The sequence below is a fragment of the Actinomadura sp. NBRC 104425 genome, assembly GCF_030269545.1.
GTDB classification, from domain to species: Bacteria; Actinomycetota; Actinomycetes; order Streptosporangiales; family Streptosporangiaceae; genus Spirillospora; species Spirillospora keratinilytica.
Map to the genome: position 1 here is coordinate 598,598 of NZ_BSTN01000001.1, position 97,047 is coordinate 695,644.

The 97,047-nt window shown below is 72.5% G+C and carries 75 protein-coding genes and 2 pseudogenes (1 of these 77 running past the window's edge); 31 read left to right on the forward strand and 46 right to left on the reverse strand.

Features of this window, described 5'->3' with window-relative positions:
* Positions 1-198: the beginning of an MtrAB system response regulator MtrA gene (gene mtrA / locus QSK22_RS02735; protein WP_285492293.1), read on the reverse strand. The gene continues 480 nt to the left of window position 1, outside the view; only the first 198 of its 678 coding nucleotides appear in the window; the start codon lies at positions 196-198; the stop codon falls past the left edge of the window.
* A gap of 327 nt (positions 199-525) precedes the next feature.
* Between mtrA and QSK22_RS02740 the strand changes: the two genes are divergently transcribed.
* Genes QSK22_RS02740 through QSK22_RS02760 form a run of 5 tightly spaced genes read left to right on the forward strand, consistent with a single transcriptional unit; the run spans position 526 to position 6,364 of the window.
* Entirely contained in the window at positions 526-1,938 is a 1,413-nt protein-coding gene (locus QSK22_RS02740; protein WP_285492294.1) for a hypothetical protein, read from the forward strand.
* Positions 1,935-2,711 carry a DUF4129 domain-containing protein gene (locus tag QSK22_RS02745; protein ID WP_285492295.1) on the forward strand — a complete coding sequence of 259 codons (777 nt, stop codon included), beginning with the start codon at positions 1,935-1,937 and terminating at the stop codon, positions 2,709-2,711. The genes QSK22_RS02740 and QSK22_RS02745 overlap by 4 nt, the downstream gene beginning before the upstream one ends.
* On the forward strand, positions 2,708-4,024 hold the full coding sequence (locus QSK22_RS02750; RefSeq protein ID WP_285492296.1) for a DUF4350 domain-containing protein: 1,317 nt from the start codon (positions 2,708-2,710) through the stop codon (positions 4,022-4,024). Before QSK22_RS02745 ends, QSK22_RS02750 begins: the two co-directional genes overlap by 4 nt.
* The gene (locus tag QSK22_RS02755; protein WP_285492297.1) at positions 4,021-5,022 is read left to right on the forward strand and encodes an AAA family ATPase; all 1,002 of its coding nucleotides are present in this window, start codon (positions 4,021-4,023) and stop codon (positions 5,020-5,022) included. The genes QSK22_RS02750 and QSK22_RS02755 overlap by 4 nt, the downstream gene beginning before the upstream one ends.
* A 49-nt stretch (positions 5,023-5,071) precedes the next feature.
* Positions 5,072-6,364, forward strand: a complete 1,293-nt coding sequence (locus QSK22_RS02760) for a DUF58 domain-containing protein (RefSeq protein ID WP_285492298.1) — start codon at positions 5,072-5,074, stop codon at positions 6,362-6,364.
* Positions 6,365-6,404: 40 nt separating this feature from the next.
* Here the strand turns inward: QSK22_RS02760 and QSK22_RS02765 are convergent, their stop codons facing one another.
* Positions 6,405-7,400 carry a stage II sporulation protein M gene (locus QSK22_RS02765; RefSeq protein ID WP_285492299.1) on the reverse strand — a complete coding sequence of 332 codons (996 nt, stop codon included), beginning with the start codon at positions 7,398-7,400 and terminating at the stop codon, positions 6,405-6,407.
* An 82-nt stretch (positions 7,401-7,482) separates the two neighbouring features.
* Between QSK22_RS02765 and QSK22_RS02770 the strand changes: the two genes are divergently transcribed.
* Positions 7,483-8,718, forward strand: coding sequence for an RDD family protein (locus tag QSK22_RS02770; protein WP_285492300.1), 1,236 nt, complete (start codon positions 7,483-7,485; stop codon positions 8,716-8,718).
* 164 nt (positions 8,719-8,882) lie between these two features.
* On the opposite strand, the gene QSK22_RS02775 is transcribed toward QSK22_RS02770, so the two are convergent.
* The 4 genes from QSK22_RS02775 to ahcY (QSK22_RS02790) form a co-directional block, all read right to left on the reverse strand.
* A complete protein-coding gene (locus QSK22_RS02775; protein WP_285492301.1) occupies positions 8,883-10,163 on the reverse strand; it encodes a M14 family metallopeptidase in 1,281 nt (426 codons plus the stop codon).
* Between the two features lie 268 nt (positions 10,164-10,431).
* Positions 10,432-11,034, reverse strand: coding sequence for a hypothetical protein (locus QSK22_RS02780; RefSeq protein ID WP_285492302.1), 603 nt, complete (start codon positions 11,032-11,034; stop codon positions 10,432-10,434).
* 21 nt (positions 11,035-11,055) lie between these two features.
* Complete coding sequence (gene ahcY / locus QSK22_RS02785) at positions 11,056-12,309, reverse strand: adenosylhomocysteinase (RefSeq protein WP_285492303.1); 1,254 nt, start codon at positions 12,307-12,309, stop codon at positions 11,056-11,058.
* Between the two features lie 383 nt (positions 12,310-12,692).
* Entirely contained in the window at positions 12,693-14,123 is a 1,431-nt protein-coding gene (gene ahcY / locus QSK22_RS02790) for an adenosylhomocysteinase (protein ID WP_285492304.1), read from the reverse strand.
* A 212-nt stretch (positions 14,124-14,335) separates the two neighbouring features.
* On the opposite strand from ahcY (QSK22_RS02790), the gene QSK22_RS02795 reads away from it, so the two are divergent.
* Positions 14,336-14,701, forward strand: coding sequence for a MerR family transcriptional regulator (locus QSK22_RS02795; RefSeq protein ID WP_285492305.1), 366 nt, complete (start codon positions 14,336-14,338; stop codon positions 14,699-14,701).
* 205 nt (positions 14,702-14,906) lie between these two features.
* On the opposite strand, the gene QSK22_RS02800 is transcribed toward QSK22_RS02795, so the two are convergent.
* The 9 genes from QSK22_RS02800 to QSK22_RS02840 form a co-directional block, all read right to left on the reverse strand.
* Complete coding sequence (locus QSK22_RS02800) at positions 14,907-15,587, reverse strand: response regulator transcription factor (protein WP_285492306.1); 681 nt, start codon at positions 15,585-15,587, stop codon at positions 14,907-14,909.
* Between the two features lie 92 nt (positions 15,588-15,679).
* Positions 15,680-17,251, reverse strand: a complete 1,572-nt coding sequence (locus QSK22_RS02805) for a sensor histidine kinase (RefSeq protein WP_285492307.1) — start codon at positions 17,249-17,251, stop codon at positions 15,680-15,682.
* Between the two features lie 742 nt (positions 17,252-17,993).
* The gene (locus QSK22_RS02810; RefSeq protein WP_285492308.1) at positions 17,994-18,965 is read right to left on the reverse strand and encodes a cation diffusion facilitator family transporter; all 972 of its coding nucleotides are present in this window, start codon (positions 18,963-18,965) and stop codon (positions 17,994-17,996) included.
* Between the two features lie 43 nt (positions 18,966-19,008).
* The gene (locus QSK22_RS02815) at positions 19,009-20,145 is read right to left on the reverse strand and encodes a bifunctional phosphoglucose/phosphomannose isomerase (protein ID WP_285492309.1); all 1,137 of its coding nucleotides are present in this window, start codon (positions 20,143-20,145) and stop codon (positions 19,009-19,011) included.
* A 183-nt stretch (positions 20,146-20,328) separates the two neighbouring features.
* Positions 20,329-20,511, reverse strand: coding sequence for a Trm112 family protein (locus QSK22_RS02820; RefSeq protein ID WP_285492393.1), 183 nt, complete (start codon positions 20,509-20,511; stop codon positions 20,329-20,331).
* Positions 20,508-21,857, reverse strand: a complete 1,350-nt coding sequence (locus QSK22_RS02825; RefSeq protein WP_285492310.1) for a phosphomannomutase/phosphoglucomutase — start codon at positions 21,855-21,857, stop codon at positions 20,508-20,510. The genes QSK22_RS02820 and QSK22_RS02825 overlap by 4 nt, the downstream gene beginning before the upstream one ends.
* A gap of 206 nt (positions 21,858-22,063) precedes the next feature.
* Complete coding sequence (locus QSK22_RS02830; protein WP_285492311.1) at positions 22,064-22,450, reverse strand: DUF3499 domain-containing protein; 387 nt, start codon at positions 22,448-22,450, stop codon at positions 22,064-22,066.
* Positions 22,451-22,586: 136 nt separating this feature from the next.
* Entirely contained in the window at positions 22,587-23,273 is a 687-nt protein-coding gene (locus QSK22_RS02835; RefSeq protein ID WP_285492312.1) for a response regulator, read from the reverse strand.
* Positions 23,270-24,550 (reverse strand): sensor histidine kinase, encoded by a 1,281-nt coding sequence (locus QSK22_RS02840; protein WP_285492313.1) that lies wholly within the window; start codon positions 24,548-24,550, stop codon positions 23,270-23,272. The genes QSK22_RS02835 and QSK22_RS02840 overlap by 4 nt, the downstream gene beginning before the upstream one ends.
* 162 nt (positions 24,551-24,712) lie before the next feature.
* On the opposite strand from QSK22_RS02840, the gene QSK22_RS02845 reads away from it, so the two are divergent.
* Positions 24,713-25,141: a metallopeptidase family protein gene (locus tag QSK22_RS02845; protein WP_285492314.1), complete on the forward strand. Its 429-nt coding sequence runs from the start codon at positions 24,713-24,715 to the stop codon at positions 25,139-25,141.
* Between the two features lie 33 nt (positions 25,142-25,174).
* Here the strand turns inward: QSK22_RS02845 and QSK22_RS02850 are convergent, their stop codons facing one another.
* From QSK22_RS02850 to QSK22_RS02865, 4 genes are all read right to left on the reverse strand, one after another.
* Positions 25,175-26,617 carry a DUF5719 family protein gene (locus QSK22_RS02850; protein ID WP_285492394.1) on the reverse strand — a complete coding sequence of 481 codons (1,443 nt, stop codon included), beginning with the start codon at positions 26,615-26,617 and terminating at the stop codon, positions 25,175-25,177.
* Between the two features lie 181 nt (positions 26,618-26,798).
* Positions 26,799-30,374: a glycosyltransferase gene (locus QSK22_RS02855; RefSeq protein WP_285492315.1), complete on the reverse strand. Its 3,576-nt coding sequence runs from the start codon at positions 30,372-30,374 to the stop codon at positions 26,799-26,801.
* A gap of 181 nt (positions 30,375-30,555) precedes the next feature.
* Complete coding sequence (locus QSK22_RS02860) at positions 30,556-30,819, reverse strand: WhiB family transcriptional regulator (RefSeq protein WP_067907771.1); 264 nt, start codon at positions 30,817-30,819, stop codon at positions 30,556-30,558.
* 207 nt (positions 30,820-31,026) lie between these two features.
* Complete coding sequence (locus QSK22_RS02865) at positions 31,027-32,010, reverse strand: hypothetical protein (protein ID WP_285492316.1); 984 nt, start codon at positions 32,008-32,010, stop codon at positions 31,027-31,029.
* 126 nt (positions 32,011-32,136) lie between these two features.
* On the opposite strand from QSK22_RS02865, the gene cofD reads away from it, so the two are divergent.
* The 4 genes and pseudogenes from cofD (at position 32,137) to QSK22_RS02880 (ending at position 35,569) form a co-directional block, all read left to right on the forward strand.
* The gene (cofD, locus tag QSK22_RS02870; protein WP_285492317.1) at positions 32,137-33,084 is read left to right on the forward strand and encodes a 2-phospho-L-lactate transferase; all 948 of its coding nucleotides are present in this window, start codon (positions 32,137-32,139) and stop codon (positions 33,082-33,084) included.
* Positions 33,081-34,367, forward strand: coding sequence for a coenzyme F420-0:L-glutamate ligase (locus QSK22_RS02875; protein ID WP_285492318.1), 1,287 nt, complete (start codon positions 33,081-33,083; stop codon positions 34,365-34,367). Before cofD ends, QSK22_RS02875 begins: the two co-directional genes overlap by 4 nt.
* Positions 34,368-34,453: 86 nt before the next feature.
* A pseudogene (locus QSK22_RS33650) lies at positions 34,454-34,540 on the forward strand (DUF2510 domain-containing protein); the annotation flags it as partial.
* A gap of 210 nt (positions 34,541-34,750) precedes the next feature.
* A complete protein-coding gene (locus QSK22_RS02880; RefSeq protein WP_285492319.1) occupies positions 34,751-35,569 on the forward strand; it encodes a M48 family metalloprotease in 819 nt (272 codons plus the stop codon).
* Positions 35,570-36,517: 948 nt separating this feature from the next.
* Here QSK22_RS02880 and QSK22_RS02885 read toward each other — a convergent pair.
* The 8 genes and pseudogenes from QSK22_RS02885 to QSK22_RS02915 form a co-directional block, all read right to left on the reverse strand.
* Positions 36,518-36,928, reverse strand: a complete 411-nt coding sequence (locus QSK22_RS02885) for a hypothetical protein (protein ID WP_285492320.1) — start codon at positions 36,926-36,928, stop codon at positions 36,518-36,520.
* A gap of 807 nt (positions 36,929-37,735) precedes the next feature.
* Positions 37,736-37,917, reverse strand: a pseudogene (locus QSK22_RS33655) (DUF397 domain-containing protein).
* A gap of 118 nt (positions 37,918-38,035) precedes the next feature.
* Complete coding sequence (locus QSK22_RS02890) at positions 38,036-38,233, reverse strand: DUF397 domain-containing protein (protein ID WP_285492321.1); 198 nt, start codon at positions 38,231-38,233, stop codon at positions 38,036-38,038.
* A 79-nt stretch (positions 38,234-38,312) separates the two neighbouring features.
* A complete protein-coding gene (locus tag QSK22_RS02895) occupies positions 38,313-38,441 on the reverse strand; it encodes a DUF397 domain-containing protein (RefSeq protein WP_352231399.1) in 129 nt (42 codons plus the stop codon).
* 6 nt (positions 38,442-38,447) lie between these two features.
* The gene (locus QSK22_RS02900) at positions 38,448-38,666 is read right to left on the reverse strand and encodes a DUF397 domain-containing protein (protein ID WP_285492323.1); all 219 of its coding nucleotides are present in this window, start codon (positions 38,664-38,666) and stop codon (positions 38,448-38,450) included.
* A gap of 64 nt (positions 38,667-38,730) precedes the next feature.
* Positions 38,731-38,925, reverse strand: coding sequence for a DUF397 domain-containing protein (locus QSK22_RS02905; protein WP_285492324.1), 195 nt, complete (start codon positions 38,923-38,925; stop codon positions 38,731-38,733).
* A 6-nt stretch (positions 38,926-38,931) separates the two neighbouring features.
* The gene (locus tag QSK22_RS02910; protein ID WP_285492325.1) at positions 38,932-39,150 is read right to left on the reverse strand and encodes a DUF397 domain-containing protein; all 219 of its coding nucleotides are present in this window, start codon (positions 39,148-39,150) and stop codon (positions 38,932-38,934) included.
* A gap of 10 nt (positions 39,151-39,160) precedes the next feature.
* Positions 39,161-40,006, reverse strand: coding sequence for a helix-turn-helix domain-containing protein (locus QSK22_RS02915; RefSeq protein WP_285492326.1), 846 nt, complete (start codon positions 40,004-40,006; stop codon positions 39,161-39,163).
* Between the two features lie 279 nt (positions 40,007-40,285).
* Between QSK22_RS02915 and QSK22_RS02920 the strand changes: the two genes are divergently transcribed.
* Both QSK22_RS02920 and QSK22_RS02925 read left to right on the forward strand, forming a co-directional pair.
* Positions 40,286-41,056, forward strand: coding sequence for an ATP-binding protein (locus QSK22_RS02920; RefSeq protein WP_285492327.1), 771 nt, complete (start codon positions 40,286-40,288; stop codon positions 41,054-41,056).
* Positions 41,057-41,071: 15 nt separating this feature from the next.
* Positions 41,072-41,335, forward strand: coding sequence for a helix-turn-helix domain-containing protein (locus QSK22_RS02925; RefSeq protein ID WP_285492328.1), 264 nt, complete (start codon positions 41,072-41,074; stop codon positions 41,333-41,335).
* Positions 41,336-41,430: 95 nt separating this feature from the next.
* On the opposite strand, the gene QSK22_RS02930 is transcribed toward QSK22_RS02925, so the two are convergent.
* The 5 genes from QSK22_RS02930 to QSK22_RS02950 all read right to left on the reverse strand — a co-directional run bounded on the left by QSK22_RS02930 (position 41,431) and on the right by QSK22_RS02950 (position 47,409).
* Positions 41,431-42,108 carry a TIGR04222 domain-containing membrane protein gene (locus QSK22_RS02930; protein ID WP_285492329.1) on the reverse strand — a complete coding sequence of 226 codons (678 nt, stop codon included), beginning with the start codon at positions 42,106-42,108 and terminating at the stop codon, positions 41,431-41,433.
* Positions 42,109-42,294: 186 nt separating this feature from the next.
* Positions 42,295-42,699, reverse strand: a complete 405-nt coding sequence (locus QSK22_RS02935; protein WP_285492330.1) for a hypothetical protein — start codon at positions 42,697-42,699, stop codon at positions 42,295-42,297.
* Positions 42,700-42,761: 62 nt separating this feature from the next.
* Positions 42,762-43,211, reverse strand: coding sequence for a hypothetical protein (locus tag QSK22_RS02940; protein ID WP_285492331.1), 450 nt, complete (start codon positions 43,209-43,211; stop codon positions 42,762-42,764).
* On the reverse strand, positions 43,208-44,371 hold the full coding sequence (locus QSK22_RS02945) for a hypothetical protein (protein ID WP_285492332.1): 1,164 nt from the start codon (positions 44,369-44,371) through the stop codon (positions 43,208-43,210). The genes QSK22_RS02940 and QSK22_RS02945 overlap by 4 nt, the downstream gene beginning before the upstream one ends.
* Positions 44,372-45,276: 905 nt before the next feature.
* On the reverse strand, positions 45,277-47,409 hold the full coding sequence (locus QSK22_RS02950; protein WP_285492333.1) for a proline-rich domain-containing protein: 2,133 nt from the start codon (positions 47,407-47,409) through the stop codon (positions 45,277-45,279).
* Between the two features lie 185 nt (positions 47,410-47,594).
* On the opposite strand from QSK22_RS02950, the gene QSK22_RS02955 reads away from it, so the two are divergent.
* Complete coding sequence (locus tag QSK22_RS02955) at positions 47,595-50,459, forward strand: ATP-binding protein (protein WP_285492334.1); 2,865 nt, start codon at positions 47,595-47,597, stop codon at positions 50,457-50,459.
* Positions 50,460-50,502: 43 nt separating this feature from the next.
* Here QSK22_RS02955 and QSK22_RS02960 read toward each other — a convergent pair whose 3' ends face one another.
* The 5 genes from QSK22_RS02960 to QSK22_RS02980 all read right to left on the reverse strand — a co-directional run bounded on the left by QSK22_RS02960 (position 50,503) and on the right by QSK22_RS02980 (position 57,666).
* Positions 50,503-53,061 (reverse strand): bifunctional FO biosynthesis protein CofGH, encoded by a 2,559-nt coding sequence (locus tag QSK22_RS02960; RefSeq protein ID WP_285492335.1) that lies wholly within the window; start codon positions 53,059-53,061, stop codon positions 50,503-50,505.
* Positions 53,062-53,493: 432 nt separating this feature from the next.
* Positions 53,494-54,420, reverse strand: coding sequence for a DNA-3-methyladenine glycosylase family protein (locus tag QSK22_RS02965; protein WP_285492336.1), 927 nt, complete (start codon positions 54,418-54,420; stop codon positions 53,494-53,496).
* A 4-nt stretch (positions 54,421-54,424) separates the two neighbouring features.
* Positions 54,425-55,492, reverse strand: a complete 1,068-nt coding sequence (gene manB / locus QSK22_RS02970; RefSeq protein WP_285492337.1) for a mannose-1-phosphate guanylyltransferase — start codon at positions 55,490-55,492, stop codon at positions 54,425-54,427.
* 99 nt (positions 55,493-55,591) lie between these two features.
* Positions 55,592-56,749, reverse strand: a complete 1,158-nt coding sequence (locus tag QSK22_RS02975; protein ID WP_285492338.1) for a glycosyltransferase family 4 protein — start codon at positions 56,747-56,749, stop codon at positions 55,592-55,594.
* Positions 56,750-56,961: 212 nt separating this feature from the next.
* A complete protein-coding gene (locus QSK22_RS02980) occupies positions 56,962-57,666 on the reverse strand; it encodes a class I SAM-dependent methyltransferase (RefSeq protein WP_285492339.1) in 705 nt (234 codons plus the stop codon).
* A 129-nt stretch (positions 57,667-57,795) separates the two neighbouring features.
* Here QSK22_RS02980 and QSK22_RS02985 point away from each other — a divergent pair, with 129 nt between their 5' ends.
* Both QSK22_RS02985 and trxA read left to right on the forward strand, forming a co-directional pair.
* A complete protein-coding gene (locus tag QSK22_RS02985; RefSeq protein WP_285492340.1) occupies positions 57,796-58,824 on the forward strand; it encodes a lysylphosphatidylglycerol synthase transmembrane domain-containing protein in 1,029 nt (342 codons plus the stop codon).
* A gap of 2 nt (positions 58,825-58,826) precedes the next feature.
* Complete coding sequence (trxA, locus tag QSK22_RS02990; RefSeq protein ID WP_285492341.1) at positions 58,827-59,150, forward strand: thioredoxin; 324 nt, start codon at positions 58,827-58,829, stop codon at positions 59,148-59,150.
* Between the two features lie 7 nt (positions 59,151-59,157).
* Here trxA and QSK22_RS02995 read toward each other — a convergent pair whose 3' ends face one another.
* The 3 genes from QSK22_RS02995 to QSK22_RS03005 are packed head-to-tail and all read right to left on the reverse strand — an operon-like array spanning position 59,158 to position 63,315.
* The gene (locus tag QSK22_RS02995) at positions 59,158-60,237 is read right to left on the reverse strand and encodes a glycosyltransferase family 4 protein (RefSeq protein ID WP_285492342.1); all 1,080 of its coding nucleotides are present in this window, start codon (positions 60,235-60,237) and stop codon (positions 59,158-59,160) included.
* A gap of 60 nt (positions 60,238-60,297) precedes the next feature.
* A complete protein-coding gene (locus tag QSK22_RS03000; protein WP_502872256.1) occupies positions 60,298-61,242 on the reverse strand; it encodes a glycosyltransferase family 2 protein in 945 nt (314 codons plus the stop codon).
* Positions 61,243-61,284: 42 nt separating this feature from the next.
* Positions 61,285-63,315 carry a hypothetical protein gene (locus QSK22_RS03005; RefSeq protein WP_285492344.1) on the reverse strand — a complete coding sequence of 677 codons (2,031 nt, stop codon included), beginning with the start codon at positions 63,313-63,315 and terminating at the stop codon, positions 61,285-61,287.
* A 133-nt stretch (positions 63,316-63,448) separates the two neighbouring features.
* Here QSK22_RS03005 and QSK22_RS03010 point away from each other — a divergent pair, with 133 nt between their 5' ends.
* From QSK22_RS03010 to QSK22_RS03045, 8 genes are all read left to right on the forward strand, one after another.
* Positions 63,449-64,288 carry a TIGR03089 family protein gene (locus QSK22_RS03010; RefSeq protein WP_285492345.1) on the forward strand — a complete coding sequence of 280 codons (840 nt, stop codon included), beginning with the start codon at positions 63,449-63,451 and terminating at the stop codon, positions 64,286-64,288.
* A gap of 58 nt (positions 64,289-64,346) precedes the next feature.
* On the forward strand, positions 64,347-65,795 hold the full coding sequence (locus QSK22_RS03015; protein WP_285492346.1) for an LCP family protein: 1,449 nt from the start codon (positions 64,347-64,349) through the stop codon (positions 65,793-65,795).
* Positions 65,796-65,833: 38 nt separating this feature from the next.
* Complete coding sequence (locus QSK22_RS03020; protein WP_285492347.1) at positions 65,834-68,014, forward strand: acyltransferase family protein; 2,181 nt, start codon at positions 65,834-65,836, stop codon at positions 68,012-68,014.
* A 108-nt stretch (positions 68,015-68,122) separates the two neighbouring features.
* Positions 68,123-71,620, forward strand: coding sequence for a bifunctional glycosyltransferase/CDP-glycerol:glycerophosphate glycerophosphotransferase (locus QSK22_RS03025; RefSeq protein WP_285492348.1), 3,498 nt, complete (start codon positions 68,123-68,125; stop codon positions 71,618-71,620).
* A gap of 318 nt (positions 71,621-71,938) precedes the next feature.
* Entirely contained in the window at positions 71,939-72,952 is a 1,014-nt protein-coding gene (locus tag QSK22_RS03030; protein ID WP_285492349.1) for a CDP-alcohol phosphatidyltransferase family protein, read from the forward strand.
* A gap of 362 nt (positions 72,953-73,314) precedes the next feature.
* Positions 73,315-73,902 carry a hypothetical protein gene (locus QSK22_RS03035; protein WP_285492350.1) on the forward strand — a complete coding sequence of 196 codons (588 nt, stop codon included), beginning with the start codon at positions 73,315-73,317 and terminating at the stop codon, positions 73,900-73,902.
* A 333-nt stretch (positions 73,903-74,235) separates the two neighbouring features.
* Positions 74,236-75,642: a protein kinase domain-containing protein gene (locus QSK22_RS03040; protein ID WP_285492351.1), complete on the forward strand. Its 1,407-nt coding sequence runs from the start codon at positions 74,236-74,238 to the stop codon at positions 75,640-75,642.
* Entirely contained in the window at positions 75,632-76,297 is a 666-nt protein-coding gene (locus tag QSK22_RS03045; protein ID WP_285492352.1) for a hypothetical protein, read from the forward strand. Before QSK22_RS03040 ends, QSK22_RS03045 begins: the two co-directional genes overlap by 11 nt.
* A gap of 284 nt (positions 76,298-76,581) precedes the next feature.
* Here the strand turns inward: QSK22_RS03045 and QSK22_RS03050 are convergent, their stop codons facing one another.
* Positions 76,582-77,040, reverse strand: a complete 459-nt coding sequence (locus tag QSK22_RS03050; RefSeq protein ID WP_285492353.1) for a hypothetical protein — start codon at positions 77,038-77,040, stop codon at positions 76,582-76,584.
* Between the two features lie 238 nt (positions 77,041-77,278).
* Positions 77,279-78,832 (reverse strand): hypothetical protein, encoded by a 1,554-nt coding sequence (locus QSK22_RS03055; RefSeq protein ID WP_285492354.1) that lies wholly within the window; start codon positions 78,830-78,832, stop codon positions 77,279-77,281.
* A gap of 234 nt (positions 78,833-79,066) precedes the next feature.
* On the opposite strand from QSK22_RS03055, the gene QSK22_RS03060 reads away from it, so the two are divergent.
* Positions 79,067-80,665 (forward strand): glycosyltransferase family 39 protein, encoded by a 1,599-nt coding sequence (locus QSK22_RS03060; protein ID WP_285492355.1) that lies wholly within the window; start codon positions 79,067-79,069, stop codon positions 80,663-80,665.
* Here the strand turns inward: QSK22_RS03060 and QSK22_RS03065 are convergent.
* Positions 80,607-82,535, reverse strand: a complete 1,929-nt coding sequence (locus tag QSK22_RS03065; RefSeq protein WP_285492356.1) for a glycosyltransferase family 2 protein — start codon at positions 82,533-82,535, stop codon at positions 80,607-80,609. The genes QSK22_RS03060 and QSK22_RS03065 overlap by 59 nt on opposite strands.
* A gap of 265 nt (positions 82,536-82,800) precedes the next feature.
* On the opposite strand from QSK22_RS03065, the gene QSK22_RS03070 reads away from it, so the two are divergent.
* The gene (locus QSK22_RS03070; protein ID WP_285492357.1) at positions 82,801-85,047 is read left to right on the forward strand and encodes a bifunctional glycosyltransferase/CDP-glycerol:glycerophosphate glycerophosphotransferase; all 2,247 of its coding nucleotides are present in this window, start codon (positions 82,801-82,803) and stop codon (positions 85,045-85,047) included.
* A gap of 54 nt (positions 85,048-85,101) precedes the next feature.
* Positions 85,102-88,524, forward strand: coding sequence for a bifunctional glycosyltransferase/CDP-glycerol:glycerophosphate glycerophosphotransferase (locus QSK22_RS03075; protein ID WP_285492358.1), 3,423 nt, complete (start codon positions 85,102-85,104; stop codon positions 88,522-88,524).
* A 43-nt stretch (positions 88,525-88,567) separates the two neighbouring features.
* Here the strand turns inward: QSK22_RS03075 and QSK22_RS03080 are convergent, their stop codons facing one another.
* Genes QSK22_RS03080 through wecB form a run of 3 tightly spaced genes read right to left on the reverse strand, consistent with a single transcriptional unit; the run spans position 88,568 to position 92,643 of the window.
* Positions 88,568-90,778 carry a glycosyltransferase gene (locus tag QSK22_RS03080; RefSeq protein ID WP_502872257.1) on the reverse strand — a complete coding sequence of 737 codons (2,211 nt, stop codon included), beginning with the start codon at positions 90,776-90,778 and terminating at the stop codon, positions 88,568-88,570.
* 31 nt (positions 90,779-90,809) lie between these two features.
* Positions 90,810-91,499 carry a hypothetical protein gene (locus QSK22_RS03085; protein ID WP_285492360.1) on the reverse strand — a complete coding sequence of 230 codons (690 nt, stop codon included), beginning with the start codon at positions 91,497-91,499 and terminating at the stop codon, positions 90,810-90,812.
* Between the two features lie 34 nt (positions 91,500-91,533).
* Positions 91,534-92,643: a non-hydrolyzing UDP-N-acetylglucosamine 2-epimerase gene (gene wecB, locus QSK22_RS03090; protein WP_285492361.1), complete on the reverse strand. Its 1,110-nt coding sequence runs from the start codon at positions 92,641-92,643 to the stop codon at positions 91,534-91,536.
* A gap of 24 nt (positions 92,644-92,667) precedes the next feature.
* Between wecB and QSK22_RS03095 the strand changes: the two genes are divergently transcribed.
* The 3 genes from QSK22_RS03095 (at position 92,668) to QSK22_RS03105 (ending at position 96,919) form a co-directional block, all read left to right on the forward strand.
* Positions 92,668-94,209: a glycosyltransferase family 4 protein gene (locus QSK22_RS03095; protein WP_285492362.1), complete on the forward strand. Its 1,542-nt coding sequence runs from the start codon at positions 92,668-92,670 to the stop codon at positions 94,207-94,209.
* Between the two features lie 112 nt (positions 94,210-94,321).
* Entirely contained in the window at positions 94,322-95,647 is a 1,326-nt protein-coding gene (locus QSK22_RS03100) for a nucleotide sugar dehydrogenase (RefSeq protein WP_285492363.1), read from the forward strand.
* Between the two features lie 138 nt (positions 95,648-95,785).
* Entirely contained in the window at positions 95,786-96,919 is a 1,134-nt protein-coding gene (locus QSK22_RS03105) for a glycosyltransferase family 4 protein (protein ID WP_285492364.1), read from the forward strand.
* Positions 96,920-97,047: the final 128 nt, after the last annotated feature.

The window sequence follows — 97,047 nt, forward strand, 5'->3', positions numbered from 1 at the left end:
GCGGCATACGTCGATGCCGTCGGCGCCGGGCAGCATCAGGTCGAGCAGCACGAGGTCGGGCCGGGTCTCCCGGAACGCCTCAAGCGCCTTGTCTCCGTCGTGGACGAAGGATGGCTCGAACCCCTCGCCCCTCAGCACGATGCCGAGCATCTCGGCGAGAGCAAGGTCGTCGTCGACGACCAGTACACGTCCTCTCATGGCCCTCATCGCTACACACTCGGGGTCTGGTGGGATCAGGCAAGCGCGTCGCGCACGTCTTGGACGCCCCGTCGTGCCCCGGACGATGGCCCGGCCCCACCTCGCCAGGGAGAGAAATGCTTTGGCAGGCAAGGTTACCTGCGTTTGCCTCCGCCATGACTCCTCCCGACCGGCGATGAGGTGGCGTGCACCGGGCCGTGTCCAAAGGAACGAATTCTAGACACGATTTCGCCTACCAACCCGCGGCCCGGCCTGAATCGGCCGAACGAATCAATCGTGCGGCGTACCGTCAAGAGGAGGCAATCGCAGGTCCTCGGCCGTGACAGGATGGCCAGACGGGCCGTCATGGGGGCGGGCCTCACCAAACGGGCACAGGACACCGGGTACGGGGAGCTGGAGATGCCGGGACCCAACGGCTGGGACGCTTCGGGCGACCGGGACGGCGCGCCCTCGTCCCCCGCTGCCCCCGCACCCCAGCCCCCGCCCTCGGCCGACGCCGCCTTCCCGCCTCCGGGCGCCCCCGCGCCCCCGGCCGACCCCGGGACGGGCGCCGCACGACCAGGGGCGGCTGCCTCCGAGCCCGTCCACGTGCGGGTTTCCCTGGCGGACGCGGACCTGCTCGGGGGCGACATTCCGTTCCGGCCGCTGTCGATTTCGGAAATGCTGGACGCGGCCATCGCCTGCATTCGGCGGCACCCAAGGGCGACTCTGGGCCTGTCCATAGGCGTCTCAACCGTCATCCAGGTGCTGGGTTCGCTGCTGGCGTACTACTTCATCGGCCCCGAGGCCCGCGAGGAGATCACGCCGGGCGTGCTGGTCCGCTCGATCGGCACCCAGTTCATCCTGGGCGCGATCGGGCTGGTGCTGTCGGCGTACGGCATCCTGCTGGTGGCCGGGCTGCTTTCACCGCTGATCGGACGGCAGTTGCTGGGGCTGCCGACCTCGCCGCGCCAGGCGTGGCGGGACGCGCGGCCCCGGATGGGGCGGCTCGCGGCCGTCGCCGCGCTGATCGTGACGGGTTCGCTGGCCGCGCTGGTGCTGCCGAACGCGCCGCTGCTCCTGCTGATCGCCGCCGAGGGGCCGGTCGAGGCGATCATCATCGCCGGCGTGTTCGGCGTCCCGGCCGGGCTGGCCGCGATGGTCTGGGTGTACGTGCTGCTCGTGCCGGCCGTGCCCGCGGTGGTGATGGAGCGCCAGAACGTCGCCGGCGCGCTGCGCCGGGCCCGCACGCTGTCGCGCGGCCGCTGGTGGCGCACCTGCGGGACGCTGCTGCTCGCCCTGATGATCACCGTGTTCATGGGCATGTTCGCGCTGCGCGCGCCGTTCCTGCTGGTTCAGCTGGCGGTCTTCGGCGACGCCGAGAGCACCGGGGCGTCGGTCGGCGCGCTGGCCGTCGACACGCTGGGACGCATCGTGAGCTGGTCGGTGGTGCTGCCGTTCGACGCCGGCGTCATCGCCCTGCTGTACGTTGACCGGCGGATGCGCCGGGAAGGCTTCGACCTGGAGCTGCGGACCCGCACGCGGCCCGCATCCGCCCCGGGCGGCGGCGCGCCGGCGGCGGACGCGCCCGACGGGCCGGAGGCGGCGGACGACGGCTTCTTCGAGCTGTGGCGGCCCGCCCCGCTCGCCGCCCGCCCCCAGCCGCAGCAGCCGCCGGTACCGCAGCAGCCCGCGCCGCAGCAGCCGCCGGTGCCGCAGCCGGTGCCGCAGCAGCCGCCGCAGACCTGGACATCGACATGATCACTGCCGTACTCACCGCCCTGACCGCCGATCCGATCGGCCGGGACCCGGCCCGCGACCTGGCCCGCCGCGAGCTGGACAAGCCGATCTACCACCGCGACCAGCCGTCCTGGCTGGAGCGGCTGCTGGACCGGATCGGCGACTGGCTGCGCGAGCTGACCGACCGGTCGGCGCACCCGAACGCGCCCGGCAGCGGCGGCTGGATCTCCTGGATCATCATCGCGGTCATCGTCGCGGTGGTGATCGGCCTGGTCGTGTGGCTGATGTGGGGCCGCCGCAACACCCGGGGCACCCGCCGGGCCCTGCTGGACGCCACGCCGTCCACGCCGCGCAGCCACCGCCAGAACGCCGAGGAGCACGCCGCCGCCGGACGCTGGGCCGAGGCGATCCGCGAGCGGCTGCGGGCCATCGCCCGCGACCTGGAGGAGCGGGCGGTGCTCGGGCCGCGCCCGGGCCGCACCGCCGACGAGCTGGCGGCCGAGGCGGGCCGGGCGCTGCCGGACGTGGCGGCGGATCTGCGGGCGGGCGTGCGGATCTTCGACGACGTCTGGTACGGCGGCCGTCCCGGGACCCCGGAGGGGTACGCCCGCCTGCGCGCCCTGGACGAACGGGTGCAGGCCACCAGGCCGCGCCCGCTGGACGGGGACGGCGCGGCCGCCGATCGGCCCGACGAGTCGGGGATCCCGGACCTGGCCGCGGTCGCCCCGGGCGGCGGCGGCGAAGGCGGCCCGGGCGGCACAAGCGGCGCGTCGCACGGTGGTGATGGCCGATGACCTCGACGCTCACCCCCGGCGCCCCGCAGACCGCCGGCGCCCCGCAGACCGCCGGCGCGCCCTCCGCCGGGGAAGGCGCGGAGCCGACCGCCGGGCAGGTCGCCAGGCGGCGCTGGCGGGCCTCGCGCGGCGTGGTCGCGGTCGTGCTGGCCCTCGTCGTGATCGCGGTGATCCTGGCGGCGCTGCGCCCCGAGTCCTCGTGGCAGAACCTCGACCCGCAGTCGGCGAGCCCCGGCGGCTCGCGCGCGCTCGCCGAGATCCTGCGGCAGCGGGGCACGCCCGTGGCGGTGTCGCGCAGCGCCGGTGACGCCGCAGAGCGGGCCACCGCGACGTCCGTCACCGTCATCACCCGTTCGGAACGGCTCACCGATTCCGACATCGACCGGCTGCGGCGCATCCCCGGCGACCTGGTGCTGGTGGCGCCGTCCCGCAGGGTCCTCACCGGGCTGGCCCCCGGGGTGCAGGTGGCCAGCAGCAGCTTCGAGGACACCGACGCCCCCGACTGCACCCTCCAGGCGGCCGTATTGGCCGGCAACGTGGACTTCGGCCAGTCCGACACCTACGAGGTGCCGCCCGGCGCCACGGCCTGCTACCGCGTCGAGGGCCTCCCCAGGCTCGTGCAGGTGCGGCTCGACGGCGCCCGTACGGTGACGGTGCTGGGGTCGTCCCGTCCGTTCACCAACGAGTACCTGGACGACGAGGGCAACGCGGCGCTGGCGATGAACCTGGCCGGGGCGCGTGCCTCGGTCGTGTGGCTCATCCCCGACCTTCCGGACCCGGGCAGCGCCAGCGGTGACCGGACCTTGGGCGACCTGGTGCCGTTCGGGGTGAAGCTGTTCTTCCTGCAACTGGTGCTGGCCGTGGTCGCCGTGGCCGTGTGGCGGGCGCGCAGGCTGGGGCCGGTGGTGGCCGAGGCGCTGCCGGTGGTGGTGCGTTCGGCCGAGACCGTCGAAGGCCGCGCCCGCCTCTACCGCGCGCACCACGCCCGCGACCGGGCCGCCGACGCCCTGCGCGCGGGGGCCCGCGACCGCCTCGTCCCCCTGCTGGGCCTGCCGCGCAGCGCCGCGCAGGACCCGAACGCCGCCCGGGAGATCGTCACCGCGGTCGCCCAGAGGGTGCGCGCGGCCGGGGCCGGGGCGCCCCCCGGCGCCGCCCAGACCGGAACGTTCAGCACCGGCCCGGACGGCCGCCTCCTCTACGACGAGGCGACGATCGGCGCGGCCCTGTACGGTCCTGAACCTGCGGACGACGCCGGACTGGTGTGGCTGTCCGACGTCCTCGACGACCTGGAAAGGCAGGTACGGCAATCGTGAACCACCCCGTCCCGCTCGCCAAGGACGGCGCCCCCGGCGTCGACGCCGAGCAGGCCCAGCAGGTCCGGCAGGCTCTGACCGCGCTGCGCGGCGAGGTGGCCAAGACGGTCGTCGGCCAGGACTCGGTGGTCACCGGCCTGGTCATCGCGCTGCTGTGCCGCGGCCACGTGCTGCTGGAGGGCGTGCCCGGCACCGCCAAGACGCTGCTGGTCAAGACCCTCGCGCACGCCCTGGACCTGGACTTCAAGCGCGTCCAGTTCACCCCGGACCTGATGCCCGGCGACGTGACCGGCTCGCTGATCTACGACAACCGGACCGCGGAGTTCGAGTTCCGCGAGGGCCCGGTGTTCACCAACCTGCTGCTCGCCGACGAGATCAACCGCACGCCGCCCAAGACGCAGGCGTCGCTGCTGGAGGCGATGGAGGAGCGGCAGGTGTCGGTGGAGGGCGCGGCGCGCGCGCTGCCCGACCCGTTCGTGGTGTGCGCCACCCAGAACCCGATCGAGTACGAGGGCACCTACCCGCTGCCGGAGGCCCAGCTCGACCGGTTCCTGCTGAAGCTGACCGTGCCGGTCCCGTCCCGCGACGAGGAGATCGCGATGCTGGAGCGGCACGCGGCCGGGTTCGACCCCCGGGACCTGTCGCGCGTGCAGGCCGTCGCGGGGGCGTCCGACCTGGCCGCGGGGCGCGCCGCCGTGGGCGCGGTGCGCCTGGACCCCAAGGTCGCCGCGTACGTCGTCGACCTGTGCCGCGCCACCCGCCAGTCGCCGTCCCTGCAGCTGGGCGTCTCCCCCCGGGGCGCGACCGCGCTGCTGGCCACCTCGCGCGCCTGGGCGTGGCTGTCGGGCCGCGACTACGTCACGCCCGACGACGTGAAGGCCCTGGCCCGCCCCACGCTGCGCCACCGCGTCCAGCTCCGTCCCGAGGCCGAGCTCGAGGGCGCCACGGCGGACGGCGTGCTGGACGGCATCCTCGCCCACGTCCCGGCCCCCCGCTGAGGAGGCATGCGTTGAAGGGCACGTCCCGCAGGTCGGCGGGGAGCATGGCATGGCACTGACCGGACGGCTCGGGCTGCTGGCGCTGCTCGGCGCGGTCGTGCCGATCGTCTGGCCGAGCTGGTGGACGCTGGCGGCCCTGTGGGGTGTGCTGCTGGCCGCGGTGGCGCTCGACCTGGCCCTCGCCGGCAACGTGCGGGCGCTGCGCCTGCACCGGGAGGGCGACACCAGCGTCCGCCTCGGCGGCACCGCGCGGGTGTCGCTGATCGTGGAGAACACCGGCCGCCGCCGGGTGCGGGGCGTGCTGCGCGACGTGTGGCCGCCGAGCGCCGCCGCCGGGCCCCGCACGGTGCGGCTGGACGTGCCCGCCGGCGAGCGCCGCCGCGTCGAGACCACGCTGGTGCCGACCCGGCGCGGCGACCGGCAGTCGGTGACGGTGACGATCCGCTCGCGCGGCCCGCTCGGGCTCGCCGCGCGGCAGCTGTCGCGGCGCGCCCCGTGGACGGTGCGGGTGCTGCCCGCCTTCCCGTCCCGCCGCCACCTGCCCGGCAAGCTGGCCAAGCTGCGCGAGCTGACCGGCCAGCAGGTGGCGCTGATCCGCGGGCAGGGCACCGAGTTCGACTCGCTGCGCGAGTACGTGGACGGCGACGACGTGCGCTCCATCGACTGGCGGGCCACCGCGCGCCGCCGCGACGTGGTCGTGCGCACCTGGCGGCCCGAACGCGACCGCCGCATCTACCTGGTGCTCGACACCGGCCGCACCTCCGCCGGACGCGTCGGCGACATCCCGCGCCTGGACTGCTCGATGGACGCCGCGCTGCTGCTGGGCGCGCTGGCCTCCCGCGCGGGCGACCGCGTCGACCTGCTCGCCTACGACCGGCGGGTGCGGGCCCGGGTGGAGGGCGCGTCCCGTACCGACCTGCTCCCGGCGATGGTGCGCGCGATGGCGCCGCTGGAGCCGGAGCTGATCGAATCCGACGCGGCCGGGATGGTGTCCACCCTGATGTCGCGGGTGCGGCAGCGCTGCCTGGTGGTGCTGCTCACCGAGCTGAACGCCGCGGCGATCGAGGAGGGCCTGCTGCCGCTGCTGCCCCGGCTCACCGCCCGCCACCTGGTCATGGTCGCCGCCGTCGCCGATCCGCGCGTCGAGGAGATGGCCGCCGCCCGCGGCGACCTGGCCGCCGTCTACGACGCCGCGGCGGCCGAACGCGCCCGCGCCGAACGCCGCCGCCTGACCGCCGAACTGCGCGGCTACGGCGTCGAGGTCGTCGACGCCCCGCCCGCCGAGATCGCCCCCGCCCTGGCCGACGCCTACCTCGCCCTCAAAGCCGCCGGCCGCCTCTGAACACCCCGGCCGCCTCCCCTCGCCGCCTGAGCCGCTGCGGTCAGCCGGAGACGGGGGCGGTGTCGGGGGTCAGGTCGGCGTCGCCGGTTGCGCCCTGGCGGGTGGCGCGGCGGCCCAGGACGACGACGTAGGCCAGGAAGGCGGCCTCCGCGACGACGCCGATGCCGACGCGCAGCCAGGTGATGTGCACCCAGCCCGTCACGAAGCCCTCGATGAGCCCGGACACCAGCAGCACCCCGACCAGGCCGATGGCGACCGCCACGCACGTCCGGCCCTCCTCGGCCAGGGCCTGGCCGCGCCGCCGCGGCCCCGGATCGATGACCGTCCAGCCGATCTTGAGGCCGGCGGCGCACGCCAGGTAGACGGCGGTCAGCTCCAGCAGGCCGTGCGGCAGGATCAGGCCGAAGAAGACGTCGCCCTTGCCGTGGGCGAACATCAGCCCGGCCGTGACGCCGAGATTCAGCTGGTTGAGCAGCAGCACGTACAGGGTGGGTATGCCCAGCAGGATCCCGAAGATCAGCGCGACCGCCGAGACCCAGGCGTTGTTCATCCACACCTGGAAGGCGAACGAGGCCGCCGAGTGCTCGACGTAGTAGTTGGCGAAGTCGTGCTCGACCAGCTCGCGGATCTCGTACGGGGTCGCGATCGCCGCCTGCACCTCCGGGTTGCGCGCCACCCACACGCCGAGGACCAGGGCCAGCAGGTTGCCCAGCAGGGCGTTGCCGAGCCACCACCATTTGAGCCGGTAGGCGATGGCGGGGAACGAGCGGGTGGCGAAGTTCCCCACGTCGCGCCACAGCGGCGCCTGTGCCCCGCCCACGGTCGCCCGGGCCCGCGCCACCAGCGACGACAACCGGCCGACCAGCATCGGATCGGGCGCGCTGGAGCGCACCACGGACAGGTGGGTGGCGGTGCGCTGGTACAGCTCGACCAGTTCGTCAACCTCCGCCCCGGTCAGTTTGCGGCTCTTGTTGATGAGCTGCTCCAGGCGGCGCCACTCGTCGTTATGGGCGGCCACGTAGGCATCGACGTCCACCCGGCGAGACTAACGCCTGCCCGGCCACCCGTGCGGAACGGGCAGAATGGGGGGTCCCAGCCCCCACCCTGGAGGACCGGACATGGCCGAACTCGTCACCGGTGAGGCCGTCGCGCTCGACATCCGGGTGGCGCGGCTGGCCAGCCGGGGCTGCGCCTTCCTGCTGGACCTGGCCCTCCAGACGACGCTGCTCAACCTCGGCCTGTCCCTGGTGAGCCTGACCTCGCTGGTCGCCGACGAGGCGTGGACCATCGGGCTGAGCATCGCGACGACGGTGACGGTGCTGGTGGGCTATCCGTGCGTGTGCGAGACGCTGTCCCGCGGCCGCACGCTCGGCAAGCTGGCGCTGGGCCTGCGCGTGGTGGCCGACGACGGCGGGCCGGTGCGGTTCCGCCAGACGCTGGTGCGGGGGCTGGCCGCAACGGTGGAGCTGTGGTCGCTGGCGGCGGCTCCCGCGCTGCTGACCTCGCTGGGCAACCGGCGCGGCAAGCGTCTGGGGGACCTGTTCGCCGGGACGATCGTCATCCAGGAGCGGGTGCCGCACGGGCCGGTGTTCGGACCGGTCGCGGTGATGCCGCCGCAGCTGGCCGGGTGGGCGCAGCGGCTGGAGCTGTCGCTGCTGCCGGACGGGCTGGCGCTGGCGGCGCGCCAGTACCTGGCCCGGTTCTGGGAGCTGCTGCCGGAGGTGCGGGACGCGCTCGGCGCGCGGATCACCGAGCAGGTGTTCGCCGTGGTGAGCCCGCCCCCTCCGGCTGGGGTGCGGCCCGAGATCGTCCTGTCGGCGGTGCTGGCCGAACGCCGCCGCCGCGACGAGTGGCGGCTCGCCCAGCGCCGCGCCCGCCGCATGCGCATGACCGTCCCCGCCGCGGCGTGGCCCGGGGAGCCGGCGATGGCGGTGGCCGGGCCGCCTCCTGCCGCGGCCGTCCCGCAGGGGCCGCCCCGGCCGCCCGCGTTCAGCGCGCCGAGGCCTGGGCAGCCTCAGTTCCTTCCTCCGCACGATTACGGCTCCGGGCCCTATCAGGACGTGCTGCACCGGCAGAACGCCGCGTACGGCCCCGCCTACGGCGCTCCGCAGGGCCCTGCGACGGCGGGCATCCCCCAGGCGGTTCCGACAGGCGCACCGCAGGCACCCGTAGGCGCACCGCCGGCCCCGTCGGCCGCTCCCTCGCAGACCCCTCCGATGGGCGCGCCTTCCGCTCCGTCAGGCGATCACCCGCAGGCGCCTCCAGCACAGGCGCCGCAGGCACCGTCGTGGGCCCCTGTGCCCGGAACCCCGCCGGCGGGCGGCCCACCCGCGACTCCCCCGAGGACGCCGTAAGCGTCCCCGCGACGGCCCGCAGATGCAGCCCCTGGCGGCGTTCCAGTGGTGCCCCGCAGGTCTGAAAGGGGCGGCTGATGACGCGGGTGCCCGTCGTTCGCGCTGTGGGTTGCCGCGGGGGACGGTGCGGGCCGGGCGGGGTGCCGCGGCCCGCACCGTGAGCGTCACGCGCCGCAGTACTGGGCCTGCTTGCCGATGGCGCGGTACGGGCAGTCGGCGTACTCGGCGAGCGTCAGCAGAGCTTCGCGGTTGCGTTGCGTCAGCGTCTCGATGTTGGCCGGGGACGGGTAGAAGCTGCCGCCCGCCAGCTCGAAGCTGAACGAGAAGATGCGCTGGTCGCCCCACGTCCAGTCGTCCGAGCTGCCGTCGGTGATGTACAGGTCGCTGGACTGCTGCGGGGTGTAGCCGTTGGAGGCGGCCAGTTGGCGGCCGATGGTGCGGTGGGTGGCCTCCTCGTCCGCCGACATGGCGCCCGCCACGGTGTCGGCGTAGGTGTAGCCGAACGGCCACAGCACCAGTCCGCCGTAGGAGTGGATGTCCAGGAAGATCTTGATCTGCTGGACGCCGCCCACCCGGCGGCTGCGGACGAAGTCGGCGATCGCCTTGGTCTCGGGGGCCGACTCGGCCGCGGTGCCGCGGTAGGTCTCGCTGGAGCCGGAGGAGGACGAGCCGCCGCAGCAGCCCCACCGGTAGGCGAAGTTGCGGTTCAGGTCGGTGCCGGTCGAGGTCGGGTTGGGCTGGCGGTTCTTGCGCCAGCCGCGCCCGGCGGAGGTGTCGCTGGTCATGTCGTAGACCTGGCCGTCCGGGTTGGTGATCGGGATGATCCAGATCTCCCGGGAGTCCACCAGGTCGGTGATCCGGCTGGTGGAGCCGTACTCGCCGGTCAGGATGCCGATGAAGTACAGCGCCTGCTCGTTGGTCAGCCGTTCGCGGGCGTGGATGTTGGCGATGTAGAGCACCTCGGGCTCGTTCTCGTCCGCCGCCACGTTGTCGCTGATCTTCACGCCGACGATGTCACGGCCCTGGTAGGAGCGTCCGGCCACGAACTTGCGCGCGATCTGCGGGTGGGCGGCCACCACCGCGTCGATCTCCGCCAGGGTCTCGGCGTAGGTGTGGTAGGAGGTGGCGGCGGCGGTCGGGCCCGGCTCGGGCGTCGTCAGCGCGGTGACCCGCAGGCCGAGCCGCCGGATGGCGGCGATCTCGGCCGGGAGGGCGCTGACCTCCAGCGTTCCGTCCGCCCGGACGGTGTCGATGGCCGCGCCGGTGCGGGCGACCCGGGTGCGCTGCTCGGCGGTGCGCGCCCCGGTGACCAGGTACCGGTCGGATTCGGGGCCGCCGGGGGCGGACGCGCCGGCGGCGGTCGGCAGGGCGACGAGGACGAGGGCCAGCGCGGCGAGCACCGCGCCGAGCACGCGCGGCCGCGGGGACCTTCGGGGGATGACCATGGGGGGCGACTCCTGACCGTTCGTCGACGGCACGCGCCGGGCCCCGGGCGGGGGCGGGGCGCCCGGCGCGGCAGGGGGTTCGGGTTGTCGGGAGGGTCACGAGCGCTCGCGATGCAGACACCATGACCGTCGGCACCGGACTTGGCAATGGCGGCGCCGACCTGCGGGGCCGCGGCCCCGTAAGGGCGTCCGCGCAGGTCGCGGGGCGGTTTTCAGTCGCGTTCGATACGGAGGCTGAAATTTCAAAAGGGCCGGTTGAAAGGCGCTCTCACGGGCCGAGGTCGCCCAGGTGGGGCGGGGAGTCCAGGTCGGTCAGCTCGATGCCGGGCGCCGCGACGACCACGTCCCCGGCGATGTGGATCTCGTCGGTCTCGCCCGTGGCCAGGTCGGCGATCTCGTACCGCGCGACGGGCAGCGGCTCGGTGTCGGTCTCGTAGGCGGTGACCTCGGCGAGCCGCCAGCGTTGCGCCACCGTCAGCGCCGACAGGGCGGGGCCGGCGAGCCGGACGAGAGCGACATCGGCCTGCTCTCCCTCGGCCAGGCGCAGCGACCGCGCGACCGCCACCAGGAACCCCGGCGACTCCCCCAGGAATCCGTAGGCGCGGGCGTCGTGCTCGGCCGCCTCGCCGCCGGTGTCCGCCTGCCGGGCACCGCGCACCCAGGCCAGCCGGTGGCCGGTGACGCCGCCGCGGACCCACCAGTCGCCGGCCAGCACCTCGACCCGGATCTGCCGCCACCGCGCGTCCACGACCACGTCGGTGCGGCGGCCGTCGGAGCGTTCGCCGACGTACCGCCAGCCGCCCGGCCCGGGGGCGCACTGGAAGCGCTCCTCGACCTCGTCCTCGACGTGCAGGTAGGTTCCGCGCGGCACGTCCGAAACGCTACCGGCCGCTCAGGAGCCCAGGCGCCAGGAGCGCAGGTACTCCTCCTGCTCGGCGGTCAGCGTGTCGATCTCGATCGCCATGGACGCCAGCTTCAGCCGCGCCACCTCGGTGTCGATCTCCTTGGGCACCTGGTGCACGGCCGGGTCCAGGGTGGCGTGCGCGGTGGCCAGCCATGCGCAGGTCAGCGCCTGGTCGGCGAACGACATGTCCATGACGGCGGCGGGATGCCCCTCCGCGGCCGCCAGGTTCACCAGCCGCCCCTCGGCCAGCAGGATCAGGCGGCGCCCGTCGGCCAGCACGTACTCGTCCGCCTGCGGGCGGACCCGGTGCACCTCGACCGCCAGGTCCTGCAGCGCCCGCACGTCGATCTCGACGTCGAAGTGGCCGGAGTTCGCCAGGATCGCGCCGTCCTTCATGACGGCCAGGTGCTCGGCGGCCACCACGTCCCGGTTGCCGGTCGCGGTGATGAACACGTCGCCGTGCTCGGCGGCCCGCGCCATCGGCTGCACCGTAAAGCCCTGCAACGCCGCGTCCAGCGCCTTGACCGGGTCGATCTCGGTGACCACCACGCGCGCGCCCAGCCCGCGGGCCCGCTCGGCCAGGCCGCGCCCGCAGTACCCGAACCCGGCGATCACCACGGTCTTGCCCGCCAGCAGCGTGTTCGTCGCCCGGACGATGCCGTCCAGCGTGGACTGCCCGGTTCCGTACCGGTTGTCGAACATGTGCTTGGTGTCGGTGTCGTTGACCGCCACCACCGGGAACCGCAGCGCGCCCTCCAGCGCCATCTGGTGCAGGCGGATCACGCCGGTCGTGGTCTGCTCGCATCCGGCGCGGACGGTGCCGATCAGGTCCGTCCGGTCGGTGTGCAGGGTGTTGACGAGGTCGCAGCCGTCGTCCAGCACCAGGTCGGGGCCGGTCTCCAGGGCCTGGTGGATGTGCCGGTAGTAGCCTTCGCGGTCCGTCCCGGCGCGGGCGAACACCTCGGCCCCGTACTCGTGCACCAGGGCGGCGGCGGTGTCGTCCTGGGTGGACAGCGGGTTGGACGCCGCCAGCGCCACGCTCGCGCCGCCCGCCTGCAGGGTGCGGATGAGCCCGGCCGTCTCGGTGGTGACGTGCATGCACGCGGCGATCCGCAGCCCCGCCAGCGGCCGTTCGGCGGCGAACCGCTCGCGGATCTGCCGCAGCACGGGCATCGCCCGGTCGGCCCACTCGATCCGTTTGACGCCCTCGTACGCCAGCGACCCGTCGGCGATGTCGCTCATCCGGCCACCTTCCGTCAGCCCACCCGCAGCCGCACAACAAGAACGATCTTCACATGCCTCGCGTCCCGCGCGCGCCGCACCGGGCCGCGGTCCGTTGACGGCGGCGCGTTACTCGACGCAGCCGCAAGCGCGGCCGCCGGGTGGTCGCGCTCGGACGCCGCGCAGCCGACGCCGTGTCCGGCGGGCCGCTGCCGATGCGCGCGACCCCCGCACGCCGTGCAGCGGGCGCGCCGCGATCATTCGGGGGCGTGCGCCGACCGAGTCCGCTTTCGGCTCGCGTCCGGCGCCGTCGCCTTCACGCGCACCGGCGCGCCATGACGGAGGCGACGGCGTGGCCGCGGGACGGGGCCGGGGGCGGAGGGTGTCCGCCCCCGGCCGGCCGCTCAGTACCGGTAGTGGTCGGCCTTGTAGGGGCCCTCGACGTCGACGCCGATGTACTCGGCCTGCTCCTTGGTCAGCTTGGTGAGCTTGACGCCGAGCGCGTCCAGGTGCAGGCGGGCGACCTTCTCGTCCAGGTGCTTGGGCAGCGTGTAGACGCCGACCGGGTAGTCGTCGGTCTTGGTGAACAGCTCGATCTGCGCGATGACCTGGTTGGTGAACGAGTTGGACATCACGAACGACGGGTGGCCGGTGGCGCAGCCCAGGTTCATCAGGCGGCCCTCGGCCAGCACGATGATCGAGTGGCCGTCCGGGAAGCGCCACTCGTGCACCTGCGGCTTGATTTCGATCTTCTCGATGCCGGGGATGCGGGCCAGCCCGGCCATGTCGATCTCGTTGTCGAAGTGCCCGATGTTGGACACGATCGCCTGGTGCTTCATCCGCTGCATGTGGTCGGCGCGGATGATGTCCCGGTTGCCGGTGGCGGTGACGAAGATGTCGGCGGTCTCGACCACGTCCTCCAGGACGGTGACCTGGTAGCCGTCCATGGCGGCCTGCAGCGCGCAGATCGGGTCGATCTCGGTGACGATCACGCGGGCGCCCTGGCCGCGCAGCGCCTCGGCGCAGCCCTTGCCCACGTCGCCGTAGCCGCACACGACCGCGACCTTGCCGCCGATGAGCACGTCGGTGGCGCGGTTGAGGCCGTCCACCACGCTGTGCCGGCAGCCGTACTTGTTGTCGAACTTGGACTTGGTGACCGAGTCGTTGACGTTGATGGCCGGGAACAGCAGGGTGCCGTTCTTGGCCATCTCGTACAGGCGGTGCACGCCCGTGGTGGTCTCCTCGGTGACGCCCTTGATGCCCTCGGCGGTGGCGGTCCAGCGGCCCGGCTTCTCGGCGATGGTGCGGCGCAGCGTGTCGAGGATGACGGCCCACTCCTCGGGGTCGTCCTCGGACGCGGTGGGCACGGCGCCCGCCTTCTCGTACTCGGCGCCCTTGTGCACCAGCAGGGTGGCGTCGCCGCCGTCGTCGAGGATCATGTTGGGGCCGGTGCCGTCGGGCCACTGCAGCGCCTGCTCGGTGCACCACCAGTACTCCTGCAGGGTCTCGCCCTTCCAGGCGAACACCGGCACGCCCTTGGGGTCGTCGGCGGTGCCGTTCGGGCCCACCACGACGGCGGCCGCGGCGTGGTCCTGGGTGGAGAAGATGTTGCAGCTCACCCAGCGGACGTCGGCCCCGAGCTCGACGAGGGTCTCGATGAGCACGGCGGTCTGGATCGTCATGTGCAGGGAGCCCATGATCTTGGCGCCGCGCAGCGGCTTGGCGGCGGCGTACTCCTTGCGCACCGCCATCAGGCCGGGCATCTCGTGCTCGGCGAGCCGGATCTCCTTGCGCCCGAACTCGGCCAGCGACAGATCGGCGACCTTGTAGTCCATGCTTTCGTAGCTCCTTCGGTGACTCGGGAACCCGGTCCGCGGCATCGGATGATCGGGCGCCGCCCGCGGGCCCGGCTCACCGCCGGCGGGAGCGGGCGCGAACGGTCGATCACGGGGCGTCGGTCCGGTCTGGTCGCGAGTCTAGGCGCGGCAGCGGGCTGCGGGCACGGCCGAAAGGGACTTTCTGCCATTGATTTGTCAGAATCGAGGCCATGCGTATCACGGAGGCCGCCCGACGGCTCGGCACGTCCCCCCGGATGCTGCGCTACCGGGAGAGCCTTGGCCTGCTGCCCGCCACCCGCGAGTCCGCGCCGGGACGAAACGGTCGGCGCGGCGGCGGCCACCGGCAGTTCGGCGAGACCGAGCTGCGGGCCGTGGCGCTCGCCCTCGAACTGGAGAAGCGCTACGACATCGGCCCGGCCGAGCTGGCCTTCGGGCTGCGCGTGCTGGCCGAGCCGGAGGTGCAGGCGCGCGTCCGCGAGCTGGGCGAGCGCATCGGCCGCCTGTCGGCGCCGCCGACCCGCGCCCTCGACTTCGAGAAGGAGAAGGCGCTGCGCCTCCTCCAGCGCCGCCGCTGACACCCCGCCGCCCGCTGCGCGCCGGCCGACGGCTGACGAGGGCGCCACGAGACGGTGGGCGACGAAGGGGCAGGCCGCACAGCGGGATGGGCAAGCAGAGCGACACCCTCGCCGGCGCATTCGACCGACCGCCTCGCGCAGCGGTGCGGCTCGGTGCGGCAGCAGCGCGCGGGCCGCACTGGAGGCGGCGCCGCCGGGCACGAAGTCAGGAGCGGCGCAGGTCGTTCTCGCCGGGGACGACGACGCCGGACTCGTAGGCGAGCATGACCGCCTGGGCGCGGTCGCGCACGCCCAGCTTGGTGAACACGCGGGCCACGTGCGTCTTGACGGTGTGCTCGCTGACGACCAGCCGTTCGGCGATCTCGCTGTTGGACAGGCCGCCCGCGATCAACGTCAGCACCTCGGTCTCGCGGGCGGTGAGCGTGGACAGCTCGGCCGGGGCCCGCGGGCGGCTGCGGCGCTGGCGGGTGAACTCGCGGATCAGTCGCCCGGTCACCTGCGGGGCCAGCAGCGAGTCGCCGCGCGCGACCACCCGCACGGCCGACACCAGCTCGTCGGCGGTGGCGTCCTTGAGCAGGAAGCCGCTCGCGCCCACCGCCAGCGCCTCGTAGACGTACTCGTCGACGTCGAAGGTGGTCAGCACCAGCACCCGCACGTTGTCGGCGCCGGGACGCTCCAGGATGCGGCGGGTGGCCTCGATGCCGTCCATGCCGGGCATCCGGATGTCCATGACCACCACGTCGGGGCGGTGCAGCTCGGCCAGCCGCACCGCCTCGCGGCCGTCGCCGGCCTCCCCGACCACCGAGATGTCGGGCTGGGCGGCCAGCAGCGCGGCGAACCCGGCGCGCACGATCGTCTGGTCGTCGACGATCAGCACTTTGATCAATGCGACCTCCCCGGGGTGCCGACGGCGATCACGGACGCGTCCCGCCCGGTCCGCCGCGCCTCCCGCCGTCCCGCATCAGCCGCCCCTCTCGCTCAACCCGAGCCGCGTCCCCCATCCGCCGAGGAGACCGGCAGTTCGGCCTCCACCACGAAGCCGCCGTCCTCGGCGGGCCCGGCGGAGAACCTCCCGCCCAGCATGGTCGCACGTTCCCGCATCCCGACGAGACCGTGTCCGCCGCCCGGTTCCGCCGCGGGCGCCCCCTCCAGGCGGGTGGCCCCGGACGGACCGGCCCCGGCGGCCGCGGGATCCAGCACCGCGGTACGGGCCGGCGACCCGTCCCGGTTCAGCACCATGGTGGGTGCCGAGCCGCCGTCGTCAACCACCCGGACGGAGAGCCTGTCGGGCAGATAGGTCAGTTCCACCTTGACCTCGGCGCCGGGCGCGTGGCGGCGCGCGTTGGTGAGGGCCTCCTGGACGATCCGGTACGCCGACAGCTCGACCGTCGTGGACAGCGTGCGCGGCTCCCCCCGGATGCTCAGATCGGCCTTGCCGCCGGCGCCGCGGTGCTGCTCGATCAGGCCGGGCAGCTCCTCCAGCCGCGGCTGCGGCGCCGACTCCGGTTCGGCGCCGGCGTCGGCGCGCAGCACGCTGAGCAGGCGGCGCATCTCCACCAGCGCCTCCCGGGCGGTGCGGGCGATCTCGGCGTAGCCTTCGCGGGCCTCGGGGGACAGGTCCCGCATCGTGTACGGCGCGGTCTCGGCCTGCACGGCGATCATGGAGACGGAGTGGGCGACCACGTCGTGCAGCTCGCGGGCGATGCGGGCCCGTTCGCGCATCACCGCCTGCTCGCGCTGCACGGCGGTGAGCCGGGTGAGGGTCTCGCTGGTGCGCTCGTCCGCCTCCGCCTGGGTGCGTCCGGCGGTCTCCAGGGTGCGGCGGGCGTCGCCGAGGCCGATGGCGGCCAGCACGACGAGCACGGCGGCGGGCCACGGGATGCGGTCCAGGGTGTCGGTGGCCAGGTACACGACGGCGACGGTGACCACGCTGCCGGCCGCCAGCACGCCGGTGGATTGCCGGGGCAGGCGGCGGCCCAGCGTGTACAGCGTGTAGAGCGCGGCGAACGCGGTGGTGACCAGCAGCGTCTGCCCGGTGAGCAGCCCGGCGGCGTACGCGCCGAGGACCATCGCCGCCACCGGCCGCAGGAACTCCTCCCGCCATCCCAGCGGCAGCGTCGCGGCGACCGCGAACCCGCCGGCCACGCTGATCGGCGAGTCGGTGCGCGGCGCCAGCTCGGCCAGCGCCGCGACGGTGAGGGCCAGGCCGGTGAGCGGGGCGAAGTACCACGCCTGGGTGAACTCGGTCCACGCGTTGATCCAGCGGGGCAGCGGGGCGGTGGCGTCGCCCGGCGCCATGACGCGGGTGCCGCCGTCGCGCACCCCCTGGGCCCCGGCCGGTGCGGGCGGGGTGCGGCGCGCGGTTCCGTACAGCTTGGCGCCGATGCGGGCGGCCAGCGGACGCAGCAAGCGGCCGATGCCGGTCAGGGCCCACAGCAGCAGCTGCCCCAGTCCCGCCACGACGCGTCCGGACAGCCGCCACGCGTGGTGGGCGAGCGTCGGGCCGATGCGGGTCGGCGGTGCGTTCGGTGGTCGCTGGTCACTGGTCACGTTCTCCATACTGGCCGTTGCCCGGCTCGGCGCACCTCACCGTGCGGTGTTATGCCGACCAGTCGGATCCCTCTGGAGGACGACCCCGGTTCCCTCCTCTGGGACGACGTGCGCGGGACGGGGCGGCCCGTACTGTCGTAACCGTGACCGCGGGCGGCGGACCGCCGGCGTAGGGGGTTCGGCGGGCTGCCGCAGGTCACACCAGACCGTCCGGTTCAGGGGTCCGGGCGGACGCATGGGAAGGCGCCCTTGCCGGTTCGGCCGCGGAGCGTCTCTGCGGAGGCGCGGCCGGTCATGCCTGGGCTGGGGTCGACCGGCACCGCCTCGGCCGGGCCGGCGAGGGAGGCCGCCCCGTCGCACGACGGCCGACGAGACCGCGCCGCACCGACCCGATCTCCTTCCGGCGCATCCCGCGTCCGATGCTCCACGACGCGGGCCCAAGGGGCCGAACAGACCCGCACACGACCCCCCACAGCAGCAGGACGGCACCACACAGCACCCCCGGCACCGACCCCTCCCCCGGCGGCACATCGCACCTCCGACCCTCCACAACGCACGCCCAAAGGACCGGACAGACACACACCCCCCACAGCAGCAGGACGGCACCACACAGCACCCCCGCATCCGAGCCCCCGGCGACACATCGCGCCTCCGATGCTCGGCGACGTCGACGCGGGCCGGGCGGACACGCGAACGGCCCGCTGCGTCCGCACGGACGCAGCGGGCCGTAACAGGACTCGGCTCAGGAGGAGGCGGCGCTCTCCGTCCCGGCCGTCTGCGCGGACGACCGGTCCTGCTCGCGCGGCGCCTCGTCCAGGGCGGGCTCCAGGTAGATCAGGCGGGCGTGCGGGAACTCCGCGCGGATCTTCGCCTCGGCCGCGTCGATGCCGCGGGCCACCTCGGCGGCCGTGTCGTCGTGGTGGACGGCGATCTTGGCGGCGATCAGCAGCTCCTCGGGGCCGACGTACTCCGTACGGATGTGCATGACGTGGTCGACCTCGTCCACCGACTCCATCGCGTCGATGATCCGCCGCTCGACCTCGGGGCCGGCGCCCTCGCCGATCAGCAGGCTCTTGGTCTCGATGGCCAGGATGACCGCGATGACGCCGAGCAGCAGGCCGATGCAGACCGTGCCGACGCCGTCCCACACGCCGTTGCCGGTCACGACGGCCATCGTCACGCCGAACAGCGCCAAAACCAGGCCGACCAGGGCGCCGAGGTCCTCCAGCAGAACCACCGGCAGTTCGGGGGCCTTGGCGTGCCGGACGAACTGCACCCACGACTTGTCGCCGCGCAGCTCGTTGGACTCCTTGATGGCGGTGCGGAAGGAGAAGCCCTCCATGGCGATCGCCACGAGCAGCACGCCGAACGCCCAGCCCGGCGACTCCACCTCGTGCGGGTCGCTGATCTTGTGGACGCCCTCGTACAGCGAGAACGCCGCGCCGACCGTGAACAGCACCACGGCCACCACGAACGCGTAGAAGAAGCGCTCGCGCCCGTATCCGAACGGGTGCTGGGGCGTACGGGCGCGCTGGGAGCGCTTGTTGCCCAGCAGCAGCAGGCCCTGGTTGCCCGAGTCGGCCACCGAGTGGATCGACTCGGCCAGCATCGACGACGAGCCGGTGAACACGAACGCCACGAACTTGGAGGCCGCGATGCCGAGGTTGGCGCCCAGCGCGGCGATGATCGCCTTGGTTCCGCCTTCCGCGCTCACCGGGCACCTCCCGCCTCAGCCTGGGTCGCGGACCGCACAGCTCTCATTCCACAATCCTCGCTTTGAGATCTTGGATGGCCGGCACGGGCGTGGGGTCGACGCCCAGCGCGATAGCCAAGTAAACCGTGACGTAGTCGGCGAGCGCGATGAGCGTCGCGATCCGCTCCAGCGGATGGACGCCCTCGGCGGCGAGCTCGGTGACCGGCACTCCCCGCGCCGCGGCCAGCTCGGCCGACACCTCGCGGCGCTTGCGCACCTGCGGATGCTCGTCCACGTCGCGCAGCAGCACCAGGTGGATGCCGTGCTCGGCCTCCTCGGCGCGGTCGCGGAAGAAGTCGCCGGGGTCGGCGGGGGGACGGGCGAAGTACCCGTCGAACACCATCACCTGGTTGTGGTCGGCCTCCGGCAGCTCCCCGTACACGCCCGGGTACTTGGCGTTCTCGTTGAGCTGGCAGCACAGCCGGTAGGCGGCGGTGCCCGCGAGGGGGGACGTGCCCCACACCAGCGGCACGTCGCCCATGAGGTCCAGCGCCGCCCGCTTGGCCGGGTTGACGAACGGCTCGCTGGCGGGACGGCACCGGTGCGCCACGTCCTCCAGGCGTCCGGCCGTCGCCTCCAGCAGCGCGTCCGGCACGTCCGCCAGGCCCAGCTCCCGCGCCGCCACCAGCAGCGGGACGGTCAGGCCCCACAGCGTCGCCCTGGGCTGCCCCACCGACCGCACCGGCACGAACAGTGCCCGCGTCCGCTCGGCCAGGTCGGCCAGCGGCGAGCCGGCGCCGCCCACGAACATCAGCCGGCAGCCGCGCCGCGCCGCCTCGGCCGCGACGGCGAGGGTCTCCTCCGTGCCGCCCGAGCACGACACCGCGATCACCAGGTCCGCGGCGCCCACCCAGCCGGGCAGCCGGTAGCCGCGCACCGTCACCACCGGGACCGGGCAGCCGGTGCCGCACACCGCGGCCAGCACGTCCCCGGAGATGCCCGAGCCGCCCATGCCGGCGACCACCACCGCGCGGGGGCGTCCCTCCTCGGCCAGCCGCGCCGCGCCCGCCTCGACGGCCAGCCGCCGCGCCTCCCGGATCTGCGCCGCCGACGAGGCGACCTGCCGCAGCATCCCGCCCGGGTCGGCGGCCTCGATCGCGGACGGATCCTCCAACCGGTCCGCCCCGTCCGGGTCGCTCATCTGGTCTCCGCTCTCCGCGGCGCCCCAGGGGCGCCGTCCCCACCGTGCATCGGCGTCCGGGCCTCGCCGCGGCCGCCACCATTCCGGACGCGCACGCCCGCCCTGGCGTTCCGGGCAAAATACCCCAGATTCGCGGACGCGGGCGCCGCCGCGGCCGGTGGCGTACGGCGGGGTCGCGCGCGGTCAGGACGCGGGGGCGCGGGCCTCGTCGACCAGCAGCACCGGGATGTCGTCGCGGACCGGGTAGGCATAGCCGCAGTCGCCGCCGCACACCAGCTCGGCGGCCTCGTCGTCGGGGCGCAGCGGGCCCTTGCAGTTGGGGCAGGCCAGGATTTCCAGCAGCCAGTCGTCGAGCTTCACGGTCAGTTCCCCCTCACGATCGCCAGCACCTCGTCGCGGATCTCGGCCATGGTCCGCTCGTCGGACGCCTCGGCGTTCAGGCGCAGCAGCGGCTCGGTGTTGGACGGCCGCAGGTTGAACCACCAGTCGCCGGTGCCGACGGTGAGGCCGTCCAGCTCGTCGATGGTGACGCCGGGCCGCCCCTCGAACGCTTTGCGGACCCGGGCGGTGGCCGCGGCCTGGTCGGCCACCTCGCTGTTGATCTCGCCGGACGACGGGTAGCGGCCGTACTCGGCCAGCAGCTGCGACAGCGGCCGGTCCGACTGGCCGAGGGCGGCCAGCACGTGCAGCGCGGCCAGCATCCCCGAGTCGGCGAACCAGAAGTCGCGGAAGTAGTAGTGCGCCGAGTGCTCCCCGCCGAACACCGCGCCGGTCTCGGCCATCGTCTGCTTGATGAACGAGTGGCCGACCCGGGTGCGCACCGGGGTGCCGCCGTGCTCGGTGACGATCTCCGGCACGGCCTTGGAGGTGATCAGGTTGTGCACGATGGACGCGCCGGGGTGCTTGGCCAGCTCCCGCACGGCCACCAGCGCGGTGATCGCCGACGGCGAGACGATCTCGCCGCGCTCGTCCACCGCGAAGCACCGGTCGGCGTCGCCGTCGAAGGCCAGCCCGATGTCGGCGCCGGTCTGGCGGACCTTGGCCTGCAGGTCGCGCAGGTTCTCCGGCTCGATGGGGTTGGCCTCGTGGTTGGGGAACGTGCCGTCCAGCTCGAAGTACAGCGGCACCAGCTCGAACGGCAGGCCGTCGAACACCACCGGGACGGTGTGCCCGCCCATGCCGTTGCCCGCGTCCACGACGACCTTGAGCGGCCGGACGCCCGACAGGTCCACCAGCGTCTTGAGGTGGTCGGCGTACCCCTTGAGCAGGTCGCGCGAGGAGACGGTGCCGCGCGGCCCGTCGTACGCGGGGACGCCCTTTTCGACCAGCTCGCGGATCTCGGTGAGCCCGGTGTCGCGGCCGACCGGCTTGGCGCCCGCCCGGCACAGCTTCAGCCCGTTGTACTTGGCGGGGTTGTGGCTGGCGGTGAACATCGCGCCGGGCAGGTCGAGGCTGCCGCTGGCGTAGTAGAGCATGTCGGTCGAGCCCAGCCCCGCCTCGATGACGTCGGCGCCCTGGGCGGTGGCGCCGCGCGCGAACGCCTCGGCGAGCGGCACCGAGGAGGCCCGCATGTCGTGCGCGGTGACCACGGCGTTCGCGCCCGTCACCCGGACGAAGGCGGCGCCCACCGCCTCGGCGGTCTCGGCGTCGAGCTCCTCCGGTACGACGCCCCGGATGTCGTACGCCTTGAAGATCTTGTCGAGATCGCCCACTCCTGCTCCCTGTCCGAATCGCTGTGCTCGCCCCTGCGGGGGACGATCCCTGGCTTCCGGCGCCAGGCCACGAGCCTACCGGGCGGAACCGGGCCGCCCCCCGGCACTCGCCCCGCCGCATACCCACAATGCGCCGATCAGCCCGCAGACCAGGGCGAATGACACATGCGAGCGCGGCGCGGCAGGGACCGGGGATCAGTCGAAGGTCAGTCCTGCCCCGTCTTCTGGCGGGTCTCGGAGGGTTCGGAGCGCAGGACCCGCAGATGCCCGCGGCGGCCGATCTCGGTACCCTGCCCGACAGGTTCGTGTCGCGTTCCCGGAACGGGCTTGGCGGCCTCGCGCACCGCGTCGGCCAGGGCCTCCAGGTCGTCGGCGCTGGGCTCGGTCTGCTCCTCCACCGGAAGCCGGACCAGTTCCCAGCCCATGGGGGCGGTGAGCCGCTCGGAGTGCTCGGCGCACAGGTCGTAGCAGTGCGGCTCCGCGTACGTTGCGAGCGGCCCCAAAACCGCGGTGGAGTCGCGGTAGACGTACGTGAGCGTGAAAACTGCGGGCTCCTTGCAGGCGGTGCGGGAGCAGATGCGGACGGGGCTCACGATGGCCGACCGTACCCCGCTCCCGCCGCATCCGCCACCACCCGAGGGTACGTGTCGCCGTTACCGGCCTAATTACGCGAGAACAACTACATTCCGTGCACCCTCCGGTGCGGCGAGCATCACCCCGCGGAGGCGGTCAGCGCGGCACGGACGGCGGGGAGCCTGCGGTGCCGAGCCAGCGCGCGATGGCCGCCCCCCGGGTCCGCACGCCCATTTTCGCGAAGATCCGGTTGACGTGGTTCTTGACGGTGTTCTCCGACACGACCAGCGCCAGGGCGATCTCCCGGTTGGCGTGGCCGCGCGCGATCAGCTCCATGACCTGGGCCTCGCGCGGCGACAGGCCCAGCGCGTGCCGGTCGGGGACCGGTTCGGCCGCCGCGCCGCCGGTCGCGCGGCGCAGCGCCTCCACCACGGCCTTGCTCGCCGCCGGGGACAGCGGGCTGGCCCGTCCCGCGACCGTGTCGTGGACGGCGGCCACCAGCTCCTCCGCGGCGAACGACCCGTGCACCAGGTAGCCGGACGCGCCGTCGCGGATCGCCGTGCCGATCACCTCCGCGTCGGTGTCGTAGGACAGCATGAGCACCTTGGCCAGGGCGCTGAGCGGGCCGACGGCGGCCAGCCCGTCGACGCCGGGCATGCGCACGTCCAGCAGCACGATGTCGGGGCGCAGCCGCTTTGCCTCCTCCAGCGCGTGGTCACCGTCCACGGCCTCGCCGACGACGTGCACGTCCCCCGCCTCCAGCAGGGCGACGAGCCCGGCCCGCACGACGGGGTTGTCGTCCACCACCAGTGCGCGTACGCGGCGGACGCCTGCGCCGCTCACCGCCGCTCCCGTACGGGCGAGGCCCCCGCGGCCAGGGCGAGGTCGTCCGCCGCCGTCCGGTACGTCCAGGTGTCGGGGTCGGCGGAGGCGTACGGCCAGGGAAGCGTCATCGTCACGGTGGTTCCCTCGCCGGGGGCGGAGTTCACGGTCAGCGCACCGCCGATCCAGCGGGCGCGTTCGCTCATGCCGACGAGCCCGTAGTGCCCCTCGCGCGCCAGCATGTGCACGGCGCCGCCGGGCGGGGGCGCGAAGCCCTGCCCGTCGTCGCGCACCGTCAGTTCCAGGCGTCCGGCGGCGCACCGCAGGCGCACCTCCACGCTGTCGGCGCGGGCGTGCCGCTCGACGTTGGTGAGGGCCTCCTTGAGCACCGAGACGACCTCGTAGCGCACCACCGCGGGCGCGTCCATCGCCCCGGCGGCCTTCGCCAGGTCGGTGCGCGCGGCGACCCGGCTGGAGCGGCTCCAGTCCACGACGACCCGCCGCACGGCCAGCGGAAGCGGCAGCCCGTACGCCTCCTCGCGCAGATCGGCGATCAGCCCGCGGGCCTCGCGGGTGGCGGTCTCCAGCGCGGACACCAAGTGGCGGGCGTCGCGTTCGGCGCGGTCGGGGGACTTGCGGATCCACACCGGCAGCGCCGCCGCAGACATGACCATGCCCTGCAGGGTCTTGGCGAGCGAGTCGTGCATCTCCCGGGCCAGCCGGCTGCGTTCGGCGGCCGCGGCCACCGCCGTCTCGATGCGGCGCCTCTCCTCCTCGGCCGCCGCGTACTGGGCGTACAGGCGGCGCAGCATGGCCCCGGCGCAGGCGGTCACCGGGTAGAAGACGGGCAGGCCGAGCAGCGCGCCCGTCCCGTGCGCGGGCTCGGACGCCGTGGCCAGCAGGCACAGCACGATCTGCACGGCGCACACCGGAAGCGCCCGCCGCCACGGATACAGCACACCCGCGATGCCCGACGTCATGACGGTCAGCGGGAAGAACGCCCCGTTGACACCGCCCTCGGCGAGCACCCAGTACGCCGGAAGGCCGTCCAGGCAGCACAGCACGGGCCGGCGCCGCAGCCAGGGCAGGACGATGCGCCAGGCGGCCGCCGCGATCGCGGTCTCGGCGGCCAGCGCGGCCACGGCGAGCGCGAGTCCAGGGTCCAGGCGGGAGGCGGGCATGAGGACCAGCGCCATCGCCAGCAACAGGCCCCGGAACAACATGAGCAGCTGGAAGGTCACCCCCAGCCGCGACCAGGCGGTTCCCCGCACCATCGGCCACGTGGGTCTGTGTGCCACGCTCAGCAACTCTAATCACTGCATTCGCAGCAGAGGTACATGAAGCGCCCGATACCCCGCGGTCGCGTCGGCGGCGGCCCCCGGGAGGCCGCCGCCGGGAGCGCGCGGGGTGGCGCGGCCGGGGCGGGAGGCCGCCGCAGGCGGAGGGGTAGTCTTGGTGACGTGCGATCCCGTGTGGCAGGCGTACGGCGCCGCGACCGGCACGGTCGCGGCCTCCGCGGCCCTCTGGCGCCGCCTCAGGCGCCCCTTTCCCGTACCCGTGCCGAACGCTTCGACGACCTCGTCGCCGACGAGGTGCGCCGTCTCGGGCAGCGCTGGGGGCGTGAACTGGCCCGGGTGGAGTTCGCCGTCGAAGAGGTTCCCGAGCTCGAACCGTGGTTCGACGGCCCGGTGCCGCTCGCCCAGACCCGCCCCGGCACGGCGGGACGCCCCGTGCGCATCGTGGTGTTCCGGCGCCCCGTGGAGGCCCGGGGCAGCGGCGAACGCGAGATGGCGCAGATCGTCCGGGACGCCCTCGTGGAGGAGGTGGCCGACCTCCTCGGGCTCTCCCCCGAATCGGTGGACCCCAGCTACGACTCCCCCGACGACTGACCGGCTTTCCCAGGGGCGGCCCGTTCGGCTGTTTCAGGGGATCAGGGCGCGCTGGGAGTCCGCGGCAGGGGGCATCCGCATGGTCGTCCAGGCCGGCTCGACCGGCAGGACGGTGATCAGGGCGTCGTCCCCCTTGCCCGTGGCGAGGACCCGGGCCGCGTAGACGGGGCCGGAACCCGAGCTCGGCGCGAGCAGCACCCCGAACCCGTCCTCGGCGCCCTTGGGCGCGGTGAGCTTCGCCTCGGCCGTCCCCCCGGCGGGAACCTTCACCTCCTGCGCGCCGCCCGGCCCCGACGGCCCGACGGGGGTGACGCGCACGGTGGCCGCGGCGCCGGGGGCGGTGAGGATCAGCGACGCGTCGAACCGGTTTTCGGCCACCACACCGCCGTCCGCTCCCAGGGGAGCCACCGCCGCCCCGTAGGCCACGTCGGCGCCGCGCTCGGCCGCGAACCCCGCGACGATGGGCTTGTCGGATTCCAGCCGCACGGCGGCGGCCTTCCCCGACAGGGCGCCGTCGAGATCCAGGGCCGTGACCGTCTCGGCGGGGGCGTCGAGCACGTCCTGCCCCTGCGGGGCGAACGACCCCTTGGAGGTGACCACCCGCACCCGAATGCGGGCGTCCTCCTCCCCGGGGACGGCCACCAGAAGCTGCCTACGCCCGCTCCCGCCGGGCACCCCCGGCACGACCAGGGACGTGGCGGGCTGCTGCGCCTGCGGCAGCCACTCGATGCCCTTGCCCTCGTCGATCCGCACCCGCACGGCCGCGGCGACCCGCCCGGTGGTGGCGTGCACCCGCAGGGAGAGGTCCCGGGCCGAGGCGACCACGTCCCCCAGCCCGTCCCCAGGGGCGCCTATGCGCACGACCTTGGTGGTGTAGGGCTCGACGGGGACTCCTCTGCCGTCGGTGGTGTCGAGCGGCCCTTCCCCGGACAGCGCGGTGACGTCCACGGAGGCGGGCTGGGCGTCCACGTTGGTGAGGTACAGCTCGATGCGTTCGGCGGCCACGGGCCCCGGCCCCACGAACCACAGGTCCGTGCCGGGCCGCCCGCATCGCGTGCCCGCCAGGCCGCGGTCGGCGCCCCGCGGCCAATGCGTGGTGCGCTCCGCCTCAAGCCCGGGCGCCAGCGCCCCCGAGGCCCGCACCGTGTACGACTTCTGGTCGCTCTTGAGGCCGTCCTTCATCCAGAACACGCCGGGCGACTGCGACGAGACGACCGCGGTGCCGTCCTGCGTCTCCACCACGTCGAGGCGTCCGGCCGACCGCGCACGGGATGCCGACAGGAGGCTCAACCGGCCGCTCTCCCCGGCCGGGCACACCGCCACGGTGGACGTGACGGGCGCGGAGACCGCCTTGGCCGCTCCGGCCGTCCCTCCGGGCCGCGACAGCGAGGCCAGCCCGTACAGGGCCACCAGCGCCAGCGCCACGAGCCCGGCCGTCGCGTACCGGAACCCGAGGAACCGCAGCACCTTGTCCATGTTCACCGCCGTTCCTCCACAACATCCACATCCCCCTCACCCGCACCCGCCTCCCCAGCCGAAGCACCCCCAACCCGCCGAGCAAAGCCCCTGCGAAGAGGAAAACGCTCCGCAAACGAAACGGCCCCGGCAGCACGAGCGAACACCCCGCCACGCCCCGCAGTCACCCAATCAGCCGCGCTCAACGCCGTTCCTCCGCAACATCCACATTCCGCTCACCCGCACCCGCCTCCCCAGCCGAGGCACCCCCAGCCCGCCGGGCAAAGCCCCTGCGGAGAGGGAAGCGCTCGGCGAACGAAGCGGCCCTGGCGGCGCGTGCGAAGACCCCGCCGCGCCCCGCGTTCACCTCGCCGCGCGGGCCTGTGACCTGCGGGGAGGCCGGGTCGGCTGGGGCGGTCGCGTGGTGTGGGGGGAGGGCCTGCGTGGCGGCCGTGTCCGTGCGGGGCTCATCGTCGCGTGCCGGGTGCTCGTCGGGTGCGGCCGTCTCAGCGCGGCTGGCGGGGTTGGGTGATGTGGTCTCAGCGTGGTGTCCGGGGGAGCTTGCGGGCGTGGGGAGCCCGTACGGGGGTGTCTGATGGGAGGCCGGTCCCTCGGGGGCGAGGGGGTTGGACTCGTTGGTGGTCTCGCCGTCCGCGGTGGCCGCGCGGCCGCCCTCTGCGCGGCCGTCCTCTGCGGGGACGGCGGCGGGATCCGTGGTGACGGGACGGCGGGGGCGGCGGCGGTACACGGGGGCGGGGGCCTCGGGGGTGCCGGGGAGGGCGAGGGCGGCCACCACCAGGACGGCCACGGCCTGGAGGGCGACCCAGGTGTGGCGCAGGGTCATGCTGCGGGAGAGGTCGAACGTACCGCCGGAGGCGGGGATGTCGTAGGCCTGCGCCCAGCCGTCCACGGTCTCGCCTTTGAGGTCGCGTCCGTCGAGGGTGGCGCACCAGCCGCCGTCGGCGGGTTCGGCCAAAAGCAGGATTCGGGGGCCGCTGCCCGGGGGGATGCGGACGTGGGCGTTGATGCGGCCGGAGGGCAGCGGGGTGATGTTCCGGCCGTCCAGGAGCATGAGGCGGCCTGCCGATGGCTGCAGACGCCAGACGCCGTAGGCGGCGGTGCGGTTGAGGCGGGTGAGCTCGGGGTTGGCGTCCAGGACGGGCGTGAGGGCGTCGCGGGCGGGCCGCGGCACCAAGACGTACTGGATGCCCATGCGGGTCAGCCTGGAGCCGTCCCCCACGCGGCCCGCGGCGAGCGCGGACACCACGTCCTTGACGTGGTCGGGGCCGGGCGTCTCGTTCTCGCCCAGGCTCGGCTCGGTGCCGCGCAGAACGGTGTAGGAGACGCGTCCGTCGCGTTCACGGTGCAGCACCAGAGTGCGCGGGCCCGTCGGGGCGTCGACGAACAGCGGAACCGTGCGGGGGACGCGGCCCACAGGCCCATCGGCGCCGCGCACAACCCAGTGCCCTGCGGCGAGAAGGGGTGTCGCCACGGCGGCGACCCCGATGAGGCCGCCGACGGCGGTGGCGACGAGGTGGCCGCCGAAAACCTCCGCGGCACGCCGCACGGCGACCGTCGCCGCGAGCAGGATTCCGGCGGCTGCGAAGGTCAGCGCCACCCCGGGCCAGGCGGGCGCCCGGTCGGCCCCTTTGGTGACGGTGACGGCGCTGACGAGGATCGCGGTGAGCAGCCCGAAGATGCCCACCGCCCAGCCCGCCGCGACCACGGTGCGGCGCCCCCGCAGCAGAAGGGCGCACAGCGCGACCGCCACGAGGCCGTACATGGTCCAACGGGCCGGGGCGCCCGGGCCGCCGGGGTTCAGCGTCAGCAGGTCGTGGGCGGTCGGCAGGGGCCGTGCCGCGCCGTGCAGGCCCGCCTCCAGCAGGAACCGCGACGGGTGCAGCAGGAGGCCGACCGTCCACGGCAGGAGCAGCAGCGGCGGCACGCCCAGGGCGATGGCCAGGCGGGTGCGTACGCGGGGGCCGCCGAGCAGCACCCAGGACAGCGCCCCGGCGGCCAAAGCCAGCAGCCACGTCAGCGGAACGAACGCCATCGCGACCGTCAGCAGGAACGCCACCGCCCAGGCGGCGCGGTCGGCGCGGCGCGCGTCGGTCCTTCCGCCCGGCAGGCCGTAGAGGCGCACGGCCTGGACGGCGATGAGGGGCAGCAGCACGATGACGACGGACGTGCCGAACCGTCCGCCGGACACCGCCCCGGTGGCCGACGGCAGCAGCGCGTAGGAGGCGGCGAACCACACGCGCACCGCGGCGCCGGGCACGCGCCGTCCGCGCGCCCTGCGGCCTATGCGCGGCAGCTGCGTCATCAGGGTGCGCGAGGCGTGGTAGGCCGTCAGCCCCGCCAGCGGCACGCTCGCCAGAAGGAGCAGGGCCATCGCCAGCCAGGGTTTGCCGAACAGCACCGTGGACAACGCCGCCAGCACCGCCACGTATGGGGGGCTGCCGGCGTCGGAGCCCAGCCCCACGGGATGCCAGCCGGAGACGTACTGCGCCCACAGGTCGCCGGCTCCCCCGGAGGCGGGCACAAGCGCGCCCCCGCCGAGACGTCCGCCCGCGGTGAGCAGGGACCGTTCCGCAGCCAGGGACACGGCGGTGAGGGCGAGCACGAGCATGACGCCGGGGCGGGTCAGCACGCGCCGCACGCGCCCAGGGCCCTCGGGGGCCGGTGCCTCATCCTCGTCGTCGCGCCCGGACAGGCGGTTGAGGACGTACTCGGAGAAGCGGCGGAGCGCGACACGGCGGGGCATGAGGCGTCGGACGCTGCGGTAGACGCGCCTGCGCCCCTTGGCCCGCACCTTGCGCGCCCTGCGGAGCCGCCGCGGCGCGCGCAGCACGTCAGCCAGCGCCGCCAATTCGTCGCGTGCGTCCTGCGGCCGTTTGAGGAGCGTCAAGTACAGCGCCCGCAGCAGGGCGAGGAGGAGGTTGCGCACGAGAAGGCGCGCCGCCGCCCCCAGGGGCACGTTCGCCAGCAGGGTGTAGAGGGCGTTGCGCCGGTCGCGGCGGCGCCGGGACTCGGCGAACATGCCGATCTCGCGCAACCCCCTGCGGGACGCCTGCGCGTGGTAGACGACGGCGTCGCTGACGACGAGGACGCGGTGCCCGGCGGCGTGCGCGCGCCAGCAGAAGTCGATGTCGTCGCGGAACAGCCCGAAGTCGGTGTCGAAGCCGCCGACCCGGTCCCACACGTCGCGGCGCACCAGCATCCCGGCGCTGCCGACGGCCAGCACGTCGCGGACGCCGTCGCGCTGCCCCTGGTCCAGTTCGCGGCGGTCCAGGCCGGTCTCCCGGCGGCCCGCGCCGTCCATGGACACGCCGAGCTCCAGCAGCATGCGGCGGTCGTACCAGTCGCGGGCCTTGACGCCGAGCACCGCGGCGCGGGGGTCGGTGTCGGCGACGCGCAGCAGCAGCGCGAGCGCGTCCGGCGCGGGGGCGGAGTCGTCGTGCAGCAGCCACACCCATTCGGTGCGGGGCTCGCCGGGCCGGTCGTCGGGGACGGGCAGGGACGCGGCGGGGTGCCGCAGGGCCTCGGCGACGGCCTGGCCGTAGCCGGTGTCGCGGGGCAGGGTCAGCACGTTGCCGGTGCCGGCGACCTCGGCCAGCACGGCCGGGCCGCGGTCGCGGCTCCCGGCGTCCACGGCGACGAGGCGTTGCACCGGCCGCGTCTGTGTCAGCAGCGCCTTCAGCGTCTCGGGGAGCCAGCGCGCGCCGTCGTGGGCGACGAGGACCGCCGTGACGATGTGGCGATCGACAGTGGGCGACAAGGGTCCGCTCGATCTGTGGGTCGACAGTCAGCAGCCGTGCCGGCCGGGGGCCGACACGGCTGACAACTGTACGCGCGCCGTAGCGGACGCGTCCCAGATCTCCCCGGATCGGGGGCGCCGCGAATTGCGCGGCGCCGCCTTCGGCCGTCCCCGGCTCCGGGGCTCCGGGGAGGGTCGTTCGTCAGACGGCCTGTCGCTTCAGCTTGCGACGCTCCCGTTCCGACAGTCCCCCCCAAATACCGAAACGTTCGTCATGCTGCAGCGCGTACTCCAGGCACTCGGCCCGGACCTCGCATGCGCGGCACACCTTCTTGGCTTCGCGAGTGGAGCCGCCCTTCTCCGGAAAAAATGCCTCCGGGTCCGTCTGCGCGCACAGTGCGCGCTCCTGCCAGCCCAACTCTTCGCCCTCTGTGCCGTGCGCCAGCGGGATGACCACCTCGCTCACAGCGCACCTCCTAGCCCGTGGAGCCCCCCTGGTCACTGCCTTCCCTCGAGCTCCATCCCCCGAGAAGGCATAGAACTACACCGACGAAATTACACGCGTGTAGTGCCCGGTCCGTCAAGCGGAACCAGTTTCCGAGGGGACAACAAGGGTTTTTTGGGTATCGCCGCGATCGGCTTTGGCACGGAGATCAGATAAACGCGCCGTAGGTCACTGTGAGGGGCGGTTGTCGCGGTACCAGTCGCCGCCCTCATCGGACCGTTGCTCGCCCGGCTGCGAACCCTGCTTGGCCCCCTGTTGCGAACCATAGCCGGGCTGAGCCGGCGACTGGCCCTCCTGGCCCGAACCGCCGCCGTACGCGCGCGTCCAGTCGCCGACTTCGTCGCTGTCGGACTCCTGCCGGGCGCCGCCGCCCTGGCCGTACTGCTGCTGCCCGGGCTGGCCCTGCCCGAACTGCCCCTGCCCGAACTGCCCCTGCCCGAATTGCGCCTGGCCGGGCTGGGCCTGGCCCGGCTGGGGCTGGCCGGGCGCACCGGGCTGCCCCGGCGCCTGCTGCTGGTAGCCCTGGGGCTGCCCGTACTGCTGCGGGTAGCCCGGCTGCGGCTGCTGGTAGGGCTGCTGCTGGTACGGCTGGGCGAACGGCTGCGGCTGACCGGGCTGCCCCGGCTGTCCGGGCGGGACCTGCTGCCCCTGCTGGTAGCCGAAGTCGGGGTACCCCGGGGGCACCTGCGCCACCCCACGGGGACGGACGGGCTGCATGCCCTGGAACACCGTCACGACGAACCAGCCGCCCGCGCCGACCACCGCGAGCTTGGCCGCGCAGTACAGGAAGACGGCCAGCTTGGAGCCCGCGCCCGCATAGTTGGAATCCACGAACAGCGAGCCCAGCAGGGCGATGACGCCGAAGAGGGCGACGCCGCCGAGCACGCCCAGCGCGCCCATGGTGATCGTGCGGGCCTGCGGGGAGGGCGCCGGGCCCCAGGTCGCCAGCGCCACCGCCAGGACGGCCAGCGCCACCACCGTCACGTGGGTGAAGAAGCCGTCGGCGGCCTCGGCGTACGCCCGGTACTTGAAGCCGTCACCCCCGCCGATGAACAACATGATGATGCCCGCGAGCAATTGCAGTCCGGCGGCGGCGACCAAAATCCAGGCGGCCGGTTCACGCAGACGTCGGACGGCTTCGGTGTTCACCACGACCTCTCCAGACGTACGCAATGGGTTGTTCCGCAAAGCTTTGCACATCGCGTGCCCCGCCGTCTCATCCCGAAACCGCCCCGCCCTGCGAGCCGGGCCGCCTCCGGAGCCGCCTAGGCTGGGCGCATGAAGATCGTGGCGCTGGCGGGCGGCATCGGCGGGGCCCGCTTCCTGCGCGGGCTGCGGCTGGCGGCCCCGGACGCGGAGATCACCGTCATCGGCAACACCGGTGACGACATATCGCTGTTCGGGCTACGGGTCTGTCCCGACCTGGACACGGTGATGTACACCCTCGGCGGCGGCATCAACGAGGAGCAGGGCTGGGGCCGCGCCGACGAGACCTTCACCGTCAAGGAGGAGCTGGCCGCCTACGGGGTGGGGCCGAGCTGGTTCGGCCTGGGCGACCGCGACTTCGCCACCCACATCGTGCGCACCCAGATGCTCGCCGCGGGCTACCCGCTGTCGGCGGTCACCGAGGCCCTGTGCGACCGGTGGAAGCCGGGCGTGCGGCTGATCCCGATGACCGACGACCAGGTCGAGACCCACGTCGTCATCGAGGACGACAAGGGGCGGCGCGCGATCCACTTCCAGGAGTGGTGGGTGCGGCTGCGGGCGTCCGTCCCGGCCCGGTCGATCGCGGCGGTGGGCGCGGACGACGCCAAGCCCGCCCCCGGCGTTCTGGACGCGATCCAAGAGGCCGACGTGGTGCTCTTCCCGCCGTCCAACCCGGTGGTGAGCATCGGGACGATCCTGTCGGTCCCCGGCATCCGCGACGCGGTGGCGGCCCGCACCGTCGTCGGCGTGTCGCCGATCATCGGCGGGGCGCCGGTGCGGGGCATGGCCGACGCCTGCCTGACCGCGATCGGCGTGCAGACCTCGGCGGCCGCCGTGGCCGCCCACTACGGCCCTGACCTGCTGAACGGCTGGCTGGTTGACGAAACCGACGCCGGCGTGCAGGTGCCCGGCATCGCCGTGCGGTCCCGGCCGCTGCTGATGACCGACGAAAGCGCCGCCGCCGACATCGCCGGCGCCGCCCTCGACCTGGCCCGCGAACTGACGAAGGACGCCGCATGAAGGTAGAGGTTTTCGGCATCCCGGGCCTGCCGGAGGTCACCGAGGGCACCGACATCGCGGCCCTGGTGCCTGCGGACGCCCTCGCCGACGGCGACGTCGTCGTGGTCACGTCCAAGATCGTCAGCAAGGCCGAGGGGCGGGTGCTGGTCGCCGCCGACCGGGAGAAGGCGATCGACGCCGAGACCGTCCGCGTGGTCGCCCGGCGCCGCCACGCGCGCGGCGAGACCCGCATCGTCGAGACCCGCCAGGGGCTGGTGCTCGCCGCCGCCGGGGTGGACGCGTCCAACACCGCCCCCGGCACGGTGCTGCTGCTCCCGGAGGACCCGGACGCCTCCGCCCGCCGCATCCGCGCCGGAATCCGGGAACGCACGGGGCTGAACGTGGCCGTCATCGTGTCCGACACGTTCGGGCGCCCGTGGCGCAACGGCCTGACCGACGTGGCGATCGGCGCGGCCGGCCTGGCGCCGCTGCACGACCTGCGCGGCCGCGACGACGCGTACGGCAACCGCCTGGACGCGACGATCACCGCCGTGGCCGACGAGCTGGCGTCCGCGGCCGAACTGGTCAAGGGCAAGCTCGACGGCGTGCCGATCGCGGTCGTCCGGGGCCTGGGCGGCCTGGTCACCGACGACGACGGCCCGGGCGCCCGCGCGCTGGTGCGTCCCGCCTCGGAGGACATGTTCCGGTACGGCTCCGCCGAGGTCCTCCACGCCCGGCGCACCGTCCGCGAGTTCACCTCCGACCCCGTGGACCCGGCCGCCGTGCGCCGCGCGGTCGCCGCGGCGATCACCGCGCCCGCGCCGCACCACACCACGCCGTGGCGGTTCGTCCTGCTGGAGTCGCCCGAGTCGCGGGTGCGCCTGCTGGACGCCATGCGCGACGCGTGGGAGGCGGACCTGCGCCGCGACGGCTTCTCCGACGAGTCGATCGCCAAGCGGCTGCGCCGGGGCGACGTGCTGCGCCGCGCCCCCTACCTGGTGGTGCCGTGCCTGGTGATGGACGGCTCGCACGACTACCCCGACGAGCGCCGCTCCCAGGCCGAACGCGAGATGTTCGTCGTCGCCACCGGCGCCGGGGTGCAGAACCTCCTCGTCGCCCTGGCCGTGGAGGGGCTGGGCTCCTGCTGGGTGTCCAGCACGATGTTCTGCCGCGACGTCGTCCGCAAGACCCTGGACCTGCCCGCCGACTGGGACCCGATGGGCGCCGTGGGCGTCGGCCACGCCGCCGCCCCGCCGCGCGAACGGCCGCCCCGCTCCCCCGATGCCTTCATCGAGGTCCGCTGAGTTCCACAAGGGCGTTGACGCTGCATCGGGCGGTGCGTCAGCCTACTGTCTGCTGATCAATCCCTGTTGTGGGGAGGCAGGGCTCGGTGAGCGCACCACCCGGCTGGTACCCGGATCCGCAATGGATGGGGCGCGAAAGGTTCTGGGACGGCCAGAGCTGGACGGACAAGTCACGCCCGTGGACCGGCAAGGCCGCCGTCATGACCGAGCACGTCGCGCCCCCGGCCACCCGCCGTCCCTCCCGTAAGGCGCTGACGCGGTCCCGGGGGCCCGGGAACGCCCCGGCGCGTGGGAACCTGCCGGCGAAGGGGCTCAGCGCGCGCCCCCGGCCGGCGGCGCCCGTCGCGGAGGGCGCACACCGTCCGGGTGTGTGGACGACCACGGTGAGTTTGGCCACCACCGTTGCGGTCCTCGCCGGGGAGGCCGCGATCGTGGGGCCGCTCGCCTATGCGGCGTACCTGGCCCGTCCGCCGTGGGGCGCGGTGGTGCCGTTCGCCGCCTGGTGCGGGCTCGTGCTGCTGACGTTCCTTCCGGCGGCCCGGTCATGGACCGCCCGGACGCACGGCTGTCGCGAACCTTCCGCGTCCGAGCGGTCGGGCCTCCGGCGGCCGTGGCGCAACCTGCTGCACCGCGCAGGACTCCCCGACGGGCAGTACCGGCTCATGGTCACCGATGCGGACGGCCTCAACGCCTGCACGCCGGTCCGGGGGATCGTGGCGGTCACCAGCCACGCCACGTCGCTGCCCGCCCCGCATCTGGAGGCGATCCTCGCTCACGAACTAGGCCACCAACGCGGCCTGCAGTCGCTGTCCGCGTTCGTCACCACCCACCTCACGGTGCCGAGCCGATTCCTGCGGTGGGTGCTGCGAACCCTGTGGTCGCCGGTCACGCCGATGTGGAAACGCGCCGTCGCCTGGCAGCGCCCGATCGGCTTTCTCATGGTCTTCCTGCTGGCCGCCGCCGCCACGGCCGTCACCCTGCTCGCGGCGCTCCCGGCCGCCATCGCCTACGCCGCAACGGCCCTCCCCCGGCTCTCGAAAACCGCCACGGACCACGACGCGGACGCCTACGCCGTCCACCTGGGTTTGGGCCCCGACCTGCTGACCGCAGTAGAAACCCACATCGAAAAAGCCGCCTCCGAGGCCGAACTCCCCCTCCCCCTGGTCCAACGCGCCCACCACCTCCGCCGCACCCTTGCCTGAACCAGCCGGTTCCGGATGATGCGCTCGCGGCGCAGTCGTCCGATCCGCGCGGTGACTGAGAAGAAGGCGGGACGGTGAGCCGGTCGAGCAAGCCGATGGCAGCGGCCGCCCCACTCGCCAACGCACGAGCGGGAGACGCCTTCCGCGCCGTGCACGTCCCTGTCTGGGCACTCACCGACCTCAGCCTCAGGGCCGGGCCGGCGCGTTCTCCCCCCCCGGACGCGCCCGGTGGAAGGCGGTCAGGGCGGCGTGATGCGGTCGAACCGTCTGCGGGCCGCAGCGCCTCGGCGGGCGATGCGGCACCCGCGACACCTCGATGCACCGGGACTTTGCCGATCTCCAGCTCGTGACGGCCCGCCTGCCTGATCGGCAGGGCGGCCAATGCCGGCCATGGCCCGCGCCGTACCGAACAAGATCAGCTTATTGTCGCCATCGGCGATGGCGTACGCCCCGGCGATGCGTGCCGTCCGGGACGGCGTTGACTGCGCGGTCTGCTGGACCACATCGCCGCCGAGCCCGCGCACGACGGCGGTTCGATGAGCGCGGCGTGCGAAACGTCACAAGGTGTGCAAGCGGGCAGATCTGGCGACGCTCGATGTGCCGACGGAGGCCCTCGACGGACACCAGCGCGTTACCGTAAAACACGGACGGCACTTTCCAGACGACAGGACATTTTGATCGCGTTTGTCACCCTGCCGCTTCTTCACTCAGGCCCCGCCGTCCACAGAGCCGCGTCCACCAAGGCTCGTCCGGTGGATCTTGGCATCCAGCTCTTGGGTTGGGTGGAGACGTCAGCCGGGTCGTCCGCTGCCGTGCTGCGAGTCTGCGGCTTCGCCGCCGTCATGTGCGAGCAGGCCGGGGACGGCCGCCCTGCCAACGCCGCAACGTGGTCGGGTTCGCCCTGGTCACCGCGCTGTTGCGGCTCCGCCGTGGTCTACCGGACACGGCTCAGGGCTTGTCGGTGGTGGCGATGCTCTCGAGGCCGATCTCACGCAGCGGCGGAACAAGTCGTGCGACGTACCAGCCGAGATCGGTAAACTCCGCCGCCCCGGCAAGCGGCCGCCGGTTCAATTCGGGAAGAAATGACGCAGTCTTGCGATCATCATAGATGAGAAAGTTTCCACCATAGCCGCTGTCCTGCCAAAATATGGCGATCCCTACAACATCTCCCGCGGAGAGATTCTCCTCCATTTCCCCTTTTACCGAGGAAAGGTCATCTGGCCTGGACGCCTTCCACTCGAAGTCTGCAACCATGTACCTCGTCTGCACGTCCCAGACGGCCGTCCACCCCGCCTTGAACAGACTACCTAGAACATTGTCGACATGGATCGCCGACTCGAAGGTCATGTCGATGTCCACGGTCCGCCCCACAGGAAACCTCCCTCACCGCCCCCAAGGGATCTCTCGGTAAGAAATCCCCTTCTTGTCCAACCATGCTCTTATCGAATCGGGTATCTGGTTCTCCGAGATGACTTCGAAGTCCTTGCCATGTTTCCTGGCGATTTGCGCCTGCTGCGCTGTGCTGGATTTGAACTTGGCGGCGATCTTCGGATCTTCGAGCAACTTCTCCAGTAGTTGCCGGACTTGGCCTCACACCAAGCTTCTCGGTCGGCACCCTCCGGCGTATGGCGAACGTCGAACTGCCGTGGGCCGACTTTGAAGTCGTGTTCTCCCCCAAGTATCCGCGCCAGATACTTCTCGTATTCTATACCACGCTGACTGGCACGTCTTCGACCATCTACTGATTCCGCCTTCCGGACCTCCTTCTGAGCGTCCAGCGAAGAGCCCGGGGCACGCCGATCGCCGACGGAAGATTCGCACTCCTCCGAAATCGCAGCGGCGAATTCAGCTCGTGGCGCGGTGTCCCGCTTCTCGCTTGACGAACCGCCACCCGAGGATTTGTCGCCGTGTTGATTACGTTGTTCGATTCGGAATTCAGAAAGCGACGAGGCGGCTTTGCTCTCCAGGCGAGATGGTTGACCGGGCGACCCCGGCCTGTCCAACGGGAGTGACGGCTGCTTCCCCCCCGCCCGCTTCTTCTCAGCCGCCTCCGCGCAGTCGTTCCGTTCGGAGGGGCGATCGACGGCCACGCCTCAGACCTGCCTTCCGTTACTCGCAGGTACAGGGGTATGCCGACCTCGGATCCTATCGGCCGAGATCAAGAGATCAGACTTCGATCGCCACGAAGAAAACTTCCCACTCCTGATGCTGGAAAGTCAGCACCGGGCCAAACGAATCCTTACTGTCACGGCGACGACGCCCGCCGGCTGAACATCAGCCACCTCGACGCACACCTTGCCGCTGCCGCTACGGCGCGACTTGCGCCAGGTTCCCACCTCCACTTCCATGAACACCAGACCTCTCTACGAATCACAGCCGCCTAGGTAGATGGCTCAGCCAACCTAACGACCCGGTTTTGCCCATAAAGGGTTTTGCGCCGTGCGAGGAGATGCAAAAGCTCCAAGGCTATTCGCCCAGCCGAAAGCGCCTTGGCGAATAGCCTTGGCAAATCTCACGAACTCCGACCCGACCAAACATCAGCACCGGACCCGACGGATCCTTAGAGTCACGGACAGCGACACCTGGCCGCACGCGAGCAACCTCAACACGTTCGCCCCCGATCCCCTGACTACACGAAGCATTCCGCCACGAGATGTCGTGCATTCTCCGAGCTACCCCTTCAGATCGAACGCGCCTTGGTGGACCGCTTCGGCGAACCTCACGAACCCCGAGCGGCCAAACGTCAGCATCGGCCCAACGGGTCCTTGGAGGCACGGACCACGATACCTGGCTGCACACAAGCAACCTCGACGCACTCCACCCCGGCTCCCTGACTGTGCGAGGACTTCCGCCACGTGATCATGTCCAGCATCCGACGCTACCCCTCCAGGTCGAACGCACCTCGGCGCACAGCCTCAGCGAACCTGACGAACTCATCCCGCCTGAACACCAACGTCGGCACCGACGGGTTCTTCGAGTCACGAAAAGCAACGCCAGGAGGCATGGCAGCGACCTCGACGCAGTTGTCGCCGCTCCTAGTGTTCCGGGCGGCCTTGCGCCACCGCAGGGCGGCGTTGGGGATCTCATCACCAGACATGGGCTGGAACTTACTCCTTGGCGATATCTCGGATCAGCCAGAGGCAAAGGTCCAGGCGTTTTGGTCACATGTCATGCATGCCGTGACGTATGGCGTCAGCCAACGCCGCGAACTCCTGCCGACTGAACACCAATTTCGGCCCCGAAGGGTCTTTTGAGTCACGGAAGGCCACGCCCGAACGCGTGCGAGCAACCTCAATACAATCGGCCCCGGTACCCTGACTACGTGAAGCCTTCCGCCACGTGATCATGTCCAGCATCCGACGCTACCCCTCCAGGTCGAACGCGCCTCGGCGCACAGCCTCAGCGAACCTGACGAACTCCGACCGACCGAACATCAGCACCGGCCCCCACGGGTCCTTGGAGTCACGAACCGCGATGCCCGGACACGCGCGAGCAACCTCGACGCAGTCCGCGCCGCTTCCCGTGCTTCGACTGGCCTTACGCCACCGCAGGGCGATGTTGAGGGTTTCACCACCAGACATGAACTAAAATCTACCCCTTGGCGATATCCCGAATCAGCGCCAGCGACTCCTGTTCTGAGAGGGCCACCTCGAGAATGCGGTCGAAAGTATCGGAACAGCGTCTGACCTGCTCGACATCCTCCAAGTAGGCGGACACTCCCACAGCCCCTTCCAGATAGCCGACATCCAAGTCGAGCGGCCCGTCGAAGGTGAGCAGGACGAATGACCCGTCGGTACCGGGGTGGGCTGGAGCGGAAGCGGGGACGACGCGGAGGTGCACGTTGGGTCGCTCCGCCGACTCGATCAAGGCGAGCAGTTGCCGACGCATGACCTCGCGGCTGCCAAGGTCACGGTGCAGCACAGCCTCGTCAACCACGGCATGCAGGGTGGGCGCGTTGATTCGACTCAGCAGGGTCCGTCTGGTGACGCGGACGGCAAGTCGACGAAGGTGCGCGTCTTCATCCTCATGTGGATTGACACCCCGGATGAGGGTAAGCGCGTAATCATCGGTCTGCAGAAGGCCAGGGACGACCTGGGTTTGCCAAGAGCGAATCTCTACGGCGTCGTTCTCCAGTTCCATGAAGCTGCCAGGAAGCACGTCGTCATAAGAGGACCACCAGCCTCGCTTGCGGATGTCTCGCGCGAGCTGAACCAAGGCGAGACGACTTGGTGCGTCCCCGCCGTACAGGTCGAGCATGACCTCGACGTCCTGGATTCGGGGCCGCGCCTTTGCGGTCTCGATGGCGACGAGTTTCGGACGCGACCACCCGAGGAGGGACGCAGCCCGCTCGGGGGTGAGAGCAGCCTGCTCACGACGCTTGCGCAGTTCCCTGGCCAGCCGCCGATGCCGGACGGTCGGACCTTGGACTGGGGCCACAGCAACCTTCCTCCCCCACCTCCGCCAACAGGTAAGCGGAGTGTAACGCCGAAGAGACGCAGAGTATCCGTCAAGTCGCCGACAGTGATGACTTGTCAGCTCTAGGGTGAGCTCCGTCAAGCGTCGTTTGACGGTCCGAGCGTATCGATGTCAGCGCCGCCACACAGGGTGATTGGCCAATAACAGCGAGGATTGCCCGCCGTCGGCATGACTTCGTCGGCCTGCGGACCGTCATTCCAACCCGAGATGACGGTGACCTTGGAACTCCCATCTGCGCCGATGGTCCACCCGACCAGCGGCAACCCTCTGAACCTTCCGCACGGCGGTGCGTGTGCCTGGCGACTCACGGCGGACGCCGGCTGCGCTGCGCAGGCCCGATCGGCGCTGGGCTCGGTGATGCAGGCGCTTCGGTTCCCCGCAGCCAGCATCGACGACGGGGCGCTGGCAGTGAGCGAACTGGCCACCAACGCCCTCTGGCACGCGATCAGCCCCTACCCCGCCAACCGAAGCCCCGCTGGCCAGCTCGTCGGGCCGGAACTGTGGGTCTGGGCCCGTACGGCACCGCAGCCAGAGTTCGTCGCCGCCGTGTTCGATGCCGCCCCAGAGGTGACCCCACAGGTGCACACCGAGGACGTGACCAGCACGCACGGCAGGGGGCTCGGCATCGTCGAAGCCCTCACGTCCGCGTGGGGCTGGCGGCGTACGCGATCACGCCTGGCCTCTCCACCGATCTCCGGGAAGGCGGTGTGGTTCTCCCTACCGCTGCCCTCCACCTGGCCGCGACCGCCCCACCGCATCCCGCCGGCGGTTGCCGCCCAGCACCTGACAACGCACCTCTCCCACCGCGGAATTACCGCTACCCGATGCAGCGATGTCACCGGTATCTCCGTCGTGACCACCGCCGCCCTCAACATCTGGGTGTGTCGCGAGGCGTTCTCCTGGACCGGCAGCGACGGCGTCCACCACCGCCACCCGCTCATCGACTTGCAGGAGACCGCCGAGCACGTACTCCACGTCTTCGACCAGTCCCAGAGCCCGACCACTACGTGAAGGAAGGGCACCGCGGTGTCAAAGCGGGGCGACGACGCGCAGCCGCCCGAACTGCTGAAGACCAGCGAAGTCACGCAGATGCTGGGTGTCACAACCTCAACCGTGCTGTCCTGGGCCTACCGTGGCCGCCTGTCGTTCGCTCGCACCCCCGGCGGCCAGATGCGTTTCCACCGCCAACAGATCGAAGCATTCCAGGCAACGCAGCCAACGCCCCACAGCACGCGAGACAAAGAGGATGAGCCACTCTCGGATGCTGATGCGCACGCACCTACCGGTTGACCTTAGGCGATGGATGCCCTCGCTGGGTGCCTCGAAATTAACAGTGGTGTCCTGACCAAGCGCGGTCGGCTGCTGTTCGCTCGCACCCCGACCGCTCAGTTGCGCTCCCATCGACAGCAGATCAGCGCGACCAAGACCACGCCGTCTGGGCCCGAGAAAAGAGCTGTGAGGACACAGTCGGGAGCGAGCCCGTCCGTCTCTGGCTCACCACACACTTCAGACGCCAGTCGAGGGCGGGTCGTACTGAAAAGCCGGGTCGGGCCCCCGCGCGACTTGCCATCGTCGAGTGGCTTGACGTTCCGCGGGGGCTTCCAGACGTGGGTCTCGAAGATCTTCCGCAGCTCGTTGTCGACGATCGCCGACGCGCCGGAAACCGCTATGCGCCCCAACTCGTCGGCCGCGCTCCCCCGAGCCGCCTCGTCTTTGATTCGCTTCCCGGCGCGCACGCGCCGCCACTGCCACAGCCTTCCGAGCCGCGAACTGGGAACAAGACGCCGCTCGCGCAGCCGGCCGACAACCTCTTGCACGGCGTCCGACTCGCTGACCAGCAGCATGGTCCGTCCCAGCACCCGCCCGACAACGGGAATCGCATCCAGGACGGCCGACTCAAGCGCGTCATTAGCCTCCGCCCGCACCATGTGGACGCGGTGCCGATCCGAGGTGATCCGCACACGACCATCCCGGCACAATGCCACCAACGCGACCATTGCCACCCGCTCGCCCCCGCCACACAGATGGGCCAGTTCGTAGCGATCGAGTCTCGCCATCTCCACGGGATCACCTCCCGCATCCAGCCGACATCTCGGCCATGTCAGGGGTGCACGTTCTGCCGCCCCTGACGCACCGGAATATCGCCCGCCTCAGCTCGTTGTGCTGGTAGGACGCAGCCACTCGGCGAATGGTTCCTTGCCCGTGATGTCGACGGCAGCTTCTCCCGAATCAGTTAGGCTGAGCTGACCTCACGACCCCTGGGCGGCCAGTTCTCGAGCCGAGTTCAGAAACTCCTCCAGCGCCGAATCATCGAAATCGGCATCGGCGAGCAGCGCCAACATCATCAAGATTTGAGCGCACGCCCTTGTCTCGTCGTCCACCATGTCGAGCGCCTCAGCATCCAGCGAATCATCACCAAGCGCCCGACGAATCAGCCCCTCGGCCACGCGGGCATTTACCATATGCGCTTGGTCCTCAAGGGCGGACCGTGCATGGGCTACATACCGGATCACCTCGCCAAGCGAATAGATCGGCGCGAACTTTCCGCGGACCAACGTCACGAACGCGGCCCAGGCCAGCCTGTCGTTTCCGGCGGAACAGCCTGATTCCACCATCTCCTTGTGCAATGGCAGCCACACCTCGGGTTCGTCCACGAGGTATGAGCGAAAGACCGCGACGTGCTCGTCAGTCACGCCCCCGTTGACCTGATCTCTCGTCATTGCTGCTTCAGAACATCATCGGCAAGTTCACGTACCGCAGCAAGGAACTTGTCCAGCCCAGCGCCATCCAGACGTTCATCTACGATGAGAGCGGCCATGAAAAGAAATTGGATCGCGTACCGATCGCTGTCATCGACGTCAGGCGCTTCACTCTTCCCGAGAGCGTGCAGGATGAGCTGTTCCGCCACATTCGGCTCGATCTGTTCGCTGAGTTCCGGATCCTTGGCCCGCACGGACGCCACATACTCCACAATGTCCGCAGAATCGCGATCATTTGCCCACCGGCGATCCACTGCCTCGAAGAAGCCCGCGGCGATCAATGCGCTCCACGCCAGCCCCTCGGCCTTCATATCGAACTGATCGAACAGCCGGTCGTACTCCGCGCGGTTGCCACTCAGATACGCGCGGAGTGCAGCCACCATCTGATCGGATACCGATGCCGTCATACCTCTCGCCCCTCTTTCTTGTTTAGCCAACCATAGGCACGGCGCCCTAGCTCGAGAGCAAATATACTGGATACGAGTGTCGCGCTGACGACATCCCCAATTCCCGGCTCTTTAGCTGTCAGGATGTCCGTTTTCTGCTGGGGCAGCTTTACTTCGGAGCGGGTGCCCGTTGGCGGCCGAGGGAAAATCTTGTCAGCTGCATCCGCAGCCTTCTTTGCCGACTTCGCAATATTTTCGACGTTTCTAGCGAGAACGTCGTTGATACGCTTGGTCTTGCCTTTTCTGTCATCTTCCTCGGCGACAGCGTCCTCGCCTGGGAGGTCTTCAGGATTGACTCGCGGCTGGTCACCGATGATTCTTGGGATGTCGTACCCCGAGTCAATGTGGTCGCGGATGTCTTGGCCGTCGGTTGTGAACTGGAAGGGCACGGGCGCGTCTCGTGCCGCCGGGTCTTTCTCTGGGACGCGGGCAAGCCCCGTTGAAGTGGGCTCGATGGGCGAAGTTGGTGCGTTGCCCTCGATTTCGGGCTTGTCGGGTTCGCGGGCTGGCGGGTGGGCGTCTGTCTCCTGCGGCGGGTCCTCGGCTGTGGCGGCGTCATCGCGTCCAGTCTTGCCTGACTCGGTGGCGTCGCGCGACTGGGCGAACGCATTCGTGTCGAACTCGCCAGTGTCGTTGGTCGGCTGCTCGGGGGCGGGTTTCGAGGGGGCGGCGGTGAGTGGAGCGTCAGCCGCTTCGGGGGCGGTTGCGGGCTTGGGGGATGGCCGGTCGGTGGGGGCGATCGCCGCCGCTGGGGTGTCGGTGGAGGCATCTGAGGAGGCCGCCGAGAGCCGGTCGGCTGCAAGGGTCTCTGGCGGCGTCTGCTGGTCGGTGGGGCCGTGCGTCTCCACCAGGCTCGGCGGCCTCTGGTCGGGCGGGGTGATCGGCTTCGATTGGGTGTCGGTGGAAGGAGGGGCGGTCGAGGGTTTGTCGGCGGCTGCGACGGCGTCGGGGGCCGGCTGCTGGTCGGCAGGGGTTATACCGGGAGCCTCGGTAAGAGTGTGCGGCTTGGCGGGACCGTCGAACGTGGAGGTGCCCAGAGCGTCGGACGAAGAGTCCGGGGCTTGTGTTGCGGCGGCCATGGGCGCGGAGGACGGTTGCTGGTCGGTGGGGGCCGTCGCCATTGCCAAGGTGTCGGAGGGGGGCTGCTGGTCGGTGGGAGCTCTGCCGGAGGGGGCGTCGGTGGGGGCGTGAGGTTCGGCGGGTCCGTCAAGCGTGGTGGTGCCCGGGGTGTCGGGGGCCTTGGGGGCGGCGACGACGGGACCAGGGGACGGCTGGTCGGTGGGGGCGGTCGCCAATGCCGGAGTGTCGGCAGAGGTTGCCGCGACGGCGCTGGCAGGTGACTGCTGGTCGGTGGGGGCGTTGGGTGTGGTGGGGGCCGCCCCGTCGGTGGTCTCGGGCGGCCGGCTGGTGGCGTCTTTTGTGGGTGGGGTGTCTGCTTTGGGTTCAGGGCTCTTTACCTGTTCATTCGGGCGGCGGGTGGTTGTTTCGCCGGGCTTGGGGTGAGTTGCTGTGCCCTCCGTGTTCGCTTCGCGGGGGTGTTGGGTCTCCCTAACGCGTGGTTCTGTAGCGGCGGCGGCTTCTTTGGAGGCGCGGCGGGGGCCCAAGTCCGTCGGCTCCGGGGGCTGCTTGCCCGTGGCCTCCTCGTCCCCGAGGGGCGGGGTGCGTTCGTCTCGGGTGGCCCCACGGGAGCTCTGGTCGACGGGTGGCTCCGGAGCGGCGGCCGAAGGTTTGTCTTGGGGGTGGTTGGCGGCCTCCATCGACGCGCGGCGGGGGCCTGCGTCGGTGGGTGTGGGGGCGCTGCCCTCGGAAGAGGGTGGCTTGTCCTGTGCGGTGGTGCCTGGCTTGTCGGACGGCTTGGTCTCGCGCGTCTCAGAGGGCGCTTGGGCGGCGGCGCGGCTTTCGGCTCGGGACGGTTGGCCCGGGGCGCCCGGCCTGTCGGGTGGCAGCGGGGCGGGTTTCTCGGCGGTGCGTGGGGCCTCGGTGTGCTCGGGGCGAGTGACGTTGTCGGTGTGCTCGACGGCCATGCTCATTCCTTTCCGCCGAACAGGGGTGGAGGGCCCTGGTGTCGGCCGGGTGCCGGTCGCCCCTGGTTTGAGGGGGCGTCTTGTTGGCGGGGGCCGGTTTGGTAGCCGGGCGGGGGGCCTGGGTCGGGGGGCAGGGGCGGCCTGGGAGCGGCCGGGGTGGGTGCGGTCAGCCACTGGGCTACGGGGGCGGCGGACGGGGTGATGCCCTGCCCGGAAGGCGGGAGGGGGGTGGTACTCACGCGGTCGAGGGTGATGATGGCCGGGTCGCATTCGACGGGGGTGAGGGTGCGGCCGCCGCCCGGGGCGGACTCCACGAGGAGGAGGGCGTGGTCGGGGAGGTGCTGGAGGGTGCCGGGTTCGACGGCGTACTCGTAGACGCGTTGGATGCTGTCGGAGTCGCTCCAGTTGGTGCCTTCCGCGTAGGCGTAGGCGGCGGACCAGTTGCGGGACGTGGAGACGGTGCGGCCCTCGGTGTCGCTGCTGCTGGTGGAGCGTCCCCGGTTGCTGCCCTTGCCGCGGGAGGTGGAGCGGTCGGGGAACAGCAGCCCGCCGCCTGAGTAGTTGGCGCCGGACGAGCTTGACGTGCCCCAACTGGTGGACGTCCCGGTGGTGTGGCTGGTGCTGTGGCTGTCGGAGTCGCCCCCACCGGTGGTGTCGGTCGTGGTGTGGGACTCGTTGCCGCCGACGTTCTTGGTGATCTGGGACAGGACGAACCGGTGCTCGCGGCCGATGTAGTCGGCGGCGCGGGTGGCGTCCTCGTGGTTGCCCAGGCGCATGAACGCGACGGCGCCCCCGCCGATCAGCTCCGCGGACGTGTCGCGCAGCCGCCGGAACATGAAGGTCAGCGGTACGCCGCGGCGTTCGCAGGCGTCCGACAGGCGTTCCAGGTGGCGGCGGGCCAGTTCGTCGGCACCCGCGACGACGAGGGCGGGGGTGGAGTCGTGGGACGCGGTGATGCGCAGGGTGACCCACTGGACGATCAGGTCGGTGAGCAGGTCGGCGCGGACGTTGCGGGCCTGGCTGTCCAGGGCGATGCAGGTGAGATAGCCGACCTGGCCGGTGCGGGCTTTGCTGCCCAGGTCCTCCAACGGGTGGATGTAGGACTCGATCCTCGACAGGTTCGCGTGGGCCTGGCGCCGGTATTCCACGCTGAACAGTTCGTTGGCGATGCGGCGGCGTTCGTCGCGGGTGAGGGCGTCGGAGGTTTCGGGTTCGCCCATGAGGGTGCGCAGCGCGGCGGCCATCCGGCCGAGGGTGACGTCGTCGCCGAGGGCGTCGCAGATTCCGGTCAGGATGCGGTCGTCCATGCTGCGGTCGGCGCGGGCGGCGTCCGGTGTGCCGCCGTGCATGGATTCGACGATGGCGTCGATCAGGTCGCGGGGCGGGAGGCCGGACAGGAGGGTGGACGACTCCTGGCGGCTGGGGAGCAGTTGGACGTCCACGTCCATGCCGGTCTGTTCGGCGAGGGCGACCAGTTCCGCGCTGACCTGTTCGCGGGACAGGTCGAGGACGAGCAGCGGCTGGGCGGCCAGGGCGGACGTGCCGTAGGTGGTGAGCAGCGCCTCCCACGACCACAGCGTGCCGCCGAACACGTCCAGGCGGCGGGAGGGGCGGGGTACCGGGTTCCATTCGGGCCGGGTGGCGGTGCGGGTGTGCTCGGCGGCGTCGTGGGCCTGTTTGCGGGCCTGCCACTGCTGCACCTCGGCCTGGTAGCGGCCGGCGGTCTGCCGGTAGGCCAGCTCGTACGCCTCGCGTGCCTGGGCGCGGTGGCGGACGGCGGACGCGGTGAGCGTCGCCCCGGGGGCCGCCACCGACAGCGCCAGCAGCAGCACGCCGTAGGCGACGGACGTGCCGGGCAGCGCGACGGTCATGCCGGCGGCGAGCAGGGCCAGCAGCGCGGCCGAGGTCAGGGTGAACGGAAGGGTGCGGTACAGCCTGCGGTGCGCGAGCCGCTCGGTTTCGGTCACGCGGCGTTCGAGGTATGCGGGCAGGGGTTTTTCCGGCGGCGGGGGTTCGGAGAAGGGCTGGGAGGACGCACGTCTGTCCTGGAACACCCAGCCCAGGCGGGGCGCGGAGTCGAACAGCAGGTAGCGGCGGGTCAGCAGTTCTTGATGATCGATCGGTTCGCCGGTCACCACGGCTCAAGCCCCCGCTTCCCGTTCTCCCGTCTTGATCACGCGGCGTGCCATTACCCCAAACAACCCAAGCAGATTGACAGAGGACTTGTCACCACGTCTGATCACAAACACGGGGTTCACATTGGGATCCTTGCTCAATAGCCTGACCGGGCCGCGACGAGTAAAGGAGGATCCGGGCAGCGATGACCGGCGGGGCGGTGTGGGATGTCGTGCGGGGTCTGCCGGTGTGCCGCCTGCTGGAGGTGCCGCGGCGGTCCGGTGACGAGCCCGAGGCCCAGGGGCGTGACGAGTGGCGGGATCAGCGGGTCGCGGCGCTGGTGTCGGCCTACCACTCGGGGGACGGCGCGGTGCTGCTGGGGTGGCGGCGGGCGCGGGAGTTCGGGCCGACCGAGGTGTTCGTCGGCGGGGACGCGCTCATCGCGGGCCGGGCCGACGCCGGTTCGGTGACGCTGAGCCTCCCGGCGGGCGGGCGCGGCCTCCTGCTGCCGCACGGGGCCGTCGACGAGGCGATGGCCGCCCTGCCGTACTGGGTGCGCATCGGCGGCATCGCCGACGGGCTGCTGGCGGACGACGCCGCGCCGAAGCCGGGCGAACCGGCGCGGCCGTCGCTGGAGGAAGGGCTGCTGTCGGTGTGGATGCGGCCGTTCGCGTGGCTGCTGGTGGCCGAACCGGTGGACGCGGCGGAGGCGGGGAGCCTTGCCGACGATCTGGCCGACCGGCAGCGGCACGCCCGGTCGATGGCGGACATGTCGCCCGAGAACGCGGTGGCGGCCGATCGGCTGGAGCGTCGGCACCGGGAGGTGCGGCAGGCCGCCACATCGGGGCTGTGGCGGGTCCACCTGATGGCGGGGGCGGCGTCGGCGCGGGACGCCGCGCGGGTGGCGGCGCTGGTCTGCGCGTCCGCCGACCTGGACGGGCTTCCCTATGCGCTGGTGCCCGAGCCCGCGGACGAAACGGCGCAATTCCCTTTCGAGGCGAGCACGCGACTGGTGGCGGCATTGGCGCGTCCTCCGATCAGGGAGATCGCGGGGGTTCGGTTCGTCATGCGGCCGGAATTCGACGTCACACCCGAATCCGCGCCCGATTCGGCGGCCGCGGTGCGCCTGGGGCAGGTGCTCGACCGCAATCGCCGCGAGGTCGGCCCGCTGGTCATTCCTTTGTCGAGTCTGAATCGGCACACGTTCGTGTGCGGTGCCACTGGAGCCGGAAAATCCCAGACCGTGCGGGCGCTGCTGACCGCCGCGAGCCGGGCCGGGCTGCCCTGGCTGGTGGTGGAGCCCGCCAAGGCCGAGTACCGGCTGATGGCGGCCCGGCTGGCCGGGGAGGCGGAGGTGGTGGCGATCCGGCCCGGTGACGTCGAGGCGATCGCGGCGGGGATCAATCCGCTGGAGCCGGCGGCGGGGCCCGACGGGCGGCCCTTCCCCCTGCAGACGCACGCCGACCTGGTGCGCGCGCTGTTCCTGGCGGCGTTCGAGGCCGACGAGCCCTTCCCCCAGGTGCTGTCGGCCGCGCTGACCCGCTGCTACGAGCGGCTCGGCTGGGATCTGGCGCTGGGCGAGCCGGTCGTGCCGGGCACGCGGCCGCGCTATCCGACGCTGGCCGACCTGCAGGCCGTGGCCGAGCAGGTGGTGGACGAGATCGGCTACGGGCAGGAGATCACCGACAATGTCCGCGGGTTCATCCGGGTCCGGCTGTCGAGCCTGCGGCTGGGCACCACCGGGCGGTTCTTCGAGGGCGGCCATCCGATCGACTTCGACCGGCTGCTGGCGCGCAACGTGGTGCTGGAGATCGAGGACGTCGGGGACGACCGCGACAAGGCGTTCCTGATGGGGACGGTCCTGGTGCGCCTGGTCGAGCATCTGCGGCTGCGGCAGCGGCACGACGCCGCCGGGGGGCTGCGGCATCTGAGCGTGTTCGAGGAGGCGCACCGGCTGCTGCGCCGCAGCGAGCAGGCGGGGCCGGCCGCGCACGCGGTGGAGACGTTCGCCAGCCTGCTGGCCGAGATACGCGCCTACGGGGAGGGCCTGGTGATCGCCGAGCAGATCCCGTCCAAGCTCGTCCCGGACGTCATCAAGAACACCGCCGTCAAGATCGTGCACCGGCTGCCCGCGCAGGACGACCGGGACGCGGTCGGCGCCACCATGAACATCACCGAGCGGCAGTCCCAGTTCCTGGTGACGCTCACGCCCGGGGAGGGCGCGGTGTTCACCGACGGCATGGACTATCCGCACCTGGTGCGCATGCCGGACGGCACGCGCGTGGAGAGCACGTCCGCGGCGCCGCCGGCATCGCCGGGGGTGCTGGTGTCCCCCCGCAGCGGCACATGCGGGGCCGACTGCCGCGACTCCCCCTGCACGCTGCGGGACATGCGCACCGCCCAGCGCATCCTCGCCGACCACCCGGAGTACGTGCTGTGGGCGGAGCTGACGGCGGCCGCGCACCTGACCGGGTGGGGTTCCCCCGTTCCCGACGCCGCCGCCCTGGGCGCGTTGCGGGCGCTGCCCGCGCGCGTGCGCGACTGCGCGGTCTCCCATGCCGTCGACGCCGCCGTCGCCGCCCGCTCCACGGCGATCCCGCCGACGTGCGACCCGCGCGGGTTCGCCGACCACCTGGCGGAGGTGCTGCGCGGCCGCCTGGACGGCAAGGGCGTCTGCGTCGGCGAGGAGAGCGGGTACTTCGCCACCCCGTACCGGTGGTGCCTGGTGCTGGAGGACCTTGAGAGCGCCCACCGCCGCTCCCCCGGAGCCGGGCGCCATCCCCGCAGCGGCGAATGGGAGGCCGTGCACGGGCGGGCCATTCCCGGGGCGACGCTCGCCGAGCAGCTCCGGCACGTCACCGCCTGGTGGAACCGCGACCAGCGCGACCACGCCACCCGCACCGCCGCGCTGTGGGGCACGGCCGCGCCGTCGGCGATCGAGACCGCCGTCGGCGCCCGCCGAGGCGACGCCGACTGGGCCGAGCGGCTGCGGGAGGCCACCGCCGGGCTGGGCAATGTCGGCGGCCTGCTCGAATCGTATCTTCCGTCGGAGGCCGCCGACGTGTCGTGAGGCGGCCGGGGGCGCCGTCCAGGGACGCCCCCGGCCGGACCGGTCAGGCGCCGATGAGCGGAAGGCCCCTGCCGAAGTGGCCCACGCCGTCGGTGCGGCGGGCGGCCTGGATGCGTTCTTCGGGGACCTCGCCGTACAGGGTGGTGCGCTGGCGGGCGGGGCGGCCCGCCTTGGCGGCGATGGCCTCCAGGGAGCTGATGGTCTTGAACGAGCCGTTCTCCGAGCCGGCCATGCGGCTGATGGTCTCCTCCATCAGGGTGCCGCCGAGGTCGTTGACGCCGCCGCGCAGCACCCGCGCGCACAGCTCGTCGCCCAGTTTCACCCAGGAGGTCTGGATGTTGGGGATGGCGCCGTGCAGCAGGATGCGGGCGAGGGCGTGCACCGCGATGTTCTCGCGGGCGGTGGGGCCGGGACGGGCGAGCCCGGCCAGGTAGATGGGCGAGTTGTGATGCACAAACGGCAGCAGCACGAACTCGGTGAAGCCGCCCGTCCGCTCCTGGATGGAGCGGATCAGCTTGATGTGGGCCACCCAGTGCGCGGGCGTGTCGACGTGGCCGTACATCATCGTGGACGTGGTCGGCAGGCCGATCTCGTGGGCGGTGGTGACGACCTCGATCCACTGGTCGGTGGGCAGCTTGCCCTTGGTGAGCACCCAGCGGACGTCGTCGTCCAGGATCTCGGCGGCGGTGCCGGGCAGCGAGTCGACCCCGGCGGCCTTGGCCTCCTGGAGCCACTCGCGGATCGACATGTCGCAGCGGGACGCCCCGTTGACGACCTCCATCGGGCTGTAGGCGTGCAGGTGGATGCCGGGGGCGCGGCGCTTGACCTCGCGGGCGAGGTCGAAGTAGGCGGTGCCGGGCATGTCGGGGTGGATGCCGCCCTGCATGCAGATCTCGGTCGCGCCCGCCTCCCACGCCTGGTCGACGCGTTCGCCGACCTGCGCCAGCGACAGCGAGTAGGCGTCGGCGTCGGTGCGGCGCTGGGCGAACGCGCAGAACCGGCAGCCGGTGTAGCAGACGTTGGTGAAGTTGATGTTGCGGGTGACGATGTAGGTGACGTCGTCGCCGACCGCGTCGCGGCGCAGGTCGTCGGCGATCTTCTGCAGCGCGTCCAGTTCGGGGCCGTCGGCGTGCAGGAGGGCGAGGGCCTGGTCGTCGGTCAGCCCGGCGGGGTCGGACTCGGCGGCGGCGAGCGCGGCCTTGACGTCGGCGTCGAAGCGCTGCGGGGCGTTGATGCGCTCGCGCAGGGCGTCCCAGTCGCCGTAGACCGAGTCGAAGTCCTCGCGGCGGTCGCCGGTGCGGCCGACGGTGTCGATCTCCACGTGCAGGTCGGTGCGGCCGGCGGGCTCCAGCCCGCCGTCGGGCTCCTGCCAGGGGCGGCCCTGCAGCACCGCGTCCTCGCGGGCCAGGCCGGTTGCGGGGTCGGCGAGCGCGGCGACGTGCGCGCTCAGCCGCGGGTCGAGCCACGGTTCGCCGCGCTTGAGGTACTCGGGGTAGATGGTCAGGCGCTCGCGCAGCTCGAAGCCCGCGGCGGCGGTCTTGGCGGCCAGCTCGTCGATCTGCGGCCAGGGGCGCTCGGGGTTGACGTGGTCGGGCGTGAGCGGTGACACGCCGCCCCAGTCGTCGATGCCGGCGCGCAGCATCAGCGCGTACTGGTCGTCGACCAGGTTGGGCGGCGCCTGGATGCGCGCCTTGGGCCCGAGGACGAGCCGGGTGACCGCGATGGTGGCGGCCAGCTCCTCCAGTTCGGCGTCGGGAGTGTCGCGCATCTTGGTGTCGGGCTTGGCGCGGAAGTTCTGGACGATCACCTCCTGGATCGCCCCGTACTCGCGCATCGTCCGGCGGATCGCGAAGATCGCATCGACGCGTTCGGCGGGCGTCTCGCCGATGCCGATGAGGATCCCGGTGGTGAACGGCACGTTGGTGCGGCCGGCGTCCTCCAGCACGCGCAGCCGCACCGCGGGGTCCTTGTCCGGGGAGCCGAAGTGCGGGCCGCCCTTCTCGCTGAACAGCCGGGTCGCGGTGGTCTCCAGCATCATGCCCATGGACGGCGCGACCGGCTTGAGCCGCTGGAAGTCGCGCCAGGACAGCACGCCGGGGTTGAGGTGCGGCAGCAGCCCGGTCTCCTCCAGCACCCGGATCGCCATCGCCCGCACGTAGGACAGGGTGTCGTCGTAGCCGTGCGCGTCGAGCCACTCGCGGGCCTGCCGCCAGCGGTCCTCGGGCTTGTCGCCGAGGGTGAACAGGGCCTCCTTGCAGCCGAGCGCGGCGCCCTGGCGGGCGATCTCCAGCACCTCGTCGGGGCTGAGGTACGGGGCGTCGAGCCGGTGCGGCACGGTGGCGAACGTGCAGTAGCCGCAGCGGTCCCGGCACAGGCGGGTCAGCGGGATGAAGACCTTGCGGCTGTAGGTGATGATCCCGGGGCGTCCGGCGGCGGCCAGGCCGGCGTCGCGGATCCGGGAGGCGTGGTCGAGCAGGTCGTCGAGCCGCGCGCCGCGGGCGTGCAGCAGGGTGGTGGCCTCGTTGAGGTCGAGCGTCTTGCCGTCGCGTGCCCGGGCGAGGGCCCGGCGGAGCGCGGAGTCCGTCACAGCACCAGCGTCCATGCTGGCACTCTATGCCAATCGTCATATTTCGTGAGCATGGGGCCGGGCGTGAAAAACGCGACGAAGTGGGTAGCTCCCGGCGCCCCGCACTTATTCCCCGCCCGTCCGCATCCAACACAGTGAAGAGACTCTTACATGAACGCTGCAGAAATAGTCACTGGACCTGAACGTTGGGCTTGGTCAAGACTGAAGGCGGCCCGGAACGGCGGCAAGAGGCCACCACCCGGGCCGACGCGCGCGGACAAGCCCCCGGCCAGGGCACACGCACCCCCGCGAAGCGATCGAAGGGTCTTGTGATGCTCTACGTGTTCATCGCCATCGCCGTCCTCGGCGTGGCAGGCCCGCTGTTCGGCGCCGACAGCAGGGACGGGCTCGACTGGGCCCCCGGCGACTTCTGGCTTCCGCGGCGCCGCGGCCGTACCGCCCGCGCCGTCAGAACCGCCGGTAGTCCCGCACGGGCAGACGGGGACCGCGCCGCGGCCGACCGGTGCCGCCGAACGGCGCCAGCAGCCGGGTGACGCGATGCCGGTGCCCGGCGTACGGCTCCAGCAGTTCGAGCATGCCGGCGTCGTCGACCTCGCGGCCCGCCAGCGCCCGGCCCACCAGCCCGGGCAGGTGGTAGTCGCCGACCGAGACGGCGTCGGCGTCGCCCACGGCGCGCTGGCGCACCTCGGCGGCCGTCCACGGCCCGATGCCCGGCAGGGAGCACAGCCGCCGCTCGGCGGGGTCCTCCTCCAGCCGGGCGGCGACGCGGGCGGCTGCGATGATCGTCCGGGCGCGGACCGGCTCGGCGCCGGAGCGGTGCCACTCCCACGACGGGATCCGGGCCCAGACCTCCGGCGGCGGCGGGACGCGCAGGGGCCCGCCCGGCAGCCCCTCGGTGCCGGGCGCGGGCTCCCCGAACCGCCGCAGCAGGTGGCCCCAGGCCCGCCACGCCTCGGCGGCCAGGACCTTCTGCTCCAGCACCGCCGGGACGAGCGCCTCGAACACCCGGCCCGTCCGGCCGATGCGCAGCCCCGGCCGCAGCCGGACCGCCTGCCGCACCACCGGGTGCCGGGCCTGGAACTCCTCGGCGGCGTCGCCCGCCCCGAGCAGGTCGGGCATGCCGTCCAGCAGCCATGCCGCGCCCGGCCCCCAGGCCGCGGCGTCGACGACGCCGCGGCGCAGCCGCAGGCGCAGCGTGCCCGGTCCGTCCGGGGTCAGTGAGGCGCGCCAGACGGCGCCGTCCGGATCGACGCGGAACGCCGGATCGTGCGGGCCGCGCCGGAGCGGGTCCAGCGTCGCCCGCAGGTCGAGCGGCCACGGCGGCCGCCAGTGCCGCACCTCGGCCGGCGCCCCGGCCGGTGCCCGCGCGACCACCGGCTCAGGCGTCGGTGGAGAAGCGGACCGCGGTGGGCGGCAGCTCGATGCCCGGCCAGACCCGCAGGCCGCCGCGCAGCTCGTTGCCCGGCCCGACGACGGCGCCGTCGCCGAGGACGACCCCGTCCAGCACCGCGCCCGGCCCGACCCGCGCGCCCCGGCTGAGCACCGAGTCGCGCACCGTGGCGCCCTCGGCGACGAACGACTCGTCCAGCAGCACGCTGCCGGACACCGTGGCGCCCGCCTCCACCACCGCGCCGCGCCCCACGGTGGTGCCGCCGCGCACCACCGCGCCCGGCGACACGACCGCCCGGTCCAGGACGAGCCGCTCGCCCGGCGGGCCCGGCATGGCGGACGAGGCCATGCGCCCCAGCACCAGGTCGCACGACCCCCGCACGAACGCCTGGGGCGTGCCGACGTCCAGCCAGTAGCCGGGCTCGACGTAGCCCATGACCACGGCCCCGGACGCGATCAGGCCGGGGAACGTCTCGCGCTCCACCGACACCACGGTGTCGGCGGGGATGGCGTCGATCGCCGAGCGGCGGAACACATAGCAGCCCGCGTTGACCCGGTTCGTCACCGGATGCGGGGTCTTCTCCAGGAACGCCGTGACCCGGCCGTCGCCGTCGGTGGGCACGCACCCGAACCGGGACGGGTCGTCGACCTCGGTCAGGTGCAGCGTGACGACGGCGTCGGTCTTGTCGTGCAGCTGGACCTGCGCCCGCATGTCGTGCCCGGACAGGATGTCGCCGTTGAGGATCAGCACGGGGTCGTCGGGCCCGCAGGTCAGCGCCCGCGCCGCGTTGCGGATCGCCCCGCCCGTGCCCAACGGCTCGTCCTCGCTGACGTAGACCAGCTCGACGCCGTGGGCGCGGTGCCCGAACGCGGCCTCGAACATCTCCGCGCGGTAGGAGGTGGCGAACACGATCCGCTCGATGCCCGCCGCGTGCGCGCGGGCCAGCTGGTGGGCCAGGAACGGCACCCCGGCCGTGGGAAGCAGCGGTTTCGGCGTGGAGATGGTCAGCGGACGCAGCCGGGTGCCCTGCCCCCCGACCAGCAGAATGGCTTCCAACAGGCTCCTCCCCCAAACAGGCCGGTCCGCGTCCCGGCTCCCACTGCGTCGGGCCCGAGCGAGCCTAGTGGCAGCGCGCGCGAAGGGCGAGACGGCCTCTCACGTGGGCGAGGCGCCCCGGGCTCCGGCGTACTGCTCGACGGCGCGCCGGTAGCACTCCAGGTGCGCCTCGGCGGAGGCGGTCCAGGTGAAGCGGCGGGCGCGGGCGACCGCGGCCTCGGCCAGGGAGGCGCGGCCCGCCGGGTCGTCGATCAGCGCGGCCAGCGCCTCGGCGATGCCGTCGGCATCGGGCTCGGTGTAGGCGACGGCGTCGCCGCCGACCTCGGGCAGCGGGCCGCGCCGCGTCGTCAGCACCGGCGCGCCGCACGCCATCGCCTCCAGCACCGGCAGGCCGAAGCCCTCGCCGCGGCTGGGCACGGCCACCGCCAGCGCGCCGCCGAAGAACCCCGGCAGCGCCGACCACGGCAGATACCCGGGGCGGACGAGCTTGAGGTGGTGCGGCACGGTGGCCAGGGCGGCGTCCATCTCGTCGTCCCAGCCGCCGCTGCCGGCCAGCACCAGCGCGGTCGGCTCCTCGCGGTCGGCGCACGCCTTGACCCAGCCGCGGATCAGGTTCGGCACGTTCTTGCGCGGCTCCAGGGCGCCCAGGTAGGCGATGTACGGGCGGCCGTGCAGGCCGAGCCGGTCGGAGACCCGCTTGACCTCCTGCTCGGAGGGGCGGTGGAACAGCTCGTGGTCGACGCCGTGGTAGGCCACGTCGATGTGGGACGGGTCGGCGTCCAGCACCCGTACCAGCTCGTCGCGGGTGGCGCGGGACGGCACGACCAGCCGGGTGGCGCGCTTGGCCGCCGTGCGGGTGGCCGACTTGATGTAGGTGGCGCGGATCGGGTCGTCCGCGCCCGGCTCGGCGAACACCGTCACGTCGTGGATGGTCACCACCGTCGGCAGGCCCGCCGACATGGGAAGGGTGTAGGCCGGGACGTGCAGCACGTCGGCCCCCACCTGCCGCGCCACGTACGGCAGGCCGGTCTGCTCCCAGGCCAGGCGGGACGCCCGGTGCGCCAGCGCCGGTGGCCCGGGCACGACGCGGGCGCCGGGCACCAGCTCGGCGTAGCGGCGTTCGTCGGCCCGCTGACAGGCCACCGCCAGATCGGCACCGAGTGCGTGCAGCGCCCCGAGCAGGCCGTCGACGTACCGGCTGAGCGCTCCGCGGTCGGCGGGCACTGCGGTGGCGTCGAGCAGAATCCGATGCGTCACGGGTCCACCCCTATTTCCGGTTCGGTGGAAGTGACGGGGATCACTCCTCCCCCGAAAGCCTACGCCCACCGTGGCGCGGAGGCGGTTCCCACGCCGCCGGCGGACGTCCGTCGCGGGCTCGGCGCACCGCACCCCGACCGCCTGTCCGACGCCGGCGGCGTCCGGCCGGTTCACCGCGCCCTATCGATCAAGGTAGCGGGCCCGGGGGCGGATCAGCGCTTGCGCGCGTGGATCAGCACGATGCTGCCGCGCTCGTTGGGGGCGCGCCGGTCGGACAGGGCCACCAGCGGGACCAGCGGCGCGGCGGCGTTGAAGCCCACCCGGCCGCCGTAGGCCGACAGCGACAGGTACAGCCGCTCGGCGGCGGCGGTGCGGAACTGGTAGGAGTGCCGCACCAGCTCCAGGCCGCGCTCGTCCATCAGGCGGCGCAGCGAATCATGGGTGTAGGTGTGCTGGACGTGGTACTTGGCCTTGTGCGCGTCCCGCAGCTTGGGCCAGGAGTCGGCGCGGCTGAGCACATCGGCGGACATGAAAATCTCACCGCCGGGTTTGAGCACTCGGGCCATCTCGTCGAGGGATGTGCCGCCGTCGTCGAAGTGCTCGATGGCGCACACGGACAGGATCGCGTCGAAAGTTGCATCGCCGAACGGCAGCCGCAGCGCGTCGCACTCCACCAGCGCGGGCGCGTCGGCGAGGGTCCGCCCGTACAGCATCTTCTTGCGGGACAGGTCGATCGACACGGCGTGGGCGCCGCGCCGACGGGCCCGCCCCGCCCAGTAGCCGTCACCGCCTGCCACGTCCAGGACGCGCTTGCCGCGCAGGTCGCGGCCCATCCAGTCGAGCAGCGTCCCCGCCTCGCGGTAGCGGCACACGTGCACCTGGTGCCCCATGAAGGCGACCACATCGGAGAGTTTCATCGTCAGCCCACAATAGGGCGCCTCGGCGGCGCCCGTGGGGCGGCCAGGAGAAACGCCGGGGGGCGGCGGGGACGCGCCCGCGGGCGAGGACCGTCGGGTCCGCCCGCCCGGTTCGCCTAATCTGGGCGGGTGAATGTGAAGGCCGCCGTGACGCGGGCGGTGCGGGCCCTGCTCGTGCTGCTCGCCCTGGGCTTTTGCGCGTACAGCCTCGTCGCCCGGTGGGACGAGACCGTACAGGCGTTCCAACAGATGTCGTGGGCCGCGCTGGCGGGCGCGTTCGCGGCCGGCCTGGCCGGGCTGTTCGCGTGGATGGTGGCCTGGCGGGCGCTGCTGGGCGGGCTGGGGTCGCCGCTGCCGCTGCGGGCGGCCTTCCGCATCAACGCCGTGTCCCAGCTCGGCAAGTACGTGCCGGGCAAGGTGTGGGCGATCGTCACCCAGGTGGAGATGGGCCGGGCCTACCGGGTGCCGCGGCTGCGCAACTTCAGCTCCGTGCTGCTGGCGGTCGCCACGACCTGCGCGTGCGGCCTGGCCGTCGCGTCGGTGACGCTGCCGCTGACCTCGCAGGCGGCGCGCGACCGGTACTGGTGGCTGTTCCTGCTGGCGCCCGTGCTGCTGGGCGCCCTGCATCCGCGCATCGTCACCTGGTGCCTCGACACGGCCCTGCGCCTGGTGCGCAGGCCGCCGCTGGAGCACCCGGTCGGCCTGGGCGTGACGCTGCGCGCCATCGCCTGGACGATGCTGGCCTGGGCGCTGTTCGGCGTGCACACCTGGCTGCTGTGCGCGGCCGTGGGCGGCGAGGGGGCGGGCCTGCCGTTCGCGGCGACGGGCGCGTACGCGCTGGCGTTCGTGGCCGGGTTCCTGGTGTTCATCGCGCCGGGCGGCATCGGCGCCCGGGAGGCCGCGCTGGTGCTGGCGCTGTCGTCGTGGCTGCCCGCCGGGGCGCCGATCGCGGTGGCGATCGCGTCCCGGGTGCTGCTGACCGTCGCCGACCTGGTCAACGCGGGTATCGCGGTGCTGGCCCGTCCGGCGGCCGACCGTCCCGCGGAACCGGCCGCGGCAACCGGGGAGCGGCCGCACACCCCTCCGCGTGACGCAGATAACGGGAATGAATCGCGCCCGGAGCGGCTTGTGCCGGGCAGGCAACCGAGTAAGGAGTGATCGTGACCGCGCCCATCACCGTCACCGACGACACGTTCGACGAGAAGGTCCTCAAGAGCGACCTGCCCGTGCTGGTGGACTTCTGGGCCGATTGGTGCGGTCCCTGCAAGATGATCGCTCCGGTGCTGGAAGAGCTCGCCAAGGAGTACGCGGGCCGGCTGACCATCGCCAAGATCGACTTCGATGCCAGCCCGGAGACCGGGCGCAAGTACGGCGTGATGGGCCTGCCGACGCTCAACCTCTACAAGAACGGCGAGGTCGTCGACCAGATCACCGGCGCCAAGCCCAAGCGCGTGCTCATGAAGCTCATCGACCAGCACCTGTGACGGCTCATCACCACGTGCCCGTGAGGGCCTCCAGGTAGGCGGCCCACACGGGTTCGTGGTCGACCGGGCGGACGCCGGAGCGCAGCCGCTCCGGCTCCCCCGGCGCGTAGAAGCGTTTGAGGGCGTCGGCCAGGGATCCCGGGTCGCCGGGTTCGCAGATGAGCCCGTCCACGCCGTCGCGCACCTGGTCGGCGAAACCGCCCACGCGCGTGGCGATGACGGGGACGCCGTGCTCGAAGGCCATCCACACGTTCTGCGACGCCGTGGCCGACCGGTAGGGCAGGACGAGCGCGTCGCACGCGGCGAAAAGGGCCGGCACGTCGGCGGCGGGCACGTACCCGGGGCGCAGCTCCACCCGCCCGGTCAGCCCCAGCCGGCCGATGAGCTCCCGGGTCTCCTCCAGCCCGCCCCAGAACTCCCCGGCCACGGTCAGCGACACGTCGTCCGGGCCGTCGGCGAGTGCCCGCAGCAGCATGTCCAGGCCCTTGTAAGGGCGGACGATCCCGAAGAACAGCAACCGGCGGCGCACGCCCCCGTCCCGCGCCGCCCCGACGGCGGGCGTGGGCAGGTGCGCGGGCATCTCCGCCACGCGCACCGGGCTGGACGCCAGCTCACGCGCCAGCGCCCCCTGCTGCTCGGAGTGGACGAGCACGCCGTCCACCCGCTTCAGCAGCGCCTTCATCAGCGGACGGTCGTAGGGTTTGCGCTCGTGCGGCAACACGTTGTGGCACAACGCCACCGCACGCGCCCGCCCCCGCAGCCCCTTGAGGATGCCCAGGTACGACGGCACCTGCACCGGGCTCAGCACGGCCAGCACCACCAGGTCGCACGTGCGCAGGGAACGGCCCGTACGCCACCACCCGTCGGGGCGCCGCCAGTCGAGGCGGCGGCGCGTGCCGGGGAACGGCTCGCCCTCGGGCTCGGAGATCGTCTGCTGCCCCGGGTACAGGAACGCGGGGTACTGCGCACGCCACGACTCGATGACGACCGAGTGCCCGGCCGCGGCCAGCCGGTGCGCCAGCTCGGTGGTGTGGTGGGCGCCGCCCCCCTTGTAGGGGAACGCGGGCCCCACGACGGCGATCCTCATATGGCGATCCTCACGCGCTCATGCGCCGCTGTCCGTGCGCCGTTGCCCCATGCACCGGGCTCAGGTGTCGCCGCGCGAACGCACGATCAGGTCGGCCAGCAGCGCCAGCGAGGCGATGAGCAGCCCGCTGATGAAGATCATCACGGTGTTGTTGGCGAAGTACCCGAAGTGCACGACCATGTCGAACACGCCCTTGACGATGCCGATGCCCAGCAGCCACAGCGCCGGCGGCATCAGCACCTTCAGCGGGTTGAAGTACATCACCATCCGCAGCACCTGCAGGATGTACCGGTAGGCGTCCTTGAAGAAGCGGAACTTGGATTTGCCGGCCCGCTTGGCGTAGTCGATCGGCACGTACCGCACCGGGTGCTGGTTCGACAGGAACGCGATCGTGATCGTGGTGACGCAGGAGAACCCGGGCGGCAGCAGCCGCAGGTAGGGCAGCGACACCTCGCGGCGGAACGCCCGCAGCCCCGAGTTCAGGTCGGGGATCTTGGTGTTGGTGAGCCGCTCGGCGACCTTGCGGATGAACCACTTGGCCGGCACGCGCAAAAGCTTGTGCGTGCCCTCCTCGGTCTTGCGGGCACCGACCACCTGGTCGACGGCGGGGTCGTTGTCGAGAATCTCGACCAGCTCGGGGATGCGCTCGTTCGGGTAGGACATGTCGGCGTCGGTCCACACCACGATGTCGCCGCGCGCCTGCTGAGTGCCGATGCGCCGCACCGTGCCCGCGCCGCTGTTGTGCTGGAACGCCATGACGCGCATGTTCGGGAAGCGGGGCTCGGCCTCCCGCAGGCGCTCCAGGGTCGCGTCGGTGGAGCAGTCGTCGACGGCCAGCAGCTCGTAGGACTGGCCGCTGTTGTCCATCGCCTTGCAGATGCGCTCGACCTCGTCGATGACGTGGTCCTGCTCGTTGTAGCACGGCAGGACGATCGTCACGTGGACGCGCTCTGACGGGGCCGTGGGCTCGGGCTCGGTGCTCACGCAGGGCGAGGATACTCCCATGGGCGGTGCGCGGCGGCCATCATGCGTGTGCGCAGCCCCCTGTCACGGCCGGGCGGGCACGGCCATCCACACGTTGACGGTCAGGCTCCAGGTGCCCGTCGGCCACCGGGTGAGGGTGCGCTGGTCCTGGCGGGTGCGCAGCTCCAGCACGTGCACCGCCCGCCCGTAGGGCGCCACGTTCGCGGCCTCGCCGCCGAGCAGCACGGGCCGCCGCCCCGCATCGTAGATCTTGCGGACGATGCGGGCGACGTCGCCCGGGCCGGCGTCGGGCACCGTCCGCGCGGCGGGCAGCCCGCACATGCCTCGGACGACCTGCGTGAACCGGTCGGCGGTGGCGCGTTCGACGAGCACCACCGAGGCCTTGGGGCCGATCCGCTCGCACATCCCGCGCACGGCCGCCACCTCGCCCTGTTCGGTGCGCGCCGCCATGAACCCGGCCGACGTGACCACGATGGGGGCGAGGACGAGCACCGCGGCCCCCGCGGCGAACGCCCGGACGGCGCGGGGGCCGTGCCCGGCGCGGCGGACGCGGCGCAGCCCCCAGTCGGCCGCCCACAGCGCGAGCAGCAGCATCCCCGGGATGACGACGGCGACGAGCCGCCGCGACGCCCACGGATGGTCGGGGGTGATGGCCGGGCGCAGCAGCGTCGTCACGGTCGTCCACGCCAGGACCGCGAACGGCAGCACCCACTCGGGCGAACGCCCCCGCAGCAGGCGGCGGACCAGCAGGGCCGCACCGAAGGCGGCCAGCAGCGCCGCGGGCACGCCGATGTACCACACGACCCAGTGGTAGGACAGCTCGGAGTACTGGCGGGTGCCGTCCACCGGCAGGTGGTTGATGCGCTGCACCTGCTCGATGAAGTGGACGTTCAGCCGGTCGTCGGCGTTGTGCGGCTCGCGGCGGACGGTCTGCAGCAGCGGGCGGGCGGCGAACGCGACCACGACCGGGACGGTCAGTGCGGCGGCGACGTCCGGCAGCCGTCCGCGCGCCACCGCCGCGCCGGCCCGCCGCAGCCGGCGGCCGGTGACCTCCCAGCGCAGCGCGACGGCCATGAGCAGGGCCGCGCCCACCAGCGCCGCCGCCATCGCCAGCAGCGGGTTCAGCGACGCGTGCAGGTAGCGCAGGTAGGGGCGGGACAGGACGAACCCTTCGACGAGCCCCGCGCCGGCCCCGATGGCGAGGCCGAGCCCCAGCGGCCATCCGGTGCGGCGACCGCGGCCCACGAGCAGCCCGGCGAACACGACCACCGGCAGCACGTCCCGCAGCGCGTCGATGCGCACCAGCACGATGAGGCCGAGCGCCAGCCCGCCCAGGAACGCCTGCGCCCGCGCCTGGCGGCGCCGCGCGTCGTGCAGCAGCGCCAGGCCGCCCAGCAGAAGCACCAGCGCGGGAAGCTCGCTGTAGGTGGAGCGCGACACCCACAGCATGGGCAGGCTCAACGCCAGCGCCGCCGCGCCCAGCGGCGCCCAGTTCGGCCCCACCAGACGCGCCGTCAGCCCCCCGAACGCCACCACCGCGCATGCGCCGAGCAGGGGGGCCATCAACAGCATGCCGTGCGTCCCGCCGATCCAGCCGCCCAGCGCCAGGATCAACGGCAGGCCCGCCATGAACTGGGGGATGATGTCGTCGCCCCTCTGGTAGAAGGCGGGGCTTTCGTAGCTCAGCGCGGGGTCTCCCCCGCCGAACGCCCACCGCATCTGCGGGATCGGCAGGGAGCCGTGCTCCTTCAGCCAGATCGCGAACTGCATGTACGACGCGGGGTCGCGCCGCACGATGATCTGTTCGGCGTTCATGACGACCTGGAAGACCAGGAAGACGACGCCGACCGCGAGCACGCCTCCGGCCGCCCACCAGGACACCGGCCGCGCCTGGTCCGCCTCCCCGCCGGGCGCGTCATGAGGAGCGCGCAGCCCGAACCACAGCACCGCCGCCGCGGCCACGGCGAACAGCGCGATGGCCGGTACCGGACGGAAGATCCCGGCCAGCAGCAGCGGCAGGGACGCCGCCAGCCATGCCACGAGCAGCAGTGCCGGGACCACGCTGACCCGCGCCAGGACGCGGGCGGCGCTCATCGGGTTCTCCTCGGTGGGTTCATCGAGCGGAGCGTAGCGGGGCGGCCGTACCGGGGCGGAACGCGCCGGACGGGCACGCCGTGATCACCGAGTGGCCGGGCGTTCGGCGCGGCTGGTTCTACGCTCGGGTCACATGACCGAGATCGGACCCGTGGAACTGCTGCGGCGGCGCGTGGACGGCGACCCGTCGCGCCCTCTGGTGACCTTCTATGACGACGGCACCGCAGAGCGCGTCGAACTGTCGGCCCGCACGTTCGACAACTGGGTCGCCAAGACGGCGAACCTGCTGGTGGACGGGTTGGGCGCGCAGCCGGGCGACCGCGCGGTGCTGATGCTGCCGGCGCACTGGCAGACCGCCGTGTGGCTGATGGCGTGCTGGTCGGCGGGCGTGGTGGCCGAGCCGGTCCCGATGCCGGAAGGCCGAGCACCGCAGATCGAACCGGCCGCCCAGTCCGGGCCGTACATCCTGGCGGCCGCCGGGGAGGTGCTCGACACGGTGATCGACCGCACGGACGCCGAGGAGATCGTCGGGCTGTCCCTGCACGCGCTCGGCGGCCCGCTGCCGTCCTGCCCGCCCGGGGTGCTCGACTACGCGGTCGAGGTGCGCGCGTACGGCGACCGGTTCACAGCGGCCCCGTCGGTCACTCCCGACCGGCCGGCGCTCGCCATACCCGGGAGTCATGTGACAAAAACCACACTCAGTGGGGCCAGTGTGGCAAACGAGGCGCAGGCGGCCGCCGAGAAATGGGGGCTCGACGCGGGCGACAGGATCCTGGTTGACATGCCCTTCACCACACTGCACGGGGTTCTGTGCGGGCTGGTAGCACCACTAGCCTCAGGTGCCTCCGTCATAATCCAACGCAACGTTGACATAGCAGCCATAGATCGCCGAGTGATCCTGGAGCATGTGACGGCGGTGGCCGGCCTCTCCGGATGGAATGACGCAACCGGGTCCGTACGCCGCCTCCTTTGACCTAACCTCTCCCTAGTTTCCGACCCCTGAGGGGCGGCAGACCCCCACCACGGAGCCGATGAACAGCAACCCGATGTACATGGAGTACGTCGACGACGCCGAGCTGCAGCACGAGCCGGCGCGTCGACGCGGCTGGCGCGTCCTGGGCTGGGTGTCCATCGGAATGTCGGTGGCAATGGTCATCGGGAGCCTGACCGCGTACGGCTTCTACCGCAAGGCGTTCGGCAACATCGCGCACGAGGACACCGATGCGCTGGTCGGCCCGAACCGGCCGAAGAAGCTGAACAACGCGATGAACATCCTGATGCTGGGGTCGGACACCCGCGCGGGCGCCAACGCCAAGTACGGCCGCAGCATGAAGAACGACCCGCCGCGGTCGGACACCATGATCCTGCTCCACCTGTCGCCGGGCGGCGGCCAGGCCATCGGGGTGAGCTTCCCCCGCGACCTGATGGTCCCCATTCCGTCCTGCAAGACCAAGGACGGCCAGACCACCCAGGCCCAGTCGATCGGGCAGATCAACTCCTCCTTCACCCTCGGCGGCGCGTCCTGCACGGTGAAGACCATCGAGAACTTCACCAAGATCCACATCGACCACTTCGTGCAGATCGACTTCAACGGGTTCAAGGCCATCACCGAGGCCGTCGGCGGCGTGGAGGTGTGCCTGCCCAAGGCCGTCAACGACACCAAGGCCGACCTGCACCTGCCCGCGGGCCGGCAGACCATCAAGGGCGAGGACGCGCTGGCGTACGTGCGCGCCCGCTACAGCCTGGGCAACGGCTCCGACACCGACCGCATCAAGCGCCAGCAGAAGTTCCTGAGCTCGCTGGCCAACAAGGCGATGAGCGCGGGCGTGCTCACCAACCCGAGCCGGCTGTGGTCGCTGATCAGCGCGAGCACCAAGTCGCTGACCACCGACAGCGACCTGACCCCGCAGGTGATGATGCAGATCGCGCAGGGCATGCAGGGCATGACGTCCGGCAAGCTGCGCTTCGTCACGGTGCCGAACGGCGCGTACGCGCCCGACCCCAACCGGCTGGCGCTCTCCCAGCCCGCCGCCAACCAGCTGTTCACCGCGCTGCGCAACGACAAGACCGTGCCGACGCAGCAGAGCAAGCAGAGCTCGTCCTCGTCGTCGTCCAAGATCCAGCCGAGCCAGGTCCGGGTGCGCGTCTTCAACGCCAGCGGCATCGACGGGCAGGCCCGCCGGGTCGCCGACGACCTGGAGGAGCAGGGCTTCCAGGTCAGCGTGGGCGGCAACGAGACCACCTCGCGCACCACCAAGGTGCTGTACGGTTCCGGCGCCGAACAGCAGGCCCAGACCGTGGCGAGCCTGGTCGCGACCAACCCCAAGCCCGGCCCGCGCACCAGCGGCGGGGTGCCCGGCGTGGTCGACCTCGTGGTCGGCACCGACTGGCAGGCGCTCAAGACATCCCAGAGCGTCCAGACCGGCATCCCGCGCCAGCAGGGCGAGGTCCGCGCGACCGACGACATCTGCAAGGAATGACCCCCGCACGGTACTAGGGAGACCCCGCACCCCGGCTCATGAGTGATCCGACCAGGCCGAGCGAAGACCCGCAGGCCGACCCCGAACCGACCGCGACACCGGACGCCGGGGGCGGCCCGCCCTCGCCCGGCTGGTCCGGCGCCGCGAACAGCGACGTGCTCGGCGCCTCGTCCGGTCACGCCGTGCCACCGCTGACCGGCAACACGCCCCCGTACGGCACGCCCCCCGCCGACGTGTCGCCCAACGGTGTGCCCGCTTCGGCTGCGACGCCGACCGAGGCTACGGGACCGCTCCAAATGGCCCCGCCCGACCGCACGGTCGAGCTGCCCCCGGACGCGGCTCGCGGCGCCCACGCCGCTGGCCCGCAGGCGGCCCCCCAGACGACGACGCAGCTGCCCTCCGGCTCCGTCCCCACGGGCGCCGAGCAGACACCCCCGAGCGGCGAAGGCTTCGCCCACGGGGGCGCCACGCCGCGAAGCGGCAGCGCACAGGCATTCGGACACGGCACAGACGAGTCGCCCTCCGGAGCCCACCCGGCGTTCGCCGAACAGCTGCCCGGCGGCGAACATGACGGGTTCACCCAGGCGGGCACGACACCACGAAGCGGGGCCGCGGCGGCATTCGGACGCACCGCAGCGGACTCCGGAGCCCACCACGCGCTCCCCGAACAGCCCTCGAGCGGCGAACACGGCGGCTTCGCCCACGCGGGCGCCACGCCGCGAAGCGGCAGCGCACAGGCATTCGGACACGGCACAGACGAGTCATCCTCCGAGGCTCACCCCGCGTTCGCCGAACAGCCCTCGGGCGGCGAACACGGCGTGTTCGCCCACGCGGGCGCCGCGCCACGGAGCGGCGGCGCGGCGGCGTTCGGGCGCGCCGCAAAGAGCGAGTCCTCCGGAGCCCACCCGACGCTCGCCGAGCAGTCCTCGGGCGGGGGTCGGCACTCGGCGTTCGGCACGGCCGAACGGGACGCCGCGCCCTCGGGTGTGTCCACGGGCGGGTATCCGGCGGTGTCCACCGGCGGCCACCCGGTGGTGACCGGGGACCTGTCCGCCGCCGCGGGCAAGGGCACGACGGCGCCGGCGCCGCGCCGCAAGGAGCGCGACCCGTTCTTCGACAACGCCAAGTTCCTGGCGATCCTGCTGGTGGTGGTCGGGCACTCGATCGCCGGCCTGATGGACGTGCCGCTGGCGAAGGCGCTGTACTTCCTGATCTACATGTTCCACATGCCGTTGTTCATTGTGATCACCGGCTACTTCTCGCGGAACTGGTCGGCGTCCCCCGGCAAGGCGCGCAAGCTCATCACCAACGTCGGCGTCCCGTACGTGGTGTTCGAGACGGCCTACTCCACCTACGACTGGCTGGTCGGGCGCAACGACCTGGAGATCAGCCTGCTCAACCCGTACTACCTGACCTGGTTCCTGTGCGCGCTGTTCATGTGGCGGCTGTCCACGCCGGTGTGGCAGCAGATCCGCTGGCCGCTGGCGGTGGCGGTGGGCTTCTCCCTCTTGTCGTACATGAGCCCCATGGGCGGCACGTTCGACATCCACCGGGTGATCGGGCTGCTGCCGTTCTACGTGCTCGGCCTGATGCTGCGGCCCGAGCACTTCGAGATCGTCAAGCGGCCGATGTCGCGGGTGCTGGGCGTGATCATCATGGCGGGCGGGTTCGGCGTCGCCTTCCTGGCCATGAACCACATGTCCCGCAAGTGGCTCTACTGGAAGGACCCCCACGACGAGCTGGGGGTGGACAACGTCACCGGCACCCTCATGCGGCTGGGCATGTTCGCCTGCGCGGTGACGCTGGTGTTCGCCTTCCTGTCGCTGGTGCCGCGGCGCCGCACGTGGTTCACCGGCCTCGGCGCCTACACCCTGTACACCTACCTGCTGCACGGCTTCTACACGCGGCTGCTCAGCTTCCTCGGCTGGTGGCACCTGGACTGGATGAACACCACCCCCGGCGTGCTGGTGGTCATCGCGGTCGCGCTGGTCGTCGGCACGGTGCTGTGCACCAAGCCGGTGGTGCGGTGCATGAGCTGGGCCCTGGAGCCCAAGATGACGTGGGCGTTCACGCGGTTCCGCCGCCCGGGCGGGACCCCCGCCAAAGCCAAGGGCAGGGCGCCGCGGCCGCCGCAGGGACCGCACGGCCCGCAGGGTCCGCCGAGCCCGGCGGGTCTCGCGGCCGCGGATGCGAAACCCGCTGAACCGGTTGTTCGTTAGCCCGGTTGGCTACGCTGCCTAAGTCCCCGTGGGCCGCCCCCGCCGGCCCGGGTCGTCCCCTCAGCGTCCGCCGTCGGGCGCACCTTCGTCGGGAAAGCCGAGAGAACCTTGTCACCACTGCTGAGCGTCGTCGTTCCGTTCTACAACGTCGAGATGTACCTGCGGCCCTGCCTGGAATCGATCGCGGGGCAGACCCTGCGCGACCTTGAGGTCATCATGGTCGACGACGGGTCCACCGACGGCAGTGCGACGATCGCCAAGGAGTTCGCCGAGCGCGATGCCCGGTTCCGGCTCGTCCAGCAGGAGAACCAGGGGCTGGGCCCGGCGCGCAACGCGGGCGTGCCGCACGCCACCGGCAAGTACCTCGCCTTCGCCGACAGCGACGACATCATCCCCCGCTACGCCTACGACCTGATGGTGTCGTCGCTGGAGGAGACCGGGTCGGACATCGCGGCCGGCGCGGTGCGGCGGTTCGGGGTGGACGGGCTGATGCACTCGGGCGTCCACATGAAGATCTTTCCGGTCGAGCGCAAGCGCACGCACGTGCGCGAGTTCCCCGAGCTGCTGCGCGACCGCACCGCCTGGAACAAGGTGTTCCGCCGCTCGTTCTGGAACCGGCACGACTTCAAGTTCCCGGCCGGCCTGTACGAGGACGCGCCGGTGACGATCCCCGCGCACGTGCTGGCCAAGCGGGTCGACGTGCTGCACGAGGTCGTCTACCACTGGCGGGTGCGCGAGACCGGCGCCCGGTCCATCACGCAGCGGCGCACCGAGCCGGGCAACCTGGGCGACCGCATCCGCTCGGTGCGGTCGGCGTCGCAGTTCCTGGCCGAGCACGCGCCGGACCTGAAGGACCGCTACGACGCCTCGACGCTGCGCGACGACATCCGCATCTACGTCAATATCGTCGACCAGGGCGACGACCAGTACCGCGAGACGTTCTTCGACATCGTCAACGAGTTCCTCGACACCGTCGACCCGAAGCTGTTCGACGACCTGCCCGCCATCGACCGGCTGAAGTTCCACGCGGTGCGGCAGCGGATGATGCCCGAGCTGGTGGAGATCGTGTCGTTCTCCAAGCGACATCCCGAGCGCACCAGCGCGATCCGCCGCGAGGGCTCGTCCGGCTGGTACGGCAACTACCCGTTCCTGGGCGACCCGCGCTTCCCCGACCGGCTGTACGAGCTGTCGGAGGACGAGCTGGAGCTCAAGACCGGCATCGACGAGGTGCTGTGGCGCGACGGTCGGCTGCGCATCGAGGGCCACGCCTACATCGACCGGCTGAACGTGGCGTCCGCCGAGGACTCGGTGATCGAGATCGAGCTGCGCCGCCGGATGCTGCGGCTGTTCCCCAAGGTGATCCGGCCCAAGGTGGAGCGGGTGCGGCGCCCGGACGTGACGGCGGGCAGCGGGCAGGCTACCGCCGACCTGGACTGGTCGGGGTTCGCGTTCGAGCTGGACCCGGCCAAGCTGGGCTCGGGGCACGGCAACTGGCACGTGTTCGTCACCGTCACCACGCACGGGGAGAAGCGGCGCGGCCGGCTCGCCAAGCCCAAGGGCGCCGGCCTGTGGCCCCCGGCTCACGAGGTGGCGCCGGGCCGCCAGGTCAAGCCCAAGTACACGCAGGCGCGCGAGCTGCTCATCGGCGTGCAGCCGATCCGCGCGCAGGTCACCGACGTGCGCGGCGGCGACGGCAGGGTCGAGCTGACCGGGTGGGTGCGGCGCGAGGACGCGGTGTACGTGACCGGCGGGCACCTGCTGGCGTCGTTCCGGCAGGGCAAGACCACGGTGAAGTTCCCGGTGAAGCACACCGGGTCGGGCGCCGGGGGCCGGGTGGAGTTCACCGCGTCCATCGAGCTGGCCAAGCTGGCCGAGCAGACCGGTTCGGTCGAGGCGGCGGTGACCGGCGACAGCATCGACTGGGACGTGTCGCTGAAGACCAAGGGGCGCGGCAAGCTGCGGCTGGGCGTGGAGGCCGACCTGCTCGGCCTGCGCGAGACGGTGGCGGGCCGCGAGTACGACGTCATCAGCACCAAGTACGGCAACCTGACGCTGGTGGAGCGGTCGCCGCGGCTGGTGGTGACGGGTGTGCGCTGGCTGGAGGGCGCCACGATCGAGCTGACCGGCTCGTGCGCCGACCCGAAGACCCGGCCGGACCGGCTGGTCATGCGGCGGCGCCGCTCCACCAACACGCACCAGGTGCCGCTGACGTGGAACGGGGCCGAGTTCACCGCGCTGCTGGACGCCCGGTGGGAGTCGTTCGACGGGGCGCTGCCGCTGCCGAGCGGCCGCTGGGACCTGTACGCGCCCGGCCCGAACGGCGACGTGGCCGTCGGCATCGACCGGCAGACCCGCGCGGCGCTGCCCGAGCCCCGGTTCGTCGGCGTCCACGAGCTGGCGCTGCAGGTCAACCGGGACCTGCTGCACCTGTGGGTGCGCACGGCGCTGTCGGACGACGAGCGCGGCCCCTACGCCCAGCGCATGCTGCAGCGGCGGCACTTCACGTCGTTCAACACCGCGCCGCTGCGCGACCTGGTGGTGTTCGAGAGCTACTCGGGCCGCCGGCACGCGTGCAACCCGCGGGCGATCTACGAGGAGTTCAAGCGCCGCGACCTGGGCCTGGAGCTGGTGTGGTGCACCTCCGACGGGCAGTTCCGGGTACCGGACGGCGGCCGGACGGTGCTGCGCGGCAGCCGCGAGTACTACGAGCTGACGTCCGAGGCGCGGTTCATCGTCAACAACGGCCCGCAGATGCAGGGCTTCGAGAAGCGCCCCGGCCAGGTGTACCTGCAGACCTGGCACGGCACGCCGTTCAAGCACGTCGGCTACGACCTGCTGCAGGGCGGCCGGATCGCGGGCGGCATCGCCACGCTCGGCCAGTTCGTGGAGGACGTGCCGTTCTGGGACCACCTGCTGTCGGCCGGTCCGCACGTCACGCAGATCCTGCGCAGTGCGTTCCGCTACGACGGCGACGTGATGGAGACCGGGTACCCGCGCAACGACCTGCTGTTCGCCGAGGACCGGCACGAGCGGGCGCTGCGGGTGCGCGAGCGGCTCGGGGTGCCGGCCGGGCGCCGCGTGGTGCTGTACGCGCCGACGTGGCGGGAGGACGTGTGGCAGACCTCCGGCCGCCAGGCGGAGCTGGTGCTGGACACCGGGCGGCTCGCCGCCGCGCTCGGCGACGACCATGTGGTGCTGGTCCGCCAGCACCACATGGTGGCCGACCGCACGGTCGGCATCGGGGACCAGGTGGTGGACGTCACGCACTACCCGAACGTCACCGAGCTGTTCCTGATCGCGGACGTGCTGGTCACCGACTACTCGTCGGCGATGTTCGACTTCACCGCGACCGGGCGGCCGATCCTGTTCTACACCCCCGACCTGGACTTCTACCGGGACGAGCTGCGCGGGGTGTACTTCGACCTGGCCGAGGAGGCACCGGGGCCGCTGCTGACCGACTTGGACGAGGTGGTGGACGCGCTGCACCGCGTCGACTCGGTGGGCATCGAACACGCCGCCGCCTACCGGGCCTTCCGCGACAAGTACTGTCCGATGGACGACGGGCAGGCCGCCGCCCGGGTGGTCGACCGGCTGCTGGAGCGCTGACCGAGCGGGGTCCCTTCGGGTCATCCGGGCCCGTCCGGGTGGCCCGAGGGGACCCGCCGATCGGCTTTGCGCGCGAGCGCCCCCGAGCCGTTGTGATCACCATAAGATGACAAACTGCGCGTTCACCCGGCGGACACCCCCTGTTGGAGCGGTAGCATCGTGCCCTCTCGGCCGACGGGAGCGCGCCCGGCTCCCGCGGCCGACGGCGCTCGGAGCCGCCAGGACGAACCACCGGGACCGCGCACCGCGGGTCCACGTGGATTCGCGCCCAGCGACGGCGGGAAGCCTCCAGCCACAAAGTTGAAAGGACAGCTCTCCATGGCGAACTTCACGCTCGCGGACGTTCGAGAACGGACGTACAAGGCGCGTGACGCATGGTGGACCGTGCTGCTGGTCGACCCGCTGGCATCCCGTCTGGTGCGCTTCACCGCCAACCGCACGAACATCACGCCTAACCAGCTGACCGTGGGGGCGCTGATCCTGGGGCTGGGCGCGGGGGCCTGCTTCGCGGTGGCCGAGTGGCCGTATCTGGTGGCGGGCGCGCTGCTGTACCACCTGTCGTTCACGCTCGACTGCATGGACGGCAAGATCGCCCGGTTGAAGGGCACCGGGTCGGTGTTCGGCGCCTGGCTGGACTACATCTTCGACCGGGTGCGGGTGCTGGCCTGCGCGATCGCGCTGATGGGCGGGCAGTACGCGGCCACCGGCAACGTGGCGTACGTGTGGACGGCGCTGGCCGTGGTGTTCCTGGACATGCTGCGCTACATGGACGCCTTGGAGATCTACAAGGTGCGCGGCCAGATGCGCAACAAGCTGCGGCAGCTGCAGGAGGAGGCGCAGACCCTGGAGGACGCCGCGCGGCACGCCGACGGCGCGGCCGAGGCCGGCGGGATGGGCGACGAGCTGCGGTCGGCGGCGGGCGCGCTGCGTCCCGACCCGGAGGCCGACATGGAGGAGCGGGTCGTCGGCGACGACCCCAACCAGCAGGCCAACCTGCTCATGCAGCAGGAGTTCAACCGGCGCTTCCCCTGGTACGCCCGGATCCGCAACGCGCTGCTGCGCGGCCGGATCCGCCCGCACCTGATCAGCGGCATCGAGTTCCAGATGGGCGTGTTCATCGTGGCCCCGCTGGTCGCGGCCGCGGTGCCGGGGGCGGTCATCCCGGTGACCATCCTGGCCGCCGCCGGGATGCTGGCCTTCGAGCTGGTGATCATCTACAAGTTCTGGCTGTCCAGCCGCGACTACAGCCGCACGGTGACCAAGCTGGAGCGCAAGATCGCCGAGTACCGTGCCCGGTTTCCCGAGCAGGTGACGGTCGCCGACCGGGTCTGACCGCCGGGCGCGCCCCTCGCCCGGCGCGCACCGGGCCGCCCGTCCGCGTTGACGCGGGCGGGCTTTTTGCTGTGCGGTGAGTGATCAGGACGGGCCCCATCCTGGGCGTGCGCAGCGCGCGTTCATTCAGCGTTCACCGGCCGCGGCCGCGAGATCGAAGCGCATCGAAATAGTCCTCCGTCTCCTCTTGACGGTGATCGGCCGGTGAGCGTAGTCAAGTGGCCTGAGCGTTGATCGTGGCGGAGCGATGGGAGTGGGGCCGAATGTTCAACAGAAACCGCATTTCCGATATGCGCGGCGGTCGGCACCGGCGGCCCCGCGCCGTCCGAGATACCTCGCCGCGTTACGGCGCCTGGGCCGGAATGGCGCTGCTGGCCACGACGGCGGGCGGCGTCTTTTACGGGATCGCCGAGACGCTGGGCGCGGGGAACGGTCCGCTGCCCGTTCCGCAGTCGCAGGCGATCGAGGCGTACCCGTCGCGGACGCCGTCGGCGACACCGAGCGCCATCGTCCCGCGCAACACGCTCACGCCGTCGCCGAGCGCCTCCCCCGAGCGGACGCTGCTTGCGGAGCCGACGCCCGAGCGGACGCAGACGGCACCGGCGAAGACTCGCACGCCCGCCGAGCGAGACGGCGGGCAGGAGCCGTCCGAGCCGACGAAGCCGTCGGCGTCGCCGGCACCGCCGTCGAAGCGGCCCATCGCCCTGCCGGAGCCGTCCGAGTCCGACCCGCCCGCGGGGAGGCGACAGGGCGTCGTCCCGCCGCAGTGGCTGAGGTACCCGCTGACACCGATGCCCGGATACCCCTACCCCTCCTACCCGTGGACGGCGTGGTGGTCCCCGCAGGACCGGCAGCAGTCGCAGTGGGGGCGGTCGCCGTACCAGGGGTGGTGGCACGGATATTCCGCCGAGGATTCCTCCGGATTCGGCCGCGACGGCGGCCGCCGATAGGCATCCTGCCATCTAGCAGGCGAATTACGGCATATGCCGGGAGGGTGCCAATAGCGGCATTAGGTATGGCGCGGCGAGCGCCGGGCCGACCACGCCCCGGAGTGCGCGTCCAGCCCCCCGGCGGGAAATTGCCGCGTTATCCGGCGGGCACGCGGGCGGACGGATGCCCGCCTTTTCATAAACGCCGCCGTTCGCGAAAACGTCCCCGGCGGAGCTCCATTCACGGGCGGCGCCGCGCCGGAACCGCCGCACGCCATCGAACCGTCCGGCCGTGTGCCGCGTACTGCTGGACGTGCCTGAATATTCGGCCCGCACGCACGGAAGGACGGCCCGATGAGGCCGGGCCTTCGGCTCACCGAGCGTTACCGGCTGATGGAGCGCCTCGACGACGGGGACGCCATGGAGGTATGGCGGGCCTGGGACGAGGTGCTGAGCCGGTCCGTCGCCGTCAAGCTGCCCGCCCCGTCCCGGGCGGCCGGCGGCGCCCGCGGCCGGGCGTTCCACGAACTGGCGAGCCGCGCCGCGGGCGTGCGGCACGCCGGCTTCGCCGCCATCTACGACTGCGACCAGACCCGCGACGCCGCCGGACGCGCCACCCCCTACCTGGTCACCGAGTACCTGGAGGGCGAGACGCTGGCCGCGCGCATCGACCGGGCCCCGCTGCCCACCGCCGAGGCCCTGGAGATCTGCGCCCGGGTCGCCACCGCGCTGGCGGTCGCGCACCGCGACGGCGTGACGCACGGCGACCTGACGCCGCGCCGGATCTTCCTCACCCCCGGCGGCGTCAAGATCGTGGACGTGGGCATCGGGGCGGTGCTGCGCGCCGCGGCGGACCACGGGTCCGGGGCGCTCGCCCGGACCGCCGACCCCGAGCCCGCCACGCCGTCCGACCTGCCGGCGGCCGACCGGGCCGACGACGTCCTGGCGTTCGGGATGCTGCTCACGACCTGCCTGCACGCGGGTGCGACGGCCGCGCGCGTGCCCGACGAGGTGACGATCCTGGCCTACGAGTGCCGCGCGTCCGATCCGCTGCAGCGGCCGTCCATGAGCCGCGTCGCCGACGTGCTCGCCCGCGCGACGGCGCCGCCCGCGTCCGCCCGGAACGAGACGGCCCTGGCGAGCCTGTTCGCCGGAGACGCCTGTGCCCCGCCGAAGCCGGAACCGGAGCCGGAGGACCCGGGCCCGCAGCAGGACGACAGGCGGACGGAGTACCTGCCCGCCCCGCCCCCGCCCGAGGACGCGCCTCCCAGCCGTCGGCCCGCCCTCATCGCGGCCGCCATCGCCGCCGCCGCCGTGATCACGGCGGCGCTCGTCGCGCTGAACCGCCCGCCGCCCGCGTCCAGGGAGGCCGCCGCCCCGCAGCCGCCCCCCGCCGCCACCGCGCCCACCGCCACGCCCACCGAGCCGACCGCCCCGGCCCCCGAGCCCACCGAGACCGCGTCGTCCGGGCCCTCGGCCACCGGCCGGGCCGTGGACACCAGCACCCTCGGCGTCCTCGGACGGCTGCAACCGCTCGTGGACCACGGCCGGGCCAGCGGCCGGATCCGGGACGACGTGGCCCTCGACCTCACCAACCTGATCAACAACCTGCGCAACGAAGTCGCCGCGGGCCGTGCCGTCGATGTGGACGCCCGGGTGGCCGAACTGCGCCGCAAGATCGACACACGGCTCCGGGAGCGCGCGCTGACCGCGGACGCGGCCGCCGAGCTGACCGGCGTCCTGGACCAGCATGGCGGATGAGTCGGAACTGAGGGGCGGCGGCGGGCGCGCCTTGCCGGCCGACGAGATCGTCGATCTTCCCGGCGACCGCGCCGGACGGCAGCCCGCCGCCGGCCGTGCGGTCGCGCCCCGCCCGCACGGTCGCCGCGGGCTGCGGGTCCTGTGGCCGGTCGCGGGCAGCCTGGCCTCGACCGCCACCGCGGCGACGATCCTGTACACCGGGATCGACGTGACGCCCCTCGACGACCGGCCCACCCTGGCGCCGCCGCGCGCCTCGGCGCCCGAAAGCCCGGGCGACTCCGCCGGGCCCTCCGCGACCGAGACCGTCCCGGCCACCACGCCCGCCCCGGATCCGCCGTCCACCGGCAGGGCGCCGCCGCCCGACAAGCCGCCGGCCCGCCGCACCCCCGAGCGCGACGACGCGCTCAAAAACCTGCGCAGGTCGGTGGAGAACGGCGTGCGCGCCGACGAAATCCGCTCCGACGTGGGCCTGGACCTGACCAACATCATCGATGCCACGATCCGGGAGGCCCGCCGGGGCGAGCACGACCTCGTGGACGTCCGCATCGACCAGCTGCGCACCAAGGTGGTCACCCGCACCCGCGAGGGCGGCATCACCGGCGAGCGCGCCCGGCGTCTGCAGCACCTGCTCGACGAGGCCGACGCGCAGTTCTAGGACGGCGCATCGACCGCAATTTCTTTCGGTCGGTGACACGGTAGTCGGGGGGAGAACCGGGTCCTCCCGAGGGGGGAGAATTGGCACCTGCGGGGGATGGCGATAATGCCGAAGAACGGAGGTGATACGCCTTCCGACGCCCACTTTTCTGATCTGCCGGCGGCGGCGCGCCCGCGGCGAGATGGGCATGCGGCGGCGAGGCCGATAGGCACCGGCCGGACGCTTCACATGGACAGGCGCCCCCTGCCGAGAGCAGGAGACGCCCGTGTGCGGTGGGTCAGGCCCTACCGGCCGTCCCCAAAGCCGCCGTATCCGCCGAACCCCCGGCCGTAGCCGAAGTTCCGGCCGTAGCCGAACTTCCCGAAGTTGCGGCCGTAGCCGAAGCCTCGGCCGTAGCCGAACTTGCCGAAGCCCCGCCCGTAACCGAAGCCCCGGCCGTAACCGAACTTGCGGTGGTGGTGGCGGAAGAAGCGGTGGTGGCGGAAGAAGCGGTGGTGACGGAAGCCGCGGTGGCCCCAGCCCCAGCCCCAGTCCTTGCGCACATGGCGGCCGATGCGCTTGCACCCCTTCTTGCCGGTGCACCGTATGGGACGCACCGCGCTGGTCGAGGTCACCTGGCCGCTGACGGCGGTGGCGCCGCCGGCGGCGGTGGACGCCTGGGCGGCGGGCGTGAGCGCGGCCATGCCGCTCAGCGCGAGCCCGGAGATGCCCAAGGCGACCCCCGTGCGAATGTCGATTCGCATGTCTCCCCCCTCTGGGTTTTCGACCTTGGCGAGAGGCGGACATTTCCCGATTTCTCGCCAAATAAGGGGATGCCCGAGGCTCCTTGTGCAAATACCTCCGGATCAGCAAAGAGAAGCAAGATTACCGCGATGATGATCGTCGCCGCCGCAACCGGCGTCCGCCGATATGGCGACAGCGGAGAGTGTTCATGCAAACACTTTCAGTAATTCATAAAGTGGTCGGGCCGCCGAAAGGCGTTCACTGGCCGACTTTTTCGCGGTGCTCCGCCGGTTCGGAGGCGCCGGGCAGTTCGCCGGGCTCGGGCGACGCCGCCTCGGCGGCGGCCGGGGGCGTGACGGCCGGGCGGGGCCGGCGGGCGAAGGTCAGGCCCGCGGCGAGCGCGGCGAACGGGATGGCGGGCAGGACGTAGCGGTAGTCGAAGTCGGCGGTGGCGGCCGGGACGACCAGCAGCGCCAGCGCGATCGACCACGGCAGCAGCACCTCGCCGCCGAGCCGCCGCACCCGCACCAGCACGCCCAGCAACCCCACCGCCATCAAGGCGCCCAGGTACGGGCCGCGCACGAACGCCCAGTCCTGGTAGTCGCGCATCCATTCGCCGTAAGGCTCCACGACGCGCGCCTGGGCCGTCTTGCCGCCGTACGGGTAGGCGCGCAGGGCGTGGTCGTCCCGCAGCGCCGCGCCGACCGGGAACTCGTACTCCTCGACGGTGCTCTTGCGCGGGTAGGGCTTGCGCTCCCACTCGAAGGAGCGGAACGTGTCGCGCACGATCACGCGGGCGTAGTCGCCGGGCTGCTTGGTGATCGCGGCCATGGCGAACTCCCCGGCCAGTTCGTTCGCCTTGGGGTTGTACATCCAGCCGGGCACCTTCTTGAAGCCCGAGTCGTCGCCCCACAGCGCCTGGAACGCCGGTGCGGTGCCGGGCACGGGCGGCAGGTGGTCGCGGCACAGGATCGCGACCTCGGGGTCGGGCTTGATGATGTCGCAGCGGGCGAAGTCGACGGTGCGTCCGTACAGCCAGATGCGGTCGGTGGTGGTGATGGCCCACTTGCCGTGCGCGGCGTGGAACCACGACATGTAGAGCGCGACGGGGATCACCGCCGCCGCGACCGTCGCGGCCATGGCCCGCCAGCCCGAGCGCATCACCAGCATGCACACCAGCAACACGATCAGCATGGGCAGCCCCACCGACCGCACCATCGCCGCGGCGGAGATCAGCAGGCCCGCCAGGGCCCCGGCCCACCAGCTCATCCGGCGGGGCTTCCACAGCGCCGCGGTGATGCCGGCGGCGAGCAGGAAGGTGAACAGCCCGTCCGACACGAGCATGTGCTCGAGCTGGATCTGGTACGCGTCGTACAGCACCGGCACCGACAGCAGGGACGCGACCAGGCCCGGCAGCCACACGCCGCGGCGCGGCCAGGCGGCGCGGATCGCCCGCCACACCAGCGCGTACACCATGACGCCGGTGAGCACGCCCAGCGCGTGCTGCGCCGCCAGCACGACCAGGAAGCTGTGGAACGGCTTGAGCAGCCACAGGAACACCGAGTAGCCGCCGGGCCGCAGCGGGGACGGCTCGAAGTGCAGCGCGCCTTCCAGATAGGTGTTGGAGTCGCCGAACCACAGCACCGACGGGAAGCCCCGCACCGCGATCCAGCGGATCACGACCGCTCCGGCCAGCACGACCAGGAACAGGCCGTGCCCGAGCAGACCCCTGCCCAGACCGCGCAGCAGCCGATGCGCCGGGCCACGCGTCGATCGGCTCGTACCCTGCACGTTGGTGGCCTCGTCGCTCACTCCAGCTCCGCGCTTTCCGTCCATGCGGCCGTACTCGGCCCCATCCATGCGGCTATACCCGGCCCATCCATACGGCCGTACTCGGCCCCATCCATACGGCCGCATTCGGCCGGGTACGCGAACCCCCCCGCACCGCCCCCGCGAAGCATAGCCCGCCCGCACACGGCGGAGATCATTTACGCGATTCCCGCCTAGGATCGAAACGACCACCTTTGCACGGGGACGGGGGTCTTCATGGCGAAGCGCGTCCTGCCTGCGGGTGCGATCGGACGAGCCGCCGGGCATCTCCGCAGGGCCGACGTGCTCGCCGTGGCGCTCCCCGTGGTGCTGTCGTTCGCGGTGGGCCTGTGGGCGCTGGCCCGGCCGGCGCTGTGGCGGGACGAGGCCGTCACGATCGGGGTGGCGCGGCGTCCGCCGTGGGACGCGCTGCGGCTGCTGGCCGACATCGACGCCGTGCACGGCCTGTACTACCTGCTCATGCATCCGGTGGTGGCGGTGTTCGGCGCCGGGGAGACGGCCGTGCGGCTGCCGTCGGTGCTGGGCGCCGCGGCCGCGTCGGGGCTCACCGCGTGGCTCGGGCTGCGGCTGGCGGACGCGCGGACGGGCCTGGTCGCCGGGCTGCTGGTCGCGGTGTCGCCGGCGATGTCGCGGTACGCCCAGGAGGCCCGCCAGTACACGTGGGTGACGGCGCTGGCGGTGGCGGCGACGCTGCTGCTGGTCCGCGCCCTGGAGCAGCGCGACGACGACAGCGGGCGGCGGGCCTGGGCCGCCTACGGCGCGATGGTCGCGCTGATGGGGTGGCTGCACCTGTTCTCGCTTTTGCTGGTGCTGCCGCACGCGGTGGCGGCGCGGCGCGACCTGCGGCGCTGGGCGGTGGCGGCGGGCTGCGCGCTGGCGGCGGCGCTGCCGCTGGCGCTGCTGTCGGTCACGCAGCGGGCGCAGGTCAACTGGATCACCCGGCCCGGCCGCGACGACCTGTGGTACCTGCTCGACATGCTGGCGGGCGGGCGCCGGCTGATCCTGCCGACCCTCGCGCTGGCGGCCGTCGCGCTGTGGCGCCCGACCGTGCGTCCCGTCCACGACGCGCAGGACGACACGCGCTGGGTGCTGCTGGCGTGGCTGGCGCTGCCGCCGGCCGCGCTGCTGGCGGTCTCGTTCGTCATACCGACGTACCTGTTCCGCTACGTGCTGTTCTGCTTCCCGGCGCTGGCGCTGCTGGTCGCGCTGGGCCTGCGGCGGCTGCCCGCGTGGGCCGCGGCGGCCGCGGTGGCGGCGCTCGCCGTGGCGATGGTCCCGGCGCACCGGCAGATCCGCGCGCCCGACGCCCGCGCCGACGACCTGCGGACGCTCAGCACGATCATCCGGACCGGCAAGCAGCCGGGCGACGCGCTGCTGTTCCACCAGGAGTACTACCGGCGCGCCATGAGCGCCTACGCCGACGCCTACGCGGGGCTGCGCGACATCGCCCTGGCGCGGACGGGCACGCAGTCGGGCACCATCGACGGCGAGGAGGTCTCCTCGGCCGAGCTGGCGCGGCGCCTGGCGGGCGTGCGGCGCCTGTGGTACGTCCACCGCAACGCCAAGGCCCCCGACGCCCCTGACCGCGCCAAGGAGCGGCTGGTCCGCCGGTCCGGCGTCTTCCGCCTGGTGAAGCGCTGGCGGTTCAAGGGCGGCACCGTGACCCTGTACGAGAACGTGCGGCCCGGCACCGTGCCCGGAGGCGCCGGCACAGACGGGGACGGCGCGCGGCGCACCGCCGCCGTCCCCGGGGCGCTCAGCCCCGCAGGCGGCGGGCGAAGCGCCGCGCGGCCTGCGCGGCCCGCGCCGGCGTGATCTTCACCGACAGCCCGCCGCGTTCGGTGCGGTACGGCGCGGCCTGCCGCAGCCTGCCCGCCGGGCCGGGCCGCGGCAGAGCGGGCGGGGCCGGGGGGCGCACCCGGATCGTGACGCCGTCGACGGTGAACCGCACCCAGGGCGTCCACCGGCCCGGGTCGCAGCCGCGCAGGTCGAACTCGGCCGTCAGGTTCACAGCCTCGGGGACGCACGACGCCCACGCCTTCGCCGGCACCACCGTGCCGTCCTGGCGGCGCAGCAGCTCGGCGGACGCCTCCACCGGGTGGCCGGACGGCAGCGCGCTCGGCACGTGACCGGTGATCCGCAGCACCCCGTCCGCCGCCCAGTCGGCGCTCTCCAGCGTCATCGCGGTGCCGGGGTGCGCGGCGGCCACCCGCAGCTCCAGGCCCTGCCCGCGGTGGGCGGGCACGACCGCGCGGCCGCCGCGCACCAGCCGCCGCTCGGGCGGTTCCAGGCCGTCGTCCGGGCTAAGCCGGCGGACCACGGTCAGCTCCTGCACCCGCATCTCGACGTGCAGGTCCCAGGCGCCGTCGTCCGGCGCGTCGTCGGCGGTCAGGTCGATGTCGGCGCGGAACCTGTCGGAGCCCAGCGCGCGGACGGGCAGGCGGCGCTCGCCGGCCGGCTCGCCCCGCCGCCTGAGCAGCAGGGTCGTCTCCACCCGCTCGGTGACGCCCGACAGCGCGGCGCGGCCGGCGACGCGCAGGCCGGACGGCGTCCAGGACACCTCGGTCAGCCGGTTCTCGGTGCCGATCCGGTCGGTGATGTCGTACAGGTGGTCGGGCAGCGCCGTGGCCGGGTCGCGGAACCGGGGGTAGGCCAGGAACGCCTTGTCCTTGTCCACGACGGTGGGCGGCGGCGGGCCGTCGGGGTCGGTCGCCACGATCTCGGCGAGCACGTCGTCCAGCCGGTACCGCAGGCAGTGCATCACCAGCCGGGACCGGGGCCACAGCCCGTGCTCGACGCCGGGCGTGTACCAGGCGTCGACGAGCCGGCGGGCGCCGACGCGGGTGAGCGCCTGCTCCTCCTCCGGCAGCTCGCGGTAGCGGGGGCCGAACCGGGTGGCGATCTCGTGCCGGAAGTGCCGCAGCATCAGCCGGTCGCGCAGCGGGCCCGGCTCGACCCGCGCCGCCAGGTGGCTCATCACCTCCGAGATGGCCGGGAAGTACTGCTCGGCGGGCGCGCCGCCCTGCTGGATGATGCTGGTGCCGTCCTCTCGGGCGACCCAGTGGTAGCAGTCGTAGCCCGCCACGACCGAGATGCCGTCGGCGCCGAAGTACGCCTGGGCGGTGAACAGCATGTCCTCGTGCGAGTACAGGTTCTCCACGAACCGCAGCCCGAGCCGCTCCAGCAGCGACCGGCGGAACAGCTTCAGCGGCGACAGGGTGTTGTAGAGCAGCGGCGTCTCGGCGACGGTGGTGCGCGGCAGGTCGCGTGGGAACACCGGCGCCTGCCGGCCCACGCCCACGTACTGGCCGACGACCACGTCGGTGCCGTTGGCGTCGGCCATGGCGACCATGCGCTCCAGCGCCTCGGGGGCCAGGTGGTCGTCGGCGTCCAGGAAGAACACGTATTCGCCGGACGCCCGGTCGATGCCGGCGTTGCGCGGCGCACCGGGGCCGCCGGAGTTCGGCTGGTGCAGCACCGTCAGCCCGGACCGGGTGGCCGCCATCCGGTCCAGTTCCTCGCCGCTGCCGTCGGTCGATCCGTCGTCGACCGCGATGATCTCGATGGCGCCCGCGCCGGCCGACCGTCCCAGTGACTGCTCCTGCACCGACTCCAGCGCCCGCCGCAGCGTCGTCCGGCAGTTGTAGACCGGCATGACGACGGTCACCTTCGGCCTTTGCTCCACACCCACCCCGCGCGTCCGCAAATCTGTCACCTGCAGAACTTCACCAGGCTATCCGTCGCCCCGCCGTGACGCGCCGCGTTTGCCGGTGTCGTCTACCGGTGCCGTCTGCGTCCCCGCCGCGGGCCCGGGGACGGCCCGCCCGGCCGCCATGCCCGCAGGTGTGGGCGGCGTCCTATCGAATCGGCGGCGTATGCCCGGTAAACACCGACTAAAGTCCGTACAGCCCCTCTACCGGCCGACCCCAGGACGAGACCTTTTCGGAGCCATGGCAGACACCCCAGCTCACATCGGAGACGGACAGGCCGCTGCGCGCCCGGGCGCGCCCGTCTCGCTCAGTGTCGTCGTCCCCGTTCACCTGGTGCAGGGCTACCTGCGCCAGTGCCTGGACTCGATCCTGGTGCCGGACGCGCCGAACCTCGAAGTGATCGCGGTGGACGACGCCTCCCCCGACCACTGCGGGCAGATCCTCGACGAGTACGCCGCCCGCGACCCGCGGGTGCGGGTGCGGCACCTGGAGCGCAACGTCGGGCCGGGCGAGGCGCGCAACACGGGTCTGGACATGGCCACCGGCGACTACGTGTGGTTCGTCGACAGCGACGACTACCTCACCCCCGACGCGGTCTCCGCGGTGCTGGAGCGGCTGGCCGACACCCGCCCTGACGTGCTGCTGTTCGGCCACGCCCGCGAGTACTGGCACGGCAAGGTCAAGCGCTCCTCCGTCGGCGAGGTGTCCGGGGCCGAGGTGTTCGGCTGCGCCGAGCAGCCGTCGGTGCTGACGCTGACGGCGGCGGCCTGGAACCGGGTGATCCGCCGCCGGTTCCTGGTGGACCTCGGGCTGCGGTTCGGCGCCGGCCGCTACGAGGACGTCACCGTCGCCTACCCGGTGCTGCTGGCGGCCGAGCGGATCAGCCTGCTCGACCAGGTCTGCTACATCTACCGGCAGCGGCGCCGCGGCCCGGTCACCCGCACGACCAGCGCCCAGCACTTCGACGTCTTCGACCAGTACGACCGGGTGTTCGCGTTCCTCGACTCGCTGGGCGCAGACGGCGAACGGCTCCGGGCGCCGATGTTCGACCAGGCGCTGCGGCACATGCAGAAGATCCTGGAGCGCGGCGAGCGGCTGCACGAGGACGACGCCCCGCGCTACTTCGAGCGCATGGCGCAGGCCTACGCCGCGTACCGGCCCGCGGGGCACGAGCTTCCCCGCGACGAGCAGGCGGCCAAGAAGTACCAGCTCATCGAGAAGAACGACTACAAGGGCTACCAGCGGGTGCTGACCCGCAAGCCGCCGTCCCGCACGCCCGCCAAGGCCGCGACGGCGATGTTCCGCAAGCGCAAGCGCGCCGCCGTCAACGTCGCCAAGCGCACCGGCCTGCGCCAGTACTACAAGGCGCAGCTGCGCATGCCCATCGACGAGAACCTGGCGGTGTTCGCCGCGTACTGGTACCGCGGCTACGCCTGCAACCCCGCCGCCATCTACGAGAGGATGCGGGAGCTGGCGCCGGACGTGCACGGCGTGTGGGTGGTCAAGCGCGAGAACGTCAAGTCCGTGCCCAAGGGCGTGGACTACGTGGTGCGCGGGTCGAAGGACTTCTGGCGCGTCATGGCCCGCGGCAAGTACTTCGTCAACAACGTCAACTGGACCGACGACATCGTCAAGCGGCCCGGGCAGGTGCACGTGATGACCCACCACGGCACCCCGCTCAAGAGCATGGGCCTGGACCAGATGAAGTACCCGGCCAGCGCCAAGGGCATGGACTTCAAGCTGATGATCTCCCGGGCGGACCGGTGGGACTTCGTGGTGTCGTCCAACCCGCTGTCCACCGAGGCGTGGGAGCGCGGCTTCCCCTGCAAGTACGAGATGCTGGAGGTCGGCTACCCGCGCAACGACCGGCTGGTGCGGGCCACCGACGCCGAGAAGGCCGACCTGCGGCGCAAGCTGGGCATCCCCGAGGGCAAGAAGGCCGTCCTCTACACGCCGACGCACCGCGAGTACCAGCGCTCGTTCCGGCCCACGTTCGACATCCGGCGGTTCGCCCGCGAGCTCGGCGACGAGTACGTGCTGCTGATGCGCGCCCACTACTTCTACAAGCCGGGCGCGGGCCAGTGGGACCCCGAGCGGGTCATCGACGTGTCGGCGCACCGGTCGGTCGAGGACCTGTGCATCGCCTCCGACGCGCTGCTCACCGACTACTCGTCGATCATGTTCGACTACGCGGTGCTGCCCGACCGGCCGATCGTGCTGTTCGTGCCCGACTGGGAGACTTACCAGCTCACCCGGGGCACCAACTTCGACGTCACCGCCTTCCCGCCGGGCGCCGTCGCGTACGACGAGGAGGAGCTGCTCAAGACGTTCCGCACCGGTGCGCCCTGGCTGGACGAGTCGGCGGTGCGGGCCCGCGCCGCGTTCCGCGCCCGGTTCTGCCCGTGGGACGACGGGCACGCCGCCGAGCGGACGGTCCGCCGCGTATTCCTCGGCGAACAGGTGCCCAATCCGCCCGAAGCCCCCTAGACTCCCGCCACCATAGGCTCCCCGCCATCCCCCCGGCAGAAGGAGATCGCCTTGGTGCCTCACCGGATCAGCGTCGTCGTCCTCGCGCACGGCACCGCCACGGAGCTGAACGAGACGCTGCGGTCGCTGGCCGCGCAGACGTACGGCTCACTGGAGGTCCTGGTGGTCGACGGCGGGACCGGGGCGGCGGCCGAGGCCGACCTGCCCGACGAGCGGTTCCGGGTGATCCGCCGGGGGGCGCCGAGCCGCGGCGCGGCCCGCGGCATCGGCGTCGCCGAGGCCTCCGGGGAGTTCCTGGCGTTCGCCGACGACGGCGACGTGCTGCCCGAGGGGGCGCTGGCCGCGCTGCACTCCGCGCTCACCGCCAGCGGCTCGGACTTCGCGGCGGGCAATGTGTCGGTGCGGCGGGAGCACGGGTCGCAGCCGTCGCGGCGGCACCGCGAGGCGTTCGCCTCGGCGCTGTCGCGCACCCACGTGCGCAAGCATCCGGCCCTGCTGGACGACCGGGTGATCACCGCCAAGCTGTTCCGCCGCACGTTCTGGGACCGGCACGCCCTGGCCTTCCCCGACATCAACCGCGACGACGACCTGCCCGTGGCGGTGCAGGCGTACTACCTGGCCGAGGCGGTGGACGTGCTGCCCGAGGTGGTGCTGCGCCGCGCCCGTCCGACCGCGCCGCAGCCGACCGCCGAGCCGCAGGCCGTCGCCGACGGCTTCACCGCCGTCGCCACCGCGCTGGACGCGCTGGAGGGCCGCTGGTCGGCCCGCGACCGCCGTGCCTTCCTGGCGTCGGTGCTGAACGGCGAGCTGCGGGCGTTCCTGGACGCGCTGCCCGACGCCACCGACGACGAGCGCGCCGCCGTGGTGCGGCAGGCGGCGGCGCACGCGTCCTGGCTGCAGCCCGACACGCTCGCCGACCTGCCGTCGATCACCCGGCTGAAGTGGCATCTGGCGGGCCGGGAGCGCCGCACCGAACTGGTCAAGGTGGTGCGGTACGCGCGCGGCAAGCCGCATCCCAGCATCGTGCGCAGCGGGCTGCGCCGCTACGTCGTCCACCCGTACTGGAAGGACGACAACCTCGGCATCCCCGACGAGGTGTACCTGGCGCGCACCGAAGTGGCGCTGCGCAGCCGCACCCACGAGATCGCCTGGCGGGACGGACGGCTGTTCGTGTCCGGCGAGGCGTACATCAACTCGGTCAGCATGCGGCGCCGCTGGACGTCGGTGAAGAGCGTGGTGCTGCGGTCGGGGCGGCGGCGCGTGGCGCTGCGGGCCCGGCAGACCCGCAAGCCCGGCAAGAAGTCCGGGCCGTGGACCGGTTTCGAGTTCGTCCTCGACCCCAAGAAGCTGCGGCGCGGCGGCGCCTGGACCGACGGGTCCTGGGACGTGGAGGCCGTGGTGTTCAACGCGGGCGTGCTGCGGTCGGCGCGGCTGCGCGGCGGCACCAGCGGCAGCGCGGCCCGCCCGCCGTACCACTACGTCGACGACGACGTGCGGATCGTCCCGCAGGTGGTGGACGGCACCCTGCGCATCCACGTGGAGACGGTCACCGCCAAGGCGACGTCGCTGCGCTGGGACGGCGACGAGCTGGCGGTCGAGGGCGCCTGCGCCGGTGCCGCCGAGCTGGCGCTTTCGATGGGCGACGAGGTCGTGCCGGTGCCGGTCACGGTGGTCGGTACCCGGTTCGTGGCGCGCGTCCCGCTGCCCGAGCCGAACGAGCTGACCGACCCGCGGGCCGTCGACGACACCTGCGACTGGGCCGTGCTGCTCAACGGACGTCCGCTGGTGCTGGCCGAGGGCGTCGACGGCATCGAGCGGCTGGTCGGCCGCCGGGAGCTGTATGCGGGCCGCGACGCGTCCGGCTACCTGCGGGTCCAGTCGCGCACGGCGCGGCTGACGGTCACCGAGTGCGCGTGGCGTCCCGACGGCACCCTGGTGCTGGCCGGGACGCACCGGGCGGGCGGCACCGGCGAGATCGTGCTGCGCAGCCGGGGCCGCCGCAAGGAGTACGCGTTCGGCGTGACTTGCGGCGACGACGGCGTGCTGCGCGCCGAGATCCCGGCTGCGGCGGTGCCGAGCGTGGCGGGCGTGCTGCCGCTGCGGGCGGGCCAGTGGGACGTGCTGTTCCGCACCCCGGGCGGCCGCGCCCTGGCCGTGCGCACCGACCCGGCGGTGTCGTCCGCGCTGCCCCCGGCGCTGGAGGTCGCGCGGCGCGGGTACGCGCTGGAGCTGCAGCGCGTCGGCCTGGTCGTGCGGGTGTCCGGCGACGTCCCGCCCGAGGAGCGTTCGGCCGCCACGGCGCTGCGGTCCGAGGCGCGCCAGCGGGTGGCCAAGGAGGGGCTGCGCGACGCGGTGGTGTTCTCCTGCTTCAACGGGCGCCAGTACTCCGACAGCCCCAAGGCCATCCACCTGGAGATGGTGGCGCGCGGCCTGGCGGGCGACCTGGAGCAGCTGTGGGTCGTCAACGACGCGCAGGTGGAGCTGCCCGACACGCTCACCCCGCTGCGGCTCAACGGCCGCGAGTGGCACGAGGCGATCGCCAGCTCCCGGTACATCATCACCAACCACCGGCTCGGCGACTGGTTCCAGCGCCACCCCGACCAGGTGGTGCTGCAGACCTGGCACGGCACGCCGCTGAAGAAGGTCGGCCGGGACGTCAAAGAGGCGCACTTCGCCTACGCGCCCGGCATGAAGCAGGCCTACCGCTCCCTGTCGAAGGGGAAGGGCAAGGGCGAGGAGGCGCAGGCCGGGCCGGCGCTGCCGGAGTGGACGCACCTGCTGTCGCCCAACCCGTTCAGCACCGAGATCTTCCGCCGCGCGTTCTCGTTCAAGGGCGAGATCATCGAGGCCGGGTATCCGCGCAACGACCTGCTGTACCACCCCGAGGCCGACCGGATCGCGGCGCAGGTGCGGGCCCGGCTGGGCGTGCCCGCGGGCAAGCGGATCGTGCTGTACGCGCCGACCTGGCGCGACGACCAGTACTACAGCCGGGGCCGCTACAAGTTCGACCTGCGCCTGGACCTGGACCGGGCGAAGGCCGCGCTGGGCGACGACCACGTGCTGCTGGTCCGGCTGCACAGCAACGTCGTGGACGGGGTGCCCGAGGACGGCGAGTTCGTCATGGACGTCTCGCTCTACCCCGACATCACCGACCTGTACCTGATCTCCGACCTGCTGATCACGGACTACTCGTCGGTCATGTTCGACTACGCCAACACCCGGCGGCCGATGCTGTTCTTCACCTACGACCTGGCCGACTACCGCGACCGGCTGCGCGGCTTCTACCTGGACTTCCAGGCCGAGGCGCCGGGTCCGCTGCTGGAGACCTCCGACGCGGTGATCGAGGCGATCCGCGACATCGAGCCGATCGCCAAGGAGTACCGGGACAACTACGACGCGTTCGTCGAGCGGTTCTGCCCGCTGGACGACGGCCGGGCCTCCGCCCGCGTCGTCGACCGGCTGTTCCCCGGCTCCTAGCTCCCCTGGCGCCACGGTTCCCGGCTCCCCGGCCCGGCGGCCGCTAGGGGCGGACGCCCGCCAGCAGCTCGGTCCACTGGCGGCAGACCTCGGCCAGGCCGTAGGCGCGGGTGACCTGCTCGCGGGCCAGCCGCCCTTCGGCCTCCCAGCGGCCGTCGCGCACCGTCGCCGCGATCGACGCGGCCATCGCCGACGCGTCGGCGTGGATCCAGCGGGTGTCGTAGATGGTGTCGGCGCCGGGCCAGCCCAGCAGCACGGGGATCGCGCCGGACGCCATGCCCTCGGCCGGGGCCAGGTGGAAGCTCTCGTCGTCGCTGGTGGACAGCACGAACCCGATGCGGCGCAGCCATGCGGCCACGTCCCGGCCGTAGGAGTCGAACACCACGCCGCCCGACAGCAGCGGGGAGCGGCGGATGCGGCGGAACACCTGCTCGTAGTGGGCGCGCTCCTCGTCGCGCTGCCAGATCCACCAGTACTCCCACGGCAGCTTGGACTTGACGAACAGCGTGAACCGGGGGTCGTCGCGGCGCAGCTCCTCCAGGGCGTCCAGCGCCAGGTCGAGCCGCTTGCGGGACGGCGCGATGCCGATCATGCCGAGGTGGTGCTCGGCGCCGGCCAGCTTGGGCCGGTCGAGCTGGGCGTCGTCCACCCAGTTGGGCACGACGGTGATCTTGTGGGCGGGCCAGCCGGTGGTCTCGCGGGTCAGCCGGGCGTAGTGCGGGCTGACGCAGATCACCTGGTCGACCGCGTCGATGTCCAGGTGCCGCGGCCACCTGGCGTACAGCTCGAACCGGTGCAGGCGCACCAGCAGGCGCTGGCCGGGCCGCTTGTGCTGGGCGTACCACAGCGCGTTGGGCCCGCACCATTCGCACACGACCACGTCGGCCCACTCGACGAGTTCGCGGCTGCGGTCGGGGTCGTGCACCTTCAGCGCGGCCCAGTGGTCGACGCGGATCTCCATGTCGGGGCGGGACCGCAGGTAGTCCAGCAGCCGGGTGAAGAACTTCAGGTCGTGCCCGGCGATGCCGACGCGCAGCTTGCGCCCGTCGGCGGCCCCGGTGCTCCCGGCGGCCCGGCGGGCGGCGGCGAGCACGGCCTGCGACGGTTCCGGGAACGCCTGCTCCAGGTAGCCGCGGAGCCGTTCGGCGGCCGCGTCGAGCGTGTAGTCGCGGGCGGCGGCCCGGCAGCGTTCGGCGGCCGTCACGTACACGTCGGGGTTCTTGCCGATGAGCGCCAGCGCGTCGACCACGTCGGTCTCGGACGCCACGAACAGCGGGTAGTCGGCGCCGAACAGCCGCTCGTGCATCGGGGTGCGGTTGAGCAGCACCGGCACGCCCAGCGCCCCGCACTCCAGCACCTTGGTGGACAGCTCCAGGCTGGCGTCCATCTCCGGGTGCCGCCACGACAGGCCCACGTCGGACTCGGCGGTGATCCGCATCGCCTCGGCGCGCGGGTGGCCGCCGTGCCACACCACGCCCTGGGCGGTCTCCAGGGCGGTGCGCATCCGGGTGGAGAAGCCGGGGTCCTTCGGGTCGTCGTGGATCTTGTCGCCGACCATGTGCAGCTCGGCGTCCACGCCGCGCAGCGCCAGCATGCGCGGCAGCCCCGTCATCTCGTAGGTGTTCCAGCGCGGCGCGAACTTGCCCGTGTAGACCAGCCGCAGCGCCCGGCCGCGCGGCGGCTGCGCGTCGCGCGGCGTCAGCCCGTCCGGCAGCACGACGACGGGCGGGAACAGCACGCTCTTGCCCGCCGTGGCGGGGACGGCGCTCTCCAGGAACGAGCGCAGCTCCTCGGTCTGGCACAGCAGCAGCCGGGACGCGTCGGCGATGCGGCGCAGCTCGCCCTTGGCCGCCCGGTCGAACTCGCCCGCCGACTGTGGCACGTCGGTCAGGTACGTCCACAGCCGTCCCGCCAGCGGCCCGGCGGCGAGCTTGCCGGCCAGCCGCCGGCCCCGCACCACCACCAGGTCGAACGGGTCCTCGGCGTCGATCTCGGCCAGGACGGCGGCGACCTGCTTGGCGGGCATGCCGCGGTCTCCCTCGACCTTCCCCTCGGCGTGCGGGCTGCGCACGGTCACGCCGGGCAGGGCGCGCAGCGGATCGACCAGCCGTCCGGTGCGGACCGGGGCCTTGAGCACCAGGGTCACCGCGCAGCCGGCGCGGGCCAGCGACTGCACCATCCCCTGGGCCCAGATCGCCGAGCCGTCGATCAGGTTGAGATCGACGTCGCCGTACACGAGCGCGCGTGGTGGCACGGGCATTCCTTTCGGGCGGTTTGCGTTTCGGTCAGGCGGGCTGGAAGGTCGGGACCAGCTCGGCGAGCCGCGCGGGCGCGGTGACGGTGGCGTCCCACTCCAGGATCGCCAGGCCCGGCGGCGGCGCCTCGCCCCACAGCACCAGCGGCAGGCCGCGGACGCGGGCCAGCTCGCGGGTGTCGTGCAGGACGCGTTCGCGGTCGTACATGCCGGGCATGCCGAGGTAGGCCCAGGGGCCGCCGGGCTCGCCCGCCGCCGCGTCCACCACGAGCATGTCCACGTCGGCGGTCTCCAGCGCAGTGACGGCGTCGTGCGGGTACAGCGAGACGATCTTGGCGTGCCCGGCCAACGCCGCGGCGGCGGGCCGGCCGAGGATCCCGGCGATTACCGGGCCGTCGTAGGGGGCCGCCACCAGCAGCCGGTCCTCGGCCCGGTCGACGTGGTCGAGCTCGACGCGGTTCTTGGCGTCGGTGGCGGTGGCCGAGGCGGGCGTGGGCGCGTTGCGCTTCTTCCACAGCCGGTACAGCTCGCGCGGCAGGCGCGGGGCGCGGCGCCGCGGGTTGCGGGCCGCGCCGGCGACGAGCCGGCCGAACTGCAGCGCCGCCGAGGTCTCCAGGGCGGTCAGCCGCTGCTCCAGCTCCTGAACGCGGGCCTGGCTCTCGCGCAGTTGTGCACGGAGGCGGGCCACCTGGCGGTTGGCCTTCGCTGCGGATGCAGCCATCGGCGGGACTGCGGATCGGGTGTCGGATCGGGCGTCACGCGGGTCGGTCACCGAGATACTCCATGATCACGTCGGCGATGCGGGGGCCGGCCTGGCCGTCCCACAGCGGCGGCTTGCGCGGGGTGTCGGCGTGCCCCGTCTCCAGCACCTTGCGGGCCGCCGGGACGAGCTCGGCAAAGCCGACCAGCCGGTTGGTGCCGTGGGTGATCGTGATCGGCCGCTCGGTGTTGGGCCGGACGGTCAGGCACGGCACCCCGAGGATCGTGGTCTCCTCCTGCAGGCCGCCGGAGTCGGTGACGACCGCCGCCGCGCCGCGCACCGCCGCGACGAAGTCGATGTAGCCCAGCGGCTCCAGCACGTGCACGCCCGGGTGGTCGGCCAGCCCGGCGGCCATCAGGTTGGCCCGGCCGCGCGGGTGCACCGGGATGACCACGTCGGCCAGGTCGGCGACGCCGTGCAGGTGCCGGACCAGCGCGGCGGCCGTCTCCGGCGCGTCCACGTTGGCGGGGCGGTGCATGGTGGCCAGCACGTACCGCTCGGGCAGCCCGTGCTCGGCCCGGACCTTGGCGGTGTCGAACTTGCCGAGGTTGGCCAGCAGGGTGTCGATCATCGGGTTGCCGACCAGGTGCACCCGCTCCACCGGGACGCCCTCGCGGGCCAGGTGCCCGACGGCCTCGGGGCTGGTGGCGAAGCACAGGTCCGACAGCTGGTCGGTGAGGCGCCGGTTCACCTCCTCCGGCATGGTCATGTCGAAGCTGCGCAGCCCCGCCTCCACGTGGGCGATCGGGATGTGCAGCTTGGCCGCGACGAGGGCGGCGGCGATCGTCGAGTTCACGTCGCCGTACACGATGACGAGCGCGGGTGAACGGCTGGTGAACTCCCCCTCCAGGCCGGTGAGCAGCGCGGCGGTCTGCGCCGCGTGGCTGCCCGAGCCGACGCCGAGGTTGACGTCGGGTTCGGGTAGACCCAGCTCGTGAAAGAAGATCTCCGACATCCGCTCGTCATAGTGCTGGCCCGTGTGCACCACGGCCTGCTCGGCGTTCGCGGCGCGCAGCGCCCCGATCACCGGGGCGGCCTTGACGAAGTTCGGCCGGGCCCCCAGGACATGAACGATCGACCCCAACACGATTTCCCTTCTGTTCATCCGGGTTGCTTACGCTCGCCCGCCGTGCTCATCCGACATTTCCTGCTTCCGCCGCTGAAAGCGGCGGTCTACCTGCCCGGGCTCGCCTGGCGGCAGCTGCGCGCCGACCCGCGCCGGGCGCCCCGGCTGGCCGTGCGGCTGCTGCTGCGCGCGCTTCCGGCCGGGGCGGGCGACCGGCTGCGGCGCACCCGGCTCGGCCGGCTGGCGGTGCCCCGGCCGCGCGATCCGCAGCGCGAGTCCGCCGATCTGCGCCTGCTGCTCGACCATGACCCGTTCGCCCACGACCCGGACGACCACGACATTTCCGGACGTACCCCCAGTTCGATTAAGAAAGGGTCGAACCAGGTCAACATCGATTCCGGATGCGTCCTGCAGTTCGTGACGAACGCACTGCCCCGCACGAACGCCGGGTACACGGTGCGCACCCACCGGATCGCCCTGGCGCAGCGGGCGATGGGCTACGACACCCACGTGGTGACGCGGCTCGGCTACCCGCTCAGCCAGGGGATCGCGGACCTGCGCCGATACGTGGAGGTGGAAGGGGTGCCGTACCACCGGCTGCTTCCCTGGCTGCCGCCCGGCACGCCCGTCAAGGCCGTCGCCAAGGGCGCCGACCTGGCGGAGCGGCTGGTGCGCGAGCTGCGCCCGGCGGTGCTGCACGCGGTGAGCGACCACCACAACGCGGCCGTCGCGCTGGAGCTGGGCCGCCGCCGCGGCCTGCCGGTGGTGTACGAGGTGCGGGGCTTTCTGGAGGACTCCTGGCTGTCGCGCGACCCGTCGCACCGCGCGACCGACGACTTCTACCGGCTCACCCGCGAGCTGGAGACGCGCCGCATGGCCGCCGCCGACGTGGTGGTGACGCTGGGCGAGGCGATGCGCGCCGAGATCGCCGACCGGGGCGTCGACCCGGAGAAGATCATCACGGTGCCGAACGGGGTGGACGAAACGTTCCTTCAGCCGCTGCCCGATGCCGCCGAGCTGCGCACCGAGCTGGGCATCGGCACCGACGTCCCGGTGGTCGGCCTGACCTCGTCGTTCTACGGCTACGAGGGCATCGACACGCTGATCGACGCGGCCGCGCTGCTGCAGGGCCGGGGCACCGACGTCGCGCTGCTGCTGGTCGGCGACGGGCCGGAGCGCGGTGCGCTGGAGCGGCGCGCCGCCGAGCGCGGCGTGCGCGCGGTGTTCCCCGGCAGGGTGCCGATGTCGTCGGTACGTCGGTATCACGCGGTCCTCGATGTGTTCGCGGTTCCCCGGCGGGCCGACCGCGTCTGCCAGTTGGTCACGCCCCTCAAGCCCGTGGAGGCGATGGCCGGAGGAATTCCCGTAATAGCAAGTGATGTCAAGGCTTTGCGTGAAATCGTGGAACCGGGCGTGACCGGGACGTTAACAGTTCCGGAAGACCCGGAGGCGTGGGCGGATGCACTGTCCCAGCTCATTTACAGTCCCGAACAACGCCGGAAAATCGGACAGTCCGCTCGGGAATGGGTCCGGGCGGAACGTACCTGGCGAGCCGTGGCGGACCGGTACCGGGCTGCCTATCCGGTCCCGCCGCGGACGACGTGACAGCGGACGACGTGACAGCGATCGCTGTGACACCGGGTGCCCGCGCCATGGGTTCCCGTGAGGCAGGTGCGGCCGTTCCGGCGCCGTGAACACGCGTGAAGGGAGCCGCCGGGTGGATCTGGTGGTCATCGGACTCGGCTATGTCGGGCTGCCGCTGGTGCGCGAGGCCAGCCGGGCCGGCCTGCGGGTCGGCGGGCTGGACCGCGACCCGCGGGTCATCGCCGGACTGAAGGCGGGGCTGTCGCACGTCGACGACGTGTCGGCCGCCGAGGTCGAGCAGATGCTGGCGGCCGGCTTCCGGCCGAGCTCGGACGAAGACGTCCTGGACGGCGCCCGCACCGTGGTGATCTGCGTGCCGACCCCGCTGTCGGAGGAGGGCGGCCCGGACCTGACCGCGGTGCGCGGCGCCACCGAGGCCGTGGCGCGGCACCTGGAGCCGGGCATGCTGGTGGTACTGGAGTCCACCACGTACCCGGGCACCACCGAGGAGGTGGTGCGACCCATCCTGGAGACCTCCGGGCTGACCGCGGGCGAGGACTTCCACCTGGCGTTCTCCCCCGAGCGGATCGACCCCGGCAACCCGGTCTACGGGGTGCGCAACACCCCCAAGATCGTGGGCGGGCTGACCCCGGCGTGCGCATCGGCCGCGGCGGCGTTCTACGGCAAGTTCGTCGACAAGGTCGTGCAGGCCAAGGGCACCCGCGAGGCCGAGATGGCCAAGCTGCTGGAGAACACCTACCGGCACGTCAACATCGCGCTGGTGAACGAGATGGCGGTGTTCTGCCACGAGCTCGGCATCGACCTGTGGGACGCGATCGACTGCGCGGCCACCAAGCCGTTCGGTTTCCAGGCGTTCCGCCCCGGGCCGGGCGTGGGCGGGCACTGCATCCCCATCGACCCGAACTACCTGTCGTACAAGGTGCGGTCGCTGGGCTACCCGTTCCGGTTCGTGGAGCTGGCCCAGGAGATCAACGACCGGATGCCCCGGTACGTCGTCGAGCGCGCCCAGCAGCTGCTCAACCAGCAGGGCCGCGCGCTCAAGGGCGCCAAGGTGCTGCTGCTCGGCGTCACCTACAAGGCCGACGTCGCCGACCAGCGCGAGTCGCCGGCCCGGCCGGTGGCGCGGCGGCTGGCCCGGCTCGGCGCCGAGCTGCACTTCCACGACCCGTACGTGGCCGAGTGGCGGGTGGACGGTGCGGAGGTGCCGCGCGTCGGCCCGCCGCCGGTGGTGCGGCCGGACGGCGGGCAGCGCGCCGATGCCGACTCCTCCCGCGACGGGGCGGAGCTGGCGGCCGCGCTGGAGGACGCCGACCTGGTGATCGTCCTGGCCGACCACTCGGTCTACGAGGCGTCCCTGCTGTCGGAGCACGCACGGTCCTTGTTCGACACCCGGGGCCGCACCCGCGGCATCCGGCGCGAGAGCGTCGAGTTGCTCTGAAACGGCCGGTCCCGGCGGCGGGACGGGGCGCCGACCGGGGGCGGCCATCGCGCGGCAAGGCGGAATTAACACACAATTTCCCTGGCCCGCACAGACTCGACGATGGACGATTGTCGGCACCGATCCGGAGTGAATGCCATGCGGGTCTGCGTTTGCACGATTGTGCATCACCCAGAGGATGCCAGGATTCTGCACCGGCAGATCCGCGCACTGCTCGACGCCGGTCACGAGGTCACCTATATCGCGCCGTTCCGCGCGTGCAACGTGACGCCCTGGCGGCGGGTGAGCCCGGTGGACGTGCCGCGCGCGGTGGGGCGGCGCCGGCTCCGCGCGCTGCGCGCCGCGCACCGGGCGCTGGAGGAGCACGCCCCGTACGCCGACGTGATCCTGCTGCACGACCCGGAGCTGCTGGTCGGCCTGCCCCGCTCGGTGCGCGCGCGCACGGTGGTGTGGGACGTGCACGAGGACACCGCCGCCGCCCTCAGCGCCAAGGGCTGGGTGCCCGGGCCGGTGCGGCCGCTGCTGCGTCCCGCCGTGCGGCGCCTGGAGGCGCGCAGCGAACGCCGGCACCGGCTGCTGCTGGCCGAGGAGGGCTACCGGACGCGGTTCCGGAGCGAGCACCCGGTCGTGCCCAACACCACCTACGTGTCGGACGTGCCGCCGCCCCCGCCGGACGGCAACCGCGCCGTCTACGTCGGGCACCTGTCGCGCGCCCGGGGCGCGCTCGACATGGTCGAGATGGCCCGGCTGCTGGCCCCCGAGGGCGTCATGGTCGAACTGATCGGCGCCGCCGACGGCGACGTGCGGCCCGCGCTGCGCGACGCCCAGCGCGACGGCGTGCTGCGCTGGTACGGCTTCGTGCCCAACGACCGGGCGCTGCGCATCGCCGAGGGCGCCATGGCCGGGCTGGCGCTGCTGCACGACGAGCCGAACTACCGGCACTCGATGCCGACCAAGGTCGTGGAGTACATGGCCCGCGGCATCCCGGTGATCACCACGCCCAACCCGCCCGCGGTGGAGATCGTCGAACCGGCCGGGTGCGGGTTCGTCGTCCCGTTCGGCGACCCGGCCGCCGCGGCCGACGCGCTGCGGCGGCTGCGCGACGACGCCGAGCTGCGCACCGAGCTCGGCAAGCGCGGCTACGAGACGGCGCGGGCCCGGTTCCACTGGCCGGTGCACGCCGAGCGGTTCGTCGCCCAGCTCGAACAGTGGGCCGGACGCGCCGTCCCCGGCCCGGTCGTGGCGCCGCAGCCCGAGCCGCTCCCCGACTAGCTGTACTGACCATGGACGTTGGTGACGGCGACACAGCTGGATGATCTTGAAATGGGGAGGACCTCCTGGCGTGGTGTGAGTCGACGAAACTTCGCACCACCCGCCGGGAGGTCCTCGTGCCCCACCGT

Excerpts from the sequence above, each read along its gene's own strand:
- QSK22_RS02740 (WP_285492294.1), top strand. The coding sequence starts at position 526 with ATGGCCAGACGGGCCGTCATGGGGGCGGGCCTCACCAAACGGGCACAG.
- QSK22_RS02745 (WP_285492295.1), top strand. The coding sequence starts at position 1,935 with ATGATCACTGCCGTACTCACCGCCCTGACCGCCGATCCGATCGGCCGG.
- QSK22_RS02750 (WP_285492296.1), top strand. The coding sequence starts at position 2,708 with ATGACCTCGACGCTCACCCCCGGCGCCCCGCAGACCGCCGGCGCCCCG.
- QSK22_RS02760 (WP_285492298.1), top strand. The coding sequence starts at position 5,072 with ATGGCACTGACCGGACGGCTCGGGCTGCTGGCGCTGCTCGGCGCGGTC.
- QSK22_RS02770 (WP_285492300.1), top strand. The coding sequence starts at position 7,483 with ATGGCCGAACTCGTCACCGGTGAGGCCGTCGCGCTCGACATCCGGGTG.
- QSK22_RS02775 (WP_285492301.1), bottom strand. The coding sequence starts at position 10,163 with ATGGTCATCCCCCGAAGGTCCCCGCGGCCGCGCGTGCTCGGCGCGGTG.
- ahcY (WP_285492303.1), bottom strand. The coding sequence starts at position 12,309 with ATGAGCGACATCGCCGACGGGTCGCTGGCGTACGAGGGCGTCAAACGG.
- ahcY (WP_285492304.1), bottom strand. The coding sequence starts at position 14,123 with ATGGACTACAAGGTCGCCGATCTGTCGCTGGCCGAGTTCGGGCGCAAG.
- QSK22_RS02795 (WP_285492305.1), top strand. The coding sequence starts at position 14,336 with ATGCGTATCACGGAGGCCGCCCGACGGCTCGGCACGTCCCCCCGGATG.
- QSK22_RS02815 (WP_285492309.1), bottom strand. The coding sequence starts at position 20,145 with ATGAGCGACCCGGACGGGGCGGACCGGTTGGAGGATCCGTCCGCGATC.
- QSK22_RS02850 (WP_285492394.1), bottom strand. The coding sequence starts at position 26,617 with ATGGACAAGGTGCTGCGGTTCCTCGGGTTCCGGTACGCGACGGCCGGG.
- cofD (WP_285492317.1), top strand. The coding sequence starts at position 32,137 with ATGAAGATCGTGGCGCTGGCGGGCGGCATCGGCGGGGCCCGCTTCCTG.
- QSK22_RS02875 (WP_285492318.1), top strand. The coding sequence starts at position 33,081 with ATGAAGGTAGAGGTTTTCGGCATCCCGGGCCTGCCGGAGGTCACCGAG.
- QSK22_RS02890 (WP_285492321.1), bottom strand. The coding sequence starts at position 38,233 with ATGCACGACATCTCGTGGCGGAATGCTTCGTGTAGTCAGGGGATCGGG.
- QSK22_RS02895 (WP_352231399.1), bottom strand. The coding sequence starts at position 38,441 with ATGCTGGACATGATCACGTGGCGGAAGTCCTCGCACAGTCAGGGAGCC.
- QSK22_RS02900 (WP_285492323.1), bottom strand. The coding sequence starts at position 38,666 with ATGTCTGGTGATGAGATCCCCAACGCCGCCCTGCGGTGGCGCAAGGCC.
- QSK22_RS02905 (WP_285492324.1), bottom strand. The coding sequence starts at position 38,925 with ATGCTGGACATGATCACGTGGCGGAAGGCTTCACGTAGTCAGGGTACC.
- QSK22_RS02910 (WP_285492325.1), bottom strand. The coding sequence starts at position 39,150 with ATGTCTGGTGGTGAAACCCTCAACATCGCCCTGCGGTGGCGTAAGGCC.
- QSK22_RS02920 (WP_285492327.1), top strand. The coding sequence starts at position 40,286 with ATGGTCCACCCGACCAGCGGCAACCCTCTGAACCTTCCGCACGGCGGT.
- QSK22_RS02940 (WP_285492331.1), bottom strand. The coding sequence starts at position 43,211 with ATGACGGCATCGGTATCCGATCAGATGGTGGCTGCACTCCGCGCGTAT.
- QSK22_RS02945 (WP_285492332.1), bottom strand. The coding sequence starts at position 44,371 with ATGGCGACGGCCCCCACCGACCAGCAACCGTCCTCCGCGCCCATGGCC.
- QSK22_RS02955 (WP_285492334.1), top strand. The coding sequence starts at position 47,595 with ATGACCGGCGGGGCGGTGTGGGATGTCGTGCGGGGTCTGCCGGTGTGC.
- QSK22_RS02960 (WP_285492335.1), bottom strand. The coding sequence starts at position 53,061 with ATGGACGCTGGTGCTGTGACGGACTCCGCGCTCCGCCGGGCCCTCGCC.
- QSK22_RS02980 (WP_285492339.1), bottom strand. The coding sequence starts at position 57,666 with ATGAAACTCTCCGATGTGGTCGCCTTCATGGGGCACCAGGTGCACGTG.
- QSK22_RS02995 (WP_285492342.1), bottom strand. The coding sequence starts at position 60,237 with ATGAGGATCGCCGTCGTGGGGCCCGCGTTCCCCTACAAGGGGGGCGGC.
- QSK22_RS03000 (WP_502872256.1), bottom strand. The coding sequence starts at position 61,242 with ATGGGAGTATCCTCGCCCTGCGTGAGCACCGAGCCCGAGCCCACGGCC.
- QSK22_RS03005 (WP_285492344.1), bottom strand. The coding sequence starts at position 63,315 with ATGAGCGCCGCCCGCGTCCTGGCGCGGGTCAGCGTGGTCCCGGCACTG.
- QSK22_RS03010 (WP_285492345.1), top strand. The coding sequence starts at position 63,449 with ATGACCGAGATCGGACCCGTGGAACTGCTGCGGCGGCGCGTGGACGGC.
- QSK22_RS03015 (WP_285492346.1), top strand. The coding sequence starts at position 64,347 with ATGAACAGCAACCCGATGTACATGGAGTACGTCGACGACGCCGAGCTG.
- QSK22_RS03020 (WP_285492347.1), top strand. The coding sequence starts at position 65,834 with ATGAGTGATCCGACCAGGCCGAGCGAAGACCCGCAGGCCGACCCCGAA.
- QSK22_RS03030 (WP_285492349.1), top strand. The coding sequence starts at position 71,939 with ATGGCGAACTTCACGCTCGCGGACGTTCGAGAACGGACGTACAAGGCG.
- QSK22_RS03035 (WP_285492350.1), top strand. The coding sequence starts at position 73,315 with ATGGCGCTGCTGGCCACGACGGCGGGCGGCGTCTTTTACGGGATCGCC.
- QSK22_RS03040 (WP_285492351.1), top strand. The coding sequence starts at position 74,236 with ATGAGGCCGGGCCTTCGGCTCACCGAGCGTTACCGGCTGATGGAGCGC.
- QSK22_RS03045 (WP_285492352.1), top strand. The coding sequence starts at position 75,632 with ATGGCGGATGAGTCGGAACTGAGGGGCGGCGGCGGGCGCGCCTTGCCG.
- QSK22_RS03050 (WP_285492353.1), bottom strand. The coding sequence starts at position 77,040 with ATGCGAATCGACATTCGCACGGGGGTCGCCTTGGGCATCTCCGGGCTC.
- QSK22_RS03060 (WP_285492355.1), top strand. The coding sequence starts at position 79,067 with ATGGCGAAGCGCGTCCTGCCTGCGGGTGCGATCGGACGAGCCGCCGGG.
- QSK22_RS03070 (WP_285492357.1), top strand. The coding sequence starts at position 82,801 with ATGGCAGACACCCCAGCTCACATCGGAGACGGACAGGCCGCTGCGCGC.
- QSK22_RS03085 (WP_285492360.1), bottom strand. The coding sequence starts at position 91,499 with ATGGCTGCATCCGCAGCGAAGGCCAACCGCCAGGTGGCCCGCCTCCGT.
- wecB (WP_285492361.1), bottom strand. The coding sequence starts at position 92,643 with ATGAACAGAAGGGAAATCGTGTTGGGGTCGATCGTTCATGTCCTGGGG.
- QSK22_RS03105 (WP_285492364.1), top strand. The coding sequence starts at position 95,786 with ATGCGGGTCTGCGTTTGCACGATTGTGCATCACCCAGAGGATGCCAGG.